Source organism: Peribacillus sp. SRI_006, assembly GCF_057586375.1.
The window spans coordinates 1-100,580 of sequence record NZ_JBYCZT010000019.1 but is presented as its reverse complement, the minus strand read 5'-3'; the positions used below and the strand labels follow the sequence as shown (position 1 = coordinate 100,580).

The following is a 100,580-nucleotide window of genomic DNA, read 5'->3' as shown; positions in this document are numbered from 1 at the left end:
GACCTGTTTGAAGATTTTCTATCGCATTTTAATAACAGCTGCTAATAAAAAATTAATAAGTGCTGAACACGTTTTCGTGGATTCCACACATGTGAAAGCCAGTGCGAATAAACGGAAATTTGAAAAGAAAATCGTTCGTAAAGAAACACAAGCGTATCAAGGAAGTCTTCAAATCAATCAAGATCGTGAAAACCATGGAAAAAAGTCTTTTCCACCAGATAAATTTCCGAACAAAAAAGTTTGCCTATTCATTCCAAGCGGCCGCAGACCGCAACGGTTTTGTATTGGGAATGATCGTAACACCTGGAAATACACATGACAGTCCAGACCTTAGAGCCACTAGTTGAACAAGTGATTGAGAAAGTTGGAAAACCGGAAGCCGTTGCCGCAGATGCAGCTTATAAAACACCAGCGATTATAAGCTACCTATTTAACAAAGAAATCATACCGGCTTTACCTTATACACGTCCTCGCACCAAAGAAGGGTTTTTCCGCAAACAGGACAATGTATACGATGAACATTTTGATTGTTACCTTTGCCCTTCGGGCGAAACTTTAAAGTACTCAACAACAAATAAAGAGGGCTATCGCGAGTACAAATCGCCAAAACAAATTTGTACAACATGCTCATTTTTATCTCGGTGTACAGAAAGCAAAGACTGTCAAAAAGTGGTGACCCGGCATATCTGGCAAACAAATGTGGAAGAAGCAGATCATCTGCGTCATCATCAAGATGTAAAACCTATATATGCAAAACGTAAAGAAACGATTGAGCGTGTATTCGCAGATGCAAAAGAAAAGCATGGTATGCGTTGGACTACTTTAAGGGGACTTAAAAAATTGTCAATGCAGGCGATGCTTACTTTCGCTGCCATTGATTTAAAGAAGATGGCCAATTGGACATGGCGAGGTCCAATTGGCCTAACATGTGGGCTCGTAGAGCCGCAATCTCTTAACTTTAGGCGAAAATTCAAAGGGAATTTCAAAAGGGGTTCAGAATTTATTAATTCCGAACCCTTTTGTCTACAAACTGAAGAGCCAATTAGAATTGGCTCTCAACAAAGTTTCTCTTATCGGTCCTCTTTATTTATAAAATTTGATACGATCCTCAAGTGGTTTGAATTCTTTATCACCCGGTTGGGCTGTTGGATTTCCAAATGGCATTTGCGCAATCAATTTCCAATCGCTTGGAACATTCCATTCTTTTTTCACTTCATCATCAATTAGAGGATTATAATGCTGTAAAGTTGCTCCCAATCCTTCTGCTTCAAGTGCCGTCCAAACAACTAATTGATGCATGCCTGATGTTTGTTGTGACCAGATTGGGAAGTTATCGGCATACGTTGCAAATTGTTCTTGAAGTGATTTCACTACAGATTCATCTTCAAAGAATAATATTGACCCATATCCAGCTTTGAAGGAATCCATTTTTTGTTGAGTGCCAGAGAAATCCCCCTCACCAACCGCTTTCCTTAAAGCCTGTGTCGTAATATCCCATAATTTATCATGTGCCGATCCTGTTAAAACAACAAGGCGGGACGATTGGGAATTAAAAGCCGATGGCGTGTGTTTTACCGCAAATTCAACTATTTCTTTAATTTTCTCATCCGATACTTGGACTTCTTTATTGATTCCATAATATGAACGTCTTTCTTTAATGGCCGTGTAAAAATCTTTTGTCATGATTCATTCCTCCAGAACATTTTTTCTATTTCAAATGATTATTCCATTTTTTATTTCTACCTATTTTAGTATGGGCATAAACCAATATATCATTCGCAATTATTCTTTAATGAATTCCTTGGTGCTTCTTACTGTATCAATGGGACGGACCAACTTTTCGATTTGATTCCTTTTCGGTTCCAAGAACGGTGGTAAGGATAACTTTTCCCCAAGCGTTTCATACGGCTCATCCCCCATAAATCCAGGACCATCCGTGGCAAACTCGAATAAAATTTGCGGTGCCACTCGTACGTAAAGCGACTCAAAAAAGTGACGATCGACATAACCGGACGTATGAAATTGGAAGCTTTCCATTCGTTTGATCCATTCTTCCAGAACGGAACGGTCTTCAACACGGAAGGCTGTATGGTGAACAGTCCCAAAACCCTGCCGAGCCTGAGGAAGGGTCGAATTATGCTCGACGATCACTTGTGCACCATTCCCGCCTTCCCCTACTTCAAATAGGTGAAATGACCCTTCATTGTCTATTTCTTTGAATAATAGGACTTTTTCCATCATTTCTTTAAAGTAATCAAAGTTGGCGATACGAATGAAAATTGGTCCTAATCCTGTAATAGCGTGTTCCAGAGGAATCGGTCCTTTTTGCCAAGGAATTCCAGCTGCAACCCCTTCATTATTTTCATCTGAGATCAATTGATATTGCTGATCATCAAAATCCACAAACGAAATGGTTTTTTTACCAAATTGTTCTTGGATTCCTGTATTACTTACTTCTAAACGGTCGAAGCGATTAACCCAATACTCCAATGCCGCATCATTCGGTACACGGAAGGATGTTTTAGAGATCTCATTAGTCCCATGCACCCCTTTTGGAATTCCAGGAAAATCGAAGAATGTCATGTCAGTACCCGCACCGCCAACATCGTCGGCAAAAAACAGGTGATAGGTTTGAATATCATCTTGGTTAACGGTTTTCTTGACTAAACGCATGCCTAATATATTTGTGAAAAATTCATAATTTTTTTCAGCACTACTTGTTATGGCCGTTACGTGGTGTATACCTTTTAAACCATTCATACATTATTCCTCCCATTAAAACGATTCAATTTTTGGATATTTAACGTTTTCCTTAATCCCCTATATTTTTCCTTCAAAAAGAGTGGCTATTCATTATAGGGGTTTGATTAGGTATTTCTCATTATCTTGAATTAATATATCTTTACTTAAAGATAATTTATCATGAATACCATTCACTGTCAACAACATTGTCTCAATTCAATATATCTCAATGTCGAAATAATTACAGGGCAAAAAAACCCACAGTCAATTTTCCTTAAAATATAGACCATTCTGTATATGGGTTACTGTCTATAGCTATAAACAAAGACAGTATTTTGTATATCTATTATTTCTAGTTCCGTACCAATAAGCTTAAGGTATTGAACCGTTGTTTTATGGCATCATTCCCTAATTTTCATAATATCCTTTCACATCTTTTCATAAATTAAGGGTTTATCGAGTATACATCTCGTAAATCTGTTCTTCCTTTAAATGATCAAAGCGAACAAATCCCGCTACCTCTTCTACCTTATTAGCATCAATGTTCCCCAGGTGGAAAAGTGGGTAATTGTCCAGCAGTTCCCTAAGAGAAAAGGGAACTTATTCGTAACCCATTTCTTTAAATAACTCTATCGCTTCCTTTAATTCTTCTTTCTATTTTTAAACAACTTTATTATTCGTGAGTACCACAAAACCCAAAATACAGACGCTCATGTTTGAGTGCCTGTATTTCGAGTAGTCCCCCATTGGATGTGTGCTTTTATTATTTTTCTCTTTGTTCCGTTTTCCACCATAGGGAATCTTTTGGATTTTCAACAGCTTCTTGAAATTCAGATTTTGAAGCAACTGTTGGGTAAGATCCTTTTAGCGATTTTCCTGAAGTACTATTGAACAAGAATAATATCACTAAAAACCCGATAATATTCACGGCTGTTAGATAGAAACCAGGTGCTAAGTTATTCCCCGTTTTGTGAACTAACCATGTGGAAACTAAGGGGGTAGTTCCACCAAATATTGAAACCGAGACATTAAAGGTCACCGATAATGTTCGATATCGAATATCAGTATAAAACATGGTTGGTAACGATCCAGGCATTGTGCCTTCATAAATTGAAAGCAGAACACCTAGAATTAGAACACCTAACGAAATAAATACTAAAGCATTCAAGTTTATTAAATAAAAAGCAAGGGCAGACAATAGACTTAAACCGCCTAAACCGATTAAGAAAACAGTCTTATTTCCAATTTTATCACTGAGTTTTCCAAACATTAAAGTAAGTGGCACCATAATAATCATTAGTATCGTAATTAATAGGGTTCCTACTGTACTGGATAATCCAATAATCTCATCTAAATAAGAAGGCATGTATGATAATAGCATATAGCTTGTAATATTAAAGAATGCAACAGCTACAAAACATACAATAATATCCTTTTTGTGATTTTTAAAAATAGATAGAAAGCTTTCATCTTGGCCTTCATCATCAGAAAGTTCATTTTCAAAAATCGGTGATTCTTCTAAACTTTTTCTTAAGTACAATCCAATAAGCCCTAAAGGTAAGCCGAGTAGGAACGGTATTCTCCAACCCCATGAGGCCATCTGTTGATCGGAAAGAGTGATAAAGAGTGTACTGGCAAGTAATGAAGCTAATATATAACCAATTAGCGTACCAATTTCTAATCCACTTCCAAGCATATTGCGTTTATTGTCTGGAGAAGATTCTGCAATATAGACCATTGCACCAGCGTATTCGCCACCTGTTGAAAAACCCTGAATAATTCTAGCTATTAATAAGAGTATAGGTGCCCATATACCGATTTGATCATATGTAGGTAATAAACCGATTAGTAATGTTGAAAAAGCCATCAAAATAATCGTGGTTGTTAAAACGACTTTTCTTCCTAATTTATCTCCGATTTTACCAAATATGATACCCCCTACTGGGCGCATTAAAAAGGCAATCGCAAACGTTGCAAAGGTGAACACTAATTTTAGCTCATCATTCTCAACAGCACTAAAAAAATTTTGACTAATGATAACAGCCAAATAGGAATATAAGCCAAAATCAAACCACTCCATAGCATTTCCTACCCCTGTAGCAAACACGCTTTTCTTCGCTTTTTGAATATCTACAACGTTGATTTTTTTCTTGTTAAATTTCATTTTATCATGTCAACTCCATGGAATACATTTATGCAAGAATGAGAAGTAAAGTCAAACGGGAGGAAAATCGGATTTTGGGCGTTTTTCCAATGGTATCCCAAATAAAATATTGTCTTCTTATTAGAGGTTCTATAAATCGCCTCTCGATTTATTAAATTCAAGGTTATTGCCTTTTTCCATTTGTTTATCTGTTTGATCAGGGTTTTCATCGTGCTTGAATGATCGATTATCATCATCATTATTATTTGGATTCGTGTCCGTGTCATTTCGAACAGGACGATAATCTACTTCCTCTTGATCATTAAAGTCGGTATTACCAGCGTTACATGCTGACAAAAAACTTACCGAAAGTAATGCGGATAAAATAGTGATTTTCCATTTGCCTTTCATTTTATAAACCCCCTTATCTTAAGTTTTTGGTATTAAGTTTAATATGTACCTTAAACGATACCCTTAGTCTTAAATGGAGCCCATGCATGTTTGTTTTTTTTAGCATCCTAAAATTAAAAAACTGCCCCCAATTATTGTGGGAACAGGTCATGTTATTTTTAGATCAAAGGAAAAGCTGTCTTATACGAGGGAACCACCTTTTTTAAGGTACTTTACAATCCCTTCTGCTGCTCTATATGAAAAGGCACCTAAAGTACCAGTTGGGTTGAACGAACTGTTATGAGGAAATGCTGAAGAACCCGCAACAAATACATTTTCAGCGTCCCACATTTGCAGGTAAGTGTTAACTGCTGAATTTTTTGGATCAGCCCCCATGATGACGCCGCCTGTGTTATGCGTATTCGTATCTGTGTTTACGTTAAAATCTGCTTGTTCAGCAACCGTATCAATATGATCAGGACCCATTTTTTTAGCAATCGATCTTGTTACTTTCGCCATGTATTTTACTAACTCACGGTCTTGGGTAGTATAATCATATGTCATCCGTAATAAAGGCATACCGTATACATCTTTATAAGTAGGATCCAGATCAAGGTAGTTTTGTATGTGTGGCATACTTGCACCCTGTGATTTGACTTGCAGGATGCTATTGGCATATTTGATTGATTGCTTTTTAAATTCCGCACCCCATGAAGGTGTTCCGATTGGTGAGTTATTATTAGCTATAGGTCTATTCCCATACTGGGTTGTACGAATTCCTGCTCCGTGAAGGAAGTTTACATCCGAATGGTCAAAATTATCACCTGTAAATTCTGCAATCTCAATGCCTAATGCACCTGCACCTCCATATATATTGAACTCACGGTCATTATAATAAAGGCTTGAATATCCTGAACTCACTTGGTAACAATAGTTTTTACCAATTACACCATTTCTGGTTTTTGGATCATAGGGTACTCCAAGATTTGAATTAAGTAAAAGTCTAACATTATTAAATACATAACTCGCTAAGACCACTACTTCTGCCGGTTGTTCGAATTCTTCACCCGTGAAGGTGTCTACATAAATAACACCTGTCGCTTTCGTACCATCATTTAAAATACGGGTGACGTTTGAGTATGTCCGCAGGTCAAGGTTACCAGTTTTTTTGGCAACAGGAATGACCGTAACAACTGGATCTGCTTTTGCACCATACTCACAACCGAAGTTTTCACAAAATGCACAATATTGACAGGCTGAACGTGAAATACCATCAGGGTTTTCGTAATTCTCTGATAGATTTGCAGATGGGATCATATATGGTTTGTAGCCAAGCTTCTTCGCTGCTTGTTCGAATTCCGCTAATACAGGTGATTTTATCATCGGTCCTGTTGGATAAGGATTGGAGCGTTTTCCATATAACTTAACAGTTTCACCAGATATTCCTGCCATTTTTTCAAAAGTATCATAATATGGTTCGATTTGGTCATATGTAATGCCCCAGTCTTGAATCGAATAGTCTGATTTAATTTTATTTTTACCATACCTTTTTTCAGTTAGTGATTTAATTTCAAAATCATAGGGTAGAAAACGGTAGGTCTGTCCATTCCAGTGACTACCAGCTCCTCCAAGACCTTCACCTACGATAAAAGTTCCATAATTACGCATAGGGAGGGCTCTCATTTTTTGGTTATTACGATGAGTAATAGTTTCTTTTGATAAATCTTGCATTAACTCTTCACGATGTTGGAAACGCAGTTCGTCATGCACCATTAAATAGTCACTCATATCCCGTTCTTTCCCGCGCTCTAGTCCAACGACTTTTATTCCTGCTTTTGTTAATTCCGAGGCAATAATACCTCCAGCCCACCCCATCCCGACAACAACGACGGGTACCTTAGGTAGTTTTTTTGCCATGTTTTTCATCCCTTTCTATCACGAATGTTTCATATGACTTTGAAGGCTATTTGGATCTAGCTTTAAAAATTCTTTACTTTGGATTTCTTTTGTATAACTCATTCGAGAACCAGGATACTTTCGCATCTGCCAGCCTAGCATTTCCTTATTTCCTCCGTACAATGGGTCTGCATAAACACCTTCAATGGTCAAAGTTCTTAACAGTTGGAAAAATGCCGATGAAGATGCACCAGAAAGCGAACTTGCTTTACCTTTCTCGAACGCAGCTAAAACTTCATCCTGTTCATTAGCCTCTAATTCTGTAAATTTCTTTTTATAGTTTTTGTTGCTATACGTATTCAATTCTTTTAAGCCTAGCCGGAACAAATCTTTTCGGTAAAGTTTATTCTGTTCACCTTGTGTTGGCTCTGGCTTATAATAGGGTCCAAGTTTATAATCCTTTTCATTTACGCCCCACCCACTGTTGAGTTGATGGTCAATATAAATCGCCGCATTTAATTCCATAGCACCTGGTCCAAGATCGTCCTTTGGGAAAATACGTTCTGCAGCTGCCGCTGTCGTCTGATATTCTTCTGGATAAAAAAACATCAGGGCTTCATTCGGATTATTAGCCTGAGTTTGACTCTTCTGTTCTGTTTTCACACCACTTTTCGAATTTCTATCAAACATGCTTCCAACTGCTCCACCTAAAATAAGCCCTCCAACAGCTAAACCGGAATTCTTTAAAAAGGTACGTCTCGTACTACCTTGTTTTTCGATTTGACTTTTCTCTTTGTCCGACAAAAAAAAACCTCCTATTTCATAATCAAGGTGTGAATTTTCTTATCACATTGATGCATCGCTTACTACCTTTTACTTATAAGCAATCTTGGATATGGTGACACTTAATTCGTAAAGAACCAGTAAAGGAATAATGACGAGTATATCCAATATGAAATCCGGAGGAGTAATCATAATTGATACGACTACCAGAAAAAATAGGATAATCTCCACGCTTTTGCCAACCTTACTGGATTGAGAATTCCTAATCACTGCTGACATATTTGTTAAAAATTCCAGCTCAATGGAAAATAACAGAAAGTATCCAAAAGTGGTTCCGAAAATAAACAAAATGAATAATTCTGGGATAAACGTTTTGAGTCACTTTGCGTTCTTCTTTTGTCAGGGCAGATGCTATAAATCCCCAAGTCTGATAGGCAACTACAGGAATCGTAGCCGCAATGGCAAAAACACACGAAATAATCGTATACGCCCATAAAATATCACTTGGTCCCAGGATAGCTAAATCCCTCCAAAGATCTTTAATTATCCAACTATTTATGTCTTCAACAAAAACTATCGCACCAACGAAATCATTCGTTGCCGAGTTTCATCAAGATGTTCAATGAGATATCTTTGTTTTCCAAGGTGGCCACCTCCAGTTTTATGAAAAATGCCCACCTGCATACCACTATGGACTCTACTGTTTATCCAGCATCTTCTTTTCAGCAGTCGATAACTCATGTTTTTTCTCTTCCTGTTTATCTTCATCAGAAATTAATCCATTTGTTGCACCCTTGAATTCCGTTAATGTCCGTCCAAATGCTCGACCAATTTCAGGTAGTTTTTTCGGACCGAAAATTACAAGCGCAATGATAAGAATTACGACCAAGCCTGGAATCCCAATATTCTGAAACATCACGTCAATCCTCCATAAAAAACATCAGTTGCATTTACTAAAAACCGTTTGTAACCTTTACAGTAAACGTTATTATTCACACTAAAGGATGTTTAAGTGCCTTTTTTATTCCTTTTACATATATTCACAAAACAGCTCAATTTTATACCTAGCTTACATTTAGACATGCCTGTTTTGTTTACAGTTCAATATTCAAATTCCTCATCTTTCTAAATTGTTCATATAAGTTTTTCAGTAATTCGACTATATGTATAAACTTTTATTAAATAACCTTGCAGAAAGTTGGAAATGTTATAAAGGAATTTTTGGTACCCGAGGTTAGAGTAAAAGAATCTTACCTTTTATTAAAAATGTATTCATGCAAAAATAAACTTTGGGGAAAGATATAAATTAATAATAATGCTTAAATACTTTGGAAGAGTAAAATAAGACCTTAGAGGTTTATGTATTTTCCACGGATTCTATTATTATGCAGAAGATAAATTAGAAACGTTCTTTGTTCTTTTATCAAAAAGATTTTCACTCCACGCTACATTAAATACGGAGGTATTTATGAAAAAAATTTGGTTTACTTCTGGAGCCAGTATCGTTCTTGCTGGATGTTTAATATTTTTACTGTTTTTTTACAGAGGCCATCAACCCTCACCCTCCCCAAATTCAAATGGGGGAACACAGGATACTTCAGCTGGTAATCCTGAAGAAATTGTGAGTAATAGTTGTATATCTTGTCACGGGGAAAATTTACAAGGAGGAGCTGGTCCAGCTTTAAATAAAATTGGTGCGAAATATACACAAAATGATATAGAGGATATTATTAAAAATGGTAAAAATGGAATGCCAGCAGGCGTTATTTCAAATGAAGAAGCTGCAATCGTGGCAGAGTGGTTATCACAGAAAAAGTGAAAGAGGCAATTTTTCAACTATATCGATGGCCTTAATTAAACGTAAATTAAAACAGCCAAATCCAATCAATATGGATCAGGCTGTTTTGTAATTTTCAGGAATAAATATATTTAAAAAAATGAGGACCAATTCAAAACAATGGACCAAACAGCTGTGTTCAATAATAAGCCTGTAATAAAAAGAGACCATTGGTTTTTCTTTTGTTCCCAACAGGAAATCATGAGGGCAAGACCAATTGAAACACCAATAAAGGAAAGCCATGGAAATGAATCAGTGAACTTTGTGAGAAAAACCGCAAGGCAAGCTGTGAATAATAATGATACAAGGTACTCGGTAAATAATGATAATTCGCTTCTAATATGATCGCTCAATTTTTTCCTCCTTCGAAATGGATATTATCTTCATATAATACTTCATGATGAATTTTTTATACGAAATTACCTGCGCCCGTAGATTTCAAAAGTTAAAAGTCCCTTGCTAGTTTCAATGTTCACCAATCACTGTACTGCGTTGAACATTCAAAAATACACAATATTTATTGCTAATATACTGAATTTTGCGTGACCATTGACAATTGCAATTCCAGAATATGTACTTTCAAACACCAGACCAATAGTTTATTATTGGATAATTGCCCAGAATTCTTTTCAGTAGTATATATTCATGTAGTGAAAATCCCCAAAAAAATCACTGGTTTTATATGCTCCCTCTAGCGTAATCAAACGGATTATTTTTTAACTATAGATGATTTATTCAGCGCAAAAAAAAGCCTGGCAACCTATTTTATAGTTGCTAGACTTAAGTTCATTTTTAAGATCAATCCAAATATACACAACAATTTAAACGGATACGAAGAGTTCGTTCCTTCATGCAGACCATTTAATAGGCAACCAGGTCCCGCAGCGCCTTTTCCACTTTTTCAGGATTCACCATGAATGATTTCTCTAATGATGGTGAATATGGCATGGCAGGAACATCCGGGCCAGCGAGTCTCATGATTGGGGCATCAAGATCGAAGAGGCAGTTTTCTGCAATGATTGCCGATACTTCACTAATGATGCTTCCTTCCTTATTATCTTCAGTAATCAATAGGACTTTTCCTGTTTTAGATGCAGCTTCCATTATGGCTTCTTGATCTAATGGATAAACGGTACGTAAATCAAGTATATGAACGGATATGCCATCACTGGCCAGCCTTTCAGCTGCCTGAAGCGCAAAATGAACACAAAGGCCATAAGTGATCACTGTAACGTCCTCGCCTTCACGTTTTACATCCGCTTTACCAATCGGTAAAACATAATCATCATCCGGCACTTCTTCTTTAATTAGGCGATAGGCTCTTTTATGTTCAAAGAAAAGGACCGGGTCATCATCGCGAATGGCAGCTTTCAATAATCCTTTCACGTCATAGGGTGTAGAGGGCATGACAATTTTAAGTCCCGGTTGATTCGCAAAAATGGCTTCAACGGATTGTGAATGGTATAACGCCCCATGTACACCTCCGCCGTATGGAGCTCTGATGACGATAGGACAATGCCAGTCATTATTGGAGCGATAACGGATTTTTGCAGCTTCCGAAATGATTTGATTGATGGCTGGCATGATGAAATCAGCGAATTGCATTTCCGCAATCGGCCTCATTCCATACATGGCCGCGCCGATGCCGACTCCTGCGATTGCGGATTCAGCAAGCGGTGTATCAATGACACGCTGTTCACCGAATTGTTCGTATAACCCTGAAGTCGCTTTAAACACGCCGCCCTTTACCCCTACGTCCTCACCTAATACAAATACACGGGAATCACGTTCCATTTCTTCCCGCATCGCCATTATCACGGCATCTATATAAGATATCACTGCCATCTTCTTTCCTCCTTACCTTTCTGCGTAAACGTATTTTGAGAGCGTGTCTTCATTTGCAAATGGAGCATTTTCCGCATAATCCGTCGCTTCGTTCACAACTTCCATTATTTCCTCGTTCAATTGTTTCTCCATTTGATCATCCATGATGCCCACTGCTTTTAAATAGGCACCAAAAGTAATGATTGAATCTATTTTTTTTGCCTCCGATACTTCATCAGGCGACCTGTATTGACTATCATCATCATCGCTTGAATGTGGTGTAAGCCTGTATGAAACCGTTTCGATTAAGCTTGGGCCCTCACCACGCCTTCCTCTCTCAGCAGCTTCTTTCACCACCCGGTATACTTCGATCGGATCATTTCCATCAACCGTCACCCCTGGCATGCCGTAACCAATGGCCCGGTCGGACACTTTCCCGCAAGCCAATTGCTTTTCAATAGGGACGGAAATGGCATACTGATTATTTTCGCACATCAAGATGACCGGAAGTTTATGTACACCTGCGAAATTCGCACCTTCATGAAAATCACCTTGGTTTGATGAACCCTCACCGAATGTAACGAATGAAACAATATCTTTTCCTTCCATTTTTGCAGCGAGTGCAATCCCCACTGCATGTGGCACTTGAGTCGTAACTGGCGAAGATCCCGTCACGATTCGATTCTTTTTTTGCCCAAAATGCCCAGGCATTTGACGTCCGCCTGAATTTGGATCTTCTGCCTTGGCAAAACTGGATAACATTAAATCCCTGGCGGTCATCCCAAACGCGAGCACCACTCCTAGATCCCTATAATAAGGAAGGACATAATCATTTTCACGATTCAACGCAAATGCTGCACCCACTTGAGCTGCTTCTTGCCCTTGACAAGAAACGACGAATGGAATTTTTCCAGATCTGTTCAACAGCCACATCCGTTCATCCACTCTTCTTGCCAACAACATAATTCTATACATCTCAAGCACCTGCTCATCACTCAGACCTGCCTGTAGATGGCGTTTTTCAACCATATGTCATCATCCCTCCTAATAATTTAAACGGTTTTCTGTTAAAACCAGAATGTTCTCCTCACGCTGTCACCCAATATAAATATGGGTCTTTATATCACAAATTACCAATCTTTCTTATTAGCTGTTTGTTTGTCTCGCAAACTTATATCCTGTTATGTATCTAAGGAAGGGAAAGCTCTTTTATGTATGCATGCTTGCCATTTAACACCCTCAAATGCGTTATCATCTACTATTATTACCTGGTACTAACTCAATGCAATATTATCCTACCACTTTTCATCTCACATTTTCAAGTTAATTTCACTTTGTATCGTTGTTTTCACGAGAAAACCTTTTTTTAACACAAAATACAATGGGTTTAACAGTTTTGGCCTGACCTGACTTTAACTCATTTCCATATAAGCACCAAGACTAGATAAAAGCCGGGGTGTTGAAGTTATTTATTTGTTGACTAAGCGGAAGAATAGCTGTAAATTAAAATGATTCATAAAATTAAATGTTCGAAATGGAACAGTTCAATACAGAAAGAATGGTGATGTTGAGTGGAGAATGAAAAACAATTAATGCGTTCCGTACAACTATTGCGTTCATTTTGGAACGTACAGAAAAATATCATGCGGTTCGTTCAAAAGACAGCCGCAGAAAATGGATTAACAGTTCCTCAATATTCCATTTTGATGACCATTACCCTTTACAAAGAGACCTCCCAAAAAAATGTCGGGGAGAAAACATTTCTTCCAAAAAGCACCTTGAGCCAAGCGGTCGATGGTCTGGTTCGCGGAGGTTTGCTCCATCGTGAGCATGTGGAGGGCAACCGGCGTGAGATTTCATTGTCAATCACCGATAAGGGCGAAAATTTATTAAAAACGATTCATTTTCACGAAGGAAGCATTCACCAAGTCTTCCAAACGGCCATTGAAATGCTTTCCGAAGAACAATTTGAAGAGTTGCTAAAAACCCATCTTCAAATTACAAACTTTTTAGAAACACAAGCAACCGAACAGGGAGAGGGTACAAAATGATAAAAATACTGAAAAATTTATCCGTTTATAAGTGGATTATTTTAGCAGTTATCGGTCTGGTTTTTATTCAGTCCATGTCGGATCTCTTTTTGCCTACATTAATGGCTGATATTATTGACAAAGGCGTTGTTCGAGGAGACACTTCTTATATTTGGAAAATCGGCGGTTTTATGCTGTTGGTTTCCGCACTTGGCGCTTGTGCATCCATAATCGCAAGTTACTATTCGTCCAAAGCGGCAATGGGAATGGGACGCGACCTCCGCCTGAAGGTCTTTAATCACGTTGAAAAATTTTCGTTACAAGAATTTGATGAAGTCGGTACGGCGTCATTGATTACACGTACGACCAATGATATAACACAAGTCCAGCAAGTGGTTATCATGATGCTTCGTATGGTTATCAGTGCACCTATCATGTTAATCGGCGGAGTAATCATGGCTGTATCCATGGATGCAAAATTATCACTTGTCATTGTTGTCACAATGCCTTTTTTGATTGGGTCAATCTTGCTTATTCTATATAAAGGTGTGCCGCTCTTTCAAACGGTGCAAAAACGATTAGACCGGTTGAACCTTGTATTACGAGAAAATTTAACTGGTATTCGCGTCATTCGTGCCTTCAATCGTGAAACACAAGAGAAAGAACGTCTAAAGAAAGCGAATAAAGAATTAACGGATGTCTCAATCAAAGTCAATAAAATCATGGCCTTCATGATGCCTGTAATGATGCTTGTCATGAACTTGACGGTTGTTGGTATCATTTGGTTTGGTGGAGTCCGTATTGATAACGGCGGTATGCAGATCGGGGACTTAATGGCATTTATCCAATATGTTATGCAAATTATGTTCGCTCTCGTTATGGCTTCCATGATGTTCGTTATGGTTCCACGAGCTGCCGTGTCGGCAACAAGGATAAACGAAGTCCTTGACATGAAACCTTCATTCCTGGATGAGGGGACAGAAAAGGCAGATCGTGTACACGGTACCCTTGAATTTGAACATGTTACGTTCAGTTACCCAGGAGCAGAAGAACCTGCATTATCGGATATTAGTTTTTCTGCAAATCCTGGTGAAATCACCGCAATAATCGGTGGAACAGGTTCCGGGAAAACGACTCTTGTCAATTTGATCCCTCGCTTCTATGATATTTCAAGCGGAACGATTCGCGTCAATGGTGTTGATATTCGTAAGTCATCACAAGATGAAATCCGTTCAAAAATTGGCTTTGTACCACAAAAGGTCTCCCTCTTTACAGGTACTATCTCTGAAAACATTCGCTTTGGAAAACAAACAGCCACACAAGATGAAGTTGATCATGCGGCTCGGATCGCACAAGCGGAGGATTTTATCAGCAATATGAAAGGCGGCTATGAGGCAGAAGTCGATCAAGGCGGTTCAAACCTATCAGGAGGGCAAAAACAACGGCTTTCGATTGCAAGGGCACTTATTCGAAAACCGGATATTTATATATTCGATGATAGTTTTTCTGCACTGGACTACAAGACGGATGCCAACCTTCGCGCAGCCCTGAAAGATGAAACGAAAAATTCGACGGTAATACTCGTTGCACAGCGTGTCAGTACCGTCGTTGACGCTGACCGAATCATTGTCTTAGACGAAGGCCACATTGTAGGCATTGGAACACACCAAGAGTTGCTTAGCACAAACGACATTTACCGTGAAATTGCCTTATCACAGCTCACAGAGGAGGAAATCGCATGAGTAATCAAAAAAAACCTCAAGGCGGCGGTCAGGTCGGGCATGGCCCTGGTGGCGGTAATATGATGATGATGGGTCAAAAAGCAAAAGATTTTAAAGGAACATTAAAACGTCTATTGACCTATTTAAAACCGAGGCGCAACAGATTGATTTCCGTGTTCTTAGCTGCAATCATGAGTACGATTTTTATGATTGTAGGACCGAAGATCATGGGAAATGCAATTACAGAATTATTCGAAGGAGCTTACGGGAAATTCCAGGGAATACCAGGAGCAGCTATTAACTTTGATAAAATTGGCCAGATTCTTCTACTCCTTGCCGGACTTTATGCTTTAAGCAGCCTTTTCAGCTATGTACAACAATACATTATGTCAAGTGTTGCACAAGACACGGTATATGACCTTCGAGAAGATGTGAACAAAAAGCTCGAGAAACTTCCACTCAAATATTTTGAAGGACGTCCAAACGGTGAAACACTTAGCCGAATGACAAATGATATTGATACAATCGGGAGCACCTTACAGCAAAGCTTAACGCAATTCATCACATCAATCGTAACGATTGTGGGGATTATCATCATGATGCTTTCGATAAGCCCATTATTGACATTAATCTCGATAATCAGCTTACCTTTGTCAATATTTGCAATCCGCCCTATTTTAAAAAGATCCCAAAAACATTTTGCCGATCAACAGCGTAAACTCGGACAATTAAATGGTCACATTGAAGAAATATATACCGGCCATCAAGTCGTTAAAGCATTCGGATATGAAAAAAAGGCGAGTGCCCAGTTTACTGAAGTTAATGAAGAATTGTATAAAGCGGGAAGCAAAGCCCAGTTTATATCGGGTATCATCATGCCCGTAATGTTCTTTATCGGAAATTTGAGCTATGTCCTCATCAGCGTTGTCGGCGGAATATTGGTAACGCAACGTTCGATTTCAATTGGTGACATTCAAGCATTCATCACATATTCAAAGCAGTTCACCCAGCCAATCACACAAACGGCTAACATCGCTAACATTATTCAGTCGACGGTTGCAGCCGCTGAGCGTGTTTTTGAACTACTTGATGAAGAAGAGGAAATGAAAGAACAAACCACAGTTAATATAAAAAGGGCAAATGGTGCTGTCTCTTTTGAACATGTGGACTTTGGATATGGGGAAGAAATGTTAATTGAAGATATGAACATCGATGTCTTGCCTGGACAGACGGTCGCAATAGTTGGACCGACTGGTGCTGGAAAAACGACCATGATAAATCTCTTGATGAGATTTTATGAACTCAATGGCGGAAAGATTACGATTGATGGTCTTGATACACGGAATATGTCACGTAATGATCTTCGAAAGAATTTTGGTATGGTACTTCAAGATACCTGGCTCTTTAATGGTACAATTAAAGAAAATATCGCTTATGGTAAAAATGGGGCAACTGATGAAGAAATTTTTGCAGCTGCTCGGACGGCACATGCCGACCATTTCATTCGGACACTGCCAGATGGTTATGAGACAATCTTAAACGAAGAAGCTTCGAACATCTCACAAGGCCAAAAGCAGCTTTTGACAATCGCCCGGGCTGTTCTAGCAGATCCGCCAATCATGATATTGGATGAAGCGACGTCTAGTGTGGACACTCGGACAGAAGTCTTTATCCAAAAGGCCATGAACCGACTGATGGAAGGACGAACCAGCTTTGTCATTGCCCATCGTCTCTCAACGATTAAGGATGCAGATTTGATTCTTGTTATGGAACAAGGAAAAGTGATAGAGAAAGGAACGCATTCAGACCTTTTAAGGGAGAATGGTTTCTACGCAGAGCTATACAATAGTCAGTTCACTGAAAATGTAGCTGGATAATTAGAAAGAGGCTCGATTCCGAAACGGAATCGAGCCTCTTTCTTATAATGTATCAATACCCCCTTTTATTTCCCTTTTTCACAAATTCCCAATCTACCTCAATATTTTTTCTGACTCTTTGAAGAAGATGTAGCATCGTTTCCGTTTCGTCCAAAGAAAATCCAGATAACGCAACCTTGTCAGTATACTCCCCTTCTTTTTTCAAAAAAGGATATACCTTTTCACCTTTATCGGTTGCATATAGCTTTTTAATCTTTTTGTTTTCCTTATCATTTTTCTTCTCGATTAACCCTTGTATTTCAAGTTTTTTAATGGCACGAGCTGCTGTAGTTCGGTCAACCTTTATCATTTCTGCTAACTTTTCCTGAATGATACCTGGGTTTTCACATATTCGAACAAGATACAAATACTGCCCTTTTGTAAGGTCAAATTCTTTAAATTCGATATTACTTATAGAGTCCAATGCCCTTGCTATCATTCCAATTTCACGGAGTATTTCCTTCATTCAAAAAGCCCCTGACTTTTTTGTTGTATTTACAACAAAAATAATTTCATTTATACTAAAATAGGATATACATTTATTATGACTTGTCTTTTTATATAAATCTAGAAAAGGGATGAAGAACATTGGATTCAAAAAGAATAACTACTGAAAATGATTTAAAAATAGCCTTTCATATCAGAAAAGAAGTATTTGTCGAGGAACAAGGTTTCCTATTAGAATTTGAATTTGATGAATTTGATACACTTAATGCTTTATCTGAACACATATTAGTCTATTATAATGAAAAGCCAGTCGGAACTGGAAGATTGAGAGTTGTTGATGGGTTAGGTAAATTGGAGAGAATTTGCATCTTGGAGCCTTACCGTAAATTTGGTCTCGGTAAAATAATACTTAAAACATTGGAAGAAATTGCAAAGGAACAAGGTATTACTCAGGTTAAATTACATGGGCAAACACAGGCAGAGGGCTTTTATAAAAAACTCGGCTATCGGACTTCATCCGATGTCTTTATGGAAGATGGCGGTCCACATCTATTAATGATAAAGGAACTGGTTAACGAATAAGTGTTAAATGTGGGTAAAACAAAAAATAACCTTTGATTTAAAAGGGCGAAGAACAGAATGATTCATCTATTAACCTCGTATTGTGAATTATACTCCGTATAAGGGACACCTTTCCGACTCTTCTAAATAAAAGAAAGTTTGGTTTACAAGTTTCGGATTTACATTTAATCCCAAAACTCACGCGACCATCACAGTCTTTGGTCAGTATATTTTGCATTTTATGAGAGATATTCACGAACAAAAAGACGAAGCTGTTTATAACATAAACGGCTTCGTCTTTTTATTACAGAACGGGTGCTTTTTCTTGAACGAGCGGGTGAAGGGCCTGGGTTTCATCAATATAAATAAAAGCATCATATCTATCTGACATTACAGAAGGTACATAGTTACCATATTGTTCATATTCCGGTCTGTATACAACCCCAATCGCCCGATGTCCAATCCTCCCTTGGAATAGCTGACGATTTTCATCAGTGAAAATTAGCAACTTATCATAAGCTCCCGAAAGGTGCATCGCCTCCTCCCAACTTCCCTTCATTGCCGGGGGTACTGTTTTAATTTCGAAATCCACGCCCCACTCCTCTGCTGCTATAACAGTTCCTCTGTAGGTTCCGAAACCTGTGATAAATACATCTTCAGTCGGGTTTTGCTCTCGAATGACCTGGCCGACATTAATCATCCCGGAATCCTTCATATCAGTAGCGCTGGCGTCACCAACATGGGTATTATGTTCCCATACAATCGCCTTGCCTTCAGAGCCGTAAAAATCCATAATTTCATTAAGTGCATCAACCATATGCATATCTCGAATATTCCATGATTTATCATCATGGACGACCATGGTCCTGTAATAATTTTCGGCATTGTATGCTACCAATGCATTCACTTGAAGATTCAAATTCAATTCTTCGTGATGGGGGTATTTTTCTTTTTTTCGTTGAATAGTCGTCAGTAATTTGGCTACTTCCTCTATACAGTCTTCCGAAAAAATACCTGCAGAAACTGCGTACTCCTCGTTATTCCGATTGAATGGCTCAAAACAAGTGAACGCCTGTCTGGCAGCTTCAAGGTCAGTTGAATCAATTTGTTTTAAGTAACGGATAACTTCATCCATGGATTCCCAAAGACTGTAGACATCTATCCCATAAAATCCAACTTTCGTTTGATTTTGTCCAGACTCATTGTATTCTTTCATCCATTCAATCAGGTCGATCATTTCCTCGTTTGCCCACATCCAAGTCGGCCAGCGGTCAAAACTTTTTAGCACATCCTTTGCGGATTGAGTCACTAGGTCATAGCCTTTAACATACCTATTTATTGCCTGGCATGCGGGCCAATCGCCTTCAACAGCTACAAAGGTGAACCTTTTTTCTTGAATCAGCTTTTTTGTTATTTCAACTCGTGCCGTGTAAAATTCGGATGTCCCATGTGATGCCTCACCCAGCAAAACAAATTTTGCATTTTTAACTTGTTGAATGAGCTTATCCCAATCTGCTTCACTTGTAAGCATGACTGATTGTTCGACTATTGACTGAACAAGATTATGTTTCACCGTTTTTCCTCCTTGTTATCTTACGGACATTATCGTTTGTACTCGGCATTATAAGAATTGGAACCTGCGTGTACGGACAGTAAAGTATCAGCGTATCCCACTAGACGATTTATAAGTTCATCACAAATAGAGTAAACCAGCTGAAAATTTTCTTCCTCAAATAGAACAGGGTCATCCAGTATGACCGTTGTGTTAATGAACATATCTTTGTTTCCATATAGGTTGTAGTGAACGATAGCCTTTCCAGCAGCTCCCCCTGTACCAGGATCATTGAAGCCTGGTATGAATACGAACCATTCTTCTGCAGTAGCGGACCTGAAGTTTTTTGTGAAAGACATTCTCTCGGTTACCGTCATGATCTTTTTTAACTCTTTCGGATTCATATCCTTGATCTTGTTCATTCCATTGCCACCTTAAAGCCATGTTAATTATCTTCCGTTATATATTTTCCTTAAGCTTCCCATCCTATAAATATTATTATGAAATAGTGACCTTTTCCGAAGAAAATTAGCCTGAACCCACTTCGGATATGATGCTTCAGCTGAACTCGGACACAGCAAAAAGTGATATCATGATTCATTCATCATGGAACTGCTGCATATAAAAAATATTTTTGGGGTATCAAAAGAGGGAAGATAAATTCCCGGATTGGGTTGGACTGGTCTGGAGTGGAGGAGTTGCTCATGGAAAAGATGAATCGGGGAATTTTAACGGCGCTGTCGGCGATTGGCATTGCGCAAGGGCTGAAAATTTTAACGCATTATAAGCTAACGGGAAAGTGGGACTCGAAGCAGGCTTTCACAACGGGTGGCATGCCCAGTTCGCACTCTGCGGGAGTGGCCGCCCTGGCAGCGTATGTGGCAGCGAATAAAGGATGGCTGCATACGGAAACATCGCTTGCGACAGTGTTTGGCGTGATTGTGATGTATGATGCTCAGGGGATTCGCCGCCATACAGGCGAAATCGCTAAGCTCGTGAATGATCTTGAAGATAATATGGCCAAATTTTCCGGAGAGTTTCCGAGCTTTGAGTATGTTGAGCGTGAGAAGGAACTGAATGAACTGCTCGGACATCAGCCTGTGGAAGTGGGAGCAGGTGCGTTGCTGGGAGTTGCCCTTGGGCTTATTTCGGCTAAATTGGAGGATGGCAAGCCCTCAAAACCGAACGGCTGAAAACGTTGGGCAAGCCTTGACACTTTAGCTCTTGAGGTAAGTAAATAATTTGAATATAACAATAGGTTATTTTAAAACATGCCTATGTTATTAACATCGGCATACTCTCCAATAAAAATCGTATTATTGGATCCCGGTAGATTTCTAAATGACCTAAGCCTCTCTTCTTCTTAGAAAGGCTTAGGTCACTTTATGTGGAATTCAATTCTTCCGGGACATTTTCATTGCGAATGAATACATATCCGATCGGAATAACCCTTTATAATATTCTACTAAGTTACCATCAGAATCAAAAATCATTCGTTCTGTAATCAGTAAGCACATCGTTTCGGCTATACCCAAATGTTCTGCATCTTCTTTTGTTGGAAAGCCGCAGGTTATGATTTGTTCCGCTTCACAAAAGTCAATGTTTAATTCACCTTCGAGTGCATCATACAATACGGTTGTACTTAAATCGAATTTCGTCAATTTTTTTCCTAGGTCCAAAGAATAATAATGCAATTCAATGGCTATTGGGACATCCCCCTGTAACCGCAGCCTTTTAATATGGTAAGATTCATCCTCAAACCCATTTGCATCAGCTATATTTTCAGGTGTCATTACACGGCCATGATCTAGTAGTTTAATCCCCATGCTTTTAGTGGTTTCCGTAAAACTTATCATCTTAAGCCATTCTTGCACAGGTTTAAGGGAGACGAACGTTCCCTTCCCATGTCTCTTTTCCAATATTCCCTCACGAACCAGGATGGAAACGGCTTCCCGTACAGTGCTCCTGCTGACAGAATACATATCCATCAGTTCCCTTTCACTCGGGATTTTGTCTTTATAATAACCTTCCAAAATCTGATTTTCCAATATGGTTTTCAATTGAGCATGTAAAGGGATTGGATTTTTAAAGTCTAGCTCCATAAAATTTCCTCCAAACAGAAAAAGACATCGTAATGTTCGTATCAGTTCTTATATTGTAAACCAAATAGTTATAATATTCAAACATGCCAGCGTTCAATTTTTCCCTTAAATTAGGATTTTGTTGAGTTTCCAGCGTTCAAATACCGTTTTTCCTCGAGTGAATAAAAAAAACCTGAATAGCTCTATGTATTCAGGGCTTATCCTATATGCAACCTTCATCACATTTCAGGCATATATGAAGCTTATATATTAAATGATAAAGTACGAAATTATGGAAAGCAGCAAAGAGGTAATGGTCATGGCTAAAAGGGGACGCATGGCTTTTGTTCGCAGTGCTTGCAGGCTAACATTCAGTCCAAGACCGATCATGGCCATAGTCAATATAAATGTGGTCGCTTTGGAAATGCCATCCATTACGAGAGGTGAAACCGTAATATAACTTCCAAACACATAACTTCCTATTAGGCTCATGATTATAAAACCAACGAGGAACCATGGAAAATCAATTTTGGCATCATGGCCCATTTTCCCGGATGTTCGCTTTTTCATCCAATACATAAAAATGAAACATAAAGGAATTAGTAAAAAGACACGTCCCAATTTGGCGAGGAGTGCAATCGCTAGCGCATCTTCACCAGCCGGTGCTCCTGCCAAAGCAACGTGGGCGATTTCATGAAGACTGATCCCAGACCAGATTCCATAATCCAAAGCAGATAGCGGAAGGATCGGACGTAAAAGTGTATAAACAATGGAGAAAAGAGTTCCCATTAAAGCGATTATCCCGACGCCTATGGCTGTATCCTCTTCCTTCGCTTTCACGATTGGAGATATTGCCGCGATGGCTGCTGCACCGCATATCCCGGTTCCAACAGCAAGAAGAAGGGAAATGGAAGCATCTGCCTTAATCCACTTTGCAATCAGGACCATCACGACTATGGCGAATGTTACTGTCCCTATGTCACGTACCAATAATGGCAGTCCCTGATTGAAAATCACATCGATATTTAATTTCAACCCGTATAAAATAATGGCAAAACGCAAAAGTTTTTTTGCGGAAAATTCGATTCCCGTCCGGAACTTTTCTGGATATCCCGCAATTTGACGATATATCACGGCAATGATGATCGAGCATGCAAGTGGACCGATTCGATCGAATCCTGAAATCTTCGACAGCCCCAAGCCTAAGATGGCAATGAAAAAAGTGAAAGCGATACCGCTCAGCCACAAAAGCACCTTATTTTGAAGTGGGTTTTGCTGCACCTGAGGTGTTTCTTCCAATGGCTCATATTTTTCTAATTCCATACATTCCTTCCCCCTTTCCAGATAAACTAAATATCATCCCATCCTTTCAATCGTTTAAAAAAAATCGGTTTCTTCTAGATTAGGAAGTGAATTCCCTTTGATAAAATACTCGGATTCCTTTAAAAAAGGCAAGCTTGGATTTTGATTCGTCCATAATTCAGGAACCGCTAAAGTCTGGGAACGATGTGACCTTAAGGCACGGATCTTTTTCTTTAAAGTCCCTGCTATATTGACTTCTGTGACACTACCCGGCCCGTTTTCCTTTAACCATTCATCATAAAAAGCATGCCAAAGGACAAAGTACAAACTATGAACCTTAATAGCTGGAAATAATGGATCTGGATAAAAATCGGGATCACCGGAGTTTAAGAAAGCAAATGCGGCAGCACGGCCAATCGCACAATGGTCTGGATGCCCGCCGTATTTCTCATGGAATGTAATTAGTGCATCCGGCTGAACTTCACGAATCACCTTTACGATTCTCTCGGTTAATAAATCGAAGCTTTCAAATTCAACCGTTTTATCCCTTACGTTTAAAAATCGCAAATCACTAATCCCCAATTCTTCACAAGCTCTTTTTAACTCCTCCACCCTTAGTTTTGGCAATGCCTCCCTTGTTGTTACAATGGGATTTCCCATTCGTCTGCCCATTTCGCCTTTTGTCGCACATAGTAAAGTTATCTGAACACCTCGCTCAGACATTTTAGCAATGGTTCCCCCACACAGGAATGACTCATCATCGGGATGTGCCAGAACCACCAATAACCTTTGTTGTGATTGCATATTTCCTCCTGTTTTGGATTCCCCAGTTTTCCCACACTGTTAGACTTAATATGAAAAAATGGACATGGATGTCAAATCGGCTAGACATATCATGCCCATCTTCATTTTTTTCTTCTATATAGATAGCACCCTAAAGCTAATCATCTTTTGGTTAGCATAATTCACATAAAACGGATTTAACCGTTTCTATGACAAAGCGTAAATCTTCAACGGTCGAAGATAAAGGCGGTGCAATGATGAGTACATTACCATATCCAGGAACCGTATCACCATTACGTCCGATGATAAGACCCTTTGCCTTGCAAGCCCCGATTATTTTACCCATGAACTCTTCGGAAACAGGCGTTTTTGTCTTTTTATCTTCCACTAATTCAATGCCATATAAAAACCCAACTCCCCGAACTTCCCCTACTTTATCCAGGGCTGTCAATTCAAAGAGCGCGCTTAGTGTCGATTCACTAAGTTCAGATACTCGTTGAACGATGTTTTCATTTTCCAAGATTTCAATGTTCTTTAGCGCAACTGCGCAAGATGCAGGGTGGCCTCCATATGTTGACACATGCCTGAAATGATTTAAATTTCCGTTGTCTTTGAACTTCTCATAAATCCTGGAATTCACTGCCGTTGCCCCAAGTGGAAGATAACCGCTGGTCAAACCCTTTGCCATCGTAACAATATCCGGTTGAACCCCATCTGAGTGCATGAACCCAAACATTTTTCCGGTTCTTCCAAAACCTGAAACCACTTCATCCACAATTAATAGAACATCATGCTTCTTACAGATTTCCGAAATCCTAGTTAAGTATTCTTTTGAAGGAATAAGGACCCCGCCACCAGAGATGAATGGTTCAAGGATAACGCCCGCTACCGTTTCAGCTCCTTCAAAGTTAATGACCTGATCGATATATTCAGCTGCAAGCAAATCGGAGTTTTCAACGTTTTCCCCAAACGGGCTTCGATAACTGTACGGGGGTGGAACATGCAGGAAACCTGGAACCGCCGGATCATATTTCACTCTCCGATTAGCCTGTGCAGTTGCGCTGAGCGCGCCAAAAGTATTGCCATGATAAGCTCTATACCTTGAGATGAACTTGTATTTACCCTGATTTCCATTTTGGGAATGATATTGCCTGGCTATTTTAAAAGCTGTCTCATTCGCCTCGGAGCCGCTGTTCGTAAAAAAAGTTGTATAATGGCCCTTTAAATGTTCACTTATTTTTGCAGATAATTCGATTGCCGGCCTATGACTTAATGTTAAAGGGAAGTAAGATAAGTTAATCATTTGTTCATAGGCTGCCTGGGCAATCTCTTTTCGTCCGTGACCAAGGTTCAAGCACCATAATCCGGAGACACCATCTAAATATTTATCCCCTTTAGTATCAGTGAACCATGAGCCGGATCCTTCTGTAGCCATCATGGGAGCATCCTTCTCATTATAGCGATGCATCGCATGCCATAAATGGTCTTTATCCATTTGAACAAGGTCTTTCGTTTCAGTTTCCATCTTCACTTTTGAAACCCCCTTATTTTTCATCGAATGCAACTAAGTTAAGTTCCCATGCTGTTACAGATCCTTTTATGCGAATTGGTGGTGGTGCGATGACCCCAATCGTTCATCAGGGCATCGCAGCTGTCCTATCACCTTTTTTTATTTATCCCAGTTTTTATGATCTAAATGAGAATATTTTTCTAATACTCTAGTAGGCATTTTTAATGCATCTTTTCTAAATGGTGGAGCCAATTGTGTTCCATCCACTTGTATATCAATGACAGTAGGTTTGTTTGATTTTATTGCTTTTTCAATGACAGCGCCTAACTCGTCTGCTTTTTCCACCCTAATGCCTACAGCACCCATTGATCGGGCAACTTCTGCAAAATCAGGATTTTGGATATCGGCCCCTACAAAACGGTTATTATAAAAATCGACCTGATTCTTTTTCTCAGCGCACCAAGCATTATTATTGAAGACACAAGCTATGACAGGTATGTTTTCTTCAACGGCCGTGCTCACTTCATGTAAGCTCATGCCCCACGCGCCATCTCCAACAATGGCTATAACAGGCGTATTCGGCTCAGCTAATTTGGCACCTAGTGCGGATGGGTAAGCAAATCCAGTATTTCCGAATGTAAGCGCAGCGATATGCCTGCGTCCCTGATTGAATTTCAAGTAAGCGTTTGCAGTTGAAGATACATTACCGATATCTGTAGTAACGATGGCATTTTCAGGCAACACTTTTGTCAATTCCAATAGGGCCCGACGCGGATTGATCGGGGTTCCATCGATCATCGCAAGATTCACCAATTCTTCTTCCCATTTTTGTTTTTCATTCGTAACTTCTACTATCCGCTCTTTTTCTTGTTTTAGGTTTGGTTTATCAGCTTTCAACCGTTTCAAGATTTCACGACTCGCTTCGCGGGCATCTCCGATGATTCCCACTTCCACAGGGTGCGTCCTCGCTATTTGCCTTGGGTTAATATCAATTTGGATGATTTGCGCATCTTTCGGGAAATAATCAATGTCATAGCATGGTAACGTTCCAAATACCGATAATCTTGTGCCTACCGCCAATATGACGTCCGCTTTCTTAAGTGTATTCATCGCAGCCTTTGAACCCATGTAACCGATTGGGCCTACTGACAATGGATGATCAGCAGGAAAAGCATCATTATGCATATATGAGACAGCTACCGGAGCCGTTAAATATTCCGCCATATTCTTAATTTCCTCAATGCCATCTGAATCAACCGTTCCCCTACCGGAAATGATCACCGGATACTTCGCCTCGGCTAAAATTTCTGCCGCTCTATCCAAGGATTCAGAAGACCCGCAGCCCCTTTCATCCACGCGATATTGATGTGGTTGAAGGATTTGATCTTCCACTTCACCATAGAAGTAATCACGAGGGATATCGAATAAAACCGGTCCCCTCTCGGCATAGGCAATCCGAAATGCTGTCCTTAGGCAATCAGCGACCCGGCCTGGGTGTGTCACTCTAACTGTTTCTTTCGTGATTGCCTTGAAGATGGAAACCTGATCGCATTCCTGAAAACCATCCCATCCAACTGTTGGTGTACCAGCTGAAGGTGATATGACTACCAATGGAGTATGAGCTTGATTGGCCGCTGCGACAGAGGTGACCATATTCGTCATTCCAGGTCCGTTTTGCCCGATGACAACTCCAGCAACACCAGAGACACGACAATAAGCATCTTCCATATGTGCTGCACTTTGTTCATGGCGGACACCAATGAAACGAATGCCTGCAGTTGGCAATAAATCAAGCATATCCATGAAAGCAGATCCCAAAATTCCCGAGATATGTTTAACTCCCTCGGCCACTAATGTCTCAACGATGGCTTCACTTGGTGTCATTTTTACTTTCGTACCTCTTAACATTTTTGTTTCGACCATAGCACATTCTCCTTAATTAAAATTTATTTCTGATAATGACGTTGCGACGTCCGTACCAGTTATAAGATGTATAATACTACCATTATTCGTAACAGTCAATAAATAATTTGAATATTTCGAATTAAGTTAAAATCTCTGTCCAGCATAGGCACTAACACATGTATTTGACTCTTTTTTAACCAATAAATATATCCTTTTTTTCAGTCAATCTGTAGTTGATTCTATCGATGATCTCCAATAAATCACCTATTTCATCAATTACGAAATCGGCACCTGCATTCAAAAAACGGTTTTCTGCAGTTTTCATCCGTTTTTGCAGATCATAAGGGTCCATTTTACTGATTTCTGCTTCTGAAAGTCCGATTTCACTGCCGCCTTTCAATACGGCAACAGTCCACATTCCCGCAGAAATTCCTTCTTTGATATCACTGATCGTATCACCCACTTTAACGATTTTGCTGAGTGGATACACTTGGAGATTCATCGCCGTCTTAAAGCACATCCAAGGAGCAGGCCTACCTGAAGGCACTTCGGTGGACGCAACGATGGAATCGGGTTGATAGCCCCATTTTTCCGCCTCTTCTTTAACAATATCAATCATTTCACGAGTATACCCCGTTGTCGAACCGATTTTTATTCCTTGCTGCCTTAAACGGCTGACTAATTCAATTACCCCGGGTATTGGCTTGGCGTTATCCTTTAGAACCTTAAAAAGCAAAGCCTCAAAGTCTTTATATAATGAATTTAGATCTCTTTCGTCCGGTTCTTTCCCGAATTTAGCACTCCACAAATTAGAGATTCGTTTCATTTTCAGGAGTTCCATAATATGATCCATTTTCAATAAACCCATAGGTTCCCTTGCTTCCTTAATGGTAATATCAATCCCCCTTATCCTGAATATCTCGACAAATGCTTGGACAGGTGCAAAACAACCATAATCCACCGTCGTTCCTGCCCAATCGAATATCACTGCTTGAACCTCTTTGCATTCTTTTGCCCTTTCCAATCTATGCTCCCCTCCTCATCTTACCTCCTCCAAAATCACCAAACTTGCTAAACCAGGGTATAAAGAGAATTCAATTAACTTCTTCCAAAAATAACTGTAAATCTTCCTTTGTAGCTTCAGAGAGTCGTTTAATCTTTTCAAGGTCCTTTTCCGGATTCCCTGACTCCCCAATTAATGGGTAAAGGTTTTTCTCAATCCTTTCATACCAATCCGGGTATTCATCTTCCACTTGCTTTTCTATCGAATCCCAAATAGAACTCATATCTTTTCCCATTTCTTGAATTCTCTCTGGATCCGCTTCCGCACTTAATTCTGATTCCAATTCTTTTATGGAATGAATCACATCTCCGACACCTTTTTTAATGACCTCCGCATTTTGGGTTTCACCCGTATTTGATTCCGGATTTTCATTCATGACTGGACTTTTTTCTTGTTGAGCCTCGTCCGGTTCAGCTGAATTGCCGCAGCCTGACAGCAATATGGCTCCAAGGAAAACTCCACTGGTTATTACACGGTAAACATTCAACATAACAACCTCCTTCATGATCTAGAAGACATATGGCACCAAGCACTTATTGGCACAATTCTCTTTTTCTATTGGAATCATATTCTAGCTGATTAGTGAATTGAAGAATTTTGTCTGAGGAATTCCATAGAAGTAACCTTAAATTACACCAATGGTGTAGAGCCAAAGCTAAAACTTTTCAGAATTAGGGGAACCAGAAGCAATATTTAATTCATTCTCCAAATACTTCGCTTTTTTTCGCCGAATGAAAAAGAATGAACAAATAACGATCAAGCTAAATAGCATGGTAAATATGAACTGCGGACGCTGCGAATCGATAAAAGCCATTAATATTAACACGGAAATCATGGAAATGATGGTTGCATAAGTCAAATACGGGAATAACCACATCTTGATCTTGAATATTCCAGGATTCTCCTTCTCCATTCTCTTCCTTAATCGGAGATGGGAAACCGCAATGGCCAGATAAACAAGAATTCCGACTCCGCCCGAGGAATTCACTAAAAAGAAAAAGATTTTATCAGGTGAAACATAACTGAAAATGGTGCTGATAAAGGCGAATATAGTAGAGCCGACTACAGCAAATATAGGGACACCGTTCTTGCTCACTTTAGAAAATAGCTTTGGGGCGTCACCCTTTTGTGCAAGTGAAAATAACATGCGTGAACTCGTATATAATCCCGAATTCAAACAGGATAGCAATGCAATGAGAATCACTATATTCATGATCAGGGCAGCAGAAGGGATTCCCAGCATTTCAAGTACGGCGACAAATGGACTTTTCAGCAAAGAAGCCGAATTCCAAGGTAATAGCGTCACCAGTATGGCGATGGACCCGATATAGAAAATCAGGATTCGCCAAACCACACTATTCAATGCACTTCTAACTGATTTGACCGGATCACTGGTTTCACCCGCAGCAATCGCTGGTATCTCCACTCCAACAAATGCATGAAAAACGATTGCAACACCAACAAGCACAGAACTTAGACCATTTGGAATAAACCCGCCAAAGTTTAAAAGATTGGAAGTGCCAGGTGGTTTTATCGTTGGGATAAACCCTAATATCACGGCCACCCCCAGGCACAGGAATAGTATGATACTGATTATTTTAATGATTGAAAACCAGTATTCGAACTCACCAAACGATTTCACGGAAAAAATATTCGTCATTTTCAATAGGATGATCAATGATAGACTTATGACCCAGACGGGAACGGAAGGAAGCCAGCTGTGAATGATTGCTGCTCCAGCCGTTGCTTCCAAAGCGATTACGATAACCCAAAAGAACCAATATAACCAACCTGTTGTAAAACCGGCCCATTCACCTATCCCTTCTCTTGCATAAACCGCAAAAGATCCAGTATTAGGATTCACTGTGGCCATTTCCCCAAGCATCCTCATGACTAACACAACGATCAAGCCTGCCAAAACATATGATAATATCGCCCCGGGGCCCGTTTGACCAATAATGATACCGCTTCCTACGAATAAACCAGCGCCTATGACACCACTCAAAGATATCATCGTTAAATGTCTTTTTTTCAGACCTGGTTTCAGTTCTTCCTGTTGATGTTTCATACCCTCCACCAACTTTCAATAATTTGGGGAATCAACTAAGATAATCGCTACTTGAATGTAAAGCAGGCTTTTCAGCTGCCTGTCCTTTACACTTTCACAAAGATAGTGGGAACTGGAAACATGGCATTTTAAAAACAACACAGGGTATGACGCTATGAACTTAAGATTCTATATCACTAGTCCTCCTTCCTTAAGGCTATTTTGAAAGACGAAGCGCATCTAACATCACAACGTCATGATGTTAGTACCACTTTCTATGTGTATAATACACTCTGATTTTTTTAAAGTCAATTTAAAAATCAGAATATTTAGATAACAAAATGAACATTTTCAAATAAAAAACGATGTCCATTAAGTCTCCAATTTTAGTTATTTTACTTCATTTACCTTTGGAGTTTCATCCAACACACTTTCCGTAGCTGACGTTACTGCCTTCTGCTTTCTATCCAGCATTTTCTTTAAAAGATATGAAAAAAGCAATGTAAAAGCAATTCCCTTAACAATCGATGCATAACCATAAACCAGAAGGCCCAATATCAGTACGATAAGATTAATAATCCTTATTGTCGCAGCAATATCTATTTTTTCATTTTTGTGATGTAAAATTAAGGCAATCACGTCAAAGCCAACAGTGGAGGCATTTGCAGTTATACATAAATAATATCCTATCGCTATAAAAATCGACGAAATGAAAATCACTAAAACGATATTCATATCAAAATGAATGTTCAATGAATAAAAAAAATTAAAAAAAACCATATAGCTAATGGAACTTACGATCGACTTAAAAAAGTACTCTTTCCCTAGAAACACTAAACAAATGATTAACAGTAATCCTGTAACCAAATTGGCGAGCATGGCAATGTTATAGCCAAATAATGCATTCAATAATAATGCCGAGCTAGTTACCCCGCCATTGATGATTTCATTGGGAACGATTAAATAAGCATAGGCAAAGGTCATGGAAATGTTTCCTGCGATAATTTTCAATAAATCCTTCATACATTCTCACCATCCTGTTCGATATTTTGATAATGCTCTCCCCCCTAAATATATATTTATACTTGAACGATAATAAGATTCGAACCTTTCACCTTTCGATATTTTGGAATGTTATTACAAAGAATGCATTTTTCAATTCAAGTGATTACAATTATTCGCTAACCAGAATCCTCTTTCCTTCTAAATAAAAAAAATAAACCCCCCCTTAAAACTAGAAGATGTTCATGGTCTACTACCTAATCATTTAGACATTGCAGAGTTTATATTCAACTTATGTAACTTGTGATTAGTTGACAAAAACTTTGATTTAAATAATTTAAATTCCACAGATTGGACAAATAGAAGGACTTCGTCCCCTTACATAATCACATTGGTTAGAAGGCAAATGCAAAAGCATCCCCCCTAATCATTCCCAAAAAGTATTATCCCACAATAAAAAGCTGAGGGGGCTCCCCTCAACTTTTTATTGTTCCATTTATTATTTCCCAAGAAATGTTACTTTCAATAGGCTGTGATTATCCTTTTCATGTCACGGATAATGCTGACTCATCTTTCATAAGCCTTTTACGATAAACCATATTGGACAGCTGTACACTCACTTCATAAAGCACAAGTAAAGGGACGATAACCAAAATGTCCGAAATTATATCTGGAGGTGTAATCAGGATTGAGATGATGACCAGGACGAAATAAGAAATCTTGCGAGACTTTTTCAACACCGCTGGATTGATGATGCCTAATCTGGTCAGGAACATGACCACAAGCGGCATCTCGAATAAAATCCCGAAAGGTAAGATCAAATTAATCATGAAACGAAAATACTTTTCCGCAGTGAACATCATCTCGAACTGCCCGGCCGATAGGGAAGTTAGGAAACCCAGAACTATTGGAAACAACACAAAATATCCAAATGAGATACCTGTGATGAATAGAATGAACAGTCCGGGTATGAAGCGAAATGTAACCCTTCTCTCTTCCGGTTTCAAAGCTGGAGCCACAAAGCGCCATAACTGATAGGCTGCAAGCGGAATCGTTACAGCTATTGCGCAAACCCCAGCAATAATCATATATACCCATAGGATCTCACTCGGCCCGAGCACGGCAAGCTTTCCTTCCAAATCTTTAATAAGTAAATTATAAATATCCTGTACATATATGAAGCTCATTATGAAAAAGGCCACAAAGCCTATCAGTGTTTTAATGATTCTGCTTCGGAGTTCCTCCATATGCTCAATAACGTGTAAATCCTTACTCTCCACTTTCACTCCCCCTTTTTAGACATATTATTTGCCATATTGCAAATAGCGCTTCCTCTCTAACCCTTCTCATGAAAAGAAGCAGGCGAGTCTTTCCGCCCGCTCTATCTCATTTACTTCATCCCTCTTTTTTAACAGCTCTTAATGTAGCTTTATTCTCATTTTCTTCTTCTTTTTCTGTATCATTCACCAATCCTTTGGTTGCACTTTTGAATTCGGATAATGTCCGGCCAAATGCACGGCCTATTTCCGGCAGTTTGGACGGTCCAAAAATAATCAGTGCAATCACAAGGACAATCACCAAACCGGGTATTCCTATATTTGAAAGCATTCCTACTCACTCCTCTGTTCTTCTCATTTTTCTTCGCTACATTCCTGTCAAGCATCATAAGGATTCCCTATCAATTAGTCACTTTCCCCTGACTTTTCATTCTTTGTTTTTCATGTGCGCGATTATGGGCACGTGTCCGATCCTCCTCGACTTCGTTCGTTTTTTGTGCACCCTCCATAACCGCTGCTGATGCAACCTTTCGCAGCCCTGTTTGATCCTTATCAAAAACAAAGGATGCTCTTGTCGATATATCCGCACCTGGTTCTGTCACGAATGGGACTACACGGTAATCCGCCTTCCATTGTTCTGGTGTTACTTTGCACCGGACATATCCCCTGTAATCATTAAAGAACTTTATATGCGGATTCTGACTTAGTATTTTATCCGTGTCCGCACGCTTATCCGCACCATTTCCGCCAGATGTGATCGAAGTGCCGACAAACTCTACTCCGAAAATCTTTGAATTTGGATCATCGAAATCCGCCTTTAAATTGGCGGCCCAGCTTGCATGTACATCACCGGTCAATACGACCAGATTTTCCAGGTTGTTGCTTTTGATTACATCAATTAAGCGATTGCGTGCAGCCGGGTAACCATCCCAGGAATCCATGCTGAATTTTGGGGCGGTTGGTGTTCCATAATTCCGTTGTGCAAAGAAAATCTGCTGAGGCAGAACATTCCACTTCGTTTTTGATTTTGATAGATTGTCAGTTAGCCACTGTTCCTGCTCTGGACCTAGTAATGTCCGTTTCGGATCAAGTGACTCAGGCGTTTGCGGTGAACTTCCATCACCGTTTGCCTGATCATCCCGGTATTGACGCGAATCCAATACAAAGAAAGAGGCCAGGTCACCATATGTGAAATTTCGGTATAACCTCATATCCGCTCCCTTAGGCAAAGATGATTTGCGAAGGGGCATATGCTCATAGTAAGCCTGATAAGCGGCGGCCCTTCTCTTGATGAAAGCTTCTACCGATTGTCCTTTTTCAGGGATGACATTTGCATAATTGTTTTCAACTTCATGATCATCCCAAGTCACGACCCATGGGAAAGCTGCGTGTGCCGCTTTTAAATGGGTATCAGAGCGATATTGAGCGTATCTATTCCGATAATCTTCAAGTGTAATGATCTCTGGTCCACTATGTACACGGACATTACCTGTAGAAGAAACATATTCATTTGGTCCATATTCATATATATAATCGCCAAGGTGGAAGACAATATCCAGATCTTCCTTTGCCAAATGTTTATAGGCCGTATAATAACCATGCTCAAATTGCTGGCATGAAACAAACGCGAATGACAAGCTCGAAACACTTGAACCTATTGGCGGAAGTGTTTTCGTTTTCCCAGTCTGACTTACTTCCCCGCCGCTTTTAAAACGGTAAAAATAGACTTTATCAGGTTTTAATCCGCTTACTTCCACATGTACGGAGTGGCCAAGTTCCGGCCTGGCTATATCCTTGCCTTGCTGGACAATCTTTCGGAAATTCTCATCCTTTGCCACTTCCCATTTAACGGAAATGGCTTCTTTTGGCATTCCTCCTCCATTCAACGGATCCGGTGCCAACCTTGTCCATAAAACGACACTGTCCGAGAGCGGATCTCCTGAAGCTACACCGAGAGTAAATGGATAATCACTGAATTTCGGGGCAGCATTCACTTCAATCCCGCCCATTGATTGGGCAAGAGCAAGACCTAATGAAAGTCCGGCAAGCTTACTCGCTCCCTGGATAAAATTTCGGCGGTCCATATTCTTACCTAATTCGCTCCAATTCTTAATTAAATCATCCATTGCTCTTTCATTATTCATTGATCTTTCCCTCCTATTATTTGAATCTGGTTCAAGTATAGTATGGCCCTTTTAAAGGTGTATGAAGATGTGTAAATCAATAAATCAATAAATTAGGAATTTTTAGGCAGGTCTTATGATACCCATTGAATACAAAAAGAGTTTTGATTCACTCATACATTTACATAGCCCTACAAACTTTTACATATAACGACAGTCTTTCAGCCTAGTTCTCTTAACGAATCATTTATTTAATCGTTACAAATAACTTCAATAGGCTATTTTTACAATAAACCTTTAAAACTATAAGAGCCTAAAGAAGCCAGCGAAATAATGGAATAAAAGAAAGATCGCCATCTCTTGGTTGGATCCCACTACAGGAAGGAAACCTGAATTCAAAGGAAGGTTTAGATCATGGTTTTCTAAAATTGGACTAAAAATACTTCAGCAATAATTTTATGAGTGAATACTCACTTTCGGTTTAAAAACATCCTAATTTATGTAATAATAGTTTCATAACAAAAAAAGAAAGCACTTGAGGATTCTACATTGGAGAGTATGGAAGCATTATTTGAAAAAATTGAGATATTGAGGAAAGAACTAATAACCACCGGATTGATTTATGGATTTACTGCCCCAAAAACATTACATAAAAGCCAGGAACTAGATGAACTGTTGAATTTACTTACAAATGAAAAAGAACCAAATGATTTAGAATATGTCTAAAAACAGGTATGAACTAATACTTCATGGTTCTCTTACTTCTTATATTTTTCATGGACTCGTGGTCTAATTTTTATGTAATATCCGCTAAATCATTAGAGTAATTGTTAACATCATCACTCTTCCTAATTAAAAAGCATCCAAAATGAATGGATGCCTTTTTTATCAAAGATTCTTTTAAATGGGTCAACCTAATATTACCGCTGTGTTAATGATTCATTACTATTTTAGTGACTGAAATCCTTTCAATTCAGGGACAACATTGCTTATCTCCCTTCCTGTAACAACAGCAACGAGGTTCTTCGCCGCAAGCATGGCCATATCAAATCGTGTTTGATGAGTAGCTGAACCTATATGGGGCAGGGTTACCACGTTAGGCATGGCTAAAAGCGGATTGTCATGCGAAATGGGTTCCTTTTCAAATACATCCAAACCGGCTGCAAGAATTTCCTTATTTCGCAGTGCTTCTATGAGGGCCTTTTCGTCCACCGTCTGACCCCGGGATGTATTGATAAAGATCGCTGATTTTTTCATCAGTACGAACTGCTCCCGTCCCATAAGATGCCTCGTCTCCGGAGTATAAGGGACCATTAATAGAACGAAATCTGATTCCCGTAAAAGGTGATCTAAAGAAGAATAGGTTGTACTGAGCGTTTCCTCCACTTCGGATTTCCTTCGCCGATTATGATACAAAACTTCCATGTTAAAACCGAATTTGGCTCGTCTTGCAATAGATTCCCCAATCCTCCCCATACCGATGATGCCCAATGTTTTTCCATGAACATCAACGCCAAAGAGGGGTTCATCGCTTTTATTTCCCCACTTGCCATCCTTTACAAGCTTGTCCATTTCCGGAATACGACGGGCTGCTGAGAGCATTAAGGCTAAAGCTAAATCAGCCACGGTTTCATCGAGAACACCAGGTGTATTTGTACCAATTATGCTTCTCTTTTTCATTGCCTCCAGATCAAAGTTGTTGTAGCCTACCGAGATATTGCTGACAGCCTTTAGACGTGGTGCATGGTCCAGAAATTCATCATCTATTTTTTCTCCTGTGATGAGCAGTCCCTCCGCATCAGAAATTTGCTTTAACAGTTGGCTTCTGGTAATGGGTTCAGGGCCGTTCCATTTTTCATACTGGCAATACTTCGAAATAAATGCCTCTACCTCGGCCGGTACTGGTCTTGCTATATACACTTTTGGCTTCAATTTATTTCCTCCTCGATAATACTATTCTTGAATAGGATGTTTTACAATAAACCAATAGCAGATTGCTGCGCATCCGGCGATTAAACCGCCAGATATAAAGGCGAGAGAGTAAGAACCAGTTGTATCCACTATCATGCCTGCCACAACAGGGGAAAAGGCACCACCAAAATAACCGCCAAAATTCTGAATTGCTCCTACGGAAGCAACCATAGAAGGAGGAGCAATGTCGCCGGCGAGTGCCCATGCGCTGCCTGTAATGGCAGAAATAAAACAAAGAGCAAGGGTCAGTAAAAGTAAGGTAATAGCGAGCCCTTTAACAAGTGGAACTGCACACACAACAATAGCTGCCAAGATGGCACATATACTAATTAAGGCACGCTTTGCTTTAATAGGTGTAGTAATTCCCTTGTCGACCAATTTTTTAGTAAGATATCCTCCGAAAATATTGCCAAAGATTCCGCCAAGCCAAGGAATACCAGCATATATACCCATTTCTTTAAGTGAGACATGATGGACATCAAACAAATAAAGGGGAAGGAATACAAGGAAAATATTCCAAATCCAGATGGTACAGAAGAAGCCTAGAATCATCCCCCATACGCTTCGATATTTAAATAACGAACCCCATTTTATTTTTGATGATTGAATGCCTTGCTCCACTCCACCCCCTTCCGACTTAATGTATTCAAATTCCTCCTTGGAAAGTTTTTGGCTTTTTTCAGGATTTTTATAAAAAATAACAAAACCGATCGCGAAAATGATGCCGATTACACCCGTAATATAAAACAACGCTCTCCACCCAAAAGTCACCATAATGAAAACGAGAAGTGGCGGTGCAATGGCAGGTCCCCATTTGGAGGAAGAATCCCAAATTCCAGTTGCCAGGCCGCGTTCCTTTTTTGGGAACCAATACGATGTAATCTTAGCCATTGTAGGAAAACACGGTGCTTCACCCACTCCAAGTAAAATCCTTGCAGCAATAAATGAACCCATTTTATGAACGGCTCCCGTTAAAATGGTCGCACCACTCCACCAAATAAGCGCGATTGTATACACCTTTTTGGTCCCGAACCTATCGATCAGCCAGCCTGAAGGAAGCTGCATTAATGCATAACTCCAAGAAAAAAAGGTTCCCAATAACCCGATTTCGGTCACGCTTAGCCCGAGTTCCTTCATCATTTCGGGAGCTGCAATGGAGAGATTGGCACGATCTAGATAGTTGATTATTCCCCCAATCAATAACCAGATGACGACTGTCCAGCGAAATTTCCGGCCAAAATTTAATGGCTTTTCTTGCTTTGTTTCCATTCTTGCTTCCATACCTTATCCCCCCTTGTTATATAAAACGCCTAAATTGGCAGCGCTTCCAAAATAAGAAAAAGCCCAGTTCACTCTTGGAGAATATGTATATACAAGGAGGCTTTTGTTTTATAATATAAAACTGAGTTTTGGTTTTCTAACAAAAAAATAAAAAGATAATTCCTATTATTCTGTAAAGTATCGTATTATGAGGATGTGTGAATGTCAATCTTTATTCTTATTTTCAGGATTATATTCCTAGTAAATGTTATATACCAAGTGGGGAAAACTGATAGACGTTTTTTTAAGTAGTAAAATCTTAACAGACTTTATCCCACAACCCATTTCATTTCTATCTCTAGCTTTGCTGCCGGGATGGCTGAGATTCCATTCTATCTCTCAAAAATCTCGGGCAACGTTAAACGACGGTTAAGCTTTTATTATTTTTCTATAAGAAAAGCAAGCGGTCCTGATACATGTGGGCTGACCATATACGTACCTGTTAAGGCATCTGAAATCTACCAGATAAGTGGGATATTAATTGTTCGCTTGGCGCAACTGTATCCACTTTTCTATTGGACTTACTAAACCTTAATGAAAGCCGGGATGTTTAACGAAGATCCCATCCTTTCTCACTACATCTATATTTTTTGTCTCATTCTCCGCTCCTGACAGTGCATTGAGATACGCCAACTACTTCTCCTTGAGGATCTATTCATTGAATTTCATAATCTTTATTCCAACTTTGTTTTCTTCTTTTATTCTTTGTTTTCCGTTTATTCATTTAGATAATTATAAAATAATATATTATATTAATTTTTTATGATTGTAATTCCACTTATTGCTTGTGAATTAAACGATTGGTTCGTTCATTCAATAAGAAAAAGAGCCGTTGTAGCAGCTCCTTGTCCCCTCTTTCCCCCTTTTGGACCGAATGATAGAGGAATGTTTCTCCTACTCTTTTTTGACTCTTTGCAAGCGTTTGGCCTTATATTGTTCAAAATCCCAATTCGACAAAAATTCTTTTGCAGAAGTATAGCCTGATTTATAGAGAAAGTTGATTTCTTCCTCATTCAGTTCAAAATCCGTTGCATTGATGCCGCCTATAGGAATTTGAATCGTGCGTTCAATCGTTTCTTCGTTCATATGTCGTAAATCATGGGCTTGGAGCATCGTTTTAAATATATTTTTGAAAAGGTGGATGGGCGTTGGGATAACCCCGCCTATGTTAACTTCATCTTTCACAAAATGGAATCCGAATGTTGGAAAACGAGGATTGTCGGTATCAAATATCCATATCGGGAAGTTACTAAGTAAACCACCATCTAAAATGTAGGATTTTTTCCGGTCTTTTGATTTCCAAATAACCGGACGGAAGAAAAATGGTAAGGAGGCACTCATCATAACAGCAGTTGAAACTTTTAAATCAGCTGGAGACATACCATAGCGGTCCAAATCATCTGGCAAAATAAGCATCGTTCCATTCGAAACATCAGAAGCAATGATCTTCAACTTTCCATCTGGAAGATCCGCGAATGTCTTTATCCCTTTTTCCGAAAGAAGTGAATCCACCCATGTCTCCAAATAATCGTTTTTGTAAATCCCAAGATGAACCATGAGTTCCAAAAAGAAGCCCAAAATGGGAATTCGATTCAGAATTGTCCTGCCTCGTATCTTTGAGTAATTGATTTCACTAAACTGTTTTCTAATTTCATGGCTTTTATAGCCACTAGCCAAAAGAGCAGCTATTATTGCTCCTGCTGATGTCCCAGCAAGTCTTTCCCATTCGACATTTTCCTCTTCCATTGCTTGAATTGCCCCAATAAAAGCAATTCCCCTGACCCCCCCACCTTCAAAAACAGCATCTGCTCTCATTTTTTTCCACCTCTCGATAAGAGTTACTATCATATTAACAACATTTGAAAATAAAGTGAATTTTCACACTCCTGGACTCTTTGATGGCAATCAAACGTAATAACAATAGTAGGATAGCATCTATTATCATGGTATGTAGAAAACGAAGCATTTGCATGGACAAATTATCAGATTAGGAAGCAGCCTTTGATAAAGGAATTCTTTAAATGATGTCGAAAAGGATATGTAACAATTGAAGGAGTGAAAAAATGGAAAATAACCGTGCCAAGAAAATGTATGATTACCATGTTTGGGCTAATCAGCAAGTGTTCCAAAAACTAAAACAATTACCGGAAGGAGTCTATGGAGACACGATAAAAAGTGTCTTTCCATCAGTCAAGGAAGTCCTTGTTCACCTTTACGCAACAGATATTACCTGGTTGGAGATAATGAAAGGAAGCACAGTTCAAGAAACTTTTAAGAAAGTTGAACAGAAGCGGAAAGAAGTGGAAGGAATCACATTAAATGAACTGGAATCCTCATATGATGAACTTGCAAAGGATTACGACAATTTCCTTACTTTGCAACCTGATCTTGAACGGACCATTGTAACCGAACATCCGAAAATGGGGGCTTGTGAGTTTGTACTTGCCGATCTCATCCATCATGTAGTGAATCATGGGACCTATCATCGCGGTAATGTATCAGCGATGCTCCATCAACAAGGCGAAAATGGCACACCTACAGATTATGTTTTTTACTGTTTAAAATAAGCTGTTTGACAATCTATAAGAGTTGCAGTAACATTTCCGCTCATTCCAGATGAAAGCCGATGGTCCTCTTGCAAAGGAATCATCGGCTTTATTAGGATGATTATAATTCATACGCCCGTAGAATGGTATATTCAGTAAATACAACTGCCTTCTATATATGTTACATGACCTTTAAAGTTTTATCCGTTGAAGGCGAAGTGCATTCAATACAACTGACACTGAACTGAAGGCCATGGCAGCACCCGCTAACCACGGGGCAAGAAGTCCGATGGCCGCAATTGGTATTCCGATTACATTATAGGCAAAAGCCCAGAATAGGTTTTGTTTGATGTTTTTCATCGTCTTCCTGCTCATGAGGATGGCATCTGCAATACTGTTCAAATCACCCCGGATCAAAGTGATATCGGCAGCTTCCATGGCTATGTCCGTCCCGGTTCCTATTGCCATTCCTATATCGGCTAGTGCCAGCGCGGGCGCATCATTTATCCCATCGCCGACCATTGCCACTGTTTTACCTGCGGCCTGCAGTTTTTTCACTTCTTCCGCTTTCCCTTCAGGTAGGACTTCTGCGATTACATGGTCAATGCCAACTTGATGTCCGATGGCATTTGCAGTTCTTTGATTATCCCCGGTTATCATGATGACCTGGATATCCATTGCTTTTAACCTTTTAATCGCCTCAAGCGAGCTTTCTTTTATCGTATCCGCAACAGCAATGAGTCCGGCATATTCCCCTTCAATGCTAGCGAGCATTGCAGTCTTCCCTTGCTCTTCAAATTCTTCCATCGCTGTTAGCGCCTTAGTGATATCCACGTTATTTTGCTTCATCAATTTACGGGTTCCGATGAATATCACTTTTTGATCCGCCACAGCTCTAATCCCGTACCCAGGCATCGCTTCAAATTCCTCAACCGCTGCAAGTGAAATCTGTCTTGCTTGGATTCCTTGAACGATTGATTGAGCAAGAGGGTGTTCAGATTGTTTTTCAGCTGCACCGATTAATGATAAAAACTGTTCTTCCTCCATACCATTCTCAATGAGGACATCTGTCAACACAGGGGTACCATTCGTTACCGTTCCCGTTTTATCCAAGATGACCGTATCGATATGGTGGGTGGTTTCCAGATGTTCCCCGCCTTTAAATAAGATGCCGAATTCGGCAGCCCTTCCAGACCCTGCCATGATAGAGGTGGGAGTGGCCAGGCCTAAAGCACATGGGCAGGCTATGACTAGCACTGCAATCATCGCTTCAAAAGCAGGTGTGAATTCTCCAGGGTTAACCCAAATCATCCAAACCAGAAAAGTTAAAAGAGCAATTCCGACAACAATGGGAACGAAAACACCGGAAATTTGGTCAGCAAGCCGTTGAATCGGCGCTTTCGAACCTTGAGCATCTTCGACGACTTTGATGATTTGGGAAAGAGCTGTATCCCTTCCTATATTCGTCGCTTTCATTTTGATAAACCCATTCTTATTCAATGTTGAACCGATAACAGTATCCCCGTTTGTTTTATCGACCGGAATGCTCTCACCCGTTAACATGGATTCATCGACGGCAGAGTTCCCCTCGATTACCTTGCCATCGACAGGGATCTTCTCACCCGGCTTCACCAAAATCGTATCCCCTACGATGACTTCTTCAAGTGGTATTTCCCGTTCCTCCCCATTTCTTAAAACCAATGCCGTTTTGGCCTGAAGCCCCATCAATTTTTTGATGGCCTCGGAAGAACGTCCTTTTGCCTTTGCTTCAAACAGCTTCCCCAAAAGAATGAGGGTGATAAGAATTGAACTGGTTTCGAAATAAAGTTGTGCCGTATTGTGATGCGACCCCATCGAAATGATCGCCTGATAGACACTGTAAAAATAGGCAGCGGATGTTCCCATCGCGACTAATACATCCATATTGGCACTTTTATTTCTCAAGGCTTTATAAGCTCCAACATAGAACTGCTTTCCAATCAAAAATTGAACGGGGGTTGCGAATGCCATCTGCACCCAAGGATTCATGAGGAAATCAGGCATATAGATAAACGAAGTAAAACTAAAATGGCTTACCATCGCCCATAACAATGGAAAAGATAAAATGACCGAAAAGATGAATGTATTCTTTTGTTTTTGTATTTCTTTTTGACGGAAATTCACGGATTCCGCTTTATCTTCCTTGATGATCGCCCCATACCCCAGCTTCTCAACCCGTTGAATGATATCAATTGGGGAAGCTTGGGAAGGATCATATTCGACGGTCGCATTTTCAAGCGCTAGATTGACATTAGCCATGCTCACCCCATCCATCTTATTTAACCCTTTTTCTATTCGGTTAGCACAGGCAGCACAGGTCATGCCAGTAATCGTAAATTCCTTTTTCTCTTTTACTACAGCATAGCCAAGATCTTGAATTTTCTTTTCAAAGTCCTGATTGCTTACTTTTTCCGAATCATATTTAATAACCGATTTCTCAAGTGCCAAATTAACGGTGGCTTCCTCAACGCCTTCCATTTTGTTTAACCCTTTTTCAATTCGGTTTGCACAGGCAGCGCAAGTCATTCCAGAAATCTGTAAACTTGTTTCTTTTATTTGGCTGCTCACTTCATCCCGCCTCCCTATACCGCTATGGGGTATATTTCTTTGTAAAAAAGAAGTGCTTAACAGCACTCTCATAACTTACTCGACATCGTAGCCTTGATCATCGATTGTTTCTTTTATTTTCTCAAGTGATACTTTTTCCTTGTCAAACGCTACATCTACTTTTCCTGCATCCAAATGCACCTTTACGCTTTCAACACCTGCAAGTTTGGCTACATTCCCTTCAACTGCATTCACACAATGACCACAAGACATTCCACTAACATTCAATGTTACATTTTCCATTTTATCCACTGCTCCTTTATTTTTTCATTAATTTTTGTATCGTTACAAGCACTTCATCTATAACCTCTGTATCCCCTTCATTCAGGCGTTCCACCACACAATTCCTTAGATGGCCTTCCAATAAAATCTTGGCCACACTATTCATCGCGCTTTGTGTAGCTGCTATTTGGGTGATCACATCATCACAGTACGTATCTTTTTCAATAAGACCCTTTATACCGCGAATTTGACCTTCAATTCGATTTAACCGGGTCGTTAAGTTCTTTTTTACTGCTTCTGAGTGATGACTCTTTCGGCCGTGGGAAGAGGTCGTACAGCATTCTTCTTCATTCACCGCATCTTGACCATTCATCATTTCATCCATTTGCCCATCCCTCCTCAAAATTAAATATACCATACCCCACTACCCTATGCAAAGAGAAAGATTTATGTTCATTATTTCCTGCATTTTTAGTTCAATATTCATGTCATTGGGATTTGGCCTTTCTTTATAGTAAAACTTTCACACAAAACAGTAGGGAGTAGCCGTCCATCCATTTTGGAGTTTTAACATTAACCATGACCAAGATATGCTTCACTATCAATCAATTGTAATTGATGCTGCCTTATCAATTCTATTAATAACTCACTATATATTTTCTCGCCGGCTTCATTTTCTATTGTACTATACCCTGCTTCCTGTAATGCTGTCGCCTGCTCCAAATACGTTTTGGCAGAAAATAAACCATTTTTTTCATATCGGGGATTTTCAGTTAAAAAGACTGAATGATCTTGGAGTGAATCGGAAATCGTATCATACACTCTAAAATCAGCTTGAATATTCTCTTCATGAAATTCACTCGTACTAATATTTGCCGACTTGCCATCCCAGTTATAACTTTTAATCCCAAATATATTGTTATACCTCACTGACAATTCTGATTTTCCCCACCCGGATTCCAATATAGCTTGTGCTATTGTAATGGAAGGAAGAATACCATATTCTTTATAATTATCAATGGCCCCCTCTTTTATGCTGGAAATGAAACTCACTTGCAAGCTGTCTTTATTTTCCAAGTTCGAGCTCGAACCCTCGGAATTTAAATATTTCAAATATGCATTGACTTCTTTTTTTTGTTTTTCACTATAAGCTAATGCTTCAATCACTTCATCGATCTCTTTCAATCGATATTGAGTTTCCTTCTTCTCAATAAACAGATTTGCCGTCTTTTCTATTTCTTGCTTTGTCATTGTATCAGGTACATATTCAACACTCGCAATGGCAGCTACGTCTTTCCAATTCACTTGTACTTTCCCAATACTTGTTTCGTCAACAACATTTTGAATTTCTTTCATTTTTTCTGAAGAAATCAAGTTTTTATCATATAATTTCATAAAACACAGAGCCGCTAACAAAATCAATGTAAAAAATATAATTTTTCCTAATCTTGCTCGTTTCACTTTTTTTCCCCTTTTCATGTGTTATTTGGAACATCGAAAGTCCATCTCTGATTTATATAGTACCTTCCATATGTCACAAAAGTATGAAAAAAAAGCATCACCACTGTGGTAAAGCCCCAGACAGTAGACAAACTCTACGTTTTTTTTATGGTTTGTACAATTTGAACGTTGATCTTCTCTCCAGGCACTCGCTTTTCCCGCAGGAGTCTCGCACCTTCCGTTACATTCAACTTTGTTTTAGCATTTAGAAACCCTTTTGCCTAAAGTCTTCATTGTTTTAAAATAGAATGAATAAAACTTGAGGTGACGAGGATGCTTTTCTAAACATAAGTCAATTCAGCGAGATCACTGGAAGAAGCCGATCATCTGCGTCATCATCAAAATGAAAAACATATATGTATGCGAAACGTAAGAAACGATTGAGCGTGCATTCGCAGATGTAAAAGAAAAGCTTGGCATGCGTTGGACTACTTAAAGGGGACTTAAAAAAAAACGTCGATGCAGGTGATGCTTATTTTCGCTGCGATTAATTTAAAGAATATGGCCAATTGGACACGGCGAGGTCCAAAAATGGTCATAACAATGTGGGTTCATAGGCCCTAATCTCTTAACTTCAGGCCAAAATTCAAAGGAAATTTCAAAAGGGGTTCCGAATTTTTTAATCCGAACCCCTTCTGTCTACAAACTGAAACATCACCAATGTGGTGATGCCCTACTGTGTTTCAAACCAAATCGTAAAATGAATATTCGTCCCGTTTAAAGTAACTTCATATTTTAAATCGTTTTTATCCAATATATTAGCTACTATTGCCAAGCCCAATCCCGTTCCAGAAATTTCTTTATTTCTCGAATCTTCAATCACATAAAAAGATTCCCATATATTTTGCAAATGTTCTTCTTTAACTTTCGTTGTTTTATTTTTTATTTCGAATTTCAAACTGCCGTCAAGATCATTCTCTAATGTTATGGAAAAAAAATCTTCTTCCCCATACTTAATGGCGTTGCTAATAAGGTTGTTAAATACAATATCCATTTGGCTTTTATCTGCTATTACCATGCAATTCTCAGCCGAAGCTATGTGTTCGCGTACTTCTATGCCATTGTTATTCAATAGAACTTTATAATTTATTATTAACTTTTGAAGAAACTCTCTTAAATCGAACATTTCTTTTCTAACATCCAAGGCTTGAACTTTAGCAAGCATAATTAAATGATCTACCATATCAGAAGTATTTCTCACCTGTTCCAAGATAACATTCGTATATGTGCCATCATCTAGGCCATCCTTTATGCCGATTGTATAGGCTTGTATTAATGATAACGGTGTTTTTACTTCATGGGATATGTTTGATACCAATGAATTTAAATTTTGATTTTTCATTTCTAATTGAACATGGGCATTTTTTAAGCGAGTGCTCATATCATTGATACTGTGAGATAATTCCTCTATTTCATCCCCTGACTTTATATGTACTTGTTTAAAATTTAAATTGGCAATATCTTTTGCCACACTTTGTAGCTCTTCTAATGGAGTAATGATTTTTTTTGAATAATAAGCGACTAACAATAAGATAATGATGATTCCGAAAACCATGGAGTAAAAATTCAATTGATTGATAATGTTCATGGCATCGGTATTATGAACGACAACTGTGCCGATTAAAACCAGATGACCCTCCTGTTCATACAACAAAGTCAGCAAGCTTGACTTTATTTTCCCTTGATTATATATCTGTTTAACTGGTTTACCCTCGTTAACCTTTTTAATTGTATCTTCCGTTATCCAAAACTTGTTCAATGGGATTTTTTCTTTGTATAGGCTAAATTGCATCAGCTCATTTAGTTCATCAATATTACCATTGTTTTTCAAGATAACGATTGTAACATTGTTAGTATTTTCGACGGAATTTTCTATTTCCATTAACTTATTTACACTCAAATCATTTAATTCTTCATAGGTTGATGTGAGTTTTTGCTTCATTTTATACAAATAATAATCAGACAAGAAATAATTGTTCAATAAATAAGAAACACCGAAAACGATTACCATTATTATTCCGACCATCGATAATAATTTATTGCTTATTTTATTGTTCTTTATCATGGAAGCTATACCCCAATCCCCTATGAGTGAGAATGTTGTGAGCACCAATCTTATCCCGTAATCTATTAATATGCGTGTCGACGGTTCTTTCTTCCCCGATATAACTCATTCCCCATACCATCGATAACAAGGTATCTCTTGACAATATTTGACCTTTGTTTTTATACAAAAATGCCAACAACTCAAATTCTTTTTTATAAAGGCTTACTTCATTACCATTTCTATATACTTTCATTCTAAGTAAATCTATTTTCAAATCCCTGATTCCAACCATTTTTTCCATACTCAGCATCTTTTTCACCCTAAGAATCAAGATTCGAGGGTCAAATGGTTTTCGGATATACTCATCGGCTCCAATATCAAGTGCACTGAATTCATCATCATTAGAAGACCTCGCTGTCAACATCACTACTTTAACCAAGCTCATTTTCTTTATTTGCGAACAAACTTCCATACCGTTTAATTTCGGCATCATCCAATCCAACACAACCAAATCGATTTTATTAGAAAAGAAGCGATCCAAAGCCTCTTCACCATCATTAGCAACAAACACATTAAATCCTTCCTTCTCGAAATAAGTCTTCAATATGGCTGTCAATCGTTTTTCATCATCAGCAATCAAAATATTCATTGGAAATTACTCTCCTTATTCATCCTAAAAAAGTGAAACCTTATTATAAGACTTCACTTTCTTTTAATGTATTATTACAAATCAAATTTATTTCCCCATAAGTTCCTTTTTCAATACATCCCAAATCGGATTACTTACTTCTACTTCTCCTCTGCTTGGCCTTTCACCATTCTCTAACGCCTCCCAGTATTTCCATTTAGGCGCCTGATTCCCGAGTTGATAGTCCATCCCATCCCAAGTATCTTCACGGAATGCATAAAAGGCCCAATGCCATCCATATTCATTGAAAACTGATATTAGGTCGGCTAAATACCTGTCGGAGCCTTCGACGCTACGATTAATACCAAATTCTTCAGCAATGATCCGATTAGCTGGTACATTATTTTCTTTTGCCCACTTCCTAATAGGTTCTAAAAATTCCTTTAGCGCATTTTTATCAAATGTTTTCTCAGTTTGACTTTCTCCAACTCTCACTGGGCCAGGGTATTTGTATTTAAACCCTTTTCTTTTATTTTGACTTGTCATCTCATATGGCTCATACATATGGAAAGCATATAGCACTTTATCATCCTTAATTGGTTTTAAATATTTAAATGCCCATGGTGTGGCATAAAGTCCTGAATTCAAGATGATAGGTGTATCTTTATCCACAGTTCGAACGGATTGTACAATGGTTTTATACAATTCATTTAAATCTGCTGCTGAATTTTCTACTTTGTTATACCACTTACTAAAATCCTCTGTCCAAAAATCATTGAATCCTGATGCCGTTTCGGGATGTGGTTCATTAATCAAGTTATATCCTATCACAGCTGGATGATCCTTCAATCTCAATGCAAGATCCCTCCAGAAAATCGCGGATTGTTGATGATACTTATTATCTTTCCATATGCGATCATCGTTTTCATAATTATTAAACTGGCGCCACCGGTTTCCTGGAAGACTTAGTACTGTCAATACAACCTTAGATCCACGTTCATACGCAGAATCCAGATCTGACTTCAATTCCGCAAAATCTTCCTCATCGATACCTTTGTATTCATCTGCATTTCCCATTAAAAAATCCTTTTTAGGATGATCATCTGGCTGGTCATTAAACAAGAAATCATGGTCCTTTGCCCATTTATCCGGAGCCAAACGAATAAATTCAATATTAACCTCATTGGCAGCTTTATAGTTTTCAGGTAAGGATTTCGAATTCATGAAATTCGTTCCTCTTTTCTGTTCAGCCCAAAATCCAATCTTACCACTAGAAGCGTCGTCAGGTATTATTTCGAGTTCTAGCTCTTTCTCTTCCATCGGATTCATCGTATTGCATCCAGATACGAATAGTACCAGCATTGTCAAAATAAAGGAAGCCAAAATTTTTATGATTTTCATGTCGCTCTCCTAATCTATATTTTTTTCAAACTCACCACTCATATGTATTGTAGATAATGTTTGTTACAGGAATGTCACAATGATTTCTCTGGTTTACACACCCTCATTTAAGTGCGGTTCCTGTATGTTAAGAACGATTTTGATTGACTCTCGGAAAAGTCCAACAATGTTTTTAAACCTTTAAAAAGGAAACAAAAAAACTGAGGATCCATGTATCCTCAGCGGTTTTATTTTCATTTAATTTAGGATTCCAATGTGATTATCACAGTTCTTTTGAAATATTATTATTCCTTTTCTTTTTCACTAAAAAAATGATGCCAATGATAAAAGCAACTGCGCTGTATAACCAGGTATACATAAAGGCAAGACCCAGTCCGATATTTGCGTCCATATAATCGTTTTTCACATGATCTATGGCTAAATATAAAAGCGGAGCAGCTCCAATGATGAACAGGATGACCCAGAGAACATTCTTTTTCGGATTCTTGGTTGATAAAATAATAATGATGAAGGACAACAAGAGAAACACTTCTGAAACTATCGTCAACGTTACCAGATTGCTCATTATAATTCACTCCTAATAGTGGTTGCATAAAGGGAATATATTTTATGTTCCCTTATACCTATGCTACTTTTCGTTCCTATATTATTAACTTTAAAAAACCTGAACCCCTCCAACAGGATGAAAGATCCAGGTTTCATGTTAATTTTTCTTGGATAATTGCAGGGCATTCTTGATGCTTTTCAATGATTTTGAGCTACCGTACATCAAGACTCCACCACGATAGATTTTTGCTCCGATTATTCCAAGTAAAACAATCGTTAAGATCAAGACAGCAATGCTGATGGCGATTTCCCAGAATGGAACTTCAAGCATCCCTACGCGCAAGAACATGATCATCGGCGTGAAAAATGGAATGAATGATGTGATCGTAATATAACTGGCTGACGGATTCCCCAGTCCAAACATTGCAATCATGAAGGCGATGACAACTAACATGGTCATCGGTGAAATCATTTGCTGGACATCTTCAATTTTGCTGACAACGGATCCAAGGCATGCTGCAAGAGTCGCGTACAGAAAATACCCAAGCAAAGCGAAGATGATTGCATAAATGATCGTTGAGATATCTGTGCTGCCGAAACCGAAAAATGAAAAGAATCCTTCATCCATACCTGTCAGGTTTTGTTTAATCGAGAAATAGCCCACCCCAAAAAATAAAATCATTTGAGTAAGACTAAGTAAAGCAACACCCATTATTTTGGCAAACATTTGTGTGACTGGCGGGACACTTGAAATCAGGATTTCCATGACTCGTGATGTTTTCTCAGTAGCCACTTCCATTGCAATCATCGTTGCATACATCAACACCCCGAAGTAAATCACGAATAGGAGCACATACACGAGACCGCGTGCTTGATTGAGATCCTCTTCCGTTTTTGCATTTTTCTGAAGAGCAATCGTATCAAATGCTGGCGGCGTATTCAATTGAGCGATTTGCTGCTCTGTCAAATTCAATTCCTTCGCCGTTATTTGACCCTTCAATTGAGTAAGCGCTAATAGTAAATCATTACTTACCGCAGAATCTGAAATTTGATTCGCTTTGTACGTTCCCTTGAAGCCGAGAGTTTTATCCTTTTGGATTAATAAATACCCAACGATTTCTTCCGCGCTGACCATTTCCTCCGCTTCCTTTTCATCCTGGGCGGATATTATCGATAGGTCATCGTTCACACCTGCTACAGCACTTTTATAAGAATCAAATAAACTGCCTTCAGTCTGATCGATTACGGCAACCTTTTCCTGTTCATCACTGTCGAATTTATCAATAAGATTCGAAAGATTCGAAAGAAGGAGAATCAGTGCCATCATAATGATTGTAGAAATGATAAAGGATTTCGTCTTTAATTTTGATAGGTATGTATGGGAAAGGACAATCCAAAATTTATTCATAGACGGCACCTACTTTTTCAATGAAAATATCCGTTAGCGATGGTTCTTCCAATTCGAATTTCCGGACGAAACCTCTTGGAACAAGATCACGTAGCATGCTCTCAGCCACATCTTCACCAGTTACTTGAAGAACTTTCCCTTCCATCGTGTTCTTGACTTTTGTTACACCTGCATAATGATCCAAGAAAGATAGATCAAAATCCGCTTTAATTGAGACATTCTTTTTACCGAATGAACGCTTGATTTCTTTTAACTTTCCAGCCACAACAGGTGAACCTTTATGCATGATGCAAAGATGCTCACACATCTCCTCGACATGCTCCATGCGATGGCTCGAGAAAACGATCGTCGTGCCGCTGTCCCTTAAGTCAATGACCGCTTTCTTCAGGATTTCCACATTCACTGGATCCAGTCCGCTGAAGGGTTCGTCAAGAATAAGTAATTCAGGTTTATGGATCATGGATGCGATCAGCTGGATTTTTTGTTGATTTCCCTTTGAAAGCTCTTCAACTCGCTTATCGATATAATCTGGCACCATAAAGCGGTCCAGCCAATACTCCAATTCTCTCAAAGCATCACGTTTGTTCATCCCTCTTAATCTAGCCAAATACACAATTTGATCGCGCACCTTCAGTTTTGGATATAGTCCGCGTTCCTCAGGAAGATAGCCAATCATTGAACTGGTCGTATAATCGATTTTCTTCCCATCCCAGACAACTTCCCCTTCAGTAGGGTCAAGCAGGCCGAGTATCATCCGGAACGTGGTCGTTTTCCCCGCTCCATTCCCGCCTAAAAAGCCGAACATTTCTTTTTCGGGAATAGTTAAATCAAGTTTGTTGACTGCTGTGAAATCCCCGAATTTTTTCGTAACTTCTTTAATGTGTAAAACCAATGCGCAACCTCCTATTATATGATTCTAATTATATGTTAACGGAAAGGTTTTCCATTTTCAACTATCACCAAGTACCGAATAAATCTATTTCCCTTCGATTATATGTAAATTTTCAAAAAAAATTAACGTTTCACGTCTGCCCTTTCGTTTGCCCTTTACCCTAATGGTATTTTTTCTGCGAAACTTAAGACAAAACCCCCTTTCCCTTCCTATTGGTAATATTCACAACCCCGTACGTCTCCTGCCTTTCCCTCACGCAAGCATGTTACTAAACTGAAAGCCCTTTTTTTTGGAAACGAGGCAATAATAAAAATAGATTGGGCACCGTAAAGATACCCAACCTCTATAATAGATTGCTCGCTTTAAAGGACACATTTCCCAACTGTCGCTAATGATTCTATTTTATTTTACAATCGTTACTTTTACATGTCTTTTTTCAAGCAATTTTCTTGATGCTTCATCTATTTCTCTATCCGTAATGACCTCATCCACTTCACTAGGCGGAACGATTAATGAAAACGCCTTTTTTCCAAACTTTGAGGAATCCACCATCAGGATCACTGCATCCGACCTTTCGATCATTTTCTTTTTTAATAAAGCCTGCCCTTCATTAGAATCACTGAGTCCTTCTTCTAAGTGAATCCCCTTGCAAGACAAAAACGTTTTGTTGACATGATACATCGTTAATGATTTCTCTGCTATCGGACCAACAAATGATAAAGACTTTGACAGCAATCTTCCCCCGGTTGAAATAACCTCTATTTTTTCTTTTTTACTCAATTCCATCACCACTTTGGTGGAATTGGTAATAACCGTTAGCGGTATGTTTGGTAAGGCTTTTGACATATACCAGGCAGTTGTACTTGCATCTAAAATAATCCTGTCACCTTCCACTATCCGCTTTGCCGCTTCATATGCTATCACTTTTTTTTCGTTGACATTTGTTATCACTCTTTCGGAAAAATGGATTTCCGAATCATCTTCTTGCAGGCTTACGGCCCCGCCGTGGCTGCGTTTTAGTTTTGTTTCTTTCTCAAGCTTTTCGAGATCACGTCGGATTGTTTCCTCTGTTACTGAAAAGATTTCACTTAATTCTGTAACACGAATACTCGAACGTTCATTTACGAGTTCGACAATTTTTTGGTGTCTTTGAGCTACAAGCATACCAACTTTCTCCTATCTATATAATCTTTGTTTACTTTTGTTTGTTTTTGTATTGTAACATATATAAAGCCCTCTATATAAATAGAGAGCTTAGGAACTGCCTTTTTTCATTGATATCGTTATTTGGCAATTAGCTTAAAACCTTCAATAATTTCTTCAATATCTTCATCACTAATATCGATTACTTCGCCAATACTTTTAGCGTACACCAATGCTTTTGCACTATATTCAGCTACTTCTAGCCTATCAAATACACTCAGTAAACTTTTTCCTGAGACAACTGCATACCCATTTTCAATTAATAGGACAGGATTATCCTCTGCTAGTTTATCTGCAATCATTCTATTATGATCTTCTCCCATTCCAAAATGCACTTTATCTATATCCCGAAGTACAATGTAGGCCTCTGGAATTATATGTGTATTATATTTAACATCTGTCACAGCATAGGCCATTAAAAATCTTGGGTTCGCAATGATTACGGATGTAAGCTCCGGGTTTAACTCATATATTTTTTGATGAAGCTCAAAAAACTCACATGGTTCCTTTCCAGCTTCACTATACTCCTGATGAATCAGAACCAATTCATCTTCCTTAATATATTTACGGTCCTGTTGAGCAGGCGTGATTAAAATAGAGCCATCTTTAAGGCGGGTTGAAAAGCTGCCTGAGATACTTGTAAAAAGCTGACGATCATATAACCGTTCCAATAACCTGATCATTTCTTGACGGCAAGAAACCTCTTCGACAGAATGGTGCTTCATTTCTATCTGTGTTAATTTATCCGCTTTATATAAATCTATTTCTTGTAAATTTTGTTCGGTCAGTTCAAATGGTTTCCCTATATTCCTTGCATTTATTTCCATACAAGCAGTATCTTCAAGTGTTTCAAACAACATAAAGGCATCAAATATAGTGGGTTTCCCTACCACAATACCATGATTCTCCAATATGACCGCATCCCCTCCTTTTGCAAATTCAGCCGAAATATTTTCCTTTAATTTGTCGCTTCCAGGGATCGCATAGGGTGCAACCTGAAGGGAATCTGCTACACTCTTATATGCATGTAAAAGCAACTTTGGGTTTGGTCCTTTACGAGCCATGCTAAAGGAAACCAAAGCCGGGGGATGTGCATGTACGACAGCTTTTATATCGGGCCTTGCTTCATAAATTCCTTGATGAAAAGGAAGCTCTACCGATGGTTTATGTTTCCCTATGAATGTACCGTCCTTTTTGACGCACATGATATCATCCATGGTTAATGCTCCTTTATCAATTCCCGATGGAGTAATCCAAAGGTCACCATTTTCATCTAGAATAGATAGGTTTCCTCCTGAAATTGTTGTCATGCCATATTTATAGACACGTTCCATGATCATAACAATTTGTTTGGCTGGATGCAGATTTTCATTCATACTTTATCACTCCTATTATTTACATTCTTCTTGCATGGAAATTGCTTGTTTGAATTTTTCAATCAGGGATGATGATTCAATTTTTTCTTTTGGCTCATATTTTTTTATAAGGAACGAGCGTTCTATTAACTGACGTGCCGTTTGTAAATCGCTTATTTCATTGCCTGAAATCATTTGTACTAGTATATTCCCAATCGCCGTAGCCTCCGTTGGTCCAGCGTATATGGTTTTCCCGCTAAGGTCTGCCGTAAGTTGATTAACGAATTCATTTTTCGCCCCTCCTCCGACAATATGAAGTTGCTCGATTCTTTTCCCCGTTATCTCTTCTATTTGCCGAATGGACATCGCATAAATAATAGACATATTTGTAAATATACAGTTCGCTAATTCTCCCACTGTATGTGGAATCTCCTGATTCGTCTCCCGACAATACTGCTGAATTTCTTGAATCATATTTTCTGGATTTAAAAATCGTTTATCATTAAAGTTGATGAACTGCGTGCACACCTTTATTTTCTCTGCCTCATATACAAACTGCTCGAAGTTATAGTCTTCCTTTAAATGTCTTCTGACCTCTTGAATAACCCACATACCAATGATATTTTTCAGAAAGCGGTAGGTCCCGTATGCACCCCATTCATTTGTATAATTGTTTTTAAGGGCTAACTCATTCACTATCGGTTTATCGCTTTCAATCCCAAGCAACGACCACGTTCCGCTACTAATATAGGCCCATTTCTCTCCATTACCAGGTGAACCGACTATGGCGGAAGCAGTATCATGTGAAGCAACGATAATCACTTCTGTATTGGGAAGATCAAAAGTAGAAAAACGGTCTTTCATCAGTTTCCCTAATCGTTCTCCCGGATTAACAAAAGGCGGGAATTGATCTTTTGACAATGCAATCAGGTTTAGTAACTCTTCATCAAACTTCTTCGTGTTTACATTCAATAATTGCATCGAAGAAGCACTTGTAACTTCTGTGACCTTTTTCCCCGTTAGGCAGTAACCTAAATAATCTGGCACAGTCATGACATTCCTAGTGACTTTCAGGTTCTTTATATCTTCTTCGTACAATTGGTATAACGTGTTAAATGATAAGAATTGAATCCCCGTTTTTTGATAAATGATTTCTTTAGGTAGTGTTCTTGTGACCTTTTCGATTGTATTTTCGGTGCGCTTATCACGATAAGAGATAACTTCTTGCACTCTGTGTCCATTATCATCCAACAATACGTAATCCGTTCCCCACGTATCAATTCCAAGTGTACAGTGGTCGTATCCAAGCTTTTTTGCTGATTCTAACCCCTTTAAGATTTCATTCAATAAATGATCAATATCCCAAAAACAGGTTCCATTTTGGGTGGTGAAACCATTCGCAAATCGATGGATTTCTTCAATTACTAATTTCCCGTTCTCCATTTTCCCTAAGACCAGCCGGCCACTTGAAGCACCAATATCCACCGCAATATGTATCATTAGTCCACACTCCTCAATTTCTTTAAACCATGCATTATGGAAATATGATCGCGGCCAAAGAAGTCATGCAGTTCTAAATAATAAGCATACAGTTGTTGATAAATACTTACATTTTCTTTAACCGGTATAAAAGTATCTTCTTTTACTTTTGCCATCTTAGAGGATGCCTCCTCTATGGAATCATACCCACCATTTATACGGCCGGCAGCCGTGGCAGCGTATATGGCTGCTCCTAATGCAACCACTTGTTCCCCATCCGCGATTTTAATTTCACGATTTAAAATATCGGCATATATCTGCATTAACAGTTTATTTTTTTGAGGTAATCCGCCACAGGCAAACAAATCGTTTATCTCTATACCATCATTCTCAAAGGTTTCAAAGATTTTCCTTGTTCCAAAGGCTGTTGATTCTAAAAGTGCACGGTATATTTCTTCCGGCTTCGTGGAAAGAGTAATCCCTGCTATCACACCTGACAAGTTCGCATCTACAAGGACTGTTCGGTTGCCATTCCACCAATCTAACGCCACTAACCCAGATTGACCAGGCCTTAAGCAAGAAGCCTTTTTTTCCAGTAAGCTATGTAGATTGACACCTTCTTGCTCAGCTTCTTTCTTTACATACTCAGGAGCAGTTTGCTCAATATACCATGCAAACGAATCGCCAACAGCCACCTGACCCGTTTCATAACTGAATGATCCGGGAATTATTCCATCCTCCACTACTCCACAAATACCTTCTACTGTTTGTTTTTTCTCAGAAATTAACATGTGGCAAGTAGAGGTTCCCATCGTCATCACAAATTGGCCTGGATGGACAGCTCCTACAGCTGGAACACCTGCATGGGCATCGATTATGGATACAGAAACAGCCGTACCAGATTTCAACCCCATCTTCTTAGCCATCCTTTCTGTTAAACCACCCGACCGTCCAGCGATGGGTAATACTTCACCACGCATTTTTGTATCCAGTATATCCAGAAGACGTTCATCAATAGCCGCTAAAAAAGCAGGGTCCGGATATCCATCTTTTTTATCCCAAAATGCTTTATAACCGCTCATATTACTGCTGCGTACCAGCTCATTCGTCAGTCGGAAGGTAATCCAATCTCCGGCTTCCATAAATAGATCCGTTTCTTCATAGATATCAGGTGATTCACGTAACACTTGTAAAATCTTAGGGAACATCCATTCAGAAGAAATTTTCCCGCCATATCGTTGCAGGAATGGTTGATTCGTTGCCTGTGCAATGCGTGTAATATCATCCGCTTCTTTTTGTGCGGCATGATGCTTCCATAATTTGACCCAACTGTGAGGGTCCCTTTTCCACTTCTCATCAAAACAAAGGGGATTTCCTTTCTTATCAACAGGCAAAATGGTACATGAGGTAAAATCGATTCCAATGCCTATCACATCATTCGCATCTACTCCGCTTAACCGAATCACTTCAGGAACAGAAGTGTATAAAACGTCCAAATAATCACCTGGATGCTGGAGAGCCCAATCTTTTTCAAGTTTACATCCGTCTGGAAGCCTATTAGACAATACTCCATGACGATAAGGTGTAACATGTGTAGCCATTTCATTTCCGTTCTCTATATCTACTAGCAGCACTCTTCCTGATTCAGTGCCAAAATCAATTCCGATTGTATATCTCTCATTCATCCCTTCATCATCTCCTAACATGCAAGTCACGCAATGATATTTAATAAAAAGGCCCCTCTAGATAGTTGAGAGGGGACTTTTCGGTCTATCTAACCTTAAAAATTAAAATCAGCTGCATTGTCTTTCGTAAAATCTGTCGGTGGTCCCATGATGATTGTTTTTCCATCCTCCCACACGTCAATTTCACCTACATTTTCAACTTTCAAACCATCTTCTGGTTTCTCCCCTTCAGCTAGACGTTTGGCGAGGGCAACTGTTAAATAACCTAGTTTGTCTGGCTCCCAAAGAATGGCTACATCTAGAGATCCATCATTTAAATATGGTGAAGAGTCTTTCGGTAGAGCAGTTCCAACAACTGTTATATCATCTTGCAGTCCTTTTTCCTGAACAGCTTGGGCTGCCCCAAGAGGTGCCGGAGTAGAAAAAGCCATGATTCCTTTTAATTCAGGATTTGATTTTATTAAATCCAGTGTTTTTTGGTATGCCACCTGTTGTTTTTCATCTGTCGCGATTTTATCCGATACTAATTCAATACCTGGATAATTCTCTTCCAGTTCTTTTTTTGCTGCATCAATCCAGGTGTTTAAGTTTGCAGCTGAAAGCCCTCCAGTTAATATAGCGATTTGCCCTTTTTCAACACCCATTTGTTTTACGAGTGATTTAGCGATATGGCGACCGTATGCTTCATCGTCTATTTGGTGGACGGATAATTCTACAAGGGATTGATCAGCTGGTGTATCCCAATCCATTACAATTATTCCTTCATCCTTCGCCTTTTGAAGGACTGGTGAGAGTGATGCAGCGTCATTTGGTGCTACTGCGATTACATCCACATCTTGACTAATTAAGTCTTCAATGACTTTTACTTGCTGTGCAGCATCCGGTTCCGTAGGTCCTGTGTAAATGGTTTCCACACCAAGATCTTTACCTGCTTGAATCGCTCCTTTTTCAGAAGCATTGAAATATGGTATCCCCATTAATTTTGGAACTACGGCAATTTTCAACTTCTCATTACTACCTCCGCCACTTGTTTCTTTTTCACTGTTCCCCGATGCTCCTTCTTGTGATACACAGCCTGCTAACAGTCCCCCAGCTAAAATAGCTGTTGCCAATATCCCCGTCATTTTCTTCATAATGATCCCCCTTACAATTTTTCTGATTTTTCACTAAAGTATTTTCAGAGATTACATGGTCATGTAAATTACGCTACAGAGTTTGAAGGTAACTTCTTTTGACTTTTTTCGTCTAATTTCGTTTTCACGAAGTTTATGACCAATACCGTGATTAAAATAACCCCCATCATTACAGTTACGATCGATCGTGGTACACCCATTAAGTTCAATCCACTTGATAACATTTGGAAAATGACCACTGCGTAAACAGTGCCGATAACTTTGCCATAACCACCTTGAATTTCAGTTCCGCCAAGTACGGCTGCCGCTACACTTTGTAATAAATAAGAAGATCCCAGATCCACTTTTGCAGTATTATAACGGGATGTCATAATAATGGAAGCAATTGTGGCAAGAAGTGCCGCATATAAGTAAACCCTCATTAATACCTTGCTATTATTTATACCTGAAAATAATGTGGCGATTGGATTGCTACCCACCATATAAACACTTCTGCCCCATTTGGTTTTTGACAGCAATATAGCTGTTATTATTGCAAATAGTACAAAAATAATGATGGAAAGAGGAACGATCCCCATATAGTAGCCGTTTCCAATTAAGCTATAACCCTCACTGAATCCTGAAATTGAATTTCCTTTCGTAATGCTTAAGATCAAACCTTCAAAAAGCACCATCGTTCCGAGTGTTACCAGTATTGGCGAAACACCGATTTTTGAGATGAGTACGCCGTTAATCAATCCGCAGCTCAGCCCGACTAAAACACCGATTAAGATTGCGCCTAGCATTGGGTATCCGCTGCTTGCCATAAGTGCGATTGTCACGCCAGACAAGGCAGCTGTATACGTAATCGATAGGTCAATCCCTCCAGTTACAATCACCACCATCATTGCTAATGCGATTAAACCAAACTCCGGGAGCTGGAACATCATATTGGTTAAATTATTTGAAGAAAAGAATCCAGGTATTGAAAAACTCATTAACACAAACAAGCCTGCTGTAATTACACCTAAAGTATTTTCTTTTGATATTGAAAGCCGTTTCATTTTTTCACCTCTTTCTTACGCTTCCACTTCAATTTTCGCTAACTTATCTTTTGAGCGTTTATATTGAATGTGGTCGTATGACACAGCCAGTAATATAATCAATCCAGTGAATACTTTTTGCCAGAAGGTATCAATTTTTGCCAAGATAAGTCCATTTTGTACAATGCCTAGCAGAAGAACGCCCAAAACCGTTCCCAAAATGGTACCGCGCCCCCCCATGATGTTCGCACCGCCCAAAACAACGGCTGCTATGACCATCAGCTCCAGACCAAGCATTCCATTAGGATCCACAGCCTTTGTATATGCTGTTTGAGCAATGGCTGCTATCCCTGCAAGAAACCCCATATAGGAGAAAACAAATATTTGAACTTTGTCAAAATTTATCCCAACCCGAATGGCTGAATCTTTATTACCGCCAATCGCCAATACTTCGCGACCGATTAATGTGTATTTCAAAATATACCAAGTAAACAGTGCTACGGCGATAAAAATTAGAATGATGATAGATATACCAAACATCTCAAAACTGGCAAACTTGATGAATACGGTTGGAAAACTGCTGCTGTTCAAATACTGTCCATTCGTAATGTACAACACGAGCCCATTAATGATACTCATCATTCCAAGTGTCACGACAATAGCTGGAATTTGAACCTTTGCAACAAGCAGTCCATTCAGTGCACCTAAACAAACCCCAAGAAATGGCCCAATCAAAAAGAGTAATAGTATAGAGATGGGATGGTCAGGCATGAGCATCATTACTTTTCCAACGATGACACAGACAGCGCTTGTAACAGCGGCCACCGATACGTCAATCCCGCCAGTGATGATTACAAGTGTCATACCCACCGCCAGAATTCCAAGTACAGCATTCCCTTTTAGTACATCCAGCAAATTGTCTACAGTAAAAAAATACGGGCTTAAGAATGTCAATGTAATACATAGAAGCAAAACAATCATTGCGATACTGATTTCCTTCGACTTCAAAATGGCGTTCATGCACGTACCTCCTCTTTTAGCGGAAGCCCTTTTTTGGAAGGAGATTGAGAACCAAGCAGAGCATAATTCATGATATTTTCCTGTGTCGCTTCTTCTATACCAAGCTCTCCGGCTATTCTTCCATGTCTCATGACCAAAATCCGATCACTGACAGCAAGTACTTCTGGAAGCTCTGAAGAAATCACAATAATGCCCTTTCCTTCAGCAGCCAGTTCCCTCATTAACTTATGAATTTCTGACTTCGCCCCAATATCAATCCCATTCGTCGGTTCGTCAATAATTAGGATTTGTGGTTTAGTAGAAAGCCACTTGCCGATCACGACTTTCTGTTGATTTCCGCCTGATAGGTCACCAGCTGCCCTTTTAGGCAAAGCGGGTCTAACATCTAGCGTTTTCATATAATGATCAGCCAGCTTAACTTCTTCCTTTCGCTTAATCAATTTGAATTTATTTCTCAATTGTTTCAAAACAGGTAATGAAATATTATTGATTATGGACTGGCGAAGGATGAGTCCTTGCGTTTTTCTGCTTTCTGGAATATATGCAATCCCTTGCTTTACAGCATGTTCAGAAGAGTTGATTTTAGTAGAAACCCCATTTATTTTCATACTTCCATCGTAGGGCCTGTTGACCCCGAATATCGCTTGTGCAAGCTCTGTTCTTCCTGATCCGACAAGTCCTGTAATCCCAAGGACTTCTCCAGCTTTCAATTCAAAGGAAATATCTTTAAAGTTACCTTCTTTTGATAAACCATTCAGTTCCAAAAGAGTTTTTCCTGTTTTTCCTTTTACCATATTCTTGTTATATAAAATCTGACGTCCCACCATTAGTGTGATTAATTTATCTTCATCAAGTTCTTCAGTTTCATAAGTGCCTACATATTTCCCATCTCGCAATATTGTAAATCGATCGGAAACAGTAAATAACTCTTTTAACTTGTGGCTGACAAAGATTATGGAAATTCCGCGATCCTTTAATTTTTGTATAACTTTATAAAGCTTTTCAACTTCCCCTGCGGATAGGGATGAAGTCGGTTCGTCCATTACAATCAACTTGGAATCAAAAGCGAGGGCTCTGGCGATTTCAATCAGCTGCTGTTGAGCAATGCTTAATTTTTCAACGGGTGTATGAACATCAATCTCAAATTCTAGTTCTTTAAGTGCCCGTTTTGCTGTATCCTCCATCTCCTTCCATCTAATCTTTTTCCATGGTTTTTTGTCACTATCCCGGCCAATATAGATATTTTCAGCTACAGATAGGTTTGAAAATAAACTTAAATCCTGATAAATGATTGAAATGCCTTTTAGCGTAGCATCAATCGGTTTTTGAATTTCGGCTTCTTTTCCTTCAAAGTAAAACTTGGCGCCTGGGTCCGGTCGATAAATGCCAGCTAATATTTTAATGAGCGTTGATTTCCCGGCACCATTCTCACCTATTAACGCATGAACTTCTCCTTTTTTCACTTCAAGCTGAACGCTATCCAGTGCTTTTACACCTGGGAAGGTTTTACTGACATTCGTCATTTGCAATAAGAAATCAGACATGTTTCTCTCCTTTCCAACCTTAATCAGTCATAAATTTGATTCAACTTTTGTTTTTTACCATAATAATTAATGTTATTGGTTTCACAAAAATGTTCCACTTCTGCTAGCCTCGGCACACCATCTTGGGCCCCCATTTTCGTTACCTTCATCGCCGCTACAATTGAAGCAAACTCGGCTGCTGATTCGATCGTCTCCCCATCTGCAATGGCACAAGCAAGGGCTCCTGCGAACGAGTCTCCTGCCCCCACTGTATCAACAGCTTTTACAGCAATGGGCTCGATAAAGTTTGTTTCACCGTTTTGATAAACCAATGCTCCTTTATGGCCCAACTTAATAATGCTATTCTCCACGCCAAAATGATTCTCAAAGAAAACACCCGCTTTGCATGCACTTTCCTTCGAGTTGACGTCGATCCCAGTCAACACTTTTGTTTCCTGCCAATTCGGCGTAATCAAATTGGCATACGTCAGTGCTTCAGTCGTTACCCCTTCTGCCGGAGCAGGGTCCAGGATAATAAACATATTTTTTTCTTTAGCCCTTTTCATGGCTTGTAGAACAGCCTCATTAGGAATTTCCATCTGTACAAGTAAAACAGCATAGTCATCACTGATGGTAGAAAAACAAATGTCAATATCACTTCTTGTCAAATGTTCATTGGCCCCTTTAATGACAAGCATGGTGTTTTCTGCTGTAGCATCTACTGTAATGACTGCGCATCCAGTTGGATGTTCTGCAACATGTTTCAAGGAGGATATGTTCACGTTATTTTGAAGAAGAGAACGTTCTATTTCATGCCCGAATGCGTCGTCGCCAACCGCACCGATCAGTTTTACTGGTTTTCCAAGTTTAGCGCACGTCGTTGCTTGATTTGCGCCTTTTCCACCACTTAATAGTTTCATATTTTCTCCAAAAATCGTTTCCCCATGCGCTGGATACTGATTAGTGACTGCGACAATATCCATATTAATACTCCCTACCACTACAACCCCTTTCATGCACAACCCTCGTTTTTCATTTTCATTTGCTCTAAGAATGCCCGGAGTTGGCCAACGGCATCTTCCAGTAATACATCGTTTTTAAATAAACAGGACGTCCCGCAAACCAACATGTCGGCTCCATTTTTCAATACACCCGGAATGGTTTCGAACCCAATGTTTCCATCTACCTGAATATCAATTTGGTAGCCTTCCGATTGAATTAATTCTTTTATCTTTTTTATTTTCTTATACATAAGCGGTACAAAGGACTGTCCGGCAAAACCAGGATTCACCGTCATCACCGTTACATAATCGACTACATCCAATACATGTTCAAGCTCTGTGATGGGGGTTGATGGATTTAAGGCTACCCCTGCCTTAATCCCATCATTCTTCAGCTTTTGTAGTGATCTCTGTAAATGGGCAGTTGCCTCTGCATGAATGGAAATCATATCTGCCCCCGACTGAATGAAAAGATCTAAATGGTCTTCCGGTCTTTCAACCATTAAGTGAACATCAAATGGTTTATCCGAGAATTGCCTAATGCGTTTAATTAGATCCGGGCCCATTGTAAAATTAGGAACAAACGATCCATCCATTATATCTAGATGAAAGAAATCAACACCTGCACGGTCTAATCTCATTACTGATTCTTGTAAATTCCCCATATCTGCACACATAAGTGAGGGTCCAATTAAGGTCATATAAACACTCCCGTTCCATTTCGTCTTTTATCAAGAAAGCGTTTTCCTCATAAAGGAAGCGCTTTCTTTTCTGATACTTTCACTATAAAGGGAATTGGCATAAGCTGGTAGGTGATAAAATTCGGGTAGGGGGGATTTTCTTCGGGACATTTTCAATGTAGACATAAAAAAAAGCTCCGGAATGGAAGCTTCTACTTTTTCACAAAAAACTCATGAGTATCTCGATATTGAGACGGAAGTTGTCCTGTCCATTGCTTAAACAGCCGACTAAAATATTTGGTATCTTGATAGCCTACTTTTGAAGCGATATCGTAAATCTTTAAATCTGTATGACTTAATAATTCCTTCGCCACTTTTAACCGTTCATTAGTTACATAGTCAAGCACGGTTTCACCTGTCTGATTTTTAAAATACTCACAAAAATAGGTTGAATTTAAATGGACATGATTGGCGATTTTTTTTATTGTGATGTTATCGCCTATATGTTTTAGAATCCATTCTTTTGCCTGGCGTATGGGATCTGTTTGGTCATTTTGAAATGCTGCTTGCTTTTTTAACATATTCATGACCCAGCGCTCCGTCTCCTTTTTTAAATGATTAAAATGAGAAGAATCCTCGGCAATGCTAAATGCTTCCTCAAGTAAAAGCGGAAGGTCTTTAAAACCATCACTTTTAATCCATTTATTAATAATTCTAATAGACAAATAGCGAACCGATTCTTGTATTATGAAAGGGGAAGTGACATCTTTCAGTTCGTTAAAAAATTGCCTGAGAGAACGAATGGCAGCTTCTTCACCATGCTCCATCGCCTCCACTGTCTCTTCTGCCCATTTATAGATGGATGGCGGCACTTCAATCACTTTATTATATGATACATGTTTAAGCATTTCAGTTCTGAAAATTTTATTGCCTCCTTGTATCATTCGATATTGCAAGGTAGATCGTAATTCATCTTTAATATTTACTAAAAGGGTAAGGTCATTAAACTCATTCCCAAGGGCAATGGAAACCGTAAAAGGGGTTTGCCGTTGGACACTTGTTTTTAATGTTATACACAATTGCTCCAAAGCTGTAGGGGTAGTATCCTTAATCAATAACCAACTGGCATGTAGACTATCTTTCCACATCCAATGCGTTGAATGATCATCTAGTAAGTCTGTTATAAGTTTTTTTATTACATCATTCCATCCACCCCAATCTTCTGGTGAAAAACTTTGGGTTTTGGCAGATGTATGATCGATTCCAATATGGATCAGGGAATAGGTTCCTTCTGGAAATTGCCGCGTCCATTCAAGTAATGATAAGTCCATTGCATCTTTCCACGTAATTTCCATCAGCAATTGAAGCTGCTTTTCATGGGTTAATATCAAGGCTCTTTCTTCTATTTCTCCTATCTTTTCCCTTTCCTTTCGTGCCTCAATTACTTTTTCCTGCACAGTCTTCAACTGCAGTTTAAACTTTTCTCGATCAATCGGTTTCAATATATAATCGACAGCTCCTTCCCTTAGGGCAGTCTGTACATAGAGAAAATCATCATACCCGCTTATAATGAATGGAAATAGCCTTGGTTTAGTTTTTTTCAAATGTTGAATTAACGTTAACCCGTCCATGACAGGCATTTGTACATCTGTTATTAATACATCAACTTCTTCTACTTGATTGATAATTGCATCGTATGCCTCTTGACCATCGGAGTAAACACCTACAACATGCCACTCTTCCCCACAAGATTGTACTAGTCTTTCTATGCCTCTTCTTATCCTTGGTTCATCATCTACAATGACCGTCCTGACCCTTTGTATCATCTCTGTTCTTCTCCTCTCCTTGAACATACATGCTTACTTGTTGGGCATTTATTTTGGGAAGTCGGATAATCACACTCGTTCCCTTTCCGTATTCGCTATTAATTTGAAGATTATATTGTTCCCCGAACATCATGCCAATTCTTGCATTTACATTGATAATCCCAAAGCCAGAGTCCCGTTTCATCATTGGATCCAAACGTAACTTTTCATTTAGTTCAATTAATTTGCTTTCTGTCATCCCTGGTCCGTTATCACTGACTATCAGCAAAAGATATTCCTCACCTGTCTGAGTTTCCTCTTCAGAAATATGTATTTGAATGTCTATTTCCTTTCTTTTTTCCAATCCATATTTAATGGAATTTTCAACGATTGGCTGTAAAACAAACTTGGGTATATAATAATTAACTACATCTGCTCCTTTTTCTATCATAAAATGCAAACGATCTTCAAAACGGAATTGTTGGATGCTTAAATAATCTTCAATGTGCTGAACCTCACTGTTTATAAGAACCAAGCTTTCTTTATTACTGATTGAAAAGCGCATCATTCTACCAAGCAGAGTCACCATCTTCACGACTTCATCGCTCTCTCCTTCTTCCACAGCCATGCCTATGGTTTCCAGCGTATTATACATAAAGTGAGGATTTATTTGAGATTGAAGGGCGTATAATTCAGCTGTTTTTTTTCGCAGTTCAATGTGGTAGTTTTTATGAATCAGCTCTCTTATCTCTGCAAGCATTGATCGAAAACTGTTCGCGAGCATCCCGACTTCATCCTCGGAATGTATAGGTATATCTACTAATAAATCACCTTTTTCCACCCGCTTCATTATATCTCCTAATTCGTTTAGTGGACGTGTAACGGTCCAGGCAAAAAAGATAGAGATCAATGTAGTAATGAGTGTAAAAAGGATAAAAACGAAAATTGTCACATTTCGGATAACATCCGTTTTTTCTGTCATGTTTTTGATAGGCATGCTATGAACGAGTACCCATGGCAGCTCATTTGATTCACTTATACTTATTAAATTCCGTTTTCCATCGATTTCTGTACGAAAACTACCATTCAGTAATGGGTAATCATGTATCCCTTTTTCCACTGTACCAATTTTCGAATGATCCTTATGATAAATTATCTTCCCCTGCTTATTCATGATCCACATCGTAACATTCTCTTCCTTTTGCAAATCCTGAAGTGATTGCTCAAAAAAGGCTACATCGATGGCTATATAGAGCGTTCCTAAATTTTTTCTATTATCGAAATCAGTAATTGTTTTGACCAGCATAAAATAGGAGGGATCCCCTTCAAACGTTAAATTAGTCTGATTAGGAAGGAGCAACTGCATCTCGCCTAGCAATCCTAGGTCATCTGCATATGGCAAGGAACCATCTTCAAAACCAAAACTGTCATAATGCAGACTTGTACTTGCAAATGTACGATTCTTGGAAACAAGAAACGCCCCCAAAATATGAGATGAATTGTTATTTAAATAGGTTCTTGTCAAATAACTCTTCATGATATACTCATCGTGTAGCAAAACCGATTTTTTTTTTGATTGGCTGTCTCTTAAAATAGCCATAACATCACCGGAATTATAAATTAAATCAGGTAAGGTCTCTAGTTTTTGAATGTCATTTTCAATGTTGCCATTAACCTGTTTGACAAGACGGGGAATATATTCGCCTACTTCTTCTTCTATTGATTTTGTGTATTGCCAGTATGCAATGAACCCAAGGAAGGCCATAGGTAGAACCGTTAATAATGTATAGGTTGTAACTAGTTTTGTCGTTAAACGCAGGTTTTTTATCTGGATAGGCTTTTTTCCTTTAAAAATCATACTGGTTCACATTTCCCTTTGTAAAATCGATGGGCTCTCCCATAATGACCATGTCACCGTTGAATTTAATCCTACCTATGTTCTTAATGTTCTGTCCTTCATACGGAAATTCATCATTCAATAAGTTTTTTGCTAGACTAACAGTCAAGTAACCTAATTTTTGTGGACTCCATAACGTAATGGTCTGGGCAGCCCCTTCCTGTAAATACTCATTCATTAAATTAGGAGTCGATGTACCGACTACGGCAACCTTGCCGATTTTCCCTGCATCTTTCACAGCCTGAGCCGCAGCAGGAGGATTAACCGTTGAAATACCAATAATTCCTTTTAGGTCCGGGTATTTTTTAAATAAATTTTGTGTTACCTTATACGCTTTATGAATATCTTCGTTTGTATATTCCACTTCAACTAGTTTCATAGTTGGATAATATTCTTTTTGTTGGATTTGAATCCAATCAATCCATGTATTAAGATTGGCAGCGGTAGGAGATCCCGTCATAATCGCAAACTCCCCTTTTTCTTCCATTTCAATAGCGAGGGTATCCATTACATGCCTGCCAATTATCTCAGGATCTATCATGTTCACAAAAAAGCTTCTGTATGATGCATTAGTATCAGAATCCCAGGTGATCACCTTGATTCCTTTACGCTTTGCTTTTTTCAGCACCCTGCCTAATTTATATGGATCATTTGCAGATACCGCAATTACGTCCACTTTTTTTTCAATTAATTTTGTTATAATCTCTTCCTGCTTTTCAGAGCTGGGGGTAGGTGGGCCTGTATATATGACCTTAACACCTAAGTCTTTTCCCGCCTCCAACGCCCCCTCCTCTACCGCTTTAAAATAAGGTATTCCGTCAATTTTAGGTATAACAGCTATCGTATACGAATCTTTTTTATTCTCGACAGGTTTTGTATTGACGTCGATACTTTCTTCATCATTGTAAATAATCTCGTATTCTGCAGAATGATCACAGCCGCTTAGTATAAATAAAAACAAAATAAAAAAGATGGGCATCCTTAACATGATTAGCTACCTTCTTTCTTAAATTCTAAACATTAGCACGTATCATGGATATTGTAATAAGGAATGACTTAAGAAGTGCTTTTCTCATCCGGTTATATTCACCGCTGCTTCTTTCTAAGAAAACGGTTTCATAAATGATGGATTTTACCGGGAGTATAACCTTAATTTCTTTACTAAAATAGGAAACCTTTATATACTTTCAGGTTTCCCTATAATTTATTGTCCAGCCATGTCCTTCTCTGTTATGTTCAACCACTAACTTACACAAAAAGCGAGATGGAAACTGGAAAAAATCGTATTTTAGCTACAAGAGTGAGCGCCTTTCTCATTCTCTTCTATATGTATTAAAAATATCTCTATTGTATATTTGAACCCCATCATTTTTTTCTTTTTATTATTGATTTTTACTGTTTTTGAAAGGTTTGTCAATTTATATTTCACAAACATTTTTAAAATTCAAATAATATTTTTATATAGTTTCACTTGCTCATAGTGTTTCATTTTTAGTTGTATTGGAAAATTACAAAGCAGTCTACGTCATTACATTTTCTATATCCTTTTTTCATAGTGCTTTTATTATCTTAAACTGTAGATTGATACCTTCAATCCAAATCCTCCCCTTTTAGAAAAAGTTACTTTAACGATTCCTCCTCAATCCTCAGTCTAATTTTCAACTGGTTAAATCAATTTGTTGCACGAGACTCTCATTCCGGATTTAACACAAATTGACTAGCTTTTATGTCTATTTATTAACGTGCAATCAAAAAAAATATACCCATAGAAAGACCTGTGTCATAGATCGTTATAGGTATATTTTATAAAGGAATTACCTTTCTAATAAGTTTTCCTTTTTAACTATATTAATTTTCTAATTTAAACAAAAACTTTTTTACTTTTTCTCCACTTCTTCGTTATATTTCGGTAATTCCAGACCATTCACTCGGGACGAATCGATAGACCCCATATTAATTCAGCGGAATTAGTCACACATCGGTTTGCGGATTCAGGACAACCTGTTATTTTAACGCTTTGCTAAAACATCATGTTCATATTCTTTCACTTGCGTCAGCCATCTTTCCTTTACCGGCACATTCATTTTTTCACAATAATAATCCCAAATTGCACCAAATGGATAGGTTTTAAATTCCTCCATTAATGCCAGTCGCTCAGTAAAATCGCCTTTTTCTTGCAGTTCTTTCAAATGATCGTTCGGTACAAGTAAGGCATATAAGAGGGCCTTAATCATATTACGCGTACCAATCGTCCAGGCAGCAACACGGTTGATGCTGGCATCAAAGAAATCAAGGCCAATGATCACCTGGTTTAATGCATCATTGCGAACAATTTCAAGCGCAATTTCACGAAGCTCATCGTCTAAAATTACGACGTGGTCACTGTCCCATCGAACCGGGCGCGAAACATGAAGTGCTAGTTTATCACTGTATAATAGCATCGAAGAAATTTTGTTCGATACAGTTTCAGTCGGATGATAATGACCTGTATCCACTAAGCAAATCTTGTTATTTTTCAGTGCGTAGCCAAGGTAGAATTCATGCGATCCTACGACATATGACTCGGAGCCAATACCGAATACTTTACTTTCCACAGCATCCCAATTACATGTTTCATCCACTTCTGCTGTAAAAATTCGATCAAGGGATTCTTTTAATCTCTTTCTCGGTGTCAAACGGTCGCTTGGAATATCTTTGTAGCCGTCTGGAATCCATATATTTGTTAAGCAGGGATTGCCTAGTTCACGGCCAAAGTACTCTCCGATTTTTCGGCTGGCGATGCAATGATTAATCCAGAATTCACGAATTTCTTCATTTGGATGAGAAAGTGTCAAGCCGTCTGCTGCTTTTTCATGGGAAAATAGTGTCGGGTTAAAATCCACACCAAGACCGTTTTCTTTAGCCCAATTCAACCAGTTTTCGAAGTGCTTTGGCTCAAGCTGATCGCGTTCGACTGCTTCTCCATTTGTTTCCGCATAAATGGCATGCAAATTGACCCGATGTTTCCCCGGAATAAGAGATAGCGCTTTTTCAAGATCCATGCGCAGCTCTTCCGGCGTAGTGGCTTTTCCTGGATAATTTCCCGTTATATCAATACCGCCAGATAATTCACTTTTGTTCACTTCAAATCCACCAATATCATCACCCTGCCAGCAATGAATCGAAATGGGCACTTTTTTCAGTGTTTCGAGTGCCGCATCAACATCAATTCCCCAATTCGCATACGCTTGTTTCGCTGTTTCGTACTGTTCTTTAATTGTCATATCGTCCCATCCTTTTAACGGATTGAATTGATTACTCCATGATTCCTACTACCTTTTCACATATTCTTCACTTACCATAATGGGAAGTGCATACTTAATCTATTATTTTTGGATAGATTGATTCCACCTATGACAAACCCTCCACTTAAAGCAACAAAATCCAAGAAAACAGGCAAAACCTATTCAGCGATTAAAAGCTCCAGGTACACCGCCGTCTACAGTGACCATGCAACCCGTTGTTTTGTCTGCTTTTGATGAAGCGAAAAACGCTATGGACTCAGCAATGTCTTCCGGGAATATGTTTACTAGCAATGTCGTACGTTTTTTGTAATGATCTTCAAGCTGGTCTGGTTCTATTCCGTATGCAGCGGCACGCTCTTGACGCCAACCCGATCCCCAAATGGAAGATCCTTGTAATACGGCGTCTGGCAAAACAGAATTAACACGGATTCCGAAATCCCCGCCTTCCACTGCAATGCATCGTGCTAGATGTGTTTCAAGTGCTTTGACTGAACTGTAAGCAGAAGCATTTTTTCCAGCGTAAACAGAGTTTTTCGATCCCACAAATACCATATTTCCTCCTGTACCCTGTTGTTTCATTTGCTTAAAAGCTTCACGTGCTACAAGGAAATAGCCTGTACCCAGTACATTCATGTTTAGGTTCCATTCTTTTAAGGTTGTTTCATCAAACGGGCTGGATGTGGCAAGGCCGGCATTGTTGACGATAATATCAATTCCCCCAAATGTAAGAGCTGATTTCTCAAAGGCATCCTGTACCTGCTCTTCACTAGTAACATCCATTTTAAAAGCTGCAGCACGTATTTCCCCGTATTCTTTATTGATTTCATCCGCAACTTTTTCAGCACCTTCAATATTTAAATCAGCTAGAACTACATGGGCACCTTCAGAAACTAAACGCCGTGCTGTTGCGCTGCCAATACCGCCCGCACCGCCTGTAATGAAGGCTACTTTGCGTGAGAACTCCGCTTCTGCCGGCGAAAGAGACAATTTATAAAGCTCAAGTGGCCAGTATTCAACGTTATATGACTCATTTTCACTGAGAGATACGAACTCGCCAAGTGCTGTTGCCCCTTTCATAACCGCAATCGCTCGATGGTAAAGTGCTCCGCTCACGTTAGCCATGGCTACGTTTCTGCCTGTGTTGACCATTCCGACACCTGGAATCAAAATAACTCGTGGTGCCGCCTCAAACATCACATCGCCTCCGTTTTTATTGCGCTCGAAGTATTGCTTATATTCTTCCTTATATTGTTGAATACCCGTTTTAACTTTTTCCACCAAGGATTCAGTCCGTTCATTTTGAGGATCCCAGTTAATGAAAAGCGGCTTCATTTTTGTATGTACAAGGTGATCCGGGCAAGCGGCACCGACTTGTGATAAGGCTGCCGCATTTTTGCTGTTCAAAAATTGCAGGACATCATCTGCATCGTCAAAGGTTAAAAGCATTTTTTTCTCCTCGCCCACAGCACCGCGGATAACCGGCATAATCGAAGCAAGTACCTTTTTGCGCTCTGCTTCAGGTAAAGAGTCAAATGCCTGTCCACCAAATGCATCTTCTTCATGCTGGCGGCTTTTAATAAACTCTTCTGCTTCCGTTATGATCGATATGGTTTTTTCATAGGCTTCTTTCGATGTTTCACCCCAAGTAACCAATCCGTGTTTTTCCATTAAAACAAGCTCGGCTTGCGGGTTATTTTTCACACCTTTTGCGATCATTTTAGACAAAGTGAAGCCAGGGCGCTCATATGGTACCCAGACAAAACGATCACCGAAAATTTCATTGGCGACTTCTTTTCCATTGTCTGCACAGCAAAGACTAATAATTGCATCTGGATGTGTGTGGTCAACATGTTTAAAGGGAAGGAAGGCATGAAGTAAAGTTTCAATCGACATACGTGGATGCTTACTGTCGATCATGCAGTGTGACAAATATTCAACCATATCTGCATCAGGCATGTCATCACGCTCGATTAAAGGGTGAATATCCGCTAGATTCAAACCTGTGAAATTGCCCGCTTTCATTGTTGCAAGGTCGGAACCGCTTCCTTTAACCCACATGACTTCAATTTCCCGGCCACGAAAATCCTTTTCCAATGTTTTCATGGATGTATTGCCGCCTCCCCAGTTGCAGACGGCTCGATCTGTACCGATTAAATTAGACCGATATACCAGTTCTTCTACTCCAGATGTCACTTTTGACGCTTCTTTATCATTCCATAAATTATTAACCATTTTGTTTTACCCCCGTTTATCTTTATTTGTGTTTGTTTTATTGTATAACACTTTTGTTTTCATTTGAAGAAGTTTTTTTAATTGTTTCCAATTTTACGAAAACAAGGAAAATCGTTGAGCGTGAAAGACAATGGATGTATCCGCATTTTCAACAATCCAAATCATTCTGCAAGGTAAATATCATCTAAAAAATCACCATTTTCCTTAGATGAAGTCTGTAAAATAAACGTAAATACAACAAATGACCAGGAATGTAAACATCATGTCCCTTCCATCTTAGAAAAAGAAAGATGCAAAACTTCCCAAAGACTTCGCAGGACATTTCCTACGGAAAGACATAATTTTCACGGGTAAACAGGCAGCTCGACAAACTTCTTTCTAATCCAAATACCATTGATGCAATAATGCTTCTCAATCCTTTTTACTGAAATTAAGAGATACAGTGTTTTTAATCGAATTCCATTTGAAAAATCGGTGCTGTGGCTTTATTGAGGTTATATGAGTTACTGTTCAAATAAGAAATGGTCTTGGGCTTTCACACCAAAGATGGGGTTAACCTTTTGCTATTGTCTTTCGTTTTAGTACATTTGGAGCTTTTTTTCTATTTAAAATCAAAGATTCACAAAAGAGTGGATTGGGTACAATATGAAATGAATCGTAGTATTAGAATTATTTTCGGGAGGAAGTTTATATGATTAATGCAAAAGTGGCTTTGATATTAGAAGATAAAATTAACGTTATTAAAAGTGATGAAACATCCATTTATTTAGTCGGCCCAATCAAATTACCCGTAAACTTAGAGGGCGAAACAATTATATTCCAGTGGTATTGCTGGTTACGATGTGAGAATATGGCGGGTCATTTTTGTGGTGACGGCCCTTATAATATAGATAAGATCATTGAAACTTTAGCCTCTTCCAACTTATCGGAAATGCAGCAATCCAGTGTGTTACTGTATGGAGATTTTCAACATTCAGCTGATGCACTTATCCGGATGCATAGTATTTGTCATACTGGCGATATATTCGGAAGCAAACGCTGTGATTGTGGCTTTCAATTAAAGCAGGCTATGAAAATGATTGCAACTCAAGGCTCCGGGGCTTTATTTTATTTAGCGAATCACGAAGGAAGAGGCATCGGATTATTTAGTAAAGCCATGGCTTATGTTCTGCAAGAAAAAGGATTGGATACGGTGGAAGCGAATTTGGAGCTTGGATTTGTGGATGACGCACGTAACTATGATGACGCCATTCGGGTGTTAAAAAAACTGCGCTCTAATCCAGTGACCCTTATCACCAACAATCCGAGAAAATTAGAGGCTCTCCAAAACTCAGGTGCCAATGTTGCAGGCAGAGTTCCGTTATGGGGAGACATTTCCGAGTTTAATGAAAAATATTTAAAAACTAAAGTCGTACGTTCCGGTCATTTAAAAGATAGTAAAAATGAATGAATTATTTGTTTTATATGAAATTGTTTATACCCCTAAATAGGTTTGAAATGGAATAAATCAACTTGTTACCGCATGCTTTTCCTTATTAAGTTCTTTGATTTATAACACACAGGTTACCGTAAAATGAAAACACATACGAATATAAGGGAATAATAAAATTGCTCACGTCTGGATAATAAGAAAATACATAAAAACAGGATGCAACGGAACGTTGCACCCTGCCTGAAAAAGGGGTTTGCTTCATTTCGAATCAGCATAAATTCTCTGCGATAAACACCTCATCTACATTAGAGTAAGAACTGGTATCTGACTAGAGTTTACCATCCAAAGCAATCATCCCCTATATCTTAAAAGTTTCATCAACTTTCAAAGCATAAATGACAATTATTGAATGAGTTTTCTGCTTTTACGTGCAAGAGAACCATCTCCTTGCTCGAATCGATTTTTTAATGAAGCTATCAGTAGTTAAGTTAAACGTCTTTAACTAACACCTCATTTACTATATGATGTGAATCATACGTAATCAGTAGTAGCCCCTTCTTCTTTATTTATAATGACCATCAGCGGTTAAAAAATAACTGGTTATTTATGGATATCAAAAATTCTTTCAAACGATTTCCAGTAAACAAAAAGGAATTTTATGGAACCCCAAGCGAAAATCTTCGCAATCTCAATGGCATAACAAATGCTTTGTTCCCTAACGATCCATGATCCTTTTTAGCACATTGATTAGTGGAATTAAGCTAAACTAAACAGATAAACTCTACACTAAGTTCAACTCCCGTCAGTGGAAAAGACGGGTGAGCAAAAATAAAAAGGCGCCAGTCAGTTAGTTTTCAACGACTTGTACACCCCCTTCCAGTATTTACTTTATCATTATTTAGAAAGGACAAAGCGAATAACCTCGCTTTGACCCTCCCTCATAGGACTATGAAGATGATTATTGCGCTATGATTATTACCATATTATTGCCAAACCATGAAAGATAACCTTGCCCATCCCTGATAATTCAATGTTACCAATACAGGAGTAGAAGAAGAGTTTGGTTCTTTGTTTGGCTGGGACTTACCTGAAGACACAATCTTTTATGATGAAATTTTCTATACGGAAACGATAACTAGACTTGCAACAGAAATGTTGAAGAATAATGAAGAAAAAATTATGAAAGCAGCTTTAGTCGGGAATCCAGATATGTTAGATGAAAATATAAGTGAATATTACATTGCTGATAGTGTCATTTACGATGATGAATCTTATTTCGTCGGTAAATTGTTTGATTTTTCCATTCAACAAAGCATCCTATCTAGCAAAACCTGATTTCTCCGCATATCTAGATCTTAACACGCTAGCTAAGAAGGTTCGACCTAAAAAACAAGGCTTTAAATACGCAGCTACATTAGCTGCTAGAAGAGCGATGTTCATCTGCGCATAAATTACCTAACAACAGTAAAAAAAGCATTGCCATCAGCAACGCTTTTTTTACTACTTGATATTAAAGCCAGCTTTAAATTAGACCCTGTACTTTCTAAATCCCCTATAAAATTCCTCCATTGCTTGCAATTACATTTTTATACCAGTCAAAAGATTTCTTCTTGCTTCTCTTTAATGTTCCATTACCATCATTATCTTTATCTACATAGATAAAACCATAACGTTTTTTCATTTCACCAGTTGTAAAGGAAACCAAGTCAATGCATCCCCAGGGAGTATACCCCATTAAGTCTACACCGTCTAAATCTATTGCCTTTTTCATTTCTTTAATATGAGATGCAAGATATTCAATTCGATAATCATCATTACAACTTCCATCTGCTTCTTTTACATCGATAGCACCAAAACCGTTTTCTACGATAAACAATGGCAATTCATATCTCTCATAGAGAGTAGCTAAAGCATACCTTAATCCAACTGGATCGATCTGCCATCCCCAGTCACTTGCCTTAACATATGGGTTTGGTACTGAATATTGATTTCCACCGTCTACTAGCTTACTAGTATCTGTATTTGTTTCTGCTTTAACCACTCTTGACATGTAATAACTAAACCCAATATAATCAACTGTTCCTTCTGCCAAGATTTTGCTATCTTCCGGTTCCATTTTTATATCATATCCTTTTCTCTTCCATTCACTTAATGCATAGCTAGGATAATGACCTCTTACATGCACATCTGCAAAAAAGAAACGGTCATGCATACTTTCCAACGCAAGAATCATATCATTTGGATTACATGAGTAAGGATACAGTGGCACAAAAGCACACATACAACCAATTTTCAAATTAGGGTTGATCTCATGTCCTTTCTTCACCACTAAGGCACTAGCCACTAATTCATGATGAACAGCTTGATACATGCTTTCCTCAGGGTTCTTGCATTCAGAATACTTCACTCCTGAACAGGTCCATCCAAAAATATCATTAGAGATATTTTTTTGATTATTAATTTCATTAAAAGTCATCCAGTATTTCACCTTATCTTTGTAGCGTTCCATTACAGTAGTAGAAAAACGTACGAAGAAATCAATGACCTTTCTGTTTCTCCAACCGCCATATTCTTTTGCCAAATGATAAGGCATTTCAAAATGGCTCAATGTAATAACTGGTTCAATCCCATGTTTCAACAATTCATCAAACATGTCATCATAAAATTGCAATCCCTGTTCATTCGGTTCGCTTTCATCTCCATTAGGGAAAATACGTGTCCATGCGATGCTGGTTCTAAAACATTTAAAGCCCATTTCTGCAAATAAAGCGATATCTTCTTTATATTGGCTGTAAAAATCAATAGCTTCAAGATTAGGATAATTTCCCCCCTCAATAATACCGTCTGTAATTTCCCTTGGTACCCCGTTGGCACCAGCAGTCATGACATCGGCAACACTTAATCCTTTTCCACCTTTATTCCAGCCACCTTCCAATTGATGGGCGGATACTGCTCCACCCCATAAGAAACCATCTGGAAATGTTAGTTTAGTCATTTTCATTCTCCTTTTTAATTATTTATTAATAACTCTTGTAAGCATCTTCTAATCGGAGTTGTCAGTTTGAAACTACATCTCTAACTTTTCAACAAAAATTAACTGATGTGTCTCTGATATCCTGCTTTTTAATTAGTGTTAATACTTCTTGAGCATTAGAAAGAGTATGCGGAATAACATCGAGATAATGATCTGTATTTGTGACAATAATTGGTGTTGTTAAGTCAAAACCTGCCTCTCTAATTTTCTCTATATCAAATTCAACTAATTTATCTCCCACTTGGACGAAATCACCTGTTTTTATAATTGGATTGAAGTATTTACCTTGAAGGTTCACTGTGTTTAAACCGACATGAATTAATACTTCAGCACCGCTGGCAGATGTAATGCCAATAGCATGCCCTGTCGGGAATACAGTTGTAATAACACCGTTAACTGGTGAAGTGACCATCCCTTCAATTGGTTCAATAGCAATTCCTTTCCCTATAGCACCTGAAGAAAAAACTTCATCATTGACATCCGTTAAAGGTACTCTTTTACCTTGAACAGGCAAATAAATTGTTTCATTTGAATTATCGTTGACCTCATTTTTCAATTCAGAAACATTTTCTGTTGTTTGATGTTTATTTACAGTAGCTTTACTTTCATATCCAAAGAAATAAGTAAGAGCAAGCGCAATAATGAAACTGGCCGAGACACTCAGTACATGCATACTAATCGGTGCAAAAGCCGGGATACTTAACATGCTATAGAACGAATACGTTTTTAGTTCAACACCTAAAGACGCACCTAAAGCACCGCCAATAGCACCGGAAATTACAATATAAGGAATCGTTCTTCTGTATTTCAAAACGATACCATATAGAATTGGTTCGGTTACACCGGCCATCATCCCTGTAATAGCTGCTGGGCCGGCAATTGCCTTTAATTTTTTGTCTTTTGTTTTTAGAAAGACCCCTGCTGCAACGCCCATTTGAGCAAATGTAGGTCCTGCTTTCATCGGACCAAGCGGGTCGCCTCCATTTTGTAAATTTTGTAATGTAATCGGTACAATCCCCCAGTGAAGTCCAAAGATTACTAAGAACATATACCCACTACCAAGTACAGCACCTGTTAATATGGGACTAAAACTTAATAATACTTCTATTCCATTTGCAATACCTGCGCCCAAATAAGTTCCGAATGGACCAAATGCCAGAAAGCTTAAAGGTACGATAACAACTAATGAAACTAATGGAACTAAAAGGAATTGCAAATCTTTCAAAATAATTTTCTTTAATAACTTTTCTAAAAATGAGAAAGCTATGACTGCAATAAAAATAGGAAAGACAGAATTTGCATAGCTGACAGGAATAACTGGAATGCCAAAAATATCAACTACCGCGGCTCCTTTTACCAAAAGGTTTGTATAGTTCGGCTCAAGTAGGGCAGCGCCAATTACAGCACCAATATATCCATTTGCATTTAATTTATTAGCAAGCGTGAATCCTACAAAAACCGGCAAGAAATAGAATATAGCATTACCGGTTGCCGAAAGTGAGATATAAAGACCACTTTCTTTCACCATCCATCCAAATGTAATACATAATGTTAATAAAGCTTTAAGCAATCCGCACCCCGCTAATAATGGAATCAGCGGGCTGAATGTTCCGGAGATGACATCAAAGACTTTGGATATTACCCCAACCTTTTCCTGGCTTTTGTCCGCTGATGCCGATGCCACTTGTGATAAGTTTGTTTGCCTCATTATTTCCTGATACACATCCGCAACTTTTCCACCAATGACCACTTGAAATTGTCCACCGCTTTCAACGACAGCTAAAACATCATCATTGCTTTGCAGCGCTTCTTTGTTTACTTCAGAACGATCTTTCAACGTAAATCTCAAACGAGTGGCACAATGGACTACTTTAATGACATTTTCTTCCGAGCCGACATTCTCTATTACAAATATCGCTAACTCTTTTGTGTTCATTTTTTTATTCTCCTTTTCTTCTTTTTTATTAGAAAAAATAAAAACCTGATAAAAAAGACTCTTTTGTCTCTTTTACCAGGTTTTGCCTACCGAAAGTCACAATCCTTTTAATTTAACTTATCTTGAAGTAACTCGCTGAATATGAATCATAAAATAAGTGAGTTCTTCTTTAGATAATTCCGTATGATATTTAATTTTTAAATACTCGTTTATTTTGAGAGCACATTGATATGCAAGTGGATAGTTTTCTTTCACTTGCATAAATAACTTCTCATCTTCCTGAGAAACTGGGTCACGGTTTTGGATGCGATAGGATAAATATCGCAAGTGAGTGACAAATCGATGATAATTCATGGAATCTTCGTCTAAAGTTGTTTTATAAAACAATTGAACGATATTAATAATTGCTTGAATCATTTTCGTGAATTCAACGGTTCGGCTCATATTTAGACTATCCTGTTGGGCGTTTAAGAAATGCAATGCAATAAATCCAGCTTCGTCTTCAGGTAAATTTATTCCTAATTTTTCATTGATAACTAATATCCCGTAAAGTCCTACTTTATATTCCTTCGGGTACAATTTTTTTATTTCAAATATCAATGTGTTTTTTATATCTTGTCCTTTTTTATGTCTATCAATGGCGAAATTTAAATGATCCATTAAACCTATATATATCGATTTACTTAACTCTGCATTGATTTCTTTTTTACCATATTGAATAATATCATCAGCGATCTCAAGGTATGTCGGCGGAATACCGCTTAATAACTCAGTCATTTTATGAACATTTTCTTCTGATTCCAATAAAAAACGTTTATCAATCAAACTTTCATTAATAAGATCATCAACCTTTTTTTTGGAAGGAAATTCCTTTCCCCATAGCAATCATTTCTTTTTGATTTTCATCTTCAGTTAACACCACATTATTATTAAAAATCTTTTTTATGATCAATTTGCTCACCTACCTCTCATCGACCTTCAAACAAAAAAACCTAGATAAGCACGTCTCTTGCATAAACAAGAAACTTTACCTATTTAGGTTTTGCCTGTTTTACCAGTCACAATCCCAAATAATTTATTCGATTGATACTTATTTATAAAGCATCAATAACACGCTTGCAATATTTTATTTTTATGGCTGTCACACCTCTTTTAATATATTTTGTGTAATGAAACAATCTAATTTCTCCATAAATTGTTGTCAACAAATTCATTGTTATTTTTTCCAAATTTGCATCAGAACATATTTTCTATATTTCCTGATTATAAATTATAGCCTTTAAAACATTTTGATTTAAACTTTCTGTAAACGCTTGTTCAGCTTCAACCATAGGAAAAAATGAAACTATTTCTCTTAATTGATCTTTATATTCAATTAAAAGTTTACTAGCGTCATTATAATCTACTGGATCACTCCCATAACTTGTTAGTAAGGACCACTCATTACGAACTAAATCCGTTAAAAACAAAGGGGTTTCTTGTTCATAAAGAGCTACCACAACAATTTCTCCCCCTTTCTTTAAAGTATTAAAGCCTGTTTTTAGTGCCGCAGAGGATCCAGAACATTCAAATATATAGTCAATAGGCACTTCTAGTTTTTGTTTATCAGCGATTAATGCAGTCATACCAAAGTTATTAACTTTTGATAGTCTGTATTCATAGTCTTTTTCTAATCCAGTTAGAATGACATTTGCCTTTTTATGTGCACATATTAGACCAATAAAGAATCCTATAATGCCAGGACCTTGTACTAAAATAGTATCTTCAGCACCTATATTTTTAATTTTATTAACAGCATGAACTGCGATTGACATAGGCTCTATAAGTGCTGCGATATCTAATGGCAAATTTTTATCGGTTTCTTTAACGGAATTCACATTTATTTTTACAAATTGAGCCATACCACCGTCATAATGAAGACCAATTACTTGGTTGTTATAGCATATAGAATACCTTCCCCGTTTACAGTTTTCACATTCATTGCAATAATACATAGACTCAACTATCACATTTTTATTAATTAAGTGCCTATTCTCTTCATTAAATACTTCTACGACTATACCGGATATTTCATGACCGAGAGTCGTATTTATTTTCACAAATTCGTACCCCCTAGAATGATTAAAAGCATGGAGATCGCTTCCACAAACTCCACAATAAGCAACTTCAACAAGTATTTCACCGTCATTTAAAAGGGGTAAAGATCTTTCTTGTAAATCTATTTTTTGTGGTGAATTTGATTTAACAACGGCTTTCATGATATCTCTCCCTTATTGATTTATGATGCAGTCCAACCACCATCTACATATATTGTCTGTCCTGTAATATAGTCAGAAGCAGAGGAAACAAGCAAAACAGCCAATCCATTTAAATCTTCAGGTTTTCCTGTTCTTCCGGTTGGTATTTTTGAAAGAATACTATCAGCCCACTCCTTATCTTGGAATAAAGGAGCAGTCAATTCAGTATGAAAATATCCAGGAGCGATGGCATTCACTTGAATATATGGAGCCCATTCTATGGCCATAGCTTTAGTTAATTGATTAATACCGCCTTTCGATGCACAATATGGTCCCATGTTTGGCAACCCTATGTGACTGCTTAATGAAGCTAAGTTAATAATCTTTCCCCTTTTTCTTTCTAACATTTTTTTTGCTACTATTTTTGAAGTGAAAAATGCTCCCTTCAAGTTAACATCTATTACATTGTCCCAATCTTGTTCACTTATATTGAGTATTGGTTGACGAGCATTGATTCCAGCAGAGTTAATTAATATATCGATAGTAGAATATTTATTGACTACTTCTTCTATATTTTTGATCATTGTGATGTCAAGGTGTTCATATATTACATGTATATTCTCTTTTGAAAACTCTTCTTTGATAGAAACCACTTTTTGCTCGTTTTCTATTCCAGTAATGACCACTTTCGCTCCTGCACGACCAAGAGCTTTCGCTATACTTTTCCCTAGAGTACCTGTACCCCCAGTAATTAAAGCCGTCTTATCAGATAGATTGAACATTTACACTACTCCTATATAATCATTTGAATAACAATTAACTTACAATTTAGAAATTAAGACGACTTCACCCCATTTCACTAAAGAAATCAGCTTCAAAAAGAAAAAGAATCATTGTATATGATATACAGATAATAATTTTCTTTTTCTTCACTAAATTGTGAAGAATTTTCGTTGCCAGCGACTTTTTCAGTATCCTTTTTCACTTCGGGTTACTTTTTACATACTCAATCTTCTTTACGTAATTTAACAAACAAAACTAAAATAGAACCAATAAGATAACAGACTGATAAGAAACCTACACCTGTTAATTTGTTGCCTCCTGACATTAGCACCCCAACAACAAATGGTCCGACGAATCCACCTACATTCCCGATCGAATTCCAAAGACCTGTCATTCCACCAAGTATATTTTTCGGGAATACGTCCGCAATTAATGTCAAAAATACAGAAGAAGAAGCCATCCCACCAACAATGGTAATACTAATCAAGGAAATAGCTAACCATATGTTAGACTCAAGAACAAGAATCGCGGAAAGTAAAGAAATCCCCGCAATTACATTTAATAAAAACAATAATACTCGTTTATTTCTAAATTTATCATTAATAACCCCTACCGAAACCATCCCAACGGTACCAATCAACCACGGAATTGCCGAAATGAACCCAACTGCGGTATAGCCAAAATTCGAAAACTCTTTAAGAATTACTGGTAACCAAATAATAATTCCATAGTTTCCAATTCCCCCAGCCATAAAGTAAGCAAGTGACACAAAGATAAAATTACGATTCAATGCCGCCTTCCAATAGGATTTTTCCTGAATCGCTTTAGGCTTACTTGCTTCAATCTCTTGTTGTTTTAGCAAAAAATTACGTTCTTGAGCACTGATTCTCGATGATTTGGACGGATGATCTGGAACTAAATAGTAGAACAGTATAGAGAAAAGTAACACCGGAATCCCTTGTGTAATAAACACCCATCGCCAACTATCTAACCCAAACCAATGAATATTCGAAATAATGTATCCTGAAACCGGCGACATAATCAAAGGAGCAACTGTAATATATAAGTAGAAAGAACTTGTAGCTCGCCCACGTTCATTTTGAGGAAACCAATTCGCTATTAACACACCCATTGCTGGATAAATTCCGCCTTCAACGAGCCCTAACAAGAAACGAATAAAAATGAGCATTTCAACACTATTAACCAAGCCCTGTAGACTCGAAAAAACACCTGTTAATAACCCTAAAATTAAAACAATGTTGCGCGCACTTTTTCGGCTCGCAAAATGACCCATTGGTGCCATTAATAAGATATATCCACAAAAAAATACCCCTGCGATAAACCCACTTACCGTTGATGTAATAGCAAATGTTTTTTGCATCTCAGTCAACGCAAACGAAATATTGGTTCGGTCGATATATGCCATTAAATACATGACAAATATCATTGGAATGATCACTTTCCAGCGATAACTGCCCTTTATTGTAGGATCTAATTCTTCTTGCTTTATAATCGCCTTTGCTTCCATCCTTTCACCTCTGTCCTATTATTTATCAAATTTAAACCTTTCGAAAAACTTATTAGTGCAGCATTTCCTTTCTTACTACTGGGAAATCTTTCTTTAGTAATTTCTCAACGTTCTCAAATACATAAATCCATTTAGCCCATCACATTTGAAAACCCTTTCATAATAATGAATAAAGCCCAATACAAACTGTCACTATCCTGTATTTAAATAAAGATGTCCTAAACATTTTTTGATTTAGGAGATATTCATACTTATTGGTAGAAACCCGCACTTTCTCCAGGTATCTCCCTCGGCCTTTATATGTGTATGGAAAAACTATTTGCCTGTATGACAACGTTTTCTTTACTTTGCAATGAATTTGTAGATATAAACTTCATCAGTTCCTTAAAAGGTTTGTACAAAAAAGACAAAACCAACATAGTGTTTGATTTTGTCTAATTTCATACTTAATACAGAAAATGTTATCTGTTAGTATAGTAGACATTCCTTAAAGATTACTAATTACTAAATATATTTATAATTAGTAATAAATTTCTTTTTCTTGTTCTACTACTGTTAAATTAAGATTATTCTGTGATTTTAGTAGTAAAGTTTTTTATCATTTAAAATCTAGATACCTACCAGTATCTTTAATTAACAAAAATTTCAAAAAGCTGTTTTAAAACGTTAAATCTTTCACAGGGATATTGTATTTTTCACAGTAGTCTAAATACTTTTTCATTCTATAAAAAACATCATCCTGTTTTACAACATTTCCTCCCTCATCGAAATATTCAATGACTCCGCTTAAATAAAACAGTGTAATCATATCTTCTTCTCCATCAACCACTAAAGTATGTACATCGCCCGGTGGTTCGTAGATAAATGTACCTGGTTTTGCTACCCAATCTCGCTCCAAATATCTCCATGACCCTTGAAGTGTATAAGCTAAAACTGTCCCCCCAGTATGTCTATGTCTAGCATTTCCTTTTTTAGCTTCAAATTTTGAAATGTGTATCCAACTTCCTGATGTTAAATCAAATCGAATTGGCTTAAACCACACTCCATCGTCTTCCCCATGAGTTGGAATCCAAGGTATATCATTCACATCGATAGCTTGGTCTGGTAAATTATACTTTTCTGTAAATCGTAGTAAGTCTAGTTCTGGCATTTTATCTCCCCCTCTTATTGGTAAGCGATTCATCATCACAAATTCATTTTATAATAAGCCTATTGATATATCTAATATACATTTATATAATGACTAATATATAATAAATATTAATCGTGAGGTGAACAAATTGGAGTTACGCCATCTTAGATATTTCAAAACTGTTGCCGAGGAGTTACATTTCGGTAAGGCTGCTGCCCGTTTAAATATGGAACAGCCACCATTAAGTATTCAAATTCGTCAATTAGAAGAGGAAATTGGTGTTCAGCTTTTCCACCGAACGAAAAGAAGTGTAAATTTAACTCAAGAAGGAGAAGTATTTTTGGATAGAGTTTATCAATTATTTGATAATTTAGAGGACTCCATCAATACAATCCAAATGATTAATCGTGGGGAGATTGGCAAAATTATTATTGGTTTCATTGCTACAGCTTCCTTTGATATTCTTCCCACCATAATTAAACAATATAGAAAAGAGTATCCAGCTGTTCAAGTAATTTTGAAGCAACTCACATCTGCAGAACAAATTGAAGCATTACAAAAAGGAAACATCCATGTAGGTATTGTAAGTGAACCCCTTGAGAATGATGAGTTTTCTTTTCAAATATTAAGGCAAGAACCATTAATTATTGCCTTGCCGAAGGAACATCCTTTAGCCACTGAAACTTCTTCAATCGACTTAATCAATTTCGCCAATGATTCATTTATTATGACGAGCAGAATGGCTAATCAAGTTCATTACGATGGATTAATTAACTGTTGTTTCCAAGCAGGATTTAGCCCCAAAATAGTACAAGAAACAGATGAGGTGTCTACTGTTATATCATTAGTTTCTGCGGGCATAGGTGTAGCTTTAGTAGCATCTTCTATAAAATTTCTTTTGCAAAATGAAGTTGTATATCGTGAAGTGAAAAATCCCCCTTTTTCTACCGTCACAGCTCTAATTTGGAAAAGTGAAATAAAAAATTCTATAAACAAAGCGTTTATTGAATTTGTTAAAGGTTCATACATTCCAAAAACCCATAAGATCAGTTCTAATTAGAACTGATCTTATGGCTTACTTTTACTATTCTACTTGTGATAACCATTGATAGATCCTCTCATTATTTTATGGTTAATTCACAATAACCCTCCAAAAAGTTATCAGGATTTGTGTTAGGGGAAGTACCAGCGAAGGTGTTACCACCAGTAATAAGAAAGCTTAATCTGCGTATTTAGTGTCATACTTTAATTAAGACAACTACGAAATATCGGTCTTATAAAGAAATTTGCCTAACAAAAGAAAATAAGCATGAACCAGAATAAATGGTTCATGCTTATTTTTATACCAAAATATTTTTGGTAGCATATCGTTGCCAAACGGCAATTATATGGTAATAGTCATATTATTGCGCTTTCAAATTTGCACGATAATCGTCAATAATCGCTTGTATCTCCGGATTAGCCGGAACATTTGTGACGTCGTAGAGGAATCCATCGGATTCGACCAAAGTCATTTTGGCGTCTACGACTTCAAAAGTCAAATTAAGACGGCCCAAATAATGTTCTTGTTCTCCGCCAGCTTGAGTAATTGGCACCATCACCTCTCCGTTGAATTCATATTCGGGAGTTTTGATGACCTTGTGTGTATCTGCCCCGATTACAGCCGAAACTCCGGGAACCTGAGCCAGCTTGTGGTCTTCCGGATTTCCAGCATGCGAAAGGACAATGTTTACGTCTGACTTCTCACTCACTTCAGGAAGCAACGCATTCAACGCTTCAACCGGTTCGATGAAATCGAGGTCTGCAACATCATCCCAACCGCGAATTTCCGGCTTCATCGAAGTAAGGCCGATCATCCCGACTTTAACGCCTGAGAAAGTAAAACTCTTCCAAGGCTTGACATTCTGTATGTACTTTCCTGTTTCCCTATCAATGACATTTCCAGTAATGATGGGGAAATTTACGTTGCGATGGTAATCCTTTAACTGTTCATAACGGCTGTCCGGTGTGCCCTCCCCGGCAGGGTATACGCGGAAGTCGTTGTTTCCGAGAGCCATTGCATCATAGTCCAAAGCTTTCAACAGGGAGGTCTCCAACTCTCCTTGACCCGCTTGAAACTCGCCGCGCAGGAAGACATCCCCGCCATCGACGAGAAGCACATTCTCCTCTTCATTGCGCACACTTTCAATGATGGTGGCATACTTCGCAACAGAATTGTGATGAACGGTTCCATCATCCAGCGTGACGATGTCATCCAAATGACCATGAAAGTCATTTGTCTGGAGAATGGTGAGTTCAAACCTCTCTCCCTCCTTGAGCTTTTCCTCCGCATCTGCCGTAACGGGAATTGCGGCAAAAGCGGCAGCCATCGCCAGCGAAAAGCAGCGCTTCAAATAAATCTTCCTTATTATATTCATACTATTTCCTCCATGCATTTACTCTATTAAATGATAAAAAAGGTTATTTAGTTTCCAGTCTTTTCGATTTCTCAAGAGCTATTCGATTGTTTTTTTCTTCAAAGTTAGGGTTTTTCTTCTTTTTCATTGCCGATCAAATCATTTGTCGATTTTTTAAATTCTTTTAATGTGTTTCCAAATGCCCTTCCAATTTCGGGTAATTTAGAAGGGCCAAAAATGATTAACGCTATGACTAGAATGAGAATTAAACCAGGGATGCCGATACTGGATAACAAACGTCTCACCCTCTATTCCATGATGGTTTGTTAGTACTCAAAAATGAGATCATCACTTATAAAATTGGCATGCCATGACGCTCTAAAGCTGCTGCTTCTAATATAGACATGCCTTGTTCTTCTGCGAATGCAGCAAGTTTATCCGAAACAACAGGAGCAAGACTTGCTGGCGGCAAAGCCTGGTTCATAGCTCGTCTACGGGTAGAATTTCTGCGTGCAAATGGTCCCCATATCGCAAAGGTGATACCTGGTGTTTGCATATTCACAAAGAAAGTATTTCCATCTGGAGAAAATGTAGGGCCAGCAAATTCAGAACCGTTCATCATATTCTCAGCGAAAGTATAAATATTTCCTTCAGGAGTTAATCCGACGATACGGTCATTGCCGCCGCCATCTTCGGCAATCCAAAGATCTCCCCAAGGAGTGATCGTAATGTTATCCGGTGCTTCTAAATCATTTTTATCAGTAGACTCATAGAATAGTTCTAAGTTGTTTGTCGCTGGCGTGTAGCGATAAACACGGCCAAGGCGTGATGAACCTGCACTTGTATCATCAAACCATAAAGTACCTTCAGAAAAATAAGCCCCTTCTAAGCGGCTAAACTGAATACAGCCTTTATCCTTAGCATCTTGCTGTGCAATTTCAGGATTTAATTTTTTCCAAACAACCCCGAATTTTTGTCCAGTATTAAATTGACTTGCAGCTGCAGCTGGCAATTCATCAATCGCTGCTGCTTCAAGGATACCTCCCTTTTGCAGAGAACCTAGCTTTTGACTACGGTCATGTGGTGTAAAACGGTATAAGAAGCTTGGACTTGCGTCTTCGGTTAAATACCAAATTCCTGTTGAAGGGTCAACATGCCCAGCTTCATGGGAGAAATAACCCATATCACGGATCGGTGTTCTTGACATTTCGTTTTCAGGGTCAAGCGGATTCACTTCAAATACGAAGCCATGTCCCATATCTCGAGTTTCTTCCATTGTTAACCAGGTCCCCCAAGTCGTAGCTCCGCCCGCACAGTTACGGATCGTACCTGAACTTGATACATACTGATCAATGACCTTGTTATTTTGTCCAACGATTATTGTGGTTGTGCCACCGGCAGCGCCAGCGCTCCAAGGTTTTTTCCCGTTTACAGGGTAATCTGAATTTGTCCCATTTTCATGGTTTCTTACAAGAATGGTTGTACCCTTTTCCCCTTTATAGGCAGCCATTCCATCGTGAGCAGATGGGACAAGGTCACCATTAGGCATGATATCACCAGTTTTTGAAAGCATTTTGTAATGAAATCCCCTTGGCAGATCAAGAACTCCATTTGGATCTTTTACTAATGGGCCATAGCCACCAAATCCACTTGTTGGATTGCTGGAATCCGCTGCAAATCCTTTTGTAGCTCCCGCAAGAGAAAAAACCCCAGTTGAACCAAGTGTTAATGCTAATGTACTCATTCCGCCAACTTTTAAGAAATTACGTCTGTTTAAATCACTATTGCCAGATTTCATCAACATTACCTCCAAAAAATCTTTTTTGTGGGATGCTATATTCCTTATAGCAAACCCTACCCTCAAAATTAACAGACCATTTTAAATGCTCTGTTAAACTCATGTGATTTTATTCCTTCGCATGAAAGATAAACCAAAAGTCACGGTTAAGACGAAAATAAAGGAGGTTATTACGGCATTTATAACATGTAAAGGGCGGAAATTGATGGTATTAGTCAAAAATGGAGAAAAAACTAAGGATTTTGTCATAAAAAGACCGATGCAGAATATTAAAGCTTATTAATCGTTTGTAAATATAAGAGATACACTATGACAAACTAGTTACACCGATTAATTCCACCAAAATCTACTGAATTTTTGGAAGAGGAAAGGCAAAGACTTGATATAGTGGAATCACGCTTGATATCTATTCGCACACAGTGAAGCATGCAGAAAAAATCAGCCGATGATTTTGATGATTGTAGGACGGACAAAAATGCACATAACAACCAAAAATAAAATCCGTACGATTGTAAGGCAAAGCGACAGTCTTGTGCAGTTCCTGTGCAGCATTTGAGTAATGGAAATAGCGAGTCAACACCCCAAATATATATTCTCTTTTCCTATCGCTTAATGAAGCAATATCAGTATAGTCACCACGTCAAATCAGATTAACCCTTTTATTTTGATGCAATCAGGATACCAAAAATTGACTACAGGACTACTCAAAAACAAACAATTGCTTTTACATAGCCAATTATTAAGTAAATGGTGTCGATTTATTTTTCGACATATTCTTTTCTTAAAAGGAATTAACACTTGGATAATCGAATATAGGTATTTAAGTTTATTAGAAGGGGTGATTCAAGTGAGTATTAACATGGCTGAACACAGACTTGTCAAAGAAATAGCGATTTCAATCATCTCTACCCGTTTAGAAAAAAGCTTGGATGAAATAGAAAACTTATTTGGTGTTATTCTCGATACAGAACCAGCAGATGTATTGGCTACAAAAGCAAAACAGTTAGCCTCTGCAACAACTGTAGAACAATGCATTGATATTTTTATATAGAAGATTGAACCATAAAAGGCATTACAAAAAAAGTACTCACCATTGTTGTGAGTACCCTTTTGCCTAAAATTACTGCTTCAAAAAATGAACATGAAAACGATTATTTCACTTCCATAATCCGTTTTGCTTTGCTACCCGTAGTATAATCTGTGTAAAAGATTTCATAAGGTGCATTACCGGTTCCTCCGAAAGCAGCAGGTCCGTTAACGTGCTTACCAGCTTGCACACTCTCGGTTAATGTATCGAGAGCATATACCTCCATCTTTTCACCTTTGCTGTCATACACTTCAAAATCTCCTGCGCTAACTACTTGTTCTTCTCTTGTACCATTTTGGTATTCAATATCAAATCCCAATACTTCTTTGGGCTGTGTTTCTTCCAATTCGTTTCTTTCCTTTGAGTAATGTGCATTTGTTAATGTTATGATATGACCTACTACATTTACCTTTTCACCTAGTTTAAAGGTTCCAAGCTCTTTAGGTTTTTGTTCGGAATCTTCATCGAATTCAATAGGCTTCTTGTTTTCCGCAATAACTGTGTGGCTCAAATCCACGGTACGGATAGTAGGTTCTTTTTTATCATCATAAACTTCAGAGTGTTTATATAGTTCTCGTATTTAGGCATCCATAATAGCTGCTTGCATGCTGTTCTCAAAGCTTCCACCATCTGAGTTGTTCACTTTCATTTCTATCGTTTTGGAGTCTTTTAATTCAATGCTTTTATAAGTGATAGTTTCTTCATCATCAGGACCAGCCATCTGTTTTAAAATTGTTTTGAAATCTTTTTTAGGCATATAAATTTTAGCCCATGCATCTTTATCTCGGCTATATTTCTAAATAATAAGATGGGTACCCATAAAAAATAAGTTCTCCATATAGGTAAGCTAGAGAAATTAAGTAGCCAATTACAGTATTGGTGCTAGCAGAATGGCATAGTCTATTCCACTTGCTTGTTGAGAGAATAATCGTTTTAATCTTTCTGTTAACATCAGTGCCCTTCCTTCCATACCGGTGTTTGTTGTATTTTTAATTTCACTATTAAATATAACTAAGGTTTTCAAACACATAAAGCCAAAGGGTTAAAAACCCTTTGGCCAAAAGATCAACTTAATAGTAAACGGCTCTTTTATCTATTGAATGTGCCTTCTATTGCGTGTCTATTTCTAAGTTCCAATAAACTCTCCAATTTTCTCTTCACTCTCTGCAACGCATTATCTATAGACTTGGCGTGAGTATTTAATTTATCAGACATTTCTATATAAGTAAGGTCCTCTAAGTAATAAGCCAAAACCTTCTTTTCTAACGGACTTAGAACCTCAGATAATTTTAATTCCAAGTCATCAGCAGATTCTTTATCTATCAATATCGCAACGGGATCAGAAATAACGGTGTCTGTCATTACTTCCATAAGAGTATGATCCGGATTTTCTTCATATATAGGCATATCAAGCGAAATAGAAGAATTTAACGGAGTATGTTTTTGACGAGTAGCTGCCTTTATGGCTGTAATAATCTGCCTCGTGATACATAGTTCTGCAAACGCTTTAAAATAAGATTGTTTCTCGCCATTAAAATCCCTGATGGCTTTGAACAATCCTATCATCCCCTCTTGGATAATATCTTCTCTATCTGCCCCAATTAAGAAGTATCTGTTAGCCTTAATCTTTACAAAAGATTGATATTTTTTCATCAGAACTTCTAGTGCCTCCATATTTCCTTGCCGGACCTTTTCTATTAATACTCCATCTTCAAAATTAGCACATAGGAATGACGGTTTTTCTTCGATAGCTATACCCACAAAAATCCCTCCACTGGCTGCATTCAATTGAGCCTTGTTGTTTAAACGGACGCCCATTTTATATGCGGTAAATTACCATATTATTTAATATTAACCTATAACAACCACCAATGATATTAGATTATTTCGACAATTAAATACATTCCTATACACCTTTTTTTAGTTAGAAGGATCCGGGTACACCCTCTTTTTAGGCTGTTATCCAAAAGATTGTTGCCCTTAGGATAAAAAAATTAAAAACTTGAATTTTATGGTAAAATACAAGGTGGTTCTTATTCAAAAAACAGGCAGTTTAATGGAGTTGCATTTTAAACGCTTGTACTAGGAGTTGTTTCCTATTATACCATTTATAAACAATTAAGGATGAGGGATTTCATTCTTTTTTCAACTCTATTTTACTACTTCCTATGCAACTATCCTGCCTCTTTAGTTCATTAAAGGTTTTTTTCACTTGAATATGAAAGTATGCTAAGAATCGTATTTCAAAAGGCCGCCAATTGGCGGCCTTTTAGGATTTAAACTAACTCTAAGATTTCTTTGAAATTATTCACTACAAAATCTGCTTGTTTTAATTCATCTCCTTGAGCAAAGTCAAAGTTCACACCAACGGCAATAAGTTCATTATCCTTAGCAGCGGATATATCTGAAGACCGGTGTCCGACAACATAACCTTTTCCAATTTGATTTTTATTTTTCACCATTTGCACAAAATCTGATTTATGTCCAGATCTAATTAGTTGGTTACTATATGTATTTTGAATAAATCTATCTAAATTATAAGTTTCTACAATTGCTTGTAAATATTCTATCTGTCTGTCCATTACTGACAATAAATAAGGGATACTTTTTACTTAGCTCATTGGTGCCTTAGAGCCCACCCGTTTGTCAGACTCCGACGCCCATGGTGTACCACGACTTTCGCGCCCTTTTATTGAATATCACTATTTATCTTTTAATTATCTAATACAAAGCATCTATGTAATAAAATGGAATTCAGTTGTTTGACTAAATATCACTAGGCAAGGTAGCCGAATTGTTGATAGTTATCATACTTTAAGTTGATGGACTTATCAGCTTTACATATTTTCTTTTCGATATTTTTCAATTAAACTTTTAATTGCTTTCCAATTTTAATTCTTCTTTGATTGACTATTTTTTCACGCTGACTTTCAGCTTCAATCCAATCTATGCAGCATTAACATCTGCATAGAGTATCTTTTTTTATTAAGCCTTATTCATGATCATAGTAGCTCTTTCTGCCTTGTATGTAAGAATTGGCAAGGTCCAATGCTTTTTGAACGGCACCAATTCGGTTATAGAAGTGGAAGAGTTTTTTTTCGTAGTGTTCAATTAACATGGTGAAGCCCATATTTTTAAAAAAAGGAAGGGCCGTGGTCTCAATAAAATGATAGTAATCGTCTTCTTCATGATTAAGCTGGTAAAGGTGTAATTCAAAAAAAATCCAGTTATACGATTTTGTCGATTTTGCTATTCTAAGGCCTTTATGTGCTAATTCCAATAAAATCTCGTTTGAAAGTAGTTTTCCTTTATAACAAGTATTTATATAACCATCTAATGCAGTTAAATAATGAGGAACCTTTTCATCCATTAGTTTCATGGCTTCTTTGTATAGTTCGGATGCTTCTTTGTATTTTTTTCTTCTGTAAAGTTCAAATGCAAGATTATTAAGGAGCTTTGATTTACGGTCTATTTCATTAATGGTATCACAGGTACGTATTAATTGTTCGTAACGTTCTTTCGTCTCTTCAAAATCATGAAGCTCCTTTGCATTTAATTGTAATAACATGATCGTCTCTGTATCAATTATTCGGATGACATTTAACGTTTTTTGAAAATAGTCAAGAACTTTCTCTGCATAATAATACGATATTATATTAAAATGAATAAGGTGATATGCTAGTGCCAAATGGTAATAATATTCAAATTGATTATATTGACTTTGATCGATCGATGTTAAAATTTGAATACAATCCCGATACTGTCCGTTGTGAAAGTAATACATACCTAGAACATGTTTTAACATATTGCGGTCTTGCGGAGAAAAAGATGATTCATTTTTTTGCAGGTTTTGAATAATTAATAATGCTGTTTCTAACTGATAATTAGATAAATAATACCTTGCAGAGAGTAATTGATAGAAGACTTGAAAATCTGGCAATTGAATCAGTGTTTCTTTTTCGATTTCTTCTTTTAAAATTTCTGATTCTTTGCCTTGTTGCATAACGAACGTGTTGTGCCATAACTTTAGTTTCTGTTGAAGATTATGATACCGCACAAATTCATCATCAAGACAGATATTCAATCTTTGGGATAATAAGTGGGTAATTTCCCCTGAGTATTCTGTTATCTCTCGTTCTATCTTACTAAGATGTGTAGCAGAACAAATTCCTTCACAAAGCTGCCCCTGAGTCAACCCCGCTTTTTCACGATAAAACTTGATAAGTTTCCCCTCAATCATAGCTTCACCTCTAGGTTGTAATTTTATCTAGTATATATAGAAAAAAATAAATATATAATCTATATATTCTAGTAAAATTAAGAAAAGCGCAAGACTACTTTAATACCATCCCTCTATTATTAGCTTTTCAATATTCACTCTTGTTTCCCTTTTTTACGAATTCCCAATCCACCTCAATATTTTATTCTGAAGAAAATCCAAATAACGCAACCTTATTGGAATACTCTCTTTCTTTAAAAGTTAAAACACGATGAAGCTAAGCTTTCATCGTGTTTTTTTTATATTTATGGCTGAATTCCCAACTCAACTAAAATTGATTCCAATGTCTTACCTTTATACTTCTTCTTTGGTTTTGGAGCATTATCAACATGCTCATTTTGCTTGAGATAGTTTGTTTGAACATATTTCATATCTTTGGCATCAACTATTCCATCAAAGGTGATATCCGCTGCACGCTTCTTTGTTTTCCATGCATTTTGAATTTCGATCGCATCTAGAACATCAATGACATGGTCTTGGTTTACATCACCTGCTGTAATATCAAGGGCAGGTATCCAGCGATTTTGACCGTATAACTCACCATTGTGCTCAAAACCAATACCAGAATTCAGTTTTTCTTTCGTGACAAAGTGGCCTGGCGCTTTCATTTCAATCGTGAAGTCATTTGTGCTTAACGGCAGCTTGTTGAATACATATTGTCCATTATCTTCTACCGTTGATGTCGCATCGAACTCATTTCCTTCTGAATCAAAGATTTTCACTGTACCGCCAACCTTGCTCCAATCCCTTTTCTCTGTAACAGTACCATCTTCATTTTTAAATGCTTGCGGAGAGACATAACCTCTGGCCATTGAGAATTGCGGATTAACCTTCCAAATATAACCAGCATCTAACACACTGCTTGTCTGATTATTAGCATTCATTACGCTCACAGTCGGATTAATCGCTGCTCCAAGGGTATATTGATCATCCTGAACCTTTAACGTAACCTCAACGACTTTTGCATGGTCTAATGCTTTACTCTCTTCATTAAATTGGACAGTAACGACCTTGTCTTTAATCGTTAACGAGGCTTTGTCCGAGAATTCGCTGTGAAGCTTGGCATCAACTAACTCTACGCTATCTAAACCTCTGTCATAGCCTCCGTCACCATTAAAGTTCCATTCCGCCTTTGACACTGCGTTTAGGTTATCTAATGAAAGTGTTGCTTTTACCGTATCGCCTGTTTTCACCTCATACTTTTCGCCAATAGAATATGCAACAGGTGTACCTTCTTTTACAAAGTAATATTGCTTTGTAGCAGGTTTGTTTCCTGCCATATCATATCCATTCATGCGAAATTGTAGTGCTGGGATGGATTCATCCAGGGCGATTTCTTCGATAAACTTTCCTTCTTTATCCATTGGAATTGGCGAAGAAGGGAAACCACCTTCACCCCAGTAATACACCATCGAGTTCGATGATTGATCGATATTTACGCCCAATTTCTTTAGTTCGTCAATGGTTGGATCTGTGATTTGAATGTCGAATGGATATGTTTCTTGACCTGGCTTATATTCAATAAATGGAGACTTTCCATCAAGTGAACTTTTGAAGCTCGGTGCATCGAGATCGATGAGCAAATGCTGCGTTTCGGTTGTAACCTTCCCGGAAGTACCTGTACCAATGAATTTCAATTTGTAATGTCCCGGTTTTTTCACATAACTTGCTTCTTCCGAAATGGGCTGTTTTGAGTTTCCTGTAAACTCATAATAAGCTCCATTAAATGCATATAATCCATAATCTACATTGTCATAAGCGTAATCTAAATTTATTGTTCCGACCAGCCCGAGGTCCTTTCCTGTTTTGCCATCTTGAAGAACGACATCCATTTTTTCCATTGGTGCACGAAGGTTAAAATCAGCAACTACAAATGGAGTACGCATAGGATCCCATGCCACTTGGTTTAAATGACCTGGGGAAAAGGCAGGATTTAGTAGCCCGACCTTATTAAACCCATCTTCCATTGTGCGGAAGCTAAAAGGAATCCGATACTGCTCTGATGAATTCGCATTGTTTGTTAATGTAATATATCCTTCGTAAATTCCATCCTTTGCTTTCTTAGGAATAAGCAAACGTGGTGTTACTTTTTTGAAATCTTCACTTTTTACAGAAATTTTGCTTGGAATATCCAGCTCCACTCCATTTTCCTTCAAGCTGTTTGAACCATTCGATTCAGTTACAGATACATTGAAAGTTTTGTTTACTTTATCATGGTTTTCAATAGTGATTGATTTTTTCAGATTTAGTTTTTTATCTGCATAGTGAACATCAAAGCTGAGTCCGCCCGTCAATTCTTTTACCTTGATTAATTCCTCAGCACCTGGAACAAATGTTTTATCGTTAATTTTGAAGCTGGTTCCACTATACACAGCTTGGTATGGATCAACTCTTCCTGCTCCAACTTCAAATACACTATAATCTCCGTTGAGAGGATCTGCCGTATTCATTAGAACGGCTTTAATATCTTCCGGCTCTAATTGCGGATTCGCTTGAAGCATGAGTGCTGCAATCCCCGCTGTATGAGGAGTAGCCATAGATGTTCCAGAATATCTTGAATATGCATATTGATAGTTTTCTTGATGTTCAGCGTCCACCATATAAGAAGGGACTGTTGAAAGAACACTTACTCCCGGTGCCGTCACTTCTGGCTTCATATCGTATGTTTCTCTTGCCGGGCCTCTTGAGCTAAAGTCTGCTAAGTGGTCACCTTCTGTCTGTTTATCCGCGTATTTGGAGAAAGCAAAATTCGCTTCACCTGCTTGAATCTGTGCTTTAATGCTTTCTCCCGCTTCTTTTGTTAAAGAAAATGCAGGCACAAAGTCAACGGACTCTCCAAGATTGGCATTAATTTGCCCTTCCACATTGTTATAAAGAAGAACGGCGGCTGCTCCATTTTGTTTTGCATTGCTGACCTTTTCCGCTAAGGCGAATTCTCCGCGTTCCACAAGTGCAATTTTCCCTTTTACATCCTTGCCGGAATAATCAGAGCCATTTCCTAAACCGACATTCACTACCTCATAGGATTTCCCTTCCCATTCCTTTAAATGGTCTGAATAGTGGCGTCCCAAACTAACAAGCTCGATCGAATCTTTATTTCCGATTTTCCCATTGAAAGTAGAAACCGCCATCGGTACATCACTCGCCCCGACTGTCAAAGCAAGTGCTGCTGAGCCAGGTGAACCTAATGTATAATCATCTGATCCTGCATTTCCAGCTGCTACAACTGCTGTTACATCATTAAGGACAGCATAGTTAATGGCAGTACTGGTTGGATCATAAGGATCATTGATGTCCGATCCGAGGGAAAGGTTGATAACATCCATGCCATCGTTTACAGCTTTTTCTATACCTGCAATGACCCCTTCAGATGATCCTGATCCATATGGTCCAAGAACACGATAGGCATATAAATCCACATCAGGAGCCACACCTTTTACAGAAACCTCTGCATTCGTTCCTTGTCCAGCAATGGTACCTGCAACATGTGTTCCATGGGAAGTATAATAGGAAGAACCGGACCAGCTAAATTCTGGTTGCCCCGACGCTTGCCAATCCTTGTACGTTGCCTCCATTGGATCATTATCTTGATCAACTAAATCGTAACCGCCCTTATAGGCATCTTTCAAATCAGGGTGGTTGTAATCAATCCCTGTATCAAGAACCCCAACTTTGATTCCTTTTCCTGTAATACCTTCATTGTGCAGCTGGTCAATTTTTAAATATGGAATACTTTCAACGGATGTACCAGGGGCTGATTTCTCTCCCATGGCGATCGGATCGACCTTAAATTCTACATTTTTATATACTGCTTTTACGACTTTGGATTGCAAGAGCTGTTCTACCTGATTAGCTGGCAGCTTCATAGCTACCCCGTTATAAACGGTCTTAAAGGTAGAAGTGATTTTATGACCTGTTTTCTTGCTTCTAAGATTAGTAGATGGAAGAATCGATTGAATGTCTTTATTAAACTGAGCATGTTCCTTTTCTACTTGATCATCCGCTTGTTTTTTTGAAAGCTTCTTTCCTTTTACATTCGCATCCAAGACTGCAACTTTTCCCGGCTTTGATTTGAACTGGACGATGACCGAGATTTCTTTATCCTTTTTTAATTCTTCCATTTTAAATCCTTGCAATCCGACATTATCTGTCATTTCAAGTTTATTTAACGCTTTTCGTTGTTCACTTGTCAACGAGGCCAAGACGTCTTCTGCCTTTATGTTCGCTGCATTTGCATAAGGAATGAAAGGCGTGTTTGCTGATGATAGCAGCAGGCCAGCTGACAGCGTAATCGCTGCTGTTCGTTTAATGAATGAATGAATTTTCATATCTTCCCTACTTTCTTAGTTAAATAGAATTCCCCGAAAAAATTACCCCTTTCTAAAAATTTAAAATATTCATACAATAATATTAATAGCCTTTCTATCGTATTGCTATTGGGTTAATTTTACAGAACTTTCTACCTACTTTCTCTTTTATATGTTCTGAAAAATCATTATTTTTGCGAAAATTAGTGAAAAAGGCTTAAATTTATTTTTATAAATTGGGGTTTTCTTTAGTAAAAAAAAGAAAATATGAATTCCATTGAAAGAGTTGAGGAGGGAAAGATCTATACTTAAGTTGCAGCAAAAAGGTTTATTCACGAAAATATCCAAATTAACTTCCAAGTGTTATTCTATTATCTGGCCCAATTGTTGAACAAAGATCAAACAGCACTGTTGTACTAATAGAATAGGTTCGTTTCCCAAAGATTTTTTCGAACAGAATACACGCTTTTACCATCTCTGATGCCTTATTCTTTTCTAAATACCAGTAACGACCTGCCATTGAAGGATATTTTAATGCAAATTAGATGTCCCCTAACTTTTTACGGAGTTCTAACTCATTAGGATAGGTTGAAATTAACCCTATTAGTCTATCCCTTTCTTTTCCTAAATCATTTTTTTCAATGTCCTCTTCTATCTTCTTAATCGTTTTAACAGGTACCCTCTTCTATACAAACACCTCCTTATCTTTTTTCTATATAGTATTTATTTCTTGGTAGTTCAAAATAGTTCTTTTTCAACTAACCCGCCCCGTTAGTAGCATAAGAAAAAGCTGCCTTAAAGACAGCTCCGCTCTTCAGCTAACGCACTTGTTTGTTGAATAAACAATTTAAAATCCATTACCCTGGAATACTATTCTCATTAATTCGACGGCTATAAAGTAAACGAAACCAACGAAAATACTAAGACCTAAAGCAAATTTTCTCCAAAGTCCTTTCTCACTAAGAAAAGAAAAAGAGAAAGATATAATGATTCCAAATATCATTAATATACGAAAAGTTGTTACTCCAGGATCAATTACTCGTGTTATATTCGCAGCAAAGAAACAAATAACCAAGATAATTAAAGTAAACGAAATAATCCCTAAATATTTTCTCATGATTCCCCACCCTTCCCTCTATTCTATTTTACCAAAATATAACAAATTTGCATTTTTTATTTGGGTATCTGGTTCTTTAGCTCCATAAGAAAAGGGCTGCCGAAGCAACCCCTGTTAATGAACTAACGCACCG

83 protein-coding genes and 5 pseudogenes are annotated in these 100,580 nt (G+C 38.2%); 14 read left to right on the top strand and 74 right to left on the bottom strand.

The window, feature by feature from the left end; all coding sequences use genetic code 11:
- Positions 1-909, top strand: a pseudogene (locus AC2YHV_RS23800) (transposase); the annotation flags it as partial.
- A 174-nt stretch (positions 910-1,083) separates the two neighbouring features.
- On the opposite strand, the gene AC2YHV_RS23795 reads toward AC2YHV_RS23800, so the two are convergent.
- From AC2YHV_RS23795 to AC2YHV_RS23760, 8 genes and pseudogenes are all read right to left on the bottom strand, one after another.
- Positions 1,084-1,683: a nitroreductase family protein gene (locus tag AC2YHV_RS23795; protein WP_106026561.1), complete on the bottom strand. Its 600-nt coding sequence runs from the start codon at positions 1,681-1,683 to the stop codon at positions 1,084-1,086.
- 99 nt (positions 1,684-1,782) lie between these two features.
- Entirely contained in the window at positions 1,783-2,760 is a 978-nt protein-coding gene (locus tag AC2YHV_RS23790; protein WP_487374327.1) for a ring-cleaving dioxygenase, read from the bottom strand.
- Positions 2,761-3,505: 745 nt separating this feature from the next.
- Positions 3,506-4,906, bottom strand: coding sequence for an MFS transporter (locus AC2YHV_RS23785; RefSeq protein ID WP_057275984.1), 1,401 nt, complete (start codon positions 4,904-4,906; stop codon positions 3,506-3,508).
- A 129-nt stretch (positions 4,907-5,035) separates the two neighbouring features.
- Positions 5,036-5,296 (bottom strand): hypothetical protein, encoded by a 261-nt coding sequence (locus tag AC2YHV_RS23780; protein ID WP_034312674.1) that lies wholly within the window; start codon positions 5,294-5,296, stop codon positions 5,036-5,038.
- Positions 5,297-5,476: 180 nt separating this feature from the next.
- Positions 5,477-7,192 (bottom strand): GMC family oxidoreductase, encoded by a 1,716-nt coding sequence (locus AC2YHV_RS23775; protein WP_487374326.1) that lies wholly within the window; start codon positions 7,190-7,192, stop codon positions 5,477-5,479.
- Between the two features lie 18 nt (positions 7,193-7,210).
- Complete coding sequence (locus AC2YHV_RS23770) at positions 7,211-7,975, bottom strand: gluconate 2-dehydrogenase subunit 3 family protein (RefSeq protein ID WP_413011091.1); 765 nt, start codon at positions 7,973-7,975, stop codon at positions 7,211-7,213.
- A gap of 69 nt (positions 7,976-8,044) precedes the next feature.
- Positions 8,045-8,638: pseudogene (tatC, locus tag AC2YHV_RS23765) on the bottom strand (twin-arginine translocase subunit TatC).
- A gap of 13 nt (positions 8,639-8,651) precedes the next feature.
- Entirely contained in the window at positions 8,652-8,870 is a 219-nt protein-coding gene (locus AC2YHV_RS23760) for a twin-arginine translocase TatA/TatE family subunit (protein ID WP_034312681.1), read from the bottom strand.
- Positions 8,871-9,422: 552 nt separating this feature from the next.
- Here AC2YHV_RS23760 and AC2YHV_RS23755 point away from each other — a divergent pair.
- Complete coding sequence (locus AC2YHV_RS23755) at positions 9,423-9,773, top strand: c-type cytochrome (protein ID WP_063576534.1); 351 nt, start codon at positions 9,423-9,425, stop codon at positions 9,771-9,773.
- Positions 9,774-9,883: 110 nt separating this feature from the next.
- Here AC2YHV_RS23755 and AC2YHV_RS23750 read toward each other — a convergent pair whose 3' ends face one another.
- From AC2YHV_RS23750 to AC2YHV_RS23740, 3 genes are all read right to left on the bottom strand, one after another.
- Positions 9,884-10,144: a hypothetical protein gene (locus AC2YHV_RS23750; RefSeq protein WP_057275989.1), complete on the bottom strand. Its 261-nt coding sequence runs from the start codon at positions 10,142-10,144 to the stop codon at positions 9,884-9,886.
- Between the two features lie 508 nt (positions 10,145-10,652).
- The gene (locus AC2YHV_RS23745) at positions 10,653-11,636 is read right to left on the bottom strand and encodes an alpha-ketoacid dehydrogenase subunit beta (RefSeq protein WP_095679607.1); all 984 of its coding nucleotides are present in this window, start codon (positions 11,634-11,636) and stop codon (positions 10,653-10,655) included.
- Between the two features lie 12 nt (positions 11,637-11,648).
- Positions 11,649-12,644: a thiamine pyrophosphate-dependent dehydrogenase E1 component subunit alpha gene (locus AC2YHV_RS23740; RefSeq protein WP_328110568.1), complete on the bottom strand. Its 996-nt coding sequence runs from the start codon at positions 12,642-12,644 to the stop codon at positions 11,649-11,651.
- 542 nt (positions 12,645-13,186) lie between these two features.
- Here AC2YHV_RS23740 and AC2YHV_RS23735 point away from each other — a divergent pair.
- Genes AC2YHV_RS23735 through AC2YHV_RS23725 form a run of 3 tightly spaced genes read left to right on the top strand, consistent with a single transcriptional unit; the run spans position 13,187 to position 17,243 of the window.
- On the top strand, positions 13,187-13,666 hold the full coding sequence (locus tag AC2YHV_RS23735; protein ID WP_487374325.1) for a MarR family winged helix-turn-helix transcriptional regulator: 480 nt from the start codon (positions 13,187-13,189) through the stop codon (positions 13,664-13,666).
- On the top strand, positions 13,663-15,387 hold the full coding sequence (locus tag AC2YHV_RS23730; protein WP_487374324.1) for an ABC transporter ATP-binding protein: 1,725 nt from the start codon (positions 13,663-13,665) through the stop codon (positions 15,385-15,387). Before AC2YHV_RS23735 ends, AC2YHV_RS23730 begins: the two co-directional genes overlap by 4 nt.
- Positions 15,384-17,243, top strand: coding sequence for an ABC transporter ATP-binding protein (locus AC2YHV_RS23725; RefSeq protein ID WP_098185435.1), 1,860 nt, complete (start codon positions 15,384-15,386; stop codon positions 17,241-17,243). Before AC2YHV_RS23730 ends, AC2YHV_RS23725 begins: the two co-directional genes overlap by 4 nt.
- A gap of 52 nt (positions 17,244-17,295) precedes the next feature.
- Here AC2YHV_RS23725 and AC2YHV_RS23720 read toward each other — a convergent pair whose 3' ends face one another.
- Positions 17,296-17,748: a MarR family winged helix-turn-helix transcriptional regulator gene (locus AC2YHV_RS23720; RefSeq protein ID WP_487374323.1), complete on the bottom strand. Its 453-nt coding sequence runs from the start codon at positions 17,746-17,748 to the stop codon at positions 17,296-17,298.
- A 122-nt stretch (positions 17,749-17,870) separates the two neighbouring features.
- Here AC2YHV_RS23720 and AC2YHV_RS23715 point away from each other — a divergent pair, with 122 nt between their 5' ends.
- A complete protein-coding gene (locus AC2YHV_RS23715; RefSeq protein WP_328136052.1) occupies positions 17,871-18,311 on the top strand; it encodes a GNAT family N-acetyltransferase in 441 nt (146 codons plus the stop codon).
- A gap of 283 nt (positions 18,312-18,594) precedes the next feature.
- Here AC2YHV_RS23715 and AC2YHV_RS23710 read toward each other — a convergent pair whose 3' ends face one another.
- Positions 18,595-19,863, bottom strand: a complete 1,269-nt coding sequence (locus AC2YHV_RS23710) for an erythromycin esterase family protein (RefSeq protein ID WP_487374322.1) — start codon at positions 19,861-19,863, stop codon at positions 18,595-18,597.
- A gap of 29 nt (positions 19,864-19,892) precedes the next feature.
- Positions 19,893-20,246, bottom strand: coding sequence for a hypothetical protein (locus AC2YHV_RS23705; protein ID WP_095679613.1), 354 nt, complete (start codon positions 20,244-20,246; stop codon positions 19,893-19,895).
- Positions 20,247-20,546: 300 nt separating this feature from the next.
- On the opposite strand from AC2YHV_RS23705, the gene AC2YHV_RS23700 reads away from it, so the two are divergent.
- The gene (locus AC2YHV_RS23700; protein WP_034312708.1) at positions 20,547-21,035 is read left to right on the top strand and encodes a divergent PAP2 family protein; all 489 of its coding nucleotides are present in this window, start codon (positions 20,547-20,549) and stop codon (positions 21,033-21,035) included.
- 201 nt (positions 21,036-21,236) lie between these two features.
- Here AC2YHV_RS23700 and AC2YHV_RS23695 read toward each other — a convergent pair whose 3' ends face one another.
- The 12 genes from AC2YHV_RS23695 to AC2YHV_RS23640 form a co-directional block, all read right to left on the bottom strand.
- Positions 21,237-21,944 carry a GntR family transcriptional regulator gene (locus AC2YHV_RS23695; RefSeq protein ID WP_034312712.1) on the bottom strand — a complete coding sequence of 236 codons (708 nt, stop codon included), beginning with the start codon at positions 21,942-21,944 and terminating at the stop codon, positions 21,237-21,239.
- A gap of 249 nt (positions 21,945-22,193) precedes the next feature.
- Positions 22,194-23,246, bottom strand: coding sequence for a YeiH family protein (locus tag AC2YHV_RS23690; protein ID WP_063576545.1), 1,053 nt, complete (start codon positions 23,244-23,246; stop codon positions 22,194-22,196).
- A gap of 54 nt (positions 23,247-23,300) precedes the next feature.
- Positions 23,301-24,029 carry a PIG-L family deacetylase gene (locus AC2YHV_RS23685; protein ID WP_487374321.1) on the bottom strand — a complete coding sequence of 243 codons (729 nt, stop codon included), beginning with the start codon at positions 24,027-24,029 and terminating at the stop codon, positions 23,301-23,303.
- A gap of 151 nt (positions 24,030-24,180) precedes the next feature.
- Positions 24,181-25,533, bottom strand: a complete 1,353-nt coding sequence (locus AC2YHV_RS23680) for an aminotransferase (protein ID WP_487374329.1) — start codon at positions 25,531-25,533, stop codon at positions 24,181-24,183.
- A 144-nt stretch (positions 25,534-25,677) separates the two neighbouring features.
- Entirely contained in the window at positions 25,678-27,441 is a 1,764-nt protein-coding gene (xsc, locus tag AC2YHV_RS23675; protein WP_487374320.1) for a sulfoacetaldehyde acetyltransferase, read from the bottom strand.
- A gap of 175 nt (positions 27,442-27,616) precedes the next feature.
- Positions 27,617-28,447, bottom strand: coding sequence for a phosphonoacetaldehyde hydrolase (gene phnX / locus AC2YHV_RS23670; protein ID WP_487374319.1), 831 nt, complete (start codon positions 28,445-28,447; stop codon positions 27,617-27,619).
- Positions 28,448-28,517: 70 nt separating this feature from the next.
- Positions 28,518-28,976: a hypothetical protein gene (locus tag AC2YHV_RS23665; protein ID WP_145505936.1), complete on the bottom strand. Its 459-nt coding sequence runs from the start codon at positions 28,974-28,976 to the stop codon at positions 28,518-28,520.
- A gap of 165 nt (positions 28,977-29,141) precedes the next feature.
- Positions 29,142-30,554, bottom strand: a complete 1,413-nt coding sequence (locus AC2YHV_RS23660; protein ID WP_487374318.1) for an amino acid permease — start codon at positions 30,552-30,554, stop codon at positions 29,142-29,144.
- 369 nt (positions 30,555-30,923) lie between these two features.
- On the bottom strand, positions 30,924-31,556 hold the full coding sequence (locus tag AC2YHV_RS23655; protein ID WP_487374317.1) for a YitT family protein: 633 nt from the start codon (positions 31,554-31,556) through the stop codon (positions 30,924-30,926).
- A 524-nt stretch (positions 31,557-32,080) separates the two neighbouring features.
- A complete protein-coding gene (gene tatC / locus AC2YHV_RS23650) occupies positions 32,081-32,815 on the bottom strand; it encodes a twin-arginine translocase subunit TatC (protein ID WP_487374316.1) in 735 nt (244 codons plus the stop codon).
- A gap of 115 nt (positions 32,816-32,930) precedes the next feature.
- On the bottom strand, positions 32,931-33,143 hold the full coding sequence (locus AC2YHV_RS23645; RefSeq protein WP_487374315.1) for a twin-arginine translocase TatA/TatE family subunit: 213 nt from the start codon (positions 33,141-33,143) through the stop codon (positions 32,931-32,933).
- A 70-nt stretch (positions 33,144-33,213) separates the two neighbouring features.
- The gene (locus tag AC2YHV_RS23640) at positions 33,214-34,956 is read right to left on the bottom strand and encodes an alkaline phosphatase D family protein (protein ID WP_487374314.1); all 1,743 of its coding nucleotides are present in this window, start codon (positions 34,954-34,956) and stop codon (positions 33,214-33,216) included.
- Positions 34,957-35,493: 537 nt separating this feature from the next.
- Between AC2YHV_RS23640 and AC2YHV_RS23635 the strand changes: the two genes are divergently transcribed.
- Positions 35,494-35,661, top strand: a complete 168-nt coding sequence (locus AC2YHV_RS23635) for an aspartyl-phosphate phosphatase Spo0E family protein (RefSeq protein WP_082352106.1) — start codon at positions 35,494-35,496, stop codon at positions 35,659-35,661.
- Positions 35,662-35,880: 219 nt separating this feature from the next.
- Here the strand turns inward: AC2YHV_RS23635 and AC2YHV_RS23630 are convergent, their stop codons facing one another.
- The 3 genes from AC2YHV_RS23630 to AC2YHV_RS23620 all read right to left on the bottom strand — a co-directional run bounded on the left by AC2YHV_RS23630 (position 35,881) and on the right by AC2YHV_RS23620 (position 40,041).
- Entirely contained in the window at positions 35,881-36,867 is a 987-nt protein-coding gene (locus tag AC2YHV_RS23630; protein ID WP_268937878.1) for a 2-hydroxyacid dehydrogenase, read from the bottom strand.
- Between the two features lie 21 nt (positions 36,868-36,888).
- Positions 36,889-38,187 carry an MFS transporter gene (locus AC2YHV_RS23625; RefSeq protein ID WP_095679598.1) on the bottom strand — a complete coding sequence of 433 codons (1,299 nt, stop codon included), beginning with the start codon at positions 38,185-38,187 and terminating at the stop codon, positions 36,889-36,891.
- 933 nt (positions 38,188-39,120) lie between these two features.
- Entirely contained in the window at positions 39,121-40,041 is a 921-nt protein-coding gene (locus AC2YHV_RS23620; protein WP_057276006.1) for a patatin-like phospholipase family protein, read from the bottom strand.
- Between the two features lie 248 nt (positions 40,042-40,289).
- Here AC2YHV_RS23620 and AC2YHV_RS23615 point away from each other — a divergent pair, with 248 nt between their 5' ends.
- Entirely contained in the window at positions 40,290-40,793 is a 504-nt protein-coding gene (locus AC2YHV_RS23615) for a DinB family protein (protein ID WP_487374313.1), read from the top strand.
- A gap of 171 nt (positions 40,794-40,964) precedes the next feature.
- On the opposite strand, the gene AC2YHV_RS23610 is transcribed toward AC2YHV_RS23615, so the two are convergent.
- The 4 genes from AC2YHV_RS23610 to AC2YHV_RS23595 form a co-directional block, all read right to left on the bottom strand.
- Positions 40,965-43,379 carry a heavy metal translocating P-type ATPase gene (locus AC2YHV_RS23610; protein WP_487374312.1) on the bottom strand — a complete coding sequence of 805 codons (2,415 nt, stop codon included), beginning with the start codon at positions 43,377-43,379 and terminating at the stop codon, positions 40,965-40,967.
- A gap of 75 nt (positions 43,380-43,454) precedes the next feature.
- The gene (copZ, locus tag AC2YHV_RS23605) at positions 43,455-43,661 is read right to left on the bottom strand and encodes a copper chaperone CopZ (protein ID WP_057276009.1); all 207 of its coding nucleotides are present in this window, start codon (positions 43,659-43,661) and stop codon (positions 43,455-43,457) included.
- Between the two features lie 16 nt (positions 43,662-43,677).
- Entirely contained in the window at positions 43,678-44,016 is a 339-nt protein-coding gene (locus AC2YHV_RS23600) for a metal-sensitive transcriptional regulator (protein WP_231892270.1), read from the bottom strand.
- 197 nt (positions 44,017-44,213) lie between these two features.
- Positions 44,214-45,101 (bottom strand): glycoside hydrolase family 73 protein, encoded by an 888-nt coding sequence (locus tag AC2YHV_RS23595; RefSeq protein ID WP_487374311.1) that lies wholly within the window; start codon positions 45,099-45,101, stop codon positions 44,214-44,216.
- Positions 45,102-45,449: 348 nt separating this feature from the next.
- Here AC2YHV_RS23595 and AC2YHV_RS23590 point away from each other — a divergent pair.
- Positions 45,450-45,704, top strand: a pseudogene (locus AC2YHV_RS23590) (transposase); the annotation flags it as partial.
- A 109-nt stretch (positions 45,705-45,813) separates the two neighbouring features.
- On the opposite strand, the gene AC2YHV_RS23585 reads toward AC2YHV_RS23590, so the two are convergent.
- From AC2YHV_RS23585 to AC2YHV_RS23485, 21 genes are all read right to left on the bottom strand, one after another.
- Positions 45,814-47,205, bottom strand: a complete 1,392-nt coding sequence (locus AC2YHV_RS23585) for a HAMP domain-containing sensor histidine kinase (protein WP_427525194.1) — start codon at positions 47,203-47,205, stop codon at positions 45,814-45,816.
- Positions 47,189-47,836 carry a response regulator transcription factor gene (locus tag AC2YHV_RS23580; protein ID WP_283930542.1) on the bottom strand — a complete coding sequence of 216 codons (648 nt, stop codon included), beginning with the start codon at positions 47,834-47,836 and terminating at the stop codon, positions 47,189-47,191. Before AC2YHV_RS23580 ends, AC2YHV_RS23585 begins: the two co-directional genes overlap by 17 nt.
- A gap of 87 nt (positions 47,837-47,923) precedes the next feature.
- Positions 47,924-49,135 (bottom strand): glycoside hydrolase family 5 protein, encoded by a 1,212-nt coding sequence (locus tag AC2YHV_RS23575; protein ID WP_487374328.1) that lies wholly within the window; start codon positions 49,133-49,135, stop codon positions 47,924-47,926.
- Between the two features lie 343 nt (positions 49,136-49,478).
- Positions 49,479-49,781 carry a hypothetical protein gene (locus tag AC2YHV_RS23570; RefSeq protein ID WP_487374310.1) on the bottom strand — a complete coding sequence of 101 codons (303 nt, stop codon included), beginning with the start codon at positions 49,779-49,781 and terminating at the stop codon, positions 49,479-49,481.
- Between the two features lie 138 nt (positions 49,782-49,919).
- Positions 49,920-51,170, bottom strand: a complete 1,251-nt coding sequence (locus AC2YHV_RS23565; RefSeq protein WP_057276034.1) for an ABC transporter permease — start codon at positions 51,168-51,170, stop codon at positions 49,920-49,922.
- A complete protein-coding gene (locus AC2YHV_RS23560; protein WP_230136172.1) occupies positions 51,163-52,062 on the bottom strand; it encodes an ABC transporter ATP-binding protein in 900 nt (299 codons plus the stop codon). Before AC2YHV_RS23560 ends, AC2YHV_RS23565 begins: the two co-directional genes overlap by 8 nt.
- Before the next feature lie 402 nt (positions 52,063-52,464).
- Entirely contained in the window at positions 52,465-53,226 is a 762-nt protein-coding gene (locus AC2YHV_RS23555; RefSeq protein ID WP_487374309.1) for a DeoR/GlpR family DNA-binding transcription regulator, read from the bottom strand.
- A 119-nt stretch (positions 53,227-53,345) separates the two neighbouring features.
- A complete protein-coding gene (locus tag AC2YHV_RS23550; protein ID WP_487374308.1) occupies positions 53,346-54,641 on the bottom strand; it encodes a class II aldolase/adducin family protein in 1,296 nt (431 codons plus the stop codon).
- A gap of 15 nt (positions 54,642-54,656) precedes the next feature.
- Entirely contained in the window at positions 54,657-56,120 is a 1,464-nt protein-coding gene (rhaB, locus tag AC2YHV_RS23545) for a rhamnulokinase (RefSeq protein ID WP_487374307.1), read from the bottom strand.
- The gene (locus tag AC2YHV_RS23540) at positions 56,120-57,784 is read right to left on the bottom strand and encodes a ribulokinase (RefSeq protein ID WP_487374306.1); all 1,665 of its coding nucleotides are present in this window, start codon (positions 57,782-57,784) and stop codon (positions 56,120-56,122) included. The genes rhaB and AC2YHV_RS23540 overlap by 1 nt, the downstream gene beginning before the upstream one ends.
- A gap of 95 nt (positions 57,785-57,879) precedes the next feature.
- The gene (locus AC2YHV_RS23535) at positions 57,880-58,917 is read right to left on the bottom strand and encodes an autoinducer 2 ABC transporter substrate-binding protein (RefSeq protein ID WP_413002701.1); all 1,038 of its coding nucleotides are present in this window, start codon (positions 58,915-58,917) and stop codon (positions 57,880-57,882) included.
- Positions 58,918-58,985: 68 nt separating this feature from the next.
- Positions 58,986-59,960, bottom strand: coding sequence for an ABC transporter permease (locus AC2YHV_RS23530; RefSeq protein ID WP_214767610.1), 975 nt, complete (start codon positions 59,958-59,960; stop codon positions 58,986-58,988).
- A gap of 15 nt (positions 59,961-59,975) precedes the next feature.
- Complete coding sequence (locus AC2YHV_RS23525) at positions 59,976-60,959, bottom strand: ABC transporter permease (RefSeq protein WP_475471150.1); 984 nt, start codon at positions 60,957-60,959, stop codon at positions 59,976-59,978.
- A complete protein-coding gene (locus AC2YHV_RS23520) occupies positions 60,956-62,503 on the bottom strand; it encodes a sugar ABC transporter ATP-binding protein (RefSeq protein ID WP_487374305.1) in 1,548 nt (515 codons plus the stop codon). Before AC2YHV_RS23520 ends, AC2YHV_RS23525 begins: the two co-directional genes overlap by 4 nt.
- 23 nt (positions 62,504-62,526) lie before the next feature.
- Positions 62,527-63,498, bottom strand: coding sequence for a ribokinase (gene rbsK / locus AC2YHV_RS23515; protein ID WP_101221774.1), 972 nt, complete (start codon positions 63,496-63,498; stop codon positions 62,527-62,529).
- Complete coding sequence (rpe, locus tag AC2YHV_RS23510; RefSeq protein ID WP_048677821.1) at positions 63,495-64,184, bottom strand: ribulose-phosphate 3-epimerase; 690 nt, start codon at positions 64,182-64,184, stop codon at positions 63,495-63,497. Before rpe ends, rbsK begins: the two co-directional genes overlap by 4 nt.
- A gap of 191 nt (positions 64,185-64,375) precedes the next feature.
- Positions 64,376-65,989 carry a response regulator gene (locus AC2YHV_RS23505; protein WP_487374304.1) on the bottom strand — a complete coding sequence of 538 codons (1,614 nt, stop codon included), beginning with the start codon at positions 65,987-65,989 and terminating at the stop codon, positions 64,376-64,378.
- Positions 65,955-67,826: a cache domain-containing sensor histidine kinase gene (locus AC2YHV_RS23500; protein WP_413002691.1), complete on the bottom strand. Its 1,872-nt coding sequence runs from the start codon at positions 67,824-67,826 to the stop codon at positions 65,955-65,957. Before AC2YHV_RS23500 ends, AC2YHV_RS23505 begins: the two co-directional genes overlap by 35 nt.
- A complete protein-coding gene (locus AC2YHV_RS23495; protein WP_101221770.1) occupies positions 67,816-68,853 on the bottom strand; it encodes an autoinducer 2 ABC transporter substrate-binding protein in 1,038 nt (345 codons plus the stop codon). Before AC2YHV_RS23495 ends, AC2YHV_RS23500 begins: the two co-directional genes overlap by 11 nt.
- A 1,021-nt stretch (positions 68,854-69,874) precedes the next feature.
- Positions 69,875-71,128 (bottom strand): L-rhamnose isomerase, encoded by a 1,254-nt coding sequence (gene rhaA / locus AC2YHV_RS23490; RefSeq protein WP_475471141.1) that lies wholly within the window; start codon positions 71,126-71,128, stop codon positions 69,875-69,877.
- A 183-nt stretch (positions 71,129-71,311) separates the two neighbouring features.
- A complete protein-coding gene (locus AC2YHV_RS23485; protein WP_487374303.1) occupies positions 71,312-73,381 on the bottom strand; it encodes a bifunctional aldolase/short-chain dehydrogenase in 2,070 nt (689 codons plus the stop codon).
- A 691-nt stretch (positions 73,382-74,072) separates the two neighbouring features.
- Between AC2YHV_RS23485 and AC2YHV_RS23480 the strand changes: the two genes are divergently transcribed.
- Together AC2YHV_RS23480 and AC2YHV_RS23475 are read left to right on the top strand one after the other, a co-directional pair.
- On the top strand, positions 74,073-74,831 hold the full coding sequence (locus AC2YHV_RS23480) for a GTP cyclohydrolase II (protein WP_487374302.1): 759 nt from the start codon (positions 74,073-74,075) through the stop codon (positions 74,829-74,831).
- A gap of 1,050 nt (positions 74,832-75,881) precedes the next feature.
- Positions 75,882-76,148: a hypothetical protein gene (locus tag AC2YHV_RS23475; protein ID WP_487374301.1), complete on the top strand. Its 267-nt coding sequence runs from the start codon at positions 75,882-75,884 to the stop codon at positions 76,146-76,148.
- A gap of 217 nt (positions 76,149-76,365) precedes the next feature.
- Here the strand turns inward: AC2YHV_RS23475 and AC2YHV_RS23470 are convergent, their stop codons facing one another.
- From AC2YHV_RS23470 to AC2YHV_RS23435, 8 genes are all read right to left on the bottom strand, one after another.
- A complete protein-coding gene (locus AC2YHV_RS23470) occupies positions 76,366-77,808 on the bottom strand; it encodes a 6-phospho-beta-glucosidase (protein WP_487374300.1) in 1,443 nt (480 codons plus the stop codon).
- An 88-nt stretch (positions 77,809-77,896) separates the two neighbouring features.
- Positions 77,897-79,783 (bottom strand): beta-glucoside-specific PTS transporter subunit IIABC, encoded by a 1,887-nt coding sequence (locus AC2YHV_RS23465; protein ID WP_487374299.1) that lies wholly within the window; start codon positions 79,781-79,783, stop codon positions 77,897-77,899.
- A 117-nt stretch (positions 79,784-79,900) separates the two neighbouring features.
- Positions 79,901-80,668: a BglG family transcription antiterminator LicT gene (gene licT / locus AC2YHV_RS23460; protein ID WP_487374298.1), complete on the bottom strand. Its 768-nt coding sequence runs from the start codon at positions 80,666-80,668 to the stop codon at positions 79,901-79,903.
- The gene (locus AC2YHV_RS23455; RefSeq protein ID WP_487374297.1) at positions 80,628-80,744 is read right to left on the bottom strand and encodes a CAT RNA binding domain-containing protein; all 117 of its coding nucleotides are present in this window, start codon (positions 80,742-80,744) and stop codon (positions 80,628-80,630) included. The genes licT and AC2YHV_RS23455 overlap by 41 nt, the downstream gene beginning before the upstream one ends.
- 289 nt (positions 80,745-81,033) lie before the next feature.
- Positions 81,034-82,041 carry a zinc-dependent alcohol dehydrogenase gene (locus AC2YHV_RS23450; RefSeq protein WP_487374296.1) on the bottom strand — a complete coding sequence of 336 codons (1,008 nt, stop codon included), beginning with the start codon at positions 82,039-82,041 and terminating at the stop codon, positions 81,034-81,036.
- A gap of 20 nt (positions 82,042-82,061) precedes the next feature.
- Positions 82,062-82,802: an SDR family NAD(P)-dependent oxidoreductase gene (locus AC2YHV_RS23445; protein WP_487374295.1), complete on the bottom strand. Its 741-nt coding sequence runs from the start codon at positions 82,800-82,802 to the stop codon at positions 82,062-82,064.
- A gap of 224 nt (positions 82,803-83,026) precedes the next feature.
- Positions 83,027-84,331 carry an MFS transporter gene (locus AC2YHV_RS23440; RefSeq protein WP_487374294.1) on the bottom strand — a complete coding sequence of 435 codons (1,305 nt, stop codon included), beginning with the start codon at positions 84,329-84,331 and terminating at the stop codon, positions 83,027-83,029.
- A gap of 658 nt (positions 84,332-84,989) precedes the next feature.
- The gene (locus AC2YHV_RS23435) at positions 84,990-85,481 is read right to left on the bottom strand and encodes a 2,4'-dihydroxyacetophenone dioxygenase family protein (RefSeq protein ID WP_487374293.1); all 492 of its coding nucleotides are present in this window, start codon (positions 85,479-85,481) and stop codon (positions 84,990-84,992) included.
- A gap of 130 nt (positions 85,482-85,611) precedes the next feature.
- Between AC2YHV_RS23435 and AC2YHV_RS23430 the strand changes: the two genes are divergently transcribed.
- Positions 85,612-86,523 (top strand): LysR substrate-binding domain-containing protein, encoded by a 912-nt coding sequence (locus AC2YHV_RS23430; RefSeq protein WP_487374292.1) that lies wholly within the window; start codon positions 85,612-85,614, stop codon positions 86,521-86,523.
- A gap of 343 nt (positions 86,524-86,866) precedes the next feature.
- Here the strand turns inward: AC2YHV_RS23430 and AC2YHV_RS23425 are convergent, their stop codons facing one another.
- The 3 genes from AC2YHV_RS23425 to AC2YHV_RS23415 all read right to left on the bottom strand — a co-directional run bounded on the left by AC2YHV_RS23425 (position 86,867) and on the right by AC2YHV_RS23415 (position 89,657).
- Positions 86,867-87,880 carry a bifunctional metallophosphatase/5'-nucleotidase gene (locus AC2YHV_RS23425; RefSeq protein ID WP_487374291.1) on the bottom strand — a complete coding sequence of 338 codons (1,014 nt, stop codon included), beginning with the start codon at positions 87,878-87,880 and terminating at the stop codon, positions 86,867-86,869.
- A gap of 104 nt (positions 87,881-87,984) precedes the next feature.
- On the bottom strand, positions 87,985-88,155 hold the full coding sequence (gene tatA, locus AC2YHV_RS23420) for a twin-arginine translocase TatA/TatE family subunit (RefSeq protein WP_487374290.1): 171 nt from the start codon (positions 88,153-88,155) through the stop codon (positions 87,985-87,987).
- Positions 88,156-88,211: 56 nt separating this feature from the next.
- Positions 88,212-89,657 carry an alkaline phosphatase PhoX gene (locus AC2YHV_RS23415; RefSeq protein ID WP_487374289.1) on the bottom strand — a complete coding sequence of 482 codons (1,446 nt, stop codon included), beginning with the start codon at positions 89,655-89,657 and terminating at the stop codon, positions 88,212-88,214.
- Between the two features lie 688 nt (positions 89,658-90,345).
- Between AC2YHV_RS23415 and AC2YHV_RS23410 the strand changes: the two genes are divergently transcribed.
- The gene (locus AC2YHV_RS23410) at positions 90,346-90,708 is read left to right on the top strand and encodes a hypothetical protein (RefSeq protein WP_487374288.1); all 363 of its coding nucleotides are present in this window, start codon (positions 90,346-90,348) and stop codon (positions 90,706-90,708) included.
- A gap of 100 nt (positions 90,709-90,808) precedes the next feature.
- Here the strand turns inward: AC2YHV_RS23410 and AC2YHV_RS23405 are convergent, their stop codons facing one another.
- The 9 genes and pseudogenes from AC2YHV_RS23405 to AC2YHV_RS23365 all read right to left on the bottom strand — a co-directional run bounded on the left by AC2YHV_RS23405 (position 90,809) and on the right by AC2YHV_RS23365 (position 100,447).
- A complete protein-coding gene (locus AC2YHV_RS23405; RefSeq protein WP_487374287.1) occupies positions 90,809-91,255 on the bottom strand; it encodes a hypothetical protein in 447 nt (148 codons plus the stop codon).
- A 69-nt stretch (positions 91,256-91,324) separates the two neighbouring features.
- On the bottom strand, positions 91,325-91,501 hold the full coding sequence (locus AC2YHV_RS23400; protein ID WP_161784875.1) for a hypothetical protein: 177 nt from the start codon (positions 91,499-91,501) through the stop codon (positions 91,325-91,327).
- A 332-nt stretch (positions 91,502-91,833) separates the two neighbouring features.
- On the bottom strand, positions 91,834-92,562 hold the full coding sequence (gene sigH, locus AC2YHV_RS23395) for an RNA polymerase sporulation sigma factor SigH (RefSeq protein ID WP_082854653.1): 729 nt from the start codon (positions 92,560-92,562) through the stop codon (positions 91,834-91,836).
- A gap of 458 nt (positions 92,563-93,020) precedes the next feature.
- Entirely contained in the window at positions 93,021-93,335 is a 315-nt protein-coding gene (locus AC2YHV_RS23390; protein WP_487374286.1) for a 5'-nucleosidase, read from the bottom strand.
- 401 nt (positions 93,336-93,736) lie between these two features.
- Positions 93,737-94,984: a helix-turn-helix domain-containing protein gene (locus AC2YHV_RS23385; RefSeq protein WP_487374285.1), complete on the bottom strand. Its 1,248-nt coding sequence runs from the start codon at positions 94,982-94,984 to the stop codon at positions 93,737-93,739.
- A gap of 127 nt (positions 94,985-95,111) precedes the next feature.
- Positions 95,112-95,219: pseudogene (locus tag AC2YHV_RS23380) on the bottom strand (MarR family transcriptional regulator); the annotation flags it as partial.
- Positions 95,220-95,268: 49 nt separating this feature from the next.
- Positions 95,269-99,351, bottom strand: coding sequence for a S8 family serine peptidase (locus tag AC2YHV_RS23375; protein WP_487374284.1), 4,083 nt, complete (start codon positions 99,349-99,351; stop codon positions 95,269-95,271).
- A gap of 379 nt (positions 99,352-99,730) precedes the next feature.
- Positions 99,731-99,994, bottom strand: a pseudogene (locus AC2YHV_RS23370) (DUF6584 family protein); the annotation flags it as partial.
- A gap of 183 nt (positions 99,995-100,177) precedes the next feature.
- Complete coding sequence (locus AC2YHV_RS23365; RefSeq protein ID WP_057276044.1) at positions 100,178-100,447, bottom strand: hypothetical protein; 270 nt, start codon at positions 100,445-100,447, stop codon at positions 100,178-100,180.
- Between the last annotated feature and the right edge of the window lie 133 nt (positions 100,448-100,580).

Excerpts from the sequence above, each read along its gene's own strand:
- AC2YHV_RS23795 (WP_106026561.1), bottom strand. The coding sequence starts at position 1,683 with ATGACAAAAGATTTTTACACGGCCATTAAAGAAAGACGTTCATATTAT.
- AC2YHV_RS23790 (WP_487374327.1), bottom strand. The coding sequence starts at position 2,760 with ATGAATGGTTTAAAAGGTATACACCACGTAACGGCCATAACAAGTAGT.
- AC2YHV_RS23785 (WP_057275984.1), bottom strand. The coding sequence starts at position 4,906 with ATGAAATTTAACAAGAAAAAAATCAACGTTGTAGATATTCAAAAAGCG.
- AC2YHV_RS23780 (WP_034312674.1), bottom strand. The coding sequence starts at position 5,296 with ATGAAAGGCAAATGGAAAATCACTATTTTATCCGCATTACTTTCGGTA.
- AC2YHV_RS23775 (WP_487374326.1), bottom strand. The coding sequence starts at position 7,192 with ATGGCAAAAAAACTACCTAAGGTACCCGTCGTTGTTGTCGGGATGGGG.
- AC2YHV_RS23760 (WP_034312681.1), bottom strand. The coding sequence starts at position 8,870 with ATGTTTCAGAATATTGGGATTCCAGGCTTGGTCGTAATTCTTATCATT.
- AC2YHV_RS23755 (WP_063576534.1), top strand. The coding sequence starts at position 9,423 with ATGAAAAAAATTTGGTTTACTTCTGGAGCCAGTATCGTTCTTGCTGGA.
- AC2YHV_RS23745 (WP_095679607.1), bottom strand. The coding sequence starts at position 11,636 with ATGGCAGTGATATCTTATATAGATGCCGTGATAATGGCGATGCGGGAA.
- AC2YHV_RS23740 (WP_328110568.1), bottom strand. The coding sequence starts at position 12,644 with ATGGTTGAAAAACGCCATCTACAGGCAGGTCTGAGTGATGAGCAGGTG.
- AC2YHV_RS23730 (WP_487374324.1), top strand. The coding sequence starts at position 13,663 with ATGATAAAAATACTGAAAAATTTATCCGTTTATAAGTGGATTATTTTA.
- AC2YHV_RS23725 (WP_098185435.1), top strand. The coding sequence starts at position 15,384 with ATGAGTAATCAAAAAAAACCTCAAGGCGGCGGTCAGGTCGGGCATGGC.
- AC2YHV_RS23720 (WP_487374323.1), bottom strand. The coding sequence starts at position 17,748 with ATGAAGGAAATACTCCGTGAAATTGGAATGATAGCAAGGGCATTGGAC.
- AC2YHV_RS23705 (WP_095679613.1), bottom strand. The coding sequence starts at position 20,246 with ATGAATCCGAAAGAGTTAAAAAAGATCATGACGGTAACCGAGAGAATG.
- AC2YHV_RS23700 (WP_034312708.1), top strand. The coding sequence starts at position 20,547 with ATGGAAAAGATGAATCGGGGAATTTTAACGGCGCTGTCGGCGATTGGC.
- AC2YHV_RS23695 (WP_034312712.1), bottom strand. The coding sequence starts at position 21,944 with ATGGAGCTAGACTTTAAAAATCCAATCCCTTTACATGCTCAATTGAAA.
- AC2YHV_RS23690 (WP_063576545.1), bottom strand. The coding sequence starts at position 23,246 with ATGGAATTAGAAAAATATGAGCCATTGGAAGAAACACCTCAGGTGCAG.
- AC2YHV_RS23685 (WP_487374321.1), bottom strand. The coding sequence starts at position 24,029 with ATGCAATCACAACAAAGGTTATTGGTGGTTCTGGCACATCCCGATGAT.
- AC2YHV_RS23680 (WP_487374329.1), bottom strand. The coding sequence starts at position 25,533 with ATGGAAACTGAAACGAAAGACCTTGTTCAAATGGATAAAGACCATTTA.
- xsc (WP_487374320.1), bottom strand. The coding sequence starts at position 27,441 with ATGGTCGAAACAAAAATGTTAAGAGGTACGAAAGTAAAAATGACACCA.
- AC2YHV_RS23665 (WP_145505936.1), bottom strand. The coding sequence starts at position 28,976 with ATGTTGAATGTTTACCGTGTAATAACCAGTGGAGTTTTCCTTGGAGCC.
- AC2YHV_RS23660 (WP_487374318.1), bottom strand. The coding sequence starts at position 30,554 with ATGAAACATCAACAGGAAGAACTGAAACCAGGTCTGAAAAAAAGACAT.
- AC2YHV_RS23655 (WP_487374317.1), bottom strand. The coding sequence starts at position 31,556 with ATGAAGGATTTATTGAAAATTATCGCAGGAAACATTTCCATGACCTTT.
- AC2YHV_RS23645 (WP_487374315.1), bottom strand. The coding sequence starts at position 33,143 with ATGCTTTCAAATATAGGAATACCCGGTTTGGTGATTGTCCTTGTGATT.
- AC2YHV_RS23640 (WP_487374314.1), bottom strand. The coding sequence starts at position 34,956 with ATGAATAATGAAAGAGCAATGGATGATTTAATTAAGAATTGGAGCGAA.
- AC2YHV_RS23635 (WP_082352106.1), top strand. The coding sequence starts at position 35,494 with ATGGAAGCATTATTTGAAAAAATTGAGATATTGAGGAAAGAACTAATA.
- AC2YHV_RS23625 (WP_095679598.1), bottom strand. The coding sequence starts at position 38,187 with ATGGAAGCAAGAATGGAAACAAAGCAAGAAAAGCCATTAAATTTTGGC.
- AC2YHV_RS23620 (WP_057276006.1), bottom strand. The coding sequence starts at position 40,041 with ATGAGAGCAGATGCTGTTTTTGAAGGTGGGGGGGTCAGGGGAATTGCT.
- AC2YHV_RS23615 (WP_487374313.1), top strand. The coding sequence starts at position 40,290 with ATGGAAAATAACCGTGCCAAGAAAATGTATGATTACCATGTTTGGGCT.
- copZ (WP_057276009.1), bottom strand. The coding sequence starts at position 43,661 with ATGGAAAATGTAACATTGAATGTTAGTGGAATGTCTTGTGGTCATTGT.
- AC2YHV_RS23600 (WP_231892270.1), bottom strand. The coding sequence starts at position 44,016 with ATGATGAATGGTCAAGATGCGGTGAATGAAGAAGAATGCTGTACGACC.
- AC2YHV_RS23585 (WP_427525194.1), bottom strand. The coding sequence starts at position 47,205 with ATGATAAAGAACAATAAAATAAGCAATAAATTATTATCGATGGTCGGA.
- AC2YHV_RS23580 (WP_283930542.1), bottom strand. The coding sequence starts at position 47,836 with ATGAATATTTTGATTGCTGATGATGAAAAACGATTGACAGCCATATTG.
- AC2YHV_RS23575 (WP_487374328.1), bottom strand. The coding sequence starts at position 49,135 with ATGGAAGAGAAAGAGCTAGAACTCGAAATAATACCTGACGACGCTTCT.
- AC2YHV_RS23570 (WP_487374310.1), bottom strand. The coding sequence starts at position 49,781 with ATGAGCAATCTGGTAACGTTGACGATAGTTTCAGAAGTGTTTCTCTTG.
- AC2YHV_RS23565 (WP_057276034.1), bottom strand. The coding sequence starts at position 51,170 with ATGAATAAATTTTGGATTGTCCTTTCCCATACATACCTATCAAAATTA.
- AC2YHV_RS23555 (WP_487374309.1), bottom strand. The coding sequence starts at position 53,226 with ATGCTTGTAGCTCAAAGACACCAAAAAATTGTCGAACTCGTAAATGAA.
- AC2YHV_RS23550 (WP_487374308.1), bottom strand. The coding sequence starts at position 54,641 with ATGAATGAAAATCTGCATCCAGCCAAACAAATTGTTATGATCATGGAA.
- rhaB (WP_487374307.1), bottom strand. The coding sequence starts at position 56,120 with ATGATACATATTGCGGTGGATATTGGTGCTTCAAGTGGCCGGCTGGTC.
- AC2YHV_RS23540 (WP_487374306.1), bottom strand. The coding sequence starts at position 57,784 with ATGAATGAGAGATATACAATCGGAATTGATTTTGGCACTGAATCAGGA.
- AC2YHV_RS23535 (WP_413002701.1), bottom strand. The coding sequence starts at position 58,917 with ATGAAGAAAATGACGGGGATATTGGCAACAGCTATTTTAGCTGGGGGA.
- AC2YHV_RS23530 (WP_214767610.1), bottom strand. The coding sequence starts at position 59,960 with ATGAAACGGCTTTCAATATCAAAAGAAAATACTTTAGGTGTAATTACA.
- AC2YHV_RS23525 (WP_475471150.1), bottom strand. The coding sequence starts at position 60,959 with ATGAACGCCATTTTGAAGTCGAAGGAAATCAGTATCGCAATGATTGTT.
- AC2YHV_RS23520 (WP_487374305.1), bottom strand. The coding sequence starts at position 62,503 with ATGTCTGATTTCTTATTGCAAATGACGAATGTCAGTAAAACCTTCCCA.
- rbsK (WP_101221774.1), bottom strand. The coding sequence starts at position 63,498 with ATGAAAGGGGTTGTAGTGGTAGGGAGTATTAATATGGATATTGTCGCA.
- rpe (WP_048677821.1), bottom strand. The coding sequence starts at position 64,184 with ATGACCTTAATTGGACCCTCACTTATGTGTGCAGATATGGGGAATTTA.
- AC2YHV_RS23505 (WP_487374304.1), bottom strand. The coding sequence starts at position 65,989 with ATGATACAAAGGGTCAGGACGGTCATTGTAGATGATGAACCAAGGATA.
- AC2YHV_RS23500 (WP_413002691.1), bottom strand. The coding sequence starts at position 67,826 with ATGATTTTTAAAGGAAAAAAGCCTATCCAGATAAAAAACCTGCGTTTA.
- AC2YHV_RS23495 (WP_101221770.1), bottom strand. The coding sequence starts at position 68,853 with ATGTTAAGGATGCCCATCTTTTTTATTTTGTTTTTATTTATACTAAGC.
- rhaA (WP_475471141.1), bottom strand. The coding sequence starts at position 71,128 with ATGACAATTAAAGAACAGTACGAAACAGCGAAACAAGCGTATGCGAAT.
- AC2YHV_RS23485 (WP_487374303.1), bottom strand. The coding sequence starts at position 73,381 with ATGGTTAATAATTTATGGAATGATAAAGAAGCGTCAAAAGTGACATCT.
- AC2YHV_RS23480 (WP_487374302.1), top strand. The coding sequence starts at position 74,073 with ATGATTAATGCAAAAGTGGCTTTGATATTAGAAGATAAAATTAACGTT.
- AC2YHV_RS23470 (WP_487374300.1), bottom strand. The coding sequence starts at position 77,808 with ATGACTAAACTAACATTTCCAGATGGTTTCTTATGGGGTGGAGCAGTA.
- AC2YHV_RS23465 (WP_487374299.1), bottom strand. The coding sequence starts at position 79,783 with ATGAACACAAAAGAGTTAGCGATATTTGTAATAGAGAATGTCGGCTCG.
- AC2YHV_RS23450 (WP_487374296.1), bottom strand. The coding sequence starts at position 82,041 with ATGAAAGCCGTTGTTAAATCAAATTCACCACAAAAAATAGATTTACAA.
- AC2YHV_RS23445 (WP_487374295.1), bottom strand. The coding sequence starts at position 82,802 with ATGTTCAATCTATCTGATAAGACGGCTTTAATTACTGGGGGTACAGGT.
- AC2YHV_RS23440 (WP_487374294.1), bottom strand. The coding sequence starts at position 84,331 with ATGGAAGCAAAGGCGATTATAAAGCAAGAAGAATTAGATCCTACAATA.
- AC2YHV_RS23435 (WP_487374293.1), bottom strand. The coding sequence starts at position 85,481 with ATGCCAGAACTAGACTTACTACGATTTACAGAAAAGTATAATTTACCA.
- AC2YHV_RS23425 (WP_487374291.1), bottom strand. The coding sequence starts at position 87,880 with ATGAATATAATAAGGAAGATTTATTTGAAGCGCTGCTTTTCGCTGGCG.
- AC2YHV_RS23415 (WP_487374289.1), bottom strand. The coding sequence starts at position 89,657 with ATGAAATCTGGCAATAGTGATTTAAACAGACGTAATTTCTTAAAAGTT.
- AC2YHV_RS23400 (WP_161784875.1), bottom strand. The coding sequence starts at position 91,501 with ATGCCTAAAAAAGATTTCAAAACAATTTTAAAACAGATGGCTGGTCCT.
- sigH (WP_082854653.1), bottom strand. The coding sequence starts at position 92,562 with ATGGGCGTCCGTTTAAACAACAAGGCTCAATTGAATGCAGCCAGTGGA.
- AC2YHV_RS23385 (WP_487374285.1), bottom strand. The coding sequence starts at position 94,984 with ATGATTGAGGGGAAACTTATCAAGTTTTATCGTGAAAAAGCGGGGTTG.
- AC2YHV_RS23375 (WP_487374284.1), bottom strand. The coding sequence starts at position 99,351 with ATGAAAATTCATTCATTCATTAAACGAACAGCAGCGATTACGCTGTCA.
- AC2YHV_RS23365 (WP_057276044.1), bottom strand. The coding sequence starts at position 100,447 with ATGAGAAAATATTTAGGGATTATTTCGTTTACTTTAATTATCTTGGTT.